We start from the raw sequence: 102,507 nt of genomic DNA on the forward strand, positions 1-102,507 counted from the left end.
AAAGATATCTCCCATCAGATAATAGTTGCTGGTATTCAATAATAAAAGTTTCTTCAAAACCTACAATCACTTTTAAACTTTCATTTTCAGACAAGCCTGCATCAAGTCCTATGGGAATTATCCAATCTGGATCTCTAAACGACTGACTTCCGTCAACAGCTTTACTAAAATCAGCGAGACCAGGTAAAATACCACTATTTATCTCTGCATAGTTCATTTCTAAAAAGACATTACTTAAAGATTCATACACTCCCTTATAATAATTCTTTTGATAGACACGATCTAGACTAAACAAAGTTAGAAAACCTACTACAGTTATGAGTACGATTTTTAAAATTTTTTTCATCTACCTTTTTCCTTACTTAAATCTTGGAGAAACTGATAAACAACATTATTCTTCTCTTTTTACATCTCCATTGCTTGGGTATCATCCTATTCAGAAAAACTTAGAGACACAATCTCTACATCCCCAAGATTATCAACTGAGTAGCGTTGACTACCATTTTTGAACCAGCGTTCTAGAACGACATCATAGAGCATGAAGTGGGATTTTTCTTTAATCCAAGCTTCATCAATCCCATAAGGCTTTAAATACTCTAGTGCTTCGTTGGGATTAGTTAAGTAAAAATTTGGTTTTTCCACAGTGCCCGCTCTCTTAAAATACGACTCCAAATTTATCTCCCCGCTATCCTTATTTCTTATATTATACCCAGCTAAGTAGTATGCCAGTGAACTTTTAGAATCCGAAATTTCGATAGTTGGGTTAAGATTTTTATTCTTATAATTGTATCTAATAAATAGATATCTCCCATCAGATAATAGTTGCTGGTATTCAATAATAAAAGTTTCTTCAAAACCTACAATCACTTTTAAACTTTCATTTTCAGACAAGCCTGCATCAAGTCCTATGGAAATTATCCAGTCTGGATCTCTAAACGATTGACTCCCGTCAACGGCTTTACTAAAATCAGCAAGTCCAGGTAAAACACCACTATTTATCTCTGCATAGTTCATTTCTAAAAAGACATTACTTAAAGATTCATACACTCCCTTATAATAATTCTTTTGATAGACACGATATAGACCGAACAAAGTTAGAAAACCTACTACAATTATGAGTACAATTTTTAAAATTTTTTTCATGACTTTTTCCTTACCTAGAACTTATATACTTTACAAAGTAAAAATACATTTTAAATACCTTATTTTAGAGACAAGATAAAATTTAGACGCAAAACACTTTTTTATAAGTTTTTTATCTTTAGCAACATTTTCCTTATAATCATTATACTATAAAATCTTAGACGGTGGAATCCAGACCATTTTTAGATAATCTCCTTTTAATACAAAAAACTTAGAAGCAAAAGCCTACTTCTAAGTTTTTAAGGATACTTGATTTAAAAATTATCTACTCAAAAAGTTGATAGTAATCAGAAATCTTCATCTTGGCTTTTTCATCCTTATTCAAATCTTGGATGATTTGTCCATCTTTCATAACAATCAAGCGATTTCCATACTTGAGAGCATCTTCCATATGGTGGGTAATCATCAGAGCAGTCAGATGGTCCTTGCTGACGAAGTCATCTGTCAATTCCATCAAGGCCACACTTGTTTTAGGGTCAAGGGCTGCTGTATGTTCATCCAACAAAAGGAGTTCTGGACGTTTTAATGTTGCCATTAAGAGACTCAAGGCCTGTCTTTGTCCACCTGACAAGAATTCAATCGGTGTATCCAAGTGTTTCTCTAGTCCATTTCCAACCTTCTCAATAGTTGCTTGAAATTCTTCCTTGTAAGCGGAGAGTTTTCTTGGAAAGAGACCACGTTTTTCTCCACGAAACTTAGCAATCAAGAGATTTTCTGCAACGGTCATACGAGGGGCTGTTCCCATTTTTGGATCTTGGAAGACACGAGAAAGGTATTTGGCACGCTTTTCTGGGCTGAAATGAGTCACATCCTCACCCATGATGCGGATACTACCGCTGGTTAAAGGTAAAGTTCCCGCAATACTATTAAATAGGGTTGACTTGCCTGCACCATTTCCACCCAAGATTGTAATGAAGTCATGTTCATAAATATCAAGTGAAACATCGTTTAGAATAATCTTTTCTTCGTCAAAGCCATTTGTCACAATTTTTGTGGCATTTTTTAATTCTACAATTGCTGTCATTTGCTTAACTTGACTCCTTTCAAGTATTTATCCTTAAGAGTTGGAATGACTAGACAAGTTGCTAGGATAAGGGCACTGTATAGACGGAGGTAGCTAGTATTAAAGCCGAGAGCAATGACTCCCCATACCAAGAATTGATAACTGATGGAACCAACTACAATAGTAACCAAGCGTTCTGCTAGAGTAAGACTCTTAAAGAGAACCTCACCGATAATCAAGCTGGCAAGACCAACAACGATAACACCGATACCACGAGAGACATCCGCATAACCTTCTTGTTGAGCGATAAGTGCGCCAGCAAGTGCGATTACACCATTTGACAAGACCAAGCCCATAAGCTCCATACGTCCTGTATTGATACCAAAACTACGAGCCATGTCTGGATTATCCCCTGTAGCGATATAGGCCTGTCCAAGTTTGGTATCTAGGAAGAAAAGCATGAGAAGGATAACCAAAGTCACAAAGATTAAACCTGTCAGTAATTGATTAACCTCTGATGAGAATGGAAGAACATCCTGGATTTGTTTTGTTCCTAAGAGCCCAAGGTTAGCCCGTCCCATAATCATAAGCATGATAGAATGACAAGAAGTCATGACTAAAATTCCTGATAGAAGAGTTGGAATTTTCCCTTTGGTATATAATAACCCCGCTGCTAAACCAGCAAGACACCCTGCTCCTACAGCCGCTAAAGTCGCAAGAAAAGGATTAACTCCTTGGGTAATTAGAGTAACTGCTACAGCTCCTCCCAAGGGGAAAGAGCCCTCCGTTGTCATATCTGGAAAGTTCAGGATACGAAAGGTCATAAAGATTCCTAAACCTAGGATAGCCCAGACCAATCCCTGTGAAATAATAGATATTAGCATGTTTGATTCGTTTCCTTTATTCTAAAAATTGGAGGAGATGTCTCCAACTCCTCCTTTATTCTTATTCGATTACTTGACCAGCTTCTTTGAGAACTGATTCAGGAATAGTGATTCCAAGTTCTTGAGCAACTTTTTTGTTGATCACTGATTTACCAGTTGAGAAGACATTGACTGGTGTATCTGCAGGTTTTTCACCCTTCAAGACTTTGGCAATCATTTTACCAGTAGCAACACCAAGATCGTGTTGGTCAACAACGACTGATGCCAAACCTCCAGCTTCTACCATGGCAGTCGCACTTGGGTAGATTGGTTTTTTAGCTGTTTGGTTACTTGATACTACAGTTGAGAATGCAGATGCGATTGTGTTATCGATTGGAACCCAGATTGCATCTACTTTACCAGTCATAACGTTCACTGTTGAAGCAATTTCGTTAGTTGATGGAACTGCAAATGTTTCTACTTTCAAACCAGCTTTTTCAGCGTAGGCTTTGAATTCTTCAACTTGTGATTTTGAGTTATCTTCGCTACTTGAATAAAGCGCTCCAACCGTCTTGACATCAGGAGTCAATGTTTTGATCAATTCAACTTGTTGTTCAGCAGGGTTGTGGTCAGACACCCCAGTGATGTTCCCACCTGGTTTTTCCAAGTTTTGTACAAGGTTAGCACCAATTGGGTCTGTGATAGCTGCCATGATAACAGGAAGGTCTTTTGTTGCACTTGCAAGACCTTGAGCTGCTGGTGTTGCAATACCGACAACGACATCATTTCCATTTGCCACCAATTGTTTACTCATTGTCGCAACCTTACTTTGGTCACCTTCTGAGTTCATAAAGTCGATTTTGACTTGGTCACCTTTATAACCTTCTTCAGCAAGTCCATCTTGGATACCTTGGTAGATCAAGTCAAGCGATGGGTGGCTTACAAACTGAAGAACACCAACCTTAGCTGTTTTATTAGCTGTCTCAGTTTTAGTTTCTTGTTTCGTTAAGCTAGAATATACCAAGCTTCCTCCAACTACAAGTGCTAATGCTACGATAATACCGAGTAGACGTTTGTTTTTCATAATTTTCTCCTTATTTCTTCTTAACTTATTATTTTTTATTCAATCACTTATTCAAGCGACGCCATCGTTTGATTTCCATAATTTTTTCCTCCCCATAGAAAAAGTCCTCACACAAAAAACTTGTGTGAGGACGTCGATGCGCGGTGCCACCTCAATTATAGGAACTAGTCCTATCGCTCTTACTCGCTAAAACGAGTTGCACTGTAAGGTGTGCTCACCGAATTCTTATGATTTCAAATTCTTAATAACATTCAGCCCAATTTTCATCACTTTCACCTATCTGTTTCCACCAACCACAGACTCTCTAAAAAATTTCAATGATTACTTTCTGAATGCTTAAATTATATCATTTTACTAAAACTTGTCAAGGGTTTTCATAAAATATTTTAAAAAATTACGAAAATTCCTACGGTTTTTGGAAAATGGAGCTTATATCAACCTGAATTACGTAATCCTGTAGCAATTCCGTTGATAGTTGTATGGATCAATCGTTCTTCATCTGAAGATAGCTCACCACGACGTTGACGCTTAATCAATTCCAACTGAATATAGTTAAGGATATTGAAATAAGGCATGCGGTAGTTGAGACTGTCTTTCAAATAAGTATTTTCTGCCAACAGCTCCTCATGGCCTTCAATAGCCAAGATAACGTCCTTAGTCAACTGCCATTCATCCAAGATAGTATAGTAGATTGCTTGTACTTCTTCACTTTCACACAGTTTAGCGTACTCAAAGGCGATGTTCATATTTGATTTGGACAAGACCATATCAACATTAGATAGGAGTGACTGGAAGAATGGCCAATTTTGATACATATCACGAAGGAATTCAATATTTTTTGGATCTTGGTCAATAAATTCCTTGAAGCTTGAACCAACTCCATACCAACCTGGGAACATAACACGACTTTGTGACCATGAGAATACCCAAGGAATAGCACGTAGACCACCGATTTCGGTAATTGTTTTACGAGCTGCTGGACGAGAACCAATATTGAAACTTGAAATAGCCTTGATTGGACTAGATTCAAAGAAATAATCATAGAAATGTTCATTTCCAAATACAAGTTCACGATAAATATCGTAGCTACGTTCTACTACTTGATCCATGATTGCTTCATAACGATTTGACGTATTGGTATCACTCTTCTTCTTGGTGATCATACGGTTGATAGCTGCTGAAACCAACATTTCAAGGTTATAGTAAGCTGCATCCTTGTTTCCGTATTTGTTTCCGATAACTTCTCCTTGCTCTGTCAAACGGATACGATCCTTGATAGACTTGAGTGGTTGAGAAGCAATGGCATCATAAGTAGGGCCACCACCACGGCCAACGGTACCACCACGACCATGGAAGAAGGTTACTTTGACTCCAAATTCATCACCAATAGCAGTCAATTGTTGTTGGGCCTTATAGAGTGTCCAACAAGATGATAGATAACCGCCATCCTTATTACTATCAGAGTAGCCAAGCATGATTTCTTGGTAATTGTTTTTAGAAGCAATCCATTTCTTAGCAAGTGGTAGAGAGAAATACTTTCTCATTGTTTCTTCAGAATGGTCCAAGTCCTCAATCGTCTCAAAGAGTGGTACAATCTGAACACGCGCTTTTTCAGCATCTACCAGACCAACTTCTTTAAGCATGATAGCCAACTCAAGCATATCTGACACGCTGGTTGCATGAGAGATAATCGTTTGACGAATGACATCTTCTCCTAAACGGTCTTTTAATTCACGTGCCGTTTTGAAAATAGCTAATTCTTTTTCGAGAAGTTCAGACTTCTCAGCATGAGTTGCAGACAAGATTCGAGGATCTTCTAATAATTCATGCAAAAGCAATTCACATTTTTCATCTTCTGATAAATCACTATAGTGGTCATTGATTCCAGCAGATGCCAACAATTCTGCTACACAGGCTTCGTGGACGCTTGAATCTTGACGCATGTCGATGGAAGCCAAGAAGAAACCAAAGACTTCTACAGCTTCTAAAAGTTCTGCAAATTCACCTGTGAGTAAGGCCTCTGCCTTGTTTTCAAGTAATGAGTCCTTAATAATGTATAGATCTTGCTTAAACTCTTCGACTGTTTCGTAAAATGGTGGACGATCTTCAGCCAGCTCTTGAATAGCTCCTGAAAGTCGATTACTAATATAGTCTGTAATCACTCCTTGTTGATGTCCTTGAGTACCTAGAAGACGTTCAACAGGATGACGTTCATCAGCTGACGAGCCAACAACAGACCATTCTTTTAAATTCAAGAGTGTTTGAATCAATTTGGATTGAATCAAATGAAAGGCGCGGCGATAGGGTTCTTTCTCACGAAAGACTGATGTATCTCCAGACTGAGCAGCCATTTCTTCAACAGCTTTACTAGTTTTTGATAAATTAGTCGAGAGAGAGAAGGTACGATAGAGACTAGAAATCTTGCTAATATAGTAGTTCAAGATCACTTCACTTTGAATGGTAGCAGAACGCAGAAGTGTCTCAGCAGTTACAAAAGGATTTCCATCACGGTCTCCACCAATCCACATTCCCATAGTAATAGGTTTTGCTTGTTTAAGATCAATTCCTTGCTCTTTCGCTAGACGTTTGTACTCTAGCATCAAGTTAGGAACAGCCTGTAGGAAGGAACTATTGTAGTACTCCATCACATTAGTGATTTCGTTGGTTACTTTTAGTTTCTTCTCACGAATCATATCTGTCTGCATGATGATTTCAATATAGCGACGAAGATCATTATGCCATTTTTCCTTGTTAATGAGCCCCATTCTCACATCACGATATTTACGCAAAAGAGTATGGATGTGAGTGGTCAAGTCCAACATACTCTTACGTTGTACCTGAGTAGGATGGGCTGTCAAAACTGGCACCACGTTCAAGTGTTCAAGGATTTCAGCAGCGTTTTCTTTTTCAGCCACCATTTTAATAGTTGTTGACAATTTACCTAGATAGTCTTGATCGACATTATTTAGATGGTTAATCTCATAAGCCAAGTCAACATCTTCTGAGATGTTAATTAAAAGAGGCAAAATAGAGAAGTATCTAGAAATGTAGACCATCTCATCATTTGAAAGACCTGTTACTACTTTATCTAGCCCTTGATAGTCAAGTTTTGAAGAAAGTTCCTTCAAGTGCATAATCTTATCAAAGGTTTCAGCAGGAAGCATATTTTTTGTGATATCTTCCAGCATATCTGTCAAGATTTGAACTTCTTCTTGTACGACCGTTTTGTTACTATAATTTTCTAACTTTTGAAGAGACATTTTTTTCTCCTTGTTATATTATGTCTTAGAGTTGCGCTTCTAATTCGCGATAGAGTTTGGCACGTTTTTCACTGGCATCAATATTCAACACAAAAGCGATGGCTACTGATAGGACCAAGAGACTGTTTCCTCCTTGCGATAGGAAGGGGAAGGTTACCCCTGTTGAAGGGATCAAGCCTGATATACCGCCAATGTTAACAAATACCTGTATCAGAATCATTCCACCAATACCAATTGCCACCATTGAGTTGAAAGGATCTCTCGCTCGAATACCAACCAAAATAATACGAAGAATCAAGAAGAATAGAAGAGCCAAAATAAGACTAGCTCCTACAAATCCAAACTCCTCTATCACAATCGAAAAGACAAAGTCTGTATGGGCTTCTGGTAGATAACCTCGTTTTTCAATGGAATTTCCTAAACCAAGACCAAACCAGCCACCGTTAACCATTGCATAATAAGAATTGGCTAACTGATGTCCAGATCCTGCTAGGTCATTAAAGGGGTTGAAAAAAGCACTGAAACGCTTGGCAACATAACCAAAGACAGGAATCTTTGAGAATTTTTCAACACCGATAAAGCGAATGGCTGTTAAGGAAATCATAGAAACACCAGCTAGTAAGCCCAGAATAGTTGTGAACCACCGATAAGCTATTCCACTGATGGTATACATGAGCAAGGATACTAAAATCAAGATGGTTGCATTTCCAAGGTCAGGGAAGATTGCCAAACTACCAATCATGACCAAGAGGACAAAACGCCAATCATTAAAGGCTCTTGGCAACCACTGATTGAGGGTTAAAACTTGGAAGTCATAAACTGCTATCTCATCTTGTTGTTTTGAAAAACGCTGAGCCAAGTACCAAATGATAATAATCTTTAGATACTCTGCTGGTTGAATCGTGATGGGACCAACCTTGATCCAGCCATAGGCACCGTTGATGGGACTACCTATTAACCGTGCCAGAGCTAGAAGTATCAGCTCGACAAACATGACGATAAAGAGCAAGCGCTCATTACGGAGAAATCCTAATTTTAATTTATAGATTAAGGCTATTAAGAATAAACTGGCTATCCAGAAAATCCCCTGATTTCGCACTAGATATAATGCACTCTTTCCTTCCTGAATAAGGGTCGCACTAGTTGTCGAATAAACTACTATCAATCCTAAAACGGATAACAGTAAATAAGGAATCAAAATGGAATAATTCAGCAGGTGCCTTTTACTTATTTTCATATGTCACCTATCTTTCGGAAAAATATTTTTATTTTCCCTTATTATTTCTAGTTTTACATACTATTATACCATTTTTTAGCCTAGAAAAAAACTCTTACAGTATAAACATTCGAATTTTACTCAAATATAGCATAAAAAGGGCAGTAACGCCCTTTCTATTTTATCTATATTTTCGTTTTCCTGCTAAAGCAAGTAGTCCAACACTTGCTCCAAGCAATGCGAGGAGATTCGATTCTTTCGTTCCAGTATTTGGAAGTTGTTTCTTAGGCTCTGCTTTTGCATTTGTAGCTTTTGCAGGAGCTTGATATGTTTTATCGTCTTTAGTTCCTACCGTTACTTTCTCTGCTTTGTAATCAACCACATTCCCTTTACCATCAACAACTGGTACTGGTTGGTAGCCTGCTTTTTCTAGCTCTTTACGTTTTTCTTCTGCGAGTGCAGCCAAGCGTTTGGCTTCTGCTTCTTCAAACTTCGCTTTGGCAGTTTCATAAGTAGTCTTAGCTTGACCTGCTGCAAGGCTCTTAACTTCGTAGTCTACTTTAGCTTCGTTTTGTGCTTTGTAAGCATCTTTAAGCTCTGCTTCGGCTTTTTCAAGCTCTGCTTGCGCTTCTTTCAAACGAGTGTGCGCACCGTTAAGGTCTGCAAGCTCTTTTTCGGCTAGTTTAACTTCTTCTTGTGCATCTTGAAGTGCTTTCTTAGCAGTAGATACCGCTTGTGCTTTCGCACTTACATCAGCTTGTAACTTAGTAAGTTCAGCCTCTTCTTGTTGTAACTTATCTTTCCCAAGTTTTAATGCATTCTCTTTATCAACTAGCTCTTGTTTTGCTTTATCTAAATTCTCTTGTTTAAACTTAATATCAGTCATAACTTCATCTTGTGCTTTTTGAGCCAATGCAAGTCGTTTTTGAGCTTCAATCTGAAGTTTTTGAGCTTTAGCAAGTTCAGCCTTTACTAAAGATGCTTTAAATGGAGTTGACTTTAGAAGTTCTAGCCTGTTCTGAATATCTTTTTGAATCAATAAATGTTCCTTATATTCTGATTCTGCTTTTTCCAAGTCTACCTTCGCTTTAGTATAGTTAGCTTCTGCGGTCTTTACCGCAGTCAATGCAGATTCATTGCTTACTGTATTAGATTGAGTTGAGTTTGAAGGTTTAATTACAGTTTTATCAAAATTTGGTATACCTTCTACTAAATCAGCTCTCAATGTGCTCCAAGCGAAACCGATCTCACCCGAATATAAATAGGGCCATAAAGCAAAATATAATTTTTTATTTTTTTCTCCAAGAACATAATTAGATGCAACCCCTTGGGATTGAGTTGACGAATCATAGTAAGGAGTATAATAATTATAATCAAATAAAAAACGTTTAAATCCTTCATATATAAGTCTTTTAGCTTCATCCATATTTGATATGGTTTTAGTTTTATTGCTAACTGTATAAAATGCGAAACTCTGAGAATTTATTACAAAATCACTATACTTACCAAAATCAGAAAAACCTTCTGATAAATCAATCATACCTTTCGTCACTACTGCTTCAGATGCACCAATTTGTTTACGAACTTGATTATATAAATCATTAGCAAAAAGTGACAACTCTTCCCTCTGTTCTCTTGTCGTTTTTTCAAAGTCTATTGCTCTATCTTTATCCTGCTCGTTTGATTTATATTGATTCAACGCTTCACTTTCTGAAGCAATTTTTTTCAATTTTTCAGATTGCTCTGCTTTATATTTTTCAAATAGTTCTTTTTGAGTTTCGTAATTGTATGGGTAATGTTTATCAGCAAGTTCCTTCCAAACTTCAACAAAACTATCAGTTAACTTAATTGTATTTTTAGGATTTTGGTTTGCTAAATTTTCTTGCGCTTTGATTAGCTCAGACTGAGTTTGCTTTACTTTTTCGCTCGCGCTAGAAATTGATTGATTAGATGTTGAAACTTTTGTTATAGCTTCAGCTAAGTCATTTTCAGCATTTTTTATCTTTTGACTATGTTTTTCATCTTCAATCTCTGCTTTTGCTAATTCATCACTTAGTCTTTTAACATTAGCTGTTTCTTGTTCTAAAGCTTCCTCAGCTGATTTTTTCTCTTCAGATATTTTAGTCCCATCTAAAATATTTTGTTTCAGCTGTACATTATTTTTAGCTTCTAAAACAGCTGATTGAAGTTTTTCAATTTCTTCTTTCTTACCTTCAACTATTTTTTCTTGATTAGATACAGCTTCATCAGATTCTGCTTTTAAAGACTGGGCAGAATTTAAAGCCTCTTCTTTTACTTGAACTTTTGCTTTAGCAGTTTCCACTTTCTTCTCTGCATTTTGAATCGCTTCAGGAGTTGCTTTGTCAGCCTCTTTTTGAGCATCGTCTTTAGCTTGTTTCAAGTCAGCGACTTTCTTTTCTGCTTTGTCAGAAGTTTCATTAGCTCGATCCAAAACCTCTTTAGCCTTATCGGCATCTTCTTGGGTTTGTTTAGCAGTAGCACCAAGTTCAGCAACTTCTTCCTTAGTAGGAGTTTTCACTTCTACTGGTTTTGGTGTTTCTTTTTCAACCAAAGCTGGTTCGTTTTTAGCATCAGTAATGTTAAACGCTGGCTCAGTTTGAGCAGTACGAACACCACCTGCATTATCTACATTGGGTTCAGCTACCTCATTTGCACTTACAGTTGTTGCAAGGCCCGTTGCTGCTATGGCAGTCAAAGCAATCAATTCTTTTTTCATAGGTTTCCCCTTTTTATTTTTTTATACCTTCATTATACCACAATGTACAACTTTTTAAAGTCATTTTATTAAAATGTAACTATTTAAAGTCTAAAAAATGCAGTCGTTTGACTGTATCATGTAAGTAGCGAGGTACTACATGGTCAAAAATAAAAGTAATTTGCAAGACTACATTTCTAAACGCATCCGTTTACTCAGAATAGAAAGAGGATATACCCAAGAACAATTAGAGGAAATGGCTGACTTAGGAACAAATTATGTTTACAAATTAGAAAATCTATCAACAAACTTAAAGATTCAAACTCTAGAAAAAGTCATGGAAGCATTAGAAGTAGATTTAGACACTTTCTTTGATATCCAACTGAAAGAAGAAGACCCCAAAATATCCCGTCTGATTGACGAATTGAAACTTCTTCCTACAGAACAAAGATCTCGTGTACTAGATGCACTACTGCTAATTCTGAAAGAAGTCCAATAGAAAAAAACTATCTACTTTCTAAAAAAGAAAGATAGATAGTTTTTTTATTATGTGACTATTAGTCCGTCTCGCTCCGTGAGGTGCGAGACAAATAAACCACCCGCTATTCGGGTGCGCGTCGAAGGTTATACCAAAAAAACTCCAAACGCGATACAATAAAGATGTTCAAGCCAATTGTAAAGCGAAAGGAGAAAACCATGGTACAAAAGTCTCATAGTTTATCACACACAAAGTGGCACTGTAAGTATCACATTGTGTTCACCCCTAAGTATAGACGAAAAGTGATCTATAATCAATATCGGAGTAGTTTAGGTGAAATATTTCATCGCTTGTGTAGTTATAAAGGAGTTGAAATTATCGAGGGTCACTTAATGCCAGACCATGTACATATGTTAGTAAGTATTCCACCAAGGATAAGTGTTTCGAGTTTTATGGGTTATTTAAAAGGTAAAAGTGCACTCATGATGTTTGACAAACACGCCAACCTCAAGTACAAGTTTGGGAATCGGCATTTCTGGGCAGAAGGTTATTATGTGAGTACAGTAGGGCTTAATGAAGCCACGATAAGGAAATACATACCAGATCAGGAAAAGCATGATATAGCACTAGATAAATTAAGTGTAAAAGAATATGAGAATCCCTTTAGGGATAGTGGCAAGTAATACTCACGCCTCTTTAAGAGGCAAGTGACGAGTCAAGAGCAATGAGGCTTGAACAACGTGAAAGCCAGCGTCTTTAGGCGCTGGCTGGTAATTTGGGCTTATAGCCCTGGTACAAACCACCCGTTTGACGGGTGGTTATGATTAGTTTGAGGCGCTACTGCTGCTGTCAGAAGTTGTTTCGCCTTTGATGTATTGTGTAAAGATATTTTGGAAGGCCTGATCTTTAACTTTAATGTTGGCATCTTGTAATTCTTTACTAATAACACCTTGAACAAAGGTTGCATCATTTTGTTTTTGAGTCAAAATGATTGTTTTAAGTTTTTCTTTATAATCATCCAAGTTTGAAGATTTTTCTGACTTCTTCGTCAACTTAACAATGTAGAAACTACTTGTATAAGCTTGAGTTCCTGGAGCAGTGATGACATCTGAAATTCCGTTGACATCAAGCGCAAAAGCTGCTTTCTTAACTACGTCTGGTAATTCTGTTGATGCAGAGTCAAAGGTGATTTCTCCACCATTTTCTTTTGTCTTTTCGTCTGTAGAATTGTCTTTTGCAAGTTGTGCAAAGTCAGCTCCAGACTCTTTTGCTTTGGCAAGAACTTCCTTAGCCTTATCTTCACTGTCAAGTTTAATAATTTGAGCCGTTACTTCTGGAGTATACTCTTCAAAAGCTTTTTTATAGTTTTCATCTGTTAATTCAGCTTCAGCAGCTTTCTTAACAGCATACTCAACTAATTTACTTGTACGAATTTGAGCTTTACGGCTTTCTGCAGTCATACCTGAACGGGCGAGAATCGTTTGATAGCTATCACCGTATTTCTTTTGTTCTTCTGCAACTGCATCATCTACTTCTTTATCACTTACTTCTGAACCATATTGTTTTTCAAAAACTTTTTGAATGGTCATATTCAGCAAGACTTGTTGAGCAGTCGCATTATTTTTGACTTCTTCAAAGAATTGATGCTCAGTAATAACATCGCCTTTCATGCTAATCAAGTCAGTTCCTTCAGAACTGTTTGAACAAGCAGCCAAAGTAGCTACTGACAACAATGTGATGGCTCCTGCCATTAGTTTTTTCTTCATGTTTACTCCTTTTGTATACTAAATAAAGGTTTACCTTATCTATTTTACCAAATTGTCTTAAAAATATCTGAAATCAATCAATATCAGGAAGTTCTACTTCTGCTTGATTCTTTCTTAGCATAAGAATCCCATCTCCAAGTGGAACCAAGCTAGCGGTTAAGCCAGGATTATCTAAGGTTGCATCAAAGAGTCGTTGCAAGCCACGATAGATGGTTCGTTGACCCCGACGTACTTCCATGATATCCTTGGCCACATCACCACCCTGGAAAATATCATCCAAGACTACCACTCCCCCAACTTCCAAACGTTTGAGGATTTCTGGTAGAAAGATGATGTATTTGGACTTGGCAGAATCCATAAATACAAAATCATAGGTCTCAGTTAACGTTGACAGGACATCTACCGCATCACCTTCTAAGAGAGTGATTTGTTTGCGTTGATCAAATTTGGCAAAATTCTCCTTGGCAAAACCAATCATCTCAGGATTTCGGTCAATAGTGGTAATTTTTGAATTAGGTGAATGCTCTGCCATAAGGAGAGCAGAAAAGCCAATTGCTGTGCCAATCTCCAAGATTTTTTTCGGTTGCAAGGTTTCCATGAGAAAGCGGAAATAAGCAACCGTTTCATGAGGAATGATGGGAATATTTTCCTTGCGGGCGAACTTCTCTAATTCCTTGAGTGAGCCAGTCACCTGCTTTTGTCTGTGGCGCATAAACTCAACAATCTCATGCTTGACAACAGGACGACGCATATTGTGATTGGCATTTTTGCTATAAGACTTTACCATCTGCCTTATGCCAATCCTAATTTTTCAACAAGAGCTTCAAACTCATCTAAACGGCGTTCAAAGACAGCAAAGGCATCGTTGAGGTAGTCTTCCTTCTCCATATCAACGCCTGCTTTTCTCATGACATTAAGTGGATAGTCTGACTTCCCTGCTTTGAGGTAATCGATATAGCGATCACGATCTTCTTGGCTACCATGTACAATCTTTTCAGCCAAGGCTGAAGCTGCTGCAAAACCTGTTGAATATTGATACACATAGTAGTTGTAGTAGAAATGTGGAATACGGGCCCATTCATATTGAATTTCAGGATTGTCTTCTTTACTCAAACCATAGTAAGTTTCGTTCAAGTCAGCATAAAGCTCATTTAAGAACTCACTAGTCAAAACTTCTCCATTTTGGTCAGCTTGGTGGATGGCATGCTCAAATTCAGCAAACTGAGTTTGACGGAAGACTGTACCACGGAAGCCATCTAGGAAGTTGTTTAAGATTGCAAAGCGAGTTGCATCATCTTGAACTTCTTCTAACAGTTTTTCTGTTAGGATATTCTCATTAGTTGTTGAAGCAATTTCTGCTAAGAAAATTGAATAGTCTCCATAAACGTATGGCTGGGTTTCACGAGTATAGCTAGAGTGCATACTGTGACCAGTCTCATGTACAAGAGTAAAGAGATTGTCTAAGTTATCCTGCCAGTTAAGAAGCATGAAGGCATTTGTATCGTAGGAACCACCAGAGTATGCACCTGAACGCTTGCCTTGGTTTTCATACACATCTATCCAACGTTCGCTAAAGGCACGTTTAACTCGACTCAAGTAATCATCACCAAGAACTGCCAAAGCTTCTTCTGCCTTCTTCAAGGCTTCATCGTAAGTAAAGCTGTAGTCTACTGAAGACAGTGGTGTATAGACATCATACATCTTGAGGTCTGGAATACCCAAGATTTTTGAACGTAGTGCAAGATAACGATGTAAGAGTGGCAAGTGTTTGCGAACTGCTGACACTAAATTGTCATAGACACTTTCTGGTACAAAGTTAGCCGCAAGAGCAGCCTGACGAGCACTCTCATAATTGCGAACTTTAGCACGGTAGTTTTGGACTTTGACATTGGTCTGTAGAGTCTTAGCATAGGTGTGCTGGAACTGCTCGTAAGTAGCATAAAGTGCTTCATAGGCACAACGACGTACTTCACGATTTTTTGATTCCATCAAACGTACGTAGGTTCCGTGAGAGAGCTGCACTTCATTATCTTCGTCATCCAAAACGTAAGGGAAAGTAAGGTCAGCATTGTCTAGAATAGCAAAGGTTTCACTTGCCGACCCAAAGATTTCACTGGCTCCTGCAAGCAATTCTTCTTCACGCTGTGAAAGAACATGATTTTTCTTTTGTAAGAGCTGATCAAAAAAGTGTTTATAAAGCTCAAGTTTAGGTTCAGCAGCCAAAAAAGCAGTCATTTGTTCCTCAGTAATCTCCATAAACTCTGGCTCGTAGAAAGAAAGTACCTGATCAAGCTGGCTATAAAGCGTCATAGCCTTAGCATAGTATTCTTGATACTTAGCTTCGCGCGTGTCTTGGTCATTTTTCATATGCGCATAGACATAAAGCTTCTCCAACTGGCGTTCTAACTCTAGAGAACGTTCAGTGATTTCAAGCAAGCTCTGAGCACTGTCTAAAAGATGACCTACATATTGGTCAACTGTTTCCACTTCCTCTGACAGTTGGTTGAGGGCATCTTCCCAAGCCTGATCAGTAGCAAAGATCGTTGATAGATCCCATTTGTCTTTTTCATTTATTTCATTTCGTTGTAATACCATAAGATTCCTCCATCCTTTCTATTTTACCACATTTTTTAAGAAATATTGCTGATAAAAGGCAGGTGGATAGAGCTTTTGTAACTCTGTTTGAGGATTTTTCTGATAATAAATTCTAAAGTTGCGATAATAATCACTAATATCCTGTTTAATTTGACAAAAAGAATCGTTTTCTATCGGCCTTAATTGGGGATACCAGTCCTGAGTCTTCAGATTCAAAAGGTTCTCCCCTCTCAAGTATGCCTGAGCTTGTTGCTTCATCCAATAAGGAGTTTGATAGTAGAGTTGTTTTTGAATGTAACGACAAATGTTCTTATCTTGTTCAACCGAAAAAGTGATAATATTTTGTTGCTGATAAGGAGTCCGTAATATTTCTAGAAGATTTCCTTTGTCATAAGAAAATTCCTTGACTTGATAATGGAGTTTCCCTTTCAAATCTTGGTGGAGTAGGTACTTGAGTCTCAAAACCTGTTGTTTATGGTCTAACTCCCAAACATAAAAGCCCATATTATTACTAAAGTAAAGAAAATCTCTCTGAAGTTTAGTTAGACGCTCTCTTAGCCAGAGCTTTTCTCCCAGTAGCCAAAGAACTTGAAGTCCCAACCTTCGATAACCATTGCTCCTATCCCTCAAAAGGTCACAAGAAATGGGACTGCACTGGATTTCTAGAGCTAGTTGCTTATTGATAAAGATATCTGCGATTTGCTTCAGTTCAGGTATGGGATATTCCATTTCAACTTCATCATTCTCCTTAGCCCAATAAAATAAACGTTTCTTGTTTTCCAGATGTTCTGGTCCTTCATTTTCATGAAAAAAATCACATTTTTTGAGACTTTCATGAGCAAAATGTGCACGCACATTTTTTCCTTTTCTCATGCGAACACTTGTTCCACAAGCTGGACAATAATAAACTTGTTTGACTAGTTCATCCTCCAAGGCATTGACTAGGCTCCCTTTTTCATCTCTAGCTAAAAACATAAAACCTCCTTTTCTACTTTATTCGAAAAGGATAAGAAAAAGGCTGAGAAAAACAGCCTTTTCATAGATTATTTAACGACTTAAGAGAGAGTTTTTATCTGCTTTTTCTTTTAAGTTTCTTTTCCAACATCGGAATGATGTTAGAAATCTGATCATTTTTTATGACCAAGACTCCGTATTCATGGCAACGATTGATGTATACTGGATTTATTTTCCCAGAACAAACAATTAGTTTTAGACAACTTTCCCCGGCAAAATGGGTGGCATAAAGTTCTAATTCATTTATAGCCTCTACTGATAAGTCTGTCATTTTACAGGAAATAAAAACAATGGACCTACCTTTACGAAGGACAACATCAATCTCATTTTGTACATTATCAGCCTCAGGGAAAATACCATTCCAATCAATTTCAGCCCCAATCATACATTCATCAAAATACTCTGACTCTAGTGCTAGAAGGTAAAGATAGAGTTCTAAAATATGGCCTTTGCTCCGACAAAGCAGTTGGGCCTCGGGGCTAGAAAAAGTATAACTAACGCGATTAGAAGTTTCCTCTTCAATATGGAGCAAGTCAGCATCTGTTAATAAGGAAATGATTGATTTAGGGTAATAATAACGTTTCCCATTATTCTCTAGCACTTTTCCTGTTTCAGAATGAAGATTACTTGTCTTTGCTAGAGCAAAAAATTGAGTTACTTTTAACCATTCTTCTGGTTTTGAAAGGGCGCTATTTGCCAATTTTTTGATAGCAGCAATCTGTTTAGGCGCATGGAAAGGTTGCTTGGACTTTAGTAGTTTACCCCCACGCAGGGCAATCAACTGCTGGATGGATAGAGTTGGGACCACCAGGTTCTTTTTCTCCAATTTTCCAAGCTTCCAATCATACTGTAGACCATGGTCAACATCCATTGCAAGAAGTTGTATCTTTCTGTCCAAAGCATACTGATAAAGAGATAGAGCTAGTAAAGAGTCTCCTCCAAAAACATCAATGGTCACTGTCTCGAAATCATTGATAAATACGTCTAATTCCTGGCAGGTTTTTTCTAGGTTAAATTGTCGAAAATGTACTTGTTTTAAGTGTGATACTTGTTCCATTAGAAAATGCTTCAAGGATAGCTTTTCTTCCTTAGCAATTTTACTTGTAGAAAGATATAAAATCTCATCACAATCACTGACAAAAGCCTGGTAGACATTTTTCTCAATGGTATGACGGTCGTACAGTTCAATTAAAAGACTAGTCATCTTAAGACCTCCTAGACAAAAAAGTCTGAAAGAATAGTGGTCGATCAGAATCGTTTTAAAAGCATCACAATTCTGTTTAATTTTATCGACCTCTTCTACTTCTAGTATAGCATAAATTGAGAACTCCCTTTCTTATTAGGGCAACAAATAAGGAATAGAAAACGACTGCTCTCTATTCCTTTTATTCATTTATTTTATCTTTTTAGCTAGCATAGTCGCAAAGCGTAGTTGGATACGATTGCCATTTTCATCACGACGGTGTAAATGACCAGGGTTTTCATTGTACTTCACTAACTCCCAATCCTTGTAGTAATTGGCCAATTCTCCCTCTTTAAAGGTGAATGGGAAGTTCACTGAGCAAGGATAATCCTCCGTGTCCATGGCACAAACGATAAGATTATAGCCACCGATAGAGGTTTGTTCCTGCATGTTTTGGATAATAGCTGGAATACGATCTGCTTGTAAAAACATGAGCACAACTGTCGATACGATAAAATCGTAGGTTTGGCCAATGCTAGCTGAATTGATATCGTAGAGACCGACAGGCATTTCTAAATCTTCTTGCTCAACGATGCTTTGCAAAATTTCAAGGGATAGCTCATTTTGGTCCACTGCTGTGACATCAAATCCATGTTGAGCAAGAAAGAGCGCGTTTCTTCCTTGACCACATCCTAGGTCTAGTGCCTTACATGGCTTGACCGTCTGCATAGCTTCTAAAACCTCCGAATGGACTGGATTGGTATTGTATTTCTTTGGGAAATAATCCTCTGGTTTACAATAAAATTCCAGATACCATTCTACATCATCTGTGGCAGCTTCCACTCTGTGCCAAGCTTGAGGTTGCGCCATAGGATTATCAGCACCTGCTTCAAAGAGGTGCTCAGCTATAACTTCCCCCTCCTCAGTCAATTCAATAAACTTAAGAGCCCCTTTTAATACGGTAATCTTGCCCCAAGTTCCGACCTTGGTATTGTGTTTTCTTTGAACAGCTTCTGGCATGGTGTCTTTATTCCAGACAGGCATGCGTTTATAGGCAACTAGTTTTTCCATTTACTTCACTCTTTCTATCGATGGTTAACTGCTTTCATAACACGCGCGATATCGCGATCTTGCTCACGACGTTTGATCGACTCACGTTTATCGTAGTCATGTTTTCCTTTAACAAGTCCTAAAAGAAGCTTGGCATAGCCGTCTTTGATGTAGACTTTAAGTGGAACCAGAGTCATCCCTGTCCCTTTGGTTTCTTGCTCCAATTTCTGGATTTGTTTTTTATGAAGGAGAAGTTTACGACGACGTTCTGGCTCCTGATTCCAGATATTGCCCTCCTCATAAGGAGCGATATGAACATTGCTCAGCCAAACTTCCCCATTTTTAACTTGGGCAAACCCATCCTTCAGATTGATACGAGCTGCTCGAACGCTCTTGATTTCTGTTCCTGTCAGCACCATTCCTGCTTCTAGCGTATCAACAATTGTATAGTCGTGGTGCGCCTTTTTATTTTGCGCGACGACCTTTCCCTCGCCCTTTGCCATGCTTAGCTCCTTTCTTTGCTACTTCTTTGTAAAAAGGTTTCTTGCTTTTTTTCTTTTTGTCCTTCGAAGAATGCTTACGCTTATCATTTGAGCGGCTAGTTTTTCTCTTGTCTTCTTTCTTATCCGAACGACGACCTCTATCCTTGCGGCCAGACGGTTTCAACCCCTTCTCAATGACATCAAATTCGCTTGGAATAAAGCTGAAATCAATCTCGCCCGTCATCTTGTCCGCTCTTTCAACCCGAATGCGAATCTGCTGACCTACACGGAAGGTTGTACCCGATTTTTCTCCACGAAGGGTCAAATCACGCTCATTGAAATGATAAAATTCAGGTAAATTAGTAATGTGAATCAAGCCCTCAACTGTATTTGGCAATTCAACAAAAAGACCGAATTTAACAATACTGGAAACAACAGCATCATACTCTTCACCCACAAATTCTTCCATGTATTCAGCTTTTTTCATGGCTTCAACTTCACGTTCAGCTTCGATAGCCCGGCGCTCACGGTTGGAAGACTGAGTCGCAATCTCTGGAATGACCTGTTCAAAATGTTCTGCTCTTTCCTTGGAACGTCCATAGTCACGAATCATTCGATGAACCAAGAGGTCCGGATAACGGCGAATCGGACTGGTAAAGTGGGTATAATATTCCGCTGCTAGGCCATAGTGCCCATGGTTATGCTCAGAATAACGAGCCTGCTGCATGGAACGCAGAAGCATCATGGATAACACATCCGCATAAGGCTCGCCCTCAACGGCACGCATAATATCTTGAAGTGCTTCTTGACTAATCTCACTGGCAGTTCCATAAATTCTCAAGCCAAAACTTGAAGCATAATCAATAAACTTCTGAACTTTTTCAGCCTTAGGTTCCTCATGGATACGATAGATAAAAGGTAAATCAAGCTTGCTAAAATGCTCAGCAACTGTTTCGTTAGCAATCAACATAAAGGACTCAATCATACGTTCTGCAGTACCGCGATGACGAAGAACAATATCTACTGGTTTCCCTTGCTTGTCAACCAAGATTTTAGCCTCATTGGTATCAAAATTGAGAGCTCCACGCTTAATCCGCATACCTTCAAGAATTTCATGAAGCTTGGCCATAAGTTCGATACTAGGAACAATTTTCTTATACTCTTGTCTCTTCTCTTCATCACCTGCTAGGATGTCATTGACATCACTATAGGTCATACGGAAACTTGTCTTGATAACTGTCTGCGTAATGGTGTAATTACGAACCCGACCATATTTATCAATTTCCATGATAGCTGATTGGGTCAAACGATCTACTTGAGGATTAAGAGAACAGATGCCATTTGAAAGGCGTTCTGGTAGCATTGGAACTACACGATCTGTCACATAGACAGAGGTCGCACGATTGAGGGCTTCTTTGTCAAGAGCAGACCCCTCTGTCACATAGTAAGAGACGTCAGCGATATGAACTCCAAGTTCAAAATTTCCATTCTTCAATGGCTTGATGTGAACTGCGTCGTCCAAGTCCTTAGCATCTGCTCCATCTATGGTAAAGGTAATTTCATCTCTTAGGTCCAATCGTCCTTCTATATCCTTCTCTGATGGAGCATCTGGTACACTTTCTGCTTCTTTAATAACAGCCTCTGGAAATTCTGAGACAATATCCATAGACTCTAGGACTTCAAGGACATCAATCCCTGCATCCGTTGAATGTCCAACCACATCTAGGACACTCGCCACAAAGAAGTCGTGTTTCTTACTTGGGTACTTGTCAATAAAGACCTTGAGTACTTCTGTCCCTTCTAGTTTGAGAGATGGCTTTTTCACATAAATCGGTTGACTTATTTTTTGGTTTTTAGAACGGATATAACCTGCATACTTAGGCTTTTCCTCATCGAGAATAATTTGCCCGACAACTGTCGTGAGACTGTGCTCTAGGATGTCGATAATCTTTGCTTCTGCAGCAGTTCCTTTGTTACGGTCAGCAACTTTCTTAATGACAACTTCAACAGTATCACCATCAATGGCATAATTAACATCACTTTTTCCAACAAAAAGATCGTCTTCTTCGCCTTCAAGACTTACAAAACCGAACCCATTTTTATGGGCATGGAAAATTCCTTTTAGGGTAATCTCTTGTTTTTTCTTCTGGTCTAGGGTTAAACTACCATCTTCTTCAAAGCGAATCTGGTGCTTACGTTCCATCAAGGAAAGAGTTTTGATTAACTCACGGAAGTCCTTTGAACCATCCTTCCCGAGAGCACTGGCCAAGTCATTAACTGTGACATTCCCCTTCTCTTGTAAATATTCTTTTATTTTATCTTTCATGTTTACTTTCTAGATTTATATTAATTTCTTTTTGGTGTAAAACCTTATTTCTTTTAAAAATAAAAATAGGCAAAGACCTAGTCCCGCCCATTATTTTCTTATCTACTTGATAATACCGTCAATGCTAAGGCAATGGCTAGCCAGAAAAAGACTAAAATTCCTGTCAAACGTTGCATCACAGCTTCAAAACCGCGCGCTTTGCTACGTTCAAACAAATCACCTGCACTGGCATCAAATACATTGCTAGATTGGTTTTTAGTTGGTTGCATGAAAATTGCAATCACAATCACAACAGATAATACTAATAGAATGGTTAATAATAGGTTATACATATCAAACTCCTTAAAATCCCTATTATTCTACCATAATTTCTACTTAGATTCAAGATGTAGAGTCACTTTTCTTTCTTTAGGGCAATACTTTAAGACCTCAATCTTGTCTGGATGGGTTTTGGAGTTCTTACTGGTTAGATAATTGATGCTGCCACAAGAGGAGCATTTGAGATTGATTTTTACTCGCACTAGATTTCCTTCACTTTTAATAATGTTCTAAATTGGATAAGGTTAAATAAACAACTGAGAGCTACACAAAGAGCTGTTGCATAAAATACTGAGTGATAGCCAAATTGTCCCGCTACTGCTGATCCTGCTAAGGGACCTATCACTCCTCCTAGATAAAAGAAGACTTGATTAAAGGCAAATACCCTTGAAATGCCAACTTTGGGAGTCATTTTACTTAGGAGAGCATTGACACCAGGGATCAGAGCTCCTGTCCCCAGACCAAATAGAAAACGATAGAAGCCTAATTGGAATGGGCTAGTCGCATTTGCACATAATAGATATATGAAAACTGAATATACCTGAGCTACGACAAGGAGTCGATGATTGCCCACTTTATCACCTAATTTACCCATGATACCTGCGCTCATCATACTTGAAAATCCCATACTGGATACAATCAAGCCAGAGACAAAGAGAAGATTCTCTTTCTGTCCAAGGTCTCGTACATACAGGGCAAGGATGGGACCGATAGATTGGGCAGCAAATTGAATCACAAAGCTAGTTAGAAATAGATTTATCAGGAGAAAAGGATATTTGACAGATGTAAAGAGCTCTCTTGTAGGGAGTGCTTTTTCTTTTGGCACTGGTTGAAAGTCCTCTTTGATAAAAAGAATGGTTAAGATAGCTGCCAAAAACAAGAAACCGCCAACCAATAAAAAGACATTCCGAATGCCAAAAATTTCGGCAATGAAACCACCTACAAATGGACCTGTTAAAGTTCCAGCGACAACTCCAGTTGATAAAGTCCCTAGGGCGTACCCCGACTTGTCTTTAGGGACTTGACTGGCAATCAAAGCTGTCGCATTGGGTACGAAACCTGTAAAAACACCATTAAGAAAGCGTAAGAACAAGAGCCAGAAAACATTTGGAACAAATGCCAGACCTCCCATAGTAATAGTCATGGCTAGCCCTGCACGAATCATCATGGGTTTTCGACCATACTTGTCTGCTAAGATACCCCAAATTGGTGATACAAAGGCTGCAGAAATGGCTGAGACTGATATAGCTAAACCTGAATAAAAGGCAACTTGATCTCCTTCAATTCCTAACTGTTCGACAAAAATAGGCATGAAAGGAACAACGAGAGAAATGCTGGCTCCTGTTAAAAAACAACCAAACCAAGCAATACGAAGATTATCCTTCCAACTAATCTCTTGCATGGGCATCGCCTCCTTCAAGTAAGGTCACTACTTGACTCAAAAGCTGCTCTCGACTGCCATTATTGTCTAATATATAAGTAGCAAATTTCTTCTTTTCTTCTAAAGGCCACTGTGAAGCTAAACGAGTTTTAGCTGACTCTTTGGATAACTGATCACGGTTCATCAAACGTTCTATTTGAACATCTGGTGACACATAGACTAACCAAGTTTCATCGAACCATGAAGCATAGTCCTGTTCAAAAAGCAATGGAATATCCATGAAAAATAGGTCCTCAGTTTGAGCTAACTTGTCTCTCAAAACCATCAATTCTTCACGGATGATTTGTCCTTGAGTCTGTTTAGACCATTCTCTCTCATCAGAGTTAGAAAAGATCAGACTGGCAAGTAATGGACGATCCAGCTCCCCATCTTCTAGAAGGACTTTTTCACCGAAATGCTCTACTAAAATCTGAAAAAGTCGTCCACCAGGTTTTTGAAGTTGGTGGACAAGCGCATCCGCATCCACAACTTGAAACCCTTTTTGTCTTAAAAATTCTGTGACAGTGGACTTACCAGATGCAATACCACCAGTGATTCCAATAATTTTTCCCATCACTTTCTCCTTTGACATTTTGGGCAAAAATGGGTTCCACGACCACCGAGTTGAATTTTTTCGATAATGGATCCACAACGTGAACAAGCTTGTTCAGCTTTATCATAGACTTGATGAAAGTCCTGCATGGTCCCATTCTCGCCAAAAGCATTGGTATAGGTTCGGATAGTGGACCCGCCTTTCTCAACAGCCTGCCCCAAAACTTCAATGGTTTGATCATGGACTTTTCTAGCCTCTTGGGCGCTTAAACTTTTAGAAGTTCTAGAGGGATGAACCTTTGCCCTCCAGAGAACTTCATCCACGTAGATATTTCCCAATCCAGCAACCAAAGTCTGATCGAGAAGATGCGATTTGATAGGTTTTTTAGATTTCTTCAAGGCACCTATAAAAATCTCTAAGTCAAAATCCTGTTCAGTAGGTTCTGGTCCAAGCTTTTTAGATACAAAGTAAGCATCTAAGAGTTCAGGCGCCAACAGTTCCATAGTCCCAAATTTGCGTACATCCTCATAAACTAAAGTTCCACCGTCTTCAAACTGGAAGAAAACATGGGCATGCTTACGCTCAGGAACATTGGTTGGGTAATAAAAATACTTGCCTTCCATCCTTAGATGAGAAATCAAGACCTTGTCTGTCAGGAAGAAAAGTAAATACTTGCCACGGCGCCCCATCGATTGAATTTCTTGACCAGGCACTTCCTTTTGAAATTGATCCAAATCTGTCTTAATCATCTTAGGATAACGAATATCAAGACTAGCAATCTTCTTCCCTAGAATCAGTTTTTCAAGACCTCGTCGAACCGTTTCGACTTCAGGTAATTCAGGCATAACTCCTCCTTCTCTAAAAACAAGAAGCAGGCTACTGCCCACCTCTTCTTAATATTCTTTTTCATTATAGCCAAAGTCAGCCAAATCTAGCTTTTTATCGCGCCAATTCTTCTTGACCTTGACCCAGGTTTCTAGGAAGACCTTGTCCCCTAGCATAAGCTCGATATCACGACGGGCCATAGTCCCAATTTTCTTGAGCATGGCACCACCTTTACCGATGACAATCCCTTTTTGGCTATCACGTTCAACCATAATGGTTGCTCGAATGTGAACCTTGTCCGTCTCCTCATCACGCTTCATCGAATCTACCACTACTGCAACTGAGTGTGGAATTTCTTCACGAGTTAAGTGTAAGACCTTTTCACGAATCATCTCAGAAACCAAGAAACGCTCTGGATGGTCTGTGATTTGATCCGCAGGGAAATATTGGAAACCTTCCTCAAGATTTTCACTTAGAATATCGACTAAACGTGAAACATTATTCCCCTGAAGGGCTGAAATCGGAACAATTTCCTTGAAATCCATCTGATTACGGAAGTCATCAATCTGTGATAAGAGTTGATCAGGGTGAACCTTGTCAATCTTATTGACCACCAAAATTACAGGAACCTTAGCAGCCTTGAGTCGTTCGATAATCATATCATCGCCCTTACCACGCGCCTCATCTGCAGGCACCATGAAAAGTACGGTATCCACTTCACGAAGGGTGCTATAGGCAGACTCTACCATAAAATCTCCGAGTGCTGTCTTAGGCTTGTGAATACCTGGTGTATCGATAAAGACAATTTGTTCCTTATCAGTGGTGTAAATCCCCATGATTTTATTGCGCGTTGTCTGTGCCTTATCACTCATGATGGCGATTTTTTGCCCCATAACGTGATTCAAAAAAGTTGACTTCCCTACATTTGGACGTCCTAAAATGGCTACAAAGCCTGATTTAAATGTCATAATTTCCTCTTACTATTTAAAATAATAAATCCCAAATTCGTGGGAGAAAGATAAGTGCACCTGTCAAAGCGGCAAAAAGTGAGACCACAAGCACGGCACCAGCCGCCATGTCTTTAGCTTTTTTTGCCAACATAGAAAAGTGATAGTGACTAGCCAAATCTACTACATTTTCAATAGCTGAATTAATAATCTCAAAAGCTACTACCATGAAAATGCTCAAGAGTAGAAATAACCATTCGATTCGTGACACCTGAAAAACAAAACCTGCAAGAACAACTATTAGAGCTGTCACTGCATGCTTTCTCATATTACGTTCTTCCTTAATCGCAGTAAAAATTCCTGTAATGGCAAATTCTAAACTGGAGATTAGGTCACGATTTTTCCATTTTCGTTTATTGTCTTGTGAGTCCATAGGCTGTCAAAATTTCTTCTTGTAAACCGAACATCTCCGCTTCTTCCTCGGGAGTGTAGTGATCATAGCCGTTAATGTGTAAAAAGCCGTGCACTGCCAAGAAGCCCATTTCACGCTCAAAACTATGACCGTACTCCTCAGCTTGCTCATGTGCCTTATCAATGGAAATGAAAAGTTCACCGATATAGGCATCAAATTCTGACATCATATCTGCCAAGTCAGGATCATTTTCCAGATCTTCCTCATCAAAGGCAATCTCTAACTCCGGCTTATATTCAAGACTGATGACATCTGTCGGACGATCGGTATCACGAAACTCTAGATTGAGTTCATGGCTTCGTTCGTTGGTCACAAATGTGACCGCCATTTCCTTGTCTTCTTTTCCAATTTTTTTTGCAGCAAATTCTAAAATTTTCTGTGTTTGTTCTAAAATTTCTTTTGAAACTTGTCCAGTTTCATCTACCATTTCAATATACATGTGCTTCTCGATTCTCTTTACTTGGCTTTATTATATCACATTTCTATGATTTTATTCTACCTTTTTGATATAATACTATGGAATACATTCACGAGGAGAGAACCATGTCATTTGATGGATTTTTTTTACACCACATGGTTGAGGAATTGCGAACTGAACTACTAAATGGTCGCATCCAAAAGATAAATCAACCCTTTGACCAAGAATTGGTCCTGCAAATCCGTAGCAATCGTAAAAGTCATCGTTTGCTCCTGTCTGCCCATCCAGTTTTTGGACGCATCCAGCTGACCCAAACGACTTTTGAAAATCCAGCTCAACCTTCCACCTTTATCATGGTTTTGAGAAAGTATCTTCAAGGAGCAGTTATCGAGTCAATCGAGCAAATTGAAAACGATCGTATCGTGGAAATCACGGTTTCCAATAAAAACGAGATTGGAGACCATATCCAGGCCACACTCATCATCGAAATTATGGGGAAACACAGCAATATTCTCCTTGTAGATAAGTCTAGTCACAAAATCCTTGAAGTTATCAAGCATATCGGTTTCTCTCAAAATAGCTACCGTACCTTATTACCAGGTGCTACTTATATCGCTCCTCCAAGTACAGAAGCTCTCAATCCTTTTATGGTCAAGGACGAAAAACTCTTTGAGATTCTACAAACCCAAGAGTTAACTGCTAAAAACCTTCAAATCCTCTTTCAAGGTTTGGGAAGAGATACAGCAACCGAGTTAGAAAGACAACTGCTTAATGATAAACTAGCCACTTTCCGGCACTTCTTTGGACAAGAAACCAAACCTTGCCTAACAGATAAATCCTTTTCTTGTGTGCCTTTTTCTAGTAAAACAGCGGAGAATTTTGACAGTCTTTCACAATTACTTGATGTCTATTACAAGGATAAAGCCGAACGTGACCGTGTGAAACAGCAGGCTAGCGAACTCATACGTCGCGTCGAAAACGAACTACAAAAGAATCGTCAAAAACTAAAGAAACAGGAACAAGAACTTCTGGCTACCGAAAATGCAGAAGAATTTCGTCAAAAAGGTGAGTTACTAACCACTTTCCTTCATCAAGTTCCCAATGACCAAGATCAGGTCATTTTGGAAAACTACTACACCAACCAGCCTATCACGATTGCACTTGATAAGGCTTTAACTCCAAACCAAAATGCTCAACGCTACTTCAAACGCTATCAGAAATTAAAAGAAGCTGTTAAATACTTGACTGATCTGATTGAAGAAACCAAGGCAACCATTCTCTATCTAGAAAGTGTCGAAACTGTCCTCAATCAAGCCGGACTCGATGAAATTGCTGAAATTCGTGAAGAATTGATCCAAACAGGATTTATCCGACGAAGACAAAGGGAAAAAATCCAGAAACGACAGAAACCTGAGCAGTATCTAGCTAGTGATGGAAAAACGATCATCTTTGTGGGGCGCAATAACCTACAAAACGAGGAATTGACCTTTAAAATGTCCCGTAAAGAAGAACTCTGGTTCCACGCTAAGGACATCCCTGGAAGTCATGTTGTTATCTCAGGCAATCTCAATCCTACTGATGAGGTTAAAACAGACGCTGCAGAACTTGCAGCCTACTTCTCTAAGGGACGTCTCTCAAATCTCGTTCAGGTAGATATGATTGAAGTTAAAAAACTCAACAAACCAACTGGTGGAAAACCTGGTTTTGTCACCTATACTGGGCAAAAGACCCTCCGTGTTACACCCGACCCTGAAAAAATTCAGTCCATGAAAATCAAATAAGTCTTGTATACTGGGGGCTGTTACTGCTAAAGACTCAAATAAAAATGGGAGGTGCGTTCAATGCTACGGCATATCAAATCTATTTTAACCATAATATTCGGAGCAGCCATTTATGCCTTCGGACTCACGTATTTTGTTGTGCCCCACCACTTATTCGAGGGTGGAGCAACGGGAATCACCTTGATTACCTATTATCTCTTTAACATCCCTATCTCCGTGATGAACCTCATCATCAATATCCCATTATTCATTCTAGCCTGGAAAATTTTTGGTGCAAAGACCCTATACAGCAGCCTGCTTGGTACTATTTCCTTATCCATTTGGCTAGCAATCTTTGAGAAGATTCCTCTCAACTTTAATCTTGAAGGAGATCTTGTCATCGTTGCTTTAGTTGCGGGTGTTCTTTTGGGACTTGGTCTAGGTATTATCTTCAATGCTGGTGGTACCACTGGAGGAACAGATATCGTCGCTCGAATCCTGAACAAGTACACCAATATCTCCGTAGGGAAATTACTCTTTGCACTAGACTTCCTCATCTTAATGCTCATTTTAATTATCTTCCAAGACCTTCGTCTCGTTACTTATACACTTCTATTTGACTTCATCGTCTCAAGAGTTATTGACTTGATTGGTGAAGGCGGATATGCTGGAAAAGGTTTTATGATTATCACTCAAAAGCCTATGGAAGTGGCAGATAAAATCAATGAAGAGCTAGGTCGAGGTGTCACCTTCATATCTGGACAAGGTTACTACAGTCAAAAAGATTTAAAAATTATCTACTGTATCGTAGCAAGAAATGAAATGATTAAGATGAAAGAATTGATTCATACGATTGATCCTAAGGCCTTTATTACCATCACTGAAGCTCACGAAATTCTTGGAGAAGGCTTCACCTTTGTAAAAGAAGAAACTTCATAACACATAGACAACAAAAATAGTACATAATGTGGTATAATCTTTTTATGGCATATTCAATAGATTTTCGTAAAAAAGTTCTCGCTTATTGTGAGAGAACAGGTAGTATAACAGAAGCATCACACATTTTCCAAATCTCACGTAATACCATTTATTGCTGGTTAAAGCTAAAAGAGAAAACAGGAGAGCTAAACCATCAAGTAAAAGGAACAAAACCAAGAAAAGTTGATAGAGATAGACTTAAAAACTATCTTACTGACAATCCGGACGCTTATTTGACTGAAATAGCTTCTGAATTTGGCTATCATCCAACTACTATCCACTATGCTCTCAAAGCTATGGGGTACACTCGAAAAAAAGAATCACACCTACTATGAACAAGATCCAGAAAAAGTAGCTTTATTTCTTAAAAAATTTAATAGTTTAAAGCATCTAGCACCTGTTTATATTGATGAAACAGGATTCGATACTTATTTTTATCGAGAATATGGTCGCTCTTTAAAAGGTCAGTTAATAAGAGGTAAAATATCTGGAAGAAGATATCAGAGGATCTCACTGGTTGCAGGGCTAACAAATGGTGAGTTAATCGCTCCAATGACTTACGAAGAGACGATGACGAGCGACTTTTTTGAAGCTTGGTTTCAGAAGTTTCTCTTACCAACATTAAACACACCATCAGTTATTATGGATAATGCAAGATTCCATAGAATGGGGAAGCTAGAGTTCTTATGTGAAAAATTTGGGCATAAACTTTTACCACTTCCTCCCTACTCACCTGAGTACAATCCTATTGAGAAGAAATGGGCTCATATTAAAAAGCATCTCAAAAAAGTATTGCCAAGTTGCAATACTTTTTTCGAGGCTCTTTTGTCCTGTTCTTGTTTCAGTTTATTATAACTTCGAATTTGAAGTTACTATTTTTTTGATGATAAAAACGGAAGAAACAAATCTTCCGTTTTACAAATCATTATTTTTCAGCTGTAAGTGCAGCCATTGTGATGTAGTTGTATGGTTTGTTGAAGTGTGGCAAGAAGAATAGGTCTGTCAATGCCAATTTTTCAATTGTAACATGTTCTTGGATAGCAAGTGAGAACATGTGAATTCCCATAGCAATTCCAGGATCACGTGATACCATTTGAGCACCAAGGATTTCACGGCTATCTTTGTCGAAGACAATCTTGATAGCTACTTCATGGTTGTCATGTTTCATAAATTCTGGTTTTTGAAGATCGTTGAAGCCAGTTTCAGTTGCATTGTAGCCTGCAGCTTTTGCTTTTTCAAGAGTCAAACCAGTTGAAACCATGTGAAGACCGTAGATAGAGATACCGTTTGATCCTTGAACACCGATTCCTTCAAGCTCATGTCCACAAGCATTGTAAGCACCAACGATACCAGTACGTACAGCGTTTGATGCAAGAGCGATGTAGCTAGTGTCTTTACGAGCGTTGTCATAAACAGTTGCACAGTCACCCACAGCGAACACACCTGGAAGTGAAGTTTCTTGTTTCTTGTTAACAAGGAAAGCACCGTTGCGGAAGAGTTCAATCTTACCATCAGCAAGAGCTGTGTTAGGACGGAAACCAACTGCAAGGATAACCATATCAACGTCAAAGCTTTCTTTGTCAGTGATCAAGCGTTCAACTTTACCGTCACCTTTGATAGCTTTAACAGTTTGTCCAAGTGCCAAGCGGATGTTGTGGTCTTCCAAGTTCTTAGCCATCAATTGCGTGAAGTCTTTATCGTAGTAACCGTTTAAGACTGTGTCTACGATATCAACAAGGACAACTTCTTTTCCAAGACGTTCGAATGCTTCAGCAAGCTCAACACCGATGTATCCACCACCGACAACAGCGATACGTTCAAGATGTTTGCTCTTGTCAGCAAGTTTGTTGATCACTTCTTCAGCATTTTGGTACAATTTAACGAATTGAACATTTTCAAGAGTTGCTTTGAATTCGCGGTTACCTTTAACAATTTCAACACCTTCGATTGGTGGCAAGATTGGAGTTGAACCTGTAGCAAAGATCAATTTTTCGTATGATTCTTTGTGTTCTTTTCCGTCAACTTCTGCAGTAACAACTTTGTTGTCATAGTCGATTGAAAGAACTGGTGAGTTCATGTAAACTTTAGCACCCTTTGCTTCCAATTTTTCTTTATCTGAGTAGAAGAGACCTTCTGGACCATCGATTTGTTCACCAATCCATAGAGCCATTCCACATCCTAGGAATGAAATGTTTGAGTTTTGGTCAAAAACAACGATTTCATTTTCACTTCCAAAATTGTCCAACATAGTGTTGATACAAGCTGTTCCAGCGTGGTTAGCACCCACGACTACGATTTTACTCATAAGATAATTCCTACCTTTAATTTTTTATTTACCTTTCTAGTATATCATTTTCTGTGAGCGTTTACAAGCTTTTTACTTATTTTCCCTTATTTTCGAAAACACTAGAAACATATATTAATTTATTTTCAGTGTTTTCAAATTAAATTTTAAGGAAATATAGTTTTTTTGAGCATATTTCTTGACTTTTTGTAAAAAATAATTTGTGAAAACGCTGACTTTATGATATTCTATTTATATGGAAATGAAATTTAAATCTTCAGATTGCTTTCATATCTAGATTTACAACTATTTCCAAGTGACTTGAAAGGAGTTGGTTTTTTGTCTCTTAGTTCATCTTCTGAACGACTAATGGGAACTACGATTACCATTTCCTTAGTACATGATCAGGCTGATAGTCTGCTCAGGCAAGCTTTTGATTTGCTTAAGGAGCTTGAATTTCGCTTCAATGCCAATAGTTCTGAATCGGAATTGATGGAAATCAATCATCAAGCTGGAATTGCTCCAGTCAAGGTACACCCTGATTTATTTGAACTGATTTCCTTAGGTTTAGACCATAGTCTAGCGCCTGGAAGTCATCTCAATATCAGTATCGGTCCTTTGGTACAAACCTGGCGTATTGGTTTTTCCGATGCAAAAGTTGCTAGTCCTGAAGAAATTTCTTCGGTTTTACCATTGATAGATCCCCGTTTTATCAAACTTGATTCAATTTCCTCTACTGTTTTCTTAGAAAAGAAAGGAATGAAAATTGATTTAGGTTGTCTAGCAAAGGGCTATAGCGCAGATAAGGTTGCTACTTTCTTAAAAGAAAATGGTGTCACTTCTGCTCTTATCAATCTTGGAGGAAATATCCTTACCATTGGTAATAACCAAGCCAGAAATGGACAACCTTGGCAAATTGGTATTCAAGACCCTAATCATCCACGTGGTAATCACCTGATGACCTTATCTATTACTGGAAAATCTGTTGTTACTTCTGGAATTTATGAACGGCATCTTGAAATCGATGGAAAGGATTATCATCACATTTTCGATAGTGAAACTGGCTATCCTATTGAAACGGATTTGGCTAGTTTAACGATTATATCTGACCGCTCAGTTGATGGTGAGATATGGACCACACGATTGTTTGGCCAACGTAGCGCTTCTATCATGTGGCAAATCGAAAATATCGATGGAATCGAAGCCATCCTTATTGATAAAGATGGACATATCGCTTGTTCATCCGGTATCTAAAGATAAATAATAAATAATGCAAAAAGAGAAAGGAAAGCTCATGCTAAAACTTATTGCTATTGTAGGAACTAACTCTAAACGTTCCACAAACCGCCAACTGCTTCAATATATGCAAAAACACTTTGCTGATAAAGCAGAAATCGAATTGGTAGAAATTAAAGACCTACCAGTCTTCAACAAACCTGCAGATAAACTTATTCCTGCAGAAGCCTTGGAAATCGCTGCAAAAATCGAAGCAGCTGATGGTGTGATTATCGGTACTCCTGAATATGATCACTCAATTCCTGCCGTTCTTATGAGCGCTCTTGCTTGGATTTCTTATGGAGTATTTCCACTCCTTAACAAACCAGTGATGATCACAGGCGCTTCATACGGTACACTCGGTTCTTCACGTGCTCAATTGCAACTCCGTCAAATCTTGAATGCGCCAGAAATTAAAGCAAATGTTCTTCCAGATGAGTTCTTGCTCTCTCATTCTCTTCAAGCATTCGATAAGAATGGTGACTTGGTAGATCTTGATGTCATCAAGAAATTGGATGCCATCTTTGATGACTTCCGTATCTTTGTCAAGATTACTGAAAAATTGCGTAATGCACAAGAACTTCTTCGTAAAGATGCAGAAGAATTTGACTGGGAAAATTTGTAAGATAGGAGATCGAAAGAATGAAATTTGTTGGACTTGTTGGATCAAACTATGACCAATCATATAACCGCAAACTCTTGGAATTCATCCGTCGTAACTTCAAACTAAAATTTGAATTAGAAGTTCTTGAAATCGATGAAGTCCCAATGTTTAACCAAGACGAAAAATGGGACGAAAGCTTCCAGTTGCGCCTTCTTTACAATAAAATTACTCGTGCTGATGGTGTGATTATTGCTACTCCTGAGCACAACCATACAATTTCTGCTTCACTCAAGTCAGTTCTTGAATGGCTTTCATATGAAGTACATCCATTTGAAAACAAACCAGTGATGATCGTGGGTGCTTCTTACTACGACCAAGGAACTTCTCGTGCGCAAGTTCACCTTCGTAAAATCCTTGACGCACCAGGGGTGAATGCCTACACATTACCAGGTAATGAATTCCTTCTTGGAAAAGCTAAAGAAGCTTTTGATGCTAACGGAAATATTATCAACGAAGGAACTGTTAAATTCCTTGAAACTTGCTTAGATAACTTTGTCAAATACGTAGGAGTCGTTTCTAAATTGAAAAAACCAAAACCAATTGAACCAGAAGACTTGGATTGTGGAAAACCAATCGCTACAACTATTACAGAAGTTGACCCTGATGATCCAGAATGGGTAGAAAAAGTTGCAGAAATTACAGGTGCTGTATCTGGGGATACATACGTTAAACTTGACCATGGTATCCTTACAGTTAACCAAATTGATATGTTCTTGAAAGCTATGCCATTTGAATTGACATATGCTGACGATAACAACCAATTCCTATACTACAACAACGCTCACCAAGATCCAGATACCATGTTTGCTAAACGTGTACCATCTCAATCTGGTAGCCGTATGTCAACAGTTCACGGTTCACTTCCACCAGCACGTATGAAAAATGTTGAGTGGGTTATTGGAACTCTTAGGAACGGTAACCAAGAATACGTACGTACAATTGTCCCAGGTTCACCTGCTGGTGTTATCAATACTCACAACTACCAAGCAATGTACTATCCTGATGGTTCATATGCTGGTATCAATGAAATTGTCTTTAACTTCCAACCATGGCTTGACTGGTACTTGAAAGAAACTGGTCAACGTTTGGTAGGAGGAAGCGGTCCGTTTGCTCCTGCTGGAGGCCACGGTGACGCAGATGCTACTTCTGGTGCTTCTGACTCAGCTGACGGAGGCCATGGAGATGCGGACGCTACTTCTGGTGCAAGTAACTAATACTCAATGAAAATCAAAGAGCAAACTAGGAAGCTAGCCGCAGGTTGCTCAAAGCACTGCTTTGAGGTTGTAGATAGAACTGACGAAGTCAGTAACATATATACGGCAAGGTGAAGCTGACGTGGTTTGAATTTGATTTTCGATGAGTATAAAATTTAATACTAAAGGAACCTCTTTAGGTTCCTTTTTTTAAAACAAAAACTCGGTTAGTAAAATCTAACCGAGTTTTCTATATCTCAAAATTATGAATTTGGATCGTCAAGACTACGACCATGCAAGCCTTTTTCACGTTGTACCTGACGAAGTTTTTCAGGAGTCACATCATTTCCATCTTCATCTACGATTTTGATCCCTTCAATGTGATGACGAACTGAACGACGATATCCTTCGATATATTCCTCACGAAGTTTAGCTTGTTCTACTTTTTCTTCTGCAGTCAAGCCTTCAGTTTTTTTCTTTTTCGCAAGCTCATTAATACGAGCGATTTTTTCTGGTGTCATATTTGAACCTCCAATCTACTTTTTAATTTCTATTTTGTATTAAGAAGATTAAAAGCAGCGACAGTTTTTGCTTTATTCACAAGTTCAGTTAGAATAGCTAGGCGATTATTCTTAACATCAACATCCTCTGCCATAACCATTGTATTGTCAAAGAATGCATCAATAACAGGACTAAGAGCAAATAACTGCGTTAATTTATCACTAGCTGAACCTTTCAATTCTAGATTTTCTACTGCTTGAGCTAGTTCTTTTTCCTGTTCATTTTCAAAGAGACTAGTATCAACTTTGACTGAACCTTCTGCTTTTTCCGCTAGGTTAAAGGCACGAGATAAGGATTCAACAGCTGGTTTGTAGTTACTATTTAGAGATGCTTCTTTCAGTGCTTCTGCTGCTTCAATCATATCAGAAACAACAAAGTTTGAACTTGCTAGAACAGCTTCCTTAATATCTTTTGCAGTAGACCCCATCATCTTATCAACACGAGCTTTGATGAAGTTAAGCACTTCTTCTTGATTATCGTAAGTTAGGCTATCAAATGATAAAGCATAAAGGCTAGCAATCAATTCGTCCATTGGAATATTCCAGCCAAAGTCTTCCAAGATACGGACAATCCCTTGTGTTGCACGACGAAGAGCATAAGGGTCATTTGAACCAGATGGAATCAAGCCAACAGAGAAGAAGGACAAGAGAGTATCCAATTTATCAGCTAGTGCAAGGATAGCTCCGACTTTAGACTCAGGAAGAGCACCATCTGCAGAATCTGGAAGGTAATGTTCACGAATAGCTTGTGCTACTGCTGCATTCTCACCAGCGAGAAGAGCATATTTCTCACCCATGATCCCTTGAAGCTCATCAAATTCACCAACCATACCAGTCAAGAGGTCAAACTTATAAATGGTTGCAGCACGAGCAAGGTCAACAGTTTCATCTACCGATAAACCTGCTTTTTCTGCCAAAAGGATAGCAATTTGCCCTGTACGAATCATGTGCTCACGAAGTGAACCAATCTTTTCATGGAAGGTTACGTGTGATAATTTAGCTACAAGATCTTCAATCTTGAGTTTTTGGTCTTCACGCCAGAAGAATTCACCATCTTCAAGACGTGCCACCAAGACTTTCTCATTTCCTCGGATGACATTATCCAAATACTCTGCATTTCCGTTACGAACAGAAATAAAGTTTGGTTTTAGATTTCCATCAAGGTCACGTACTACAAAGTAGCGTTGGTGAGTTTCCATTGAAGTGACCAAAACTTCTTCTGGAACCTCTAGGTACTTAGGATCAAAATTCCCCATGAAGGCAGTTGGGTATTCAACCAAATTCAGAACTTCATTCAAGAGTCCTTCATCAATTTGTACCTGAACACCTTCTGCAGCTTCGATAGCCTTAATTTGCTCACGAATCATATTTTCGCGTTCAGTGCTATCTGCAATAACATAAACTTTACGCAGGTCTTCTTCATAGCTGTCAGCATGCTGAATTTCTACTTCGTGACCAAGGAAACGATGTCCACGGCTAACTCTTCCTGAATGAATATCTAGGAAATCCATATCAAGTGCCACATCATCCAAAAGAACTGTCAACGTATGGACTGGACGGATATATTCAAAGGTATTGTTTGCCCAGTGCATACTTACTGGGAAGCTTAAACTAGCCAACACTTCTGGAATTCCAGTCAAAACTTCCTCAGCTGGTTTTCCAGCTTCATGCTTAGTTACGTAGACATATTCTTCACCTTTGATTTCACGGAATTCGATATCATCTACCGTCAAGCCTTTACCACGGACAAAGCCTTGCGCTGCTTTAGAAAAGTTTCCTTCTGCATCCAAAGCAATTTTTTTAGAAGGTCCTTTAAAATCTTCAGTCAAATCCGTTTGTTGGTCTGCCAAGCCAAGTACGCGAACAGCCAAACGACGTGGAGTTGAAAAAGTTTGAATTCCTTCGTATGAAAGGCGGTTATTATCCAAGAAGGCTGCCATTTTTTCACCTAGTTGTTTTTCACTTGGTGTGACAACGTAGGCTGGTAACTCTTCGAGTCCTAGTTCTACTAATAAATTTTTTGCCATGTTTTTTCCTTTACAAAATTTCTTCTTTTTGATAGGCACCTTAGGTACTGGAGACGTTGCTAACTAACTTTGTGAGTCTGTGGGGAAATCTTCTATCTTCTTGACAAAGATTTCCAACAATCTCATCAAAGTGGATTTAGCCAACTGATTTTTGAACCTAAAGTTTCAAAAATCCCCAGATATCAGTACGGCGGTGTCTATCCCTTTAGCAAGTCTTCGACTTGCCTCTGGGTGCCATACGGGCTCACTTTGTTCGCCCTTTTTCTATTCTTGTAACTATTTTTATTATTCCTCTTCTGCTAGGAGTTGAGCGCGTGTGGCTTCGTCAAGAAGTGGGTAGCCGAGTTTCTTGCGTTCAGCTACAAATGTCTTAGCTACGACACGGGCTAAGTTACGAATACGAGCGATATAACCAGCACGTTCTGTAACGGATACAGCACCACGAGCATCAAGCAAGTTGAAAGTATGTGAACATTTCAAAACGTAGTCATAGGCTGGATGCACAAGACCTAGTTCTAATGCACGTCCAGCTTCTTTTTCAAATTTTTCGAAGTTTTCAAGAAGCATGTCTTGATCTGAAACTTCGAAGCTGTATTTTGAATGCTCATATTCTGGTTGAAGGAAGATTTCTCCGTATTTAACACCTGGAGCCCACTCAATATCATAAACTGAGTCTACTTCTTGGATGTAAGAAGCCAAACGTTCCAATCCGTAAGTAACCTCAGCTGTAACAGGACCAGTTGCCAAGCCACCGACTTGTTGGAAGTAAGTGAATTGAGTGATTTCCATACCGTCAAGCCAAACTTCCCAACCAAGACCTGCTGATCCAGTTGATGGGTTTTCCCAGTTATCTTCAACGAAGCGAATATCATGTTCCAAAGGATTGATTCCCAATTTTTCCAATGACTCAAGATAGAGCTCTTGAATGTTCGATGGTGATGGTTTCATAACCACTTGGAATTGATGGTGTTGGTAAAGACGGTTTGGATTTTCCCCGTAACGACCATCTGCTGGACGACGTGATGGCTCTACATAAGCTGCATTCCATGGCTCAGGACCAATAGCACGAAGGAAAGTATAAGGGCTCATAGTTCCCGCACCCTTTTCATTATCATAAGCCTGCATGAGCATACAACCCTGATCATTCCAGTATTGTTGCAAAGTCAAAATAATTTCTTGAAATGTTAATTTCTTAGACATTGTTTACTCCTTTATTATAAATTCTTATGACCTAGAATACAAAAAGAACCGTGTCTTTGCTCCTAAGTCAAGTGACCTAGGGGCGTCAGAAACGCGGTTCCACCCTAATTTATTACTTCATTATTTTTTAAAATTTACCAAAAGCGCCACACTCATCTCTCAATCACCTGACTCTCACTATCACAGGCTCGCTTGGGATTTACTGATAAGATATTCTTTCTTGTCGTCTATTATAACAAAAAGGAATGAAAAAGTAAAATTATTTTATCATCACTCTTGTATTTTTCTCAGTATTAATTCTTACTAATCTTTCCAATTCTTTAGAATATTATCAATAGCATTCACTGATCCTATTCCTAAAACTAAAACTACAGACCGCAATGACACATTGCTTTAAGAAGGGCTGATAAAAAATACAAGATAATTGCTTTTAGACGATATGATCTTCTACTTTCTAGAAGCATTTCTAAATACTTCTTCGTTATTGAAGAACGATTATTAAATGGGTAAAAGAAGCAGCTAAGGAATCAATATCTAAAAAGTCAAATCCACTAATAAGCTAGATTGCTTAAAAGAGCAGTAAAATATCAATTTTTTCAGTATTTCAAGTGCAGAGGGAAAAATTTCTCTTCCTTGATACTGAGAAATTACTTACAGCATAGACGGCAATCAGATATCCATTTTGGTGACTGGCGAGATATCTCCTTTAGTACCTGAGCCAATAGTTTTCATTTCATAATTATTGCGATTGTATTGAAAGATTCCCTGCCAATATGTTGGTTTCCACAAATGGTCACACCTTTCTTCTTCATCATAAATCGAGTCCTGATATGGTCCTTTTGCGACAACTCTTTTCTTTTTTGAAATGGATTCGAGCTTTCTCAATAAAAAATTTCTTCATCCCTTGTATGCATATGATAAGCTCCATTTTCTTGAACGATTTTAATTCTATTCATCCAGTTTTCTTCATATACCGATTTTGACTGAAGGGTCAGTCTTAATGATTTCTGCAAAAAGTTTTTAACTTAGAGTTTTTCTAGTTTAAACATTTATCATTATCAAATCTAAACCTTCCAAAAGAAGTTCTGTTCACTCACTAAAACCTTAGAGACTTGAATATCTTGGCATACAATCTCAATTAACATACTTGATAAAGTAATTGTAGCTTGTATCATATTATTTTTCTCTTCGATAAGTCTAATGTCATGCACAGTGTGAGACATGAGATTGTCAAATGGAATATCTTTCATATTGAAATTTCTTGTGTCAGTCTCACTTTCCCAACATGTCCAACCCGCGTCCGTCTCATAGTTTACCTTAAAGCACCGATAGAAAACTATCTCCCAGCAATACTGATCCGATTTACCATTTTCAACCTCGATATAAAGTCTACATTCATCTCCAAAAAATGAAGCTCTAAAGTCTAATGCATAGGCGTCCCAGTAGTTCGTACCCTCAATCTCTTCCTCTAGTTTTAAAATGTCCACGAGTCACTCCCCTTCAATTTTTGAATTAAAATCTAATAAAAAAATGTATACATCTATAGAATAAACGAGAAACGCTTGCTAATTCATTACATTTCTAGTTAATTTCATGATGCAATTTAATCTCTCTCCTATAGTCTTTTGAAAAAATTCTAGGCAAATTATTTCTAAAATACTTTAGATTTTCCAATTGAGTTTTGACATAAAATTGACATCGATGGAGCCCCTCGTCATTATCTGCTACTTCCATATCCACTTCAATATTTAACTCTTCTTTTTCATTAATAGGTGCAAAAGTAAAAACAAAATAACCACTTCCACCAACCCTATCATCTCCAAAAATGATCTTTCTTGCTAGATTAGGATTTTCTATATAGTCATCCATGGTCAGTAATACCTTCGTCATCTCATCCTCAAAGAGATAGCATACTTGATAAATTGTTAGAAACTTTGTTTCACAAGTAAGCCTAACTTCGCAAAATTTTTCCGATTCATCGAACCACTCACTTCGTAGTACTATATTATCCAATTTCTTCCCTCCTCTACACAATTACATATAACACATCACTCTATATTATAAAATTTAACAATAAAAATATGACCATAGATAGGTGATTCAGCGTTTAGCATTTAAACAAATAGTTTCCATGATAGTGTTTAATAAGTCAGATTTTATTTACAACCGTATTCAAAATGATGACATTTCAAAAATCTCCAAAATCAGTTTATTCTTTTACAACTTAGAGTCATTTGAAATAATAAAAATCGGAGTTTCAATAATTTTAATGGTTCATTGGATTTAAAAAATTTTTAGAAAATCCATCTTCAGATACTTTTTACAACTACATTTTGACCTTCCTCGAGTGCGAATCTAAAACAAGTTAACATGACTTCAAATAAATCACTGCCTGAACTAGTTATGAAATATTGTGATAAATTTGTGATATGGGAAGCAATTTGATTACCCCAAGGAGGAGTGACTGACAAATCTTCAAAATCCCATATGATGTCGTGAGGTGGAAATTTTTTCAACTCTTCTTGGATAGATAACAACTCTGCTATTCCACTCTCAATGTCTTCCAAAGGAATATCGCCAAAATAAAGTTTATTCATGATAACGGGGTACTTACTTCCCCAGTCTTTATTCTCCAACTGAACATAAATAGTCGAAAAGAATGAATTAAAAAAGCTCCCTTCTCCTACTGTCCACCAATTATAACCTACCATTAAGCCTACAGACATAAAATCCACCTCCAAATTATTCTTAAATATTACTTCTACATCAACAGATGTCCTATTATTGTTAATAAAATCATCTGTCTACTGAAGATTAGCAAATGCTATCCCCTTATTCTATCTATTATGCGCTATCTCTAGCAAATTGTCTTTCCAATCTTTATGGTCGAGATCAAACTTTTATACATCTATGCTTTAATTGTCAATATCCTATTCAATCTTTAATTTCCTTTGATTTCCTAGGAGACCACTTTGCCAGATAAGTAAGATTATTGATTACTTTGGTCGTGTCTGACTAATTTATTTCTTAAACTTCCTCTAATATTCTTAACTGTAACCAATGGCATCGTACTAGTAATTTTAAAGATTAGATGGAATTTTTACTTAGATTTTAAAACTATCCGATATTCCTTTAAATCCCAGAAAGAGATATTGGCGAACATTACTATAAATAATAAAAACGGAATTATTCCTAATATAATAAAAGAATCAACTTCATCTGTTACCACAATAGTATAAACAGACCACAAGAGTAGAAATAAGAGGATGAAATAACCCATTATTTTACCAACTGCCATTTTCCAGTTAGCAGGGAACATTTTGACAAACACATAGGGTCGACCTTCGTAGTCGAGTGAAAGTCTTTTTTTATGAGAATATTGAAATCTAAACCCCAACACGAAAAATAAGATTATAAATAATAAACCGAATTTCGATACTGCTGCTACATTTGGAAGTTCAGGTAATAAAACCTTAACTAAATACCTCCTTAATAGTGTTGTACCGGAAATAATACATAAAGTTGCTCCTACAAACTGATACGGTTTTATATCAGAATAGGTTGAAGAAAGCAACGTCTTATATTCTTCAGGCTCTATACAATAACATTTATGAGCTCTAAAAAAAGCAAACAATGGAAAGAAAAGCAATAAAATACTAGCATCACAATCCAATAAGTAGTACTTGCTATTCCATTCAAAAACACGATATCTTACATTTTTATACAAGCTGTTTATAAGTACCAACTGCACTTTTACCTCCGTCCTAAGCACTTTTTAGGATCAAATAATGAGCCAGTCCCATTATCTATTTTACTTCCCAGCCAATCAAGTCCGTCATCAAGGCAAGCAATATTGTGATTATATTTTACAATAGTTACCACATCATCTACATAGCCAAAACAAAATCTTATCGACTGATGTTCTTTAGAATTCCTATCTATCATTATTGAGCATAATACCTACTTTTTTAGCTCAATAGATTCACTAGCCGTCTATTCTTTTTATGAGAAATTCAATAAAATCGCTAGCATAGTATTCTCCATCTCTAAAAACTGCTAACTCATTGGTCAAACTTTCCTGTTTTTGAAAATAAAACATGCCATCTTCCCCTTCACAGATGACTAATTGTTCAGAGTTACTAAATCCTTGCTTTCTATTCAGTTCGTTTATGTAAACAATATCACCTCCCACAACCGTATCAAAATCTAATCCATAAATACTGAATATTTCTTCTCCATAAATTTCTCCACCCATATAATTTTTCAGCCACCACTTATATGTTTCAGGAAAAGTAAAATGTAATCTTTCCTCAGCTTTTGTAATCCATTCATCAGAAACCCCCTCTCCAAACGGCCCAAAGTCCACACCACCAGTAGAAGCAATCTTCTTTTTTAATTCATCAATCATAATCCACCTATATTTATTTAAATTTTTTGAACTATTAGCATTTGTACAACTTGTCTAGCGATTATCTTCCTCACAGAAATGCTTGTATTTCTATCATATCAAACAATTAGTATTAATCTAGCAGATATACATTGAATGTTTTTCTTTTTCCATCAACTATATATCTTTCAACATCTTCTTTCCACCATGAAACTGTGTCAGATAATATTTCTAAAAAAATATTTTTAGAGTTTTCATCCTTGATAAAAAGATCTTTTGAATTGTTTATAAAAATATTAATCCTCTCTGGATGTATATAATTAGAACGCTGGAGTCTATCAGATAATGCATCCCAATTACCATCTTGAAGATCATCAATATTAAAACTTTTGGCTAATATCTCTATCGCATCTCTTTCACTTTGTACTTTTTTTCCATCAATATTTAGATTGAAATCATTAGAGCACTTAACCATTAAATTGTTTTTCTCTACCTTTGTTATTCTTCTATAAATATTCACTTAAAGTTCCCCTTCATAAACTGTTTAAAAATTTTTTCAAATTCATACTAGTATCACTTTTTTTATCCAGCACTCCGCAACTCTAGTAGTTCTTGTTTGCCTTTCTCCATTCCCATTCAAGCATTACTTTATACATTTTTGGGAATAATCTAATGGTTAACTTTTGATAAACGAAAGAGGCCTCTAGGAATCGATTAGTCATTCTACAACTCTTACTACAACCTTGATATGCTTATTAATATGTATATCGATAAAGTTCTTGGCTGTTAGGATTTGTTGGGGTATTGGGTGAATTTTCTAAAGTATTCAAGTCTATTACTAGAATCTCTGTTTTTTAACAATTTGGTTAGTCTTGAGCATCGCTCTCATAAACTAATAAATAGGCATTGTAATTTAAAGTATTTATAACCTTATAACTCGACAAAATAGATTGGGCAAGCCCCATAAATCCACCATTTAAAACTTGATAAACAAAATGATTTTCGGGATGAATAGTAGCTATATCTAACTCATATTCCGATTCAATTGAACGTAAATCCAGTCCTTCATCAATCAATCTAAAAGCAACATAATCGTCACATTTTATAAGTTTATCACTGATTTTCAAATAGAGTTCACCATCATTGGTTAAACTAGCTTCTACATAATATAAACCTTCCTCGATGTTCCCTACTTCACTTATTTTCAAAGGGACGCCCGATATTTTTTGCAGTTCAGTAGCTGTTTTTTCAAATTTAAATGTCAAGGAAACATTTATGAGTATTTCCATCATGCCTTTCTTAGAAAGAAAAACATAATGATTAAAATCATCAGCTGACCATATACCACAAGAACGATAACTAACTTCTTTCGATAATTTACTATCAAAAACTTGGTAGATTCCATAGCCATCAAGTTCATATTCTTTATTATATAGTTCGCTATACTTTTTACTAACAAACGATAGATACTTAATATAATTAACTGATAAATTGAATGTCTGGGTTCCATCAAATATCTGAACTATATCTGCATCTTGGGTTTCATGAGCAATCTGAAAGGCAAAATCCATGTACTCTGAAGAAATCGTATCCGTAAATAATTTTATTACTCTACACACTTTCATACCTCAATATCTCATTTTTATATCTCAAACGTCAATTTTGCTATTTTATCTGATGCTTTAAAACCTAAATCGGTTCTCTGACTATCATAATAGCTTGTGCATCAATTGTCAAGTTCAGATTTCTCTCAAACTTATTCTTTAGTAGGAATATTTCTCAGATAGTTTAGACCAAATCTATATAGTATCTATTTTAGCTTCATAGCACTCATCATTCTATGCAATAGTAAGTAGATGAAGTTGGCTTCAATACCCTAGTAAGATAATTTTTGACCACTATTTGTATCTATGAAATACTTCTTCTCACCTTCGTAAATAAGTATGAGTTCTGTTCCAATAGGCATGTTAAAAATTGATAATACCGCAGGTTCTATTTCAACAATTGTACTCCAGTCACATGTCGACATATTTTCAGCATGTGATAGATATTCTTCTGTATCTATTTCGGATAAAAAACGCCATCCGTTATCTAACTCATTAACACTGCTCTCGCGTAATATCCATTTTATATTCGCCTTATTTTCTAAAATATTATTCGATACTATTGAAGCACCTAATCCCATTCCTATTTTACTCACATTTGTCACCTCTATTTGTTTTAGTTAGTTCTCCACTTGAATTAGATAAGGTAAACAACTCAGATCCAAACCCCTATATATTCTATATATGATAAAAAAACCGAAGCGCAAGCTCCGGTTTTCATTTTTTATGGAAACTCTATTATTTAAGAGTAACTGAAGCTCCAGCTTCTTCCAATTTAGCTTTAAGTTCTTCAGCTTCTGCAGCTGCAACGCCTTCTTTGATGACACCTGGTGCACCATCAACAAGTTCTTTAGCTTCTTTAAGACCAAGACCTGTGATTTCACGTACAACTTTGATAACGCCGACTTTCTTGTCGCCTGCAGCTGTCAATTCAACGTCAAATGAATCTTTAGCAGCTTCTTCAGCACCACCAGCAGCAGCTACAGCTACAGGAGCAGCTGCAGTTACACCAAATTCTTCTTCGATAGCTTTTACAAGGTCGTTCAATTCAAGGATTGAAGCTTCTTTAATTTCAGCAATAATGTTTTCAATGTTCAATGCCATTGTTATTTCCTCCAAATAAGTTTATATTTTATGTTTATATTTTTGTAGCTAGGCTACGCTGCGTAGCTTAATATTAAGCTGCGTCTTCTTTGTTGTCTGCAACCGCTTTGACTGCAAGAGCAACGTTGCGCACTGGCGCTTGAAGTACAGAAAGGAGCATAGAAAGAAGTCCTTCGCGGTTTGGAAGAGTTGCAAGAGCAACGATTTCTTCTTTTGATGCGACAGCGCCTTCGATTGCACCACCTTTGATTTCAAGTGCGTCAGCGTTTTTAGCAAAGTCGTTCAAGATTTTCGCTGGAGCGATAACATCTTCGTTAGAAAATGCTACAGCAGATGGTCCAACAAATACAGATGCAAGTTCTGCAAGGCCAGCTTTTTCAGCTGCACGACGTAAGATTGAGTTTTTAATAACTTTATACTCAACTTCGCTTCCACGAAGCTCACGACGAAGAACTGTATCTTGTTCAACTGTCAAACCACGAGCGTCTACAACGACGATTGATGCAGCAGCTTTCATTTTTTCAGCTACTACGTCAACTAGTTCCGCTTTTTTAGCAATAATTGCTTCACTCATTAGTGTGTTCACCTCCGTAATTATTTTGCTTGGGGAATTTTTCCAAAAGAAAAACGCGCCCAAACCTAGACACGAAAGTACAATACGCTTCTTTTTACATGATACGTTTTGTCCTCGGTAGGATATTTATGAGTCGAGCTCCCCTACTGTCTTAGGCAGTTTTTTCAAACCGCTTATAAGTATACCACACTACTTTGATTAGTGCAAGAGTTTTTGCTTATTTTTTTAAAATTTTTATTTATTCTTTAACCTCTTTTATAGATAATCTCCTCAAAAATCAATTTTGCTTCTTGACTTGTTTGATTTTTTATTGTACTATACAACTGTATATACAGAAAAAGGAGTTATTATGAATACACAAAAGAAAACACAATTCATGACCTTAACCGCATTGCTAACAGCTATCGCTATTTTGATTCCTTTGGTGATGCCCTTTAAAATTGTCATTCCTCCCGCTTCCTACACTTTAGGAAGTCACGTTGCTATTTTTATCGCTATGTTTCTCTCGCCATGGATGGCTATCTTTGTTATCATAGCTTCTAGTTTAGGATTTCTCATGGCTGGGTATCCGATTGTCATTGTACTTCGCGCCTTTTCCCACATATTCTTTGGAAGTCTGGGTGCTTTCTATCTTCAAAAACATCCTCAAACCTTGGACAATAAGAAATCTTCATTGATTTTTAACTTTGTACTTGGTTTGGTTCATGCTATTGCTGAAGTTTTGGCTTGTGTGATTTTTTATGCTAGTACTGGAACTGACTTAAAAAATATGTTCTATGTCTTGTTTGTATTAGTTGGATTTGGTACTATTATCCATAGTATGGTAGACTATTACTTAGCCTTGGCTGTTTATAAAGCATTGAGAAAACGCCGTTAAGCGTTAAGAGAGAAGAACATGACAAAAAATCGAAAAGAAGCACTTTTACAACTGTTAAAGGAGTCCCAAAAACCTCTAAATGGCCAAACTTTAGCAGACCGTTTTCATGTAACCCGCCAGATTATCGTTCAGGACATTGCTGTTTTACGTGCTGATGGTGCTCCGATCTTATCAACCAATCGTGGCTATATTTATAAAGAAAATAAAACCAATCCTTATGTTCACAAACTGTTTAAAGTTAAGCACGAGATGGAAGAAATTGGTCAAGAACTTCTAGCTATCGTCGATAATGGGGGACGTGTTCAGAATACCTTGATTGATCATCCTGTCTACGGAGAAATTGAAACCTTGCTCAAACTCTCTTGTCGCCGTGACGTTCAGCATTTTTTAGAGCAAGTCGAAAGATCTGACTTTAGACCACTTTCTGAATTAACAGATGGCGTCCATTATCACCTAGTCGAAGCTGAAAACGAACAAGACCTTCTCTATATCGAGAAGGCCTTGGACCAGCTAGGTTATTTAGTAAAGGATTAGAATATTTTCTTTTCCCATCCATCTTCTGTACGGTGACGATAGAAAAATTCTGACTTATCAGGAGCTTCCATCATCTCCATCAAGGGTAACATATCATAGGCCAGATCCAAGTTTGGAATCTGGTCTTTTTGCACCCAGGAGACTTCTCCTTCATCCGAAGAACGAAGCCTTCCAGAAAACTCAGTCGCCTTATAACAAAAGACAATATAGCGTTCACCCGAATCTAAAGGCCAATTTTTAATGCCGACAAGTTGAGGATTTTGAATCGTCAGACCTGTTTCCTCGTAAATTTCACGAATAACAGATTCAGCGAATGCTTCTCCATTTTCAACATGACCTCCTGGAAAGGCATAGCCAGACCAGCGGTTGGTTTCAGGCGATCGATACTGCATAACCACGCGCTGATTTTCAAGGTCTTCTATTAGACAAATATTAGTTAGAATGGTTAATTGTGCTCGAGACATACATAGACTCACTTTCTAATGTTTAATTTTTTTCTACATACTTAACTTTAGACTTCATAATCAAAGGATTAACTAAGTCATGATATTCATGAATTTCATGGAGTAAGAATCCTCTGATGATTCTTATTTCATTTTTTTCCCTAATCACATAGTAGTCTAAATTGATAGGCATAGATGAATCTGGAACCGTGGAGAAAAATAAAAATATCATAAACCAGATTATGAGAGCAACGAATCCACTGAGAGCTTGAAAAATCAGATGATGCCATTGAAAGATTCTAGATTTATAAAAGATAGTCCACGGATGGATAAATAGGGTTAAACAAAGACCAAAGAACCAGAAATTCCACAAGACCGGTGTAAAGGCTAAACCAAAAAGCCCTAAGATAAAATGAAGCAGTACAAATACCAGGCACAAAAGATAAATAAATCTAAATACAGTTAGATGTTTCATCATGATTGACTCCTTTTCTTTTCAATATATTTCATTACTAGAGTTATAATAGATGCCAAACTGAAAAAGATCAGATAAGTTGCAATAGGAAACCAGATGTAGCGGTGATCTAGGGATAAGAGGGGAGGTAAAATTCCTTTACTATTTTTCCCGCCAATACCAATAAAGAGATGAACTATTAAACCAATACTATTAAGATAGATAAATAAATCTGCATATCTTTTTATTGTCATCCTTGTCTTAGACAAGTCTAGGAACCAATAGTCAAATAATCGATACACCAGACAAAAAAGATTTATATATATTGGAAAACTATAGTTGATATCTCGGTATGGAGACGGAATAGGAAGAAGTTTAAAAACAAGGGTAACACCTAGTCCTATTCCTAAGATGAGAGCAAGGATCAGGAAAAAACCTATAATTTTATGAGAATCTAGCCAAAGCTGAAAACTTTCTTTTCTTGGGTGATTCTTTTTTGTATTTGACTTTCTTTTGTTACTTTGATTTGATTGTATTTTTCCCATTTTCTTCTTTTCTCTTTTTCTTTTCAATATACTTGGAAATTATAATTGTCACAATAGGCACTAGAAAGAAAATGAAATAAGTAAGAGTGGAAACCAGATGTAGCGATAGTCTAATGCCCATATCGGAAGTAATCTTGTTCCTCTTTTAGAGGTCATCCCAATCGTTAACTGGAATACACAAGCAATTCCGTTAGGATATAAAAACACTTCTGCAAAATTTCGCAAGGAAATCCAGTCTTTCCTAAAGGTACGAAGGAAAGTATGATAAGATGCATTCACCAAAAGAACGATATTTAAATAAAGTGGAAAACTATAATGCAGTTCCCGATAGGGACTTGGAATAAGGGTTGTTCCGTACAATAGATATAATATTCCTAGAGCAGAAAAGAACAGAACGCTTGCATCAAGGATCCAGGCAATTGTTGAATGTTGCACAAACCACAGATTCATGCGGTCTAGTAGACCAATCTTTCGCTTTGATTTCTGGTGTTTTTTTAATGTTTTCTGTCTCTTACTTTTTTGTTTCATGATAATTTTTTAACTTCTTCTGCTACTTTTTGGAGATGATCTTCACGCATACTTGCTGTATTCACATCCCGTCCAACTTCACCTAGTACGCACACGCGCTTAGTTTTAATTCCACAGTGATTCAAGACCGCATTTTTCAAAACAGAGATGCCATAGCTATCTGGAATGTTGATAGGACCCGAAAAGATCTTGTACCACCAGGTAGGTGCCATAGAGGTTGCGTAAATACTGGCTGTTTTCCCTTTTAATAACTTTTTAAACTGCTTGCCTCTTAGGTAATTCCAGATAAAACTTCCCTGGTTATTGGCAGAGTAGGCAATTCCAGGTGTGAAGACCCGATCAATCCAGCCTTTCATGAGGCTAGGCATACTACTCCACCAGATAGGATAAATAAAGATGAAATGATCTGCCCATTGGATTAATTCCTGAGAACGAAGGATAAAAGAATCTTCTTCCATACGTTTTCGATAGCCGTATCGAAGAACAGGATTAAAGTTCTCTTCATTAAGGTTGATGACTTCAACTTCATGGTGACTTAAATCAATATTATCTACAATGGTTTGAAAAATAGCCTGACAATAACTTTCCTTATCAGGGTGTCCATTGATGACTAGAATTTTCATTCATCTTCTCCTTCATTTCTTTGTTTCATTTCTTTGTTTCATTCTATCTATTTCACTTTTTATACTTAATTAGTTGATAATGGTTCAAAGATTGATAGATAGGTCCTTTAGGAATTTTTATTTGAAGAACACATCATCCGCAATTCCTTAACAGGTTTTCCAAGTTTAAGTATTTTTTCTTGGCCATCAAAAGTAAAACCCATTTTTTGATAGAAAGCAATGGCTCTCTTATTATCTTTCAATACCCATAAAAATATTTCAGAGAAATGATCGAGAGCAACAAATGCAGCATGCATTAACTGTTCACTCACACCTTTTCCATAGTAATCTTTTAAAACATATAAGGCAATGATTTCACCAGCTTGAATGGTCTCATCACGAAAATTTCCATAGCTGATAAATCCAACGACCTGCTTTCCATCCATCGCAATCAAGGTATTTTCTGGATATTTTTGACTAAAGAATCGACATCTTTCTAATGTCATCGTCTCCTGAAATTCCACGGGTAAAAGATCGTCATAAGCCTCTCTCCACGTTTGCCAATGAACGAGGGATTTGCCTTCTATCTCTTCAGGAGTTTCCATTGTTTTAATGATAATCTTCATAGGCTCCTCCTACTAATCCAACGCCTTGACTTCCAACATCATATCACGTATTTGCGCTGCCAACTCAAAGTCAAGCACTTCGACGGCTTCTTGCATTTGTTTTTCCAGTTTCTTGACTAGTTCTTTGCGTTCTTGTTTATTGAGGCTATTGATATCTACCTCTTTTTCTTCTTCCTTAGCAACTGCCTTGGTTACGGCAATCAGGTCACGGATTTCTTTCTTAATGGTTTGTGGGACGATGCCATGCTCTTCATTATAAGCCATCTGGATTTTCCGACGACGCGCCGTTTCATCGATGGCACGTTGCATAGACTGGGTAACCGTATCCGCATACATGATGACATGACCTTCACTGTTACGGGCGGCACGTCCAATGGTCTGGATGAGTCCACGTTCATTTCGGAGGAAGCCTTCCTTATCGGCATCGAGAATAGCAACCAAGCTTACTTCAGGTACGTCAATTCCTTCACGAAGAAGGTTAATTCCGACTAAGACATCAAAGACTCCTAATCGTAAATCTCGGATAATCTCTGTCCGCTCTAAAGTCTTGATATCCGAGTGCATATACTTGACCTTAATCCCCATTTCTTTGAAATAGTCAGTCAAATCTTCTGCCATTTTCTTGGTCAAGGTAGTAATAAAGGTGCGTTCATTCTTTTCAACACGGGCATTGATTTCCCCCAAGAGGTCATCAATCTGTCCCATAGTTGGGCGCACTTCCACCTCAGGATCCAAAAGACCTGTTGGACGAATGATTTGCTCAATCACGGTGTCTGTTTGTTCCATCTCGTAATCACCGGGCGTCGCTGAAACATAGACAATCTGGTGGACATGACTTTCAAATTCTTCACGACGGAGGGGACGGTTGTCCAAGGCAGACGGCAAACGGAAACCGTAATTAACCAACATTTCCTTACGTGAACGGTCTCCATTATACATTCCTTTGATCTGCCCCATAGTCATATGACTCTCGTCAATCATAATCAGGAAATCATCTGGGAAGAAATCAAGAAGTGTGTACGGAGGCTCTCCTTCGCTTCGTCCATCCATGTGACGGGAGTAGTTTTCGACACCATTTGTATAGCCCATCTCACGTAGCATCTCGATATCGTACTCTGTCCGTTGTTTCAAGCGTTGCGCTTCAAGGAGTTTGCCTTCTTTTTCAAAGATAGCTAACTGCTCCTCCAACTCAGCCTGAATCTTAGCAATCGCTACTTCCATGTGGTCGTCATTGGTCACAAAGTGAGTCGCTGGGAAAATCGCCAAATGATCCACTTCTCCCAGAACTTGCCCCGTAAGAGCTTCGACTTCACGAATACGATCAATCTCATCTCCGAAGAATTCAACACGAAAGGCATGCTCGTCACGAGATGCTGGGAAAATTTCCACCACATCTCCACGTACACGAAATCTTCCCCGCTGGAAATCAATATCATTGCGTTCAAATTGAATATCGACTAATTCATTAAGCAGTTTATCACGAGAAATTTCAAGTCCTGGGCGCAGACTTACTACACTATCAGCATATTCTTTAGGGGAACCCAAACCATAAATACAAGATACGGATGCTACAACGATGACATCGTTACGCTCCAAGAGCGCTGATGTAGCGGAGTGACGGAGTTTATCAATCTCATCGTTAACTGAACTATCTTTTTCGATATAAGTATCACTAGAGGGAACATAGGCTTCTGGCTGGTAGTAATCGTAATAGGACACGAAGTACTCGACGGCATTCTCAGGGAAAAATTCCTTAAACTCCCCGTAGAGCTGGCCTGCTAGGGTCTTATTGTGGGCGATGACTAGGGTTGGTTTATTAACTTTGGAAATCACCTGGCTCATGGTATAGGTCTTACCTGTACCAGTCGCCCCCATCAGAATTTGAGCCTTTTCTCCACCCTCGATATTATCTACCAACTGTTCGATAGCTTGCGGTTGATCCCCAGATGGTTGGTATTTGGATACAAGTTTAAATTTGTTGTCTGTAATTCTATTGATCATAATTGCCTCATACACATTTTCTATCCTTCTATTTTACCATAAAAAGGATCGACTTACTGATTCTCAACTTCTTGCCGCTTAGCATCCTATGTCACATCTTCTTACATAAAAACACTAAATATTTGCCAACTTTTTTATTTTCTGCTATAATGGGTAAATATTCTAAAAAGGAGACTAAACATGAAGAAAAAAATCCTTGCATTTTTATTATTTTTATTTCCCTTATTCTCTTTAGGCTATGTTAATGCGGACACTATCAAGATTGTTAGTGATACCGCTTATGCACCCTTTGAGTTTAAAGATACAGACCAGACTTATAAAGGAATTGATGTCGACATCATCAATAAAGTCGCTGAGATAAAAGGATGGAATATTCAAATGTCTTATCCAGGCTTTGATGCTGCTGTCAATGCGGTCCAAGCAGGGCAAGCAGATGCGATCATGGCTGGTATGACAAAAACCAAAGAACGTGAAAACGTCTTTACCATGTCTGATACATACTATGATACAAAAGTTGTCATCGCAACGACTAAGTCTAACAAAATCACTAAGTATGAAGAACTCAATGGTAAAACTGTTGGTGTAAAAAACGGTACTGCCGCACAACGTTTCCTAGAAAGCATCAAAGATAAATATGGATTCACTATCAAAACCTTTGATACTGGTGATTTGATGAATAACAGTCTCAGTACAGGGTCTGTAAATGCCATCATGGATGACAAACCTGTTATCGAGTACGCTATTAACCAAGGGCAAGATCTCAGTATCAACATGGACGGAGAAGCCGTTGGAAGCTTTGCTTTTGGAGTTAAAAAAGGTAGCAAGTACGAATACCTAGTTACAGAATTTAACGAAGCTTTGGCTCAGATGAAAAAAGACGGTAGCTTGGACAAAATTATCAATAAATGGACAAGTTCCTCTAAAACTAATTCACAAGTGACTTCTCTCACTTCTACTACAAGCGCAGGGCAAAAAGCTACTCCAGTCAAATCAAAATACGTTATCGCAAGTGATTCTTCATTTGCACCATTTGTTTTCCAAAACTCAAGCAACCAGTACATTGGTATTGATATGGACTTGATCAAGGCTATTGCCGAAGACCAAGGTTTCGAGATTGAAATCACCAACCCAGGTTTTGACGCTGCTATTAACGCGGTTCAATCTGGTCAAGCTGATGGTATGATTGCTGGTATGTCTGTTACAGACGCTCGTAAAGAAACCTTTGATTTCTCTGATTCTTACTATACAGCTAATACTATTCTTGGAGTTAAGGAATCAAGTACCATTTCTTCTTATGAAGATTTGAAGGGTAAAACCGTTGGTGTTAAAAACGGTACTGCTTCTCAAACCTTCCTAACTGAAAATCAAAGCAAATATGGTTATAAAATTAAAACCTTTGCAGACGGTTCATCTATGTATGATAGCTTGAACACTGGTTCAATTGACGCCGTAATGGATGACGAACCAGTTCTTAAATACTCTATCAGTCAAGGTCAAAAATTAAAAACACCAATCGAAGGTACTCCAATCGGTGAAACTGCTTTTGCAGTTAAAAAGGGAAGCAATCCTGAATTGATTGAAATGTTCAACAATGGTCTTGCAAATCTTAAAGCAAGTGGTGAATTCCAAAAGATTCTTGATAAATACCTTGCAACTGATTCAACAAGTGAATCATCAACTGTTGACGAAACTACTATCTTGGGCTTGTTGAAAAACAACTACAAACAACTCCTAAGTGGACTAGGAATTACCCTTTCTCTAGCTTTGATTTCCTTTGCAATTGCGATTGTTATCGGAATTATCTTTGGTATGTTTAGCGTTAGTCCTTATAAATCACTTCGTATTATTTCAGAAATCTTTGTCGATGTGATTCGTGGTATTCCACTGATGATTCTTGCTGCCTTTATCTTCTGGGGAATTCCAAACTTTATCGAGTCTATCACAGGCCAACAGAGTCCAATCAATGACTTTGTCGCTGGTACAATCGCCCTCTCGCTAAACTCAGCTGCCTACATCGCTGAAATTGTTCGCGGTGGTATTAAGGCTGTTCCTATCGGACAAATGGAAGCTAGTCGAAGCCTTGGTATCTCTTACAGTAAAACCATGCGTAAGATTGTCTTGCCACAAGCAACAAAACTTATGCTTCCAAACTTCGTCAACCAATTTGTCATCGCTCTTAAAGATACAACTATCGTATCTGCAATCGGGCTAGTCGAACTCTTCCAGACTGGTAAGATTATCATTGCTCGTAACTACCAAAGTTTCAAAATGTATGCAATTCTCGCAGTCTTCTATCTTGTGATTATCACTCTTCTTACTAGACTTGCAAAACGCTTAGAAAAGAGGATTCAATAATGGCTAAATTAAAAATCGATGTCGATAATTTACATAAGCAATATGGTAAAAACAAAGTCCTTAAAGGAATCTCAGCAAAATTCTATGAAGGAGATGTTGTTTGTATCATTGGACCTTCTGGTTCAGGTAAATCAACTTTCTTGCGTAGCTTGAATCTCCTTGAGGAAGGTACAAAAGGTCATATCACGGTTAATGGTTATGATTTGACGGATAAAGCAACCAACGTGGACCACGTTCGTGAAAATATCGGAATGGTGTTCCAGCACTTCAATCTTTTCCCACACATGACGGTATTGGAAAATATCACTTTCGCACCAGTAGAGCATAAGTTGATGACTAAGGCCGAAGCTGAAAAATTGGGAATGGAACTTCTTGAAAAAGTTGGACTCGCTGATAAGGCTAATGCAAATCCTGAAAGCCTATCAGGTGGTCAAAAACAGCGTGTGGCTATCGCTCGTGGTCTAGCCATGAACCCTGATATCATGCTCTTTGACGAACCAACTTCTGCCCTTGACCCTGAGATGGTCGGCGACGTTCTTAACGTTATGAAGGAATTGGCTGAACAAGGTATGACTATGATCATCGTAACCCACGAAATGGGATTCGCCCGCAAGGTTGCCAATCGAGTTATCTTTACTGCAGACGGTGAATTCCTTGAGGACGGTACACCTGACCAAATCTTTGATAACCCACAACACCCGCGTCTTAAAGAATTTTTAGACAAGGTTCTAAACGCCTAGAAAAGGTAGGGCAAAAAGTCTTTATAATCAAAAAAACGCATTGTATCAGGTATTATAAAACTTGATATTATGCGTTTTATTCTGGGAAGATTTACTTCGATTGTTCCTGATACTCAATGAAAATCAAAGAGCAAACTAGGAAGCTAGCCACAGGTTGCTCAAAGCACTGCTTTGAGGTTGTAGATAGAACTGACGAAGTCAGCTCAAAACACTGTTTTGAGGTTGTAAATAGAACTGACGAAGTCAGTAACATATATACGGTAAGGCGACGCTGACGTGGTTTGAATTTGAGATTTTTCCCAGCCTCTTAGTATAGACGTATTGGATTTTTGGATTTTTTAGAAAATTATGATAAAATAAAGGATATGAAAATGGGGATTCCTCATGCCTAGTTTAACTAGGAAACAAAATAGAAATTAGGTAGCTAGATGTCATCAAAAGTTATTGTTACAATTTTCGGTGCAAGTGGGGATTTGGCCAAACGTAAGCTCTACCCTTCACTTTTTAGACTTTATAAATCAGGTAATCTTTCTGATCATTTTGCTGTTATTGGAACTGCTCGTAGACCTTGGAGTAAGGAATATTTTGAATCTGTCGTTGTCGAATCTATTTTAGACTTGGCAGATAGCGTAGAAGAGGCTCAAGCATTTGCTAGTCATTTTTACTATCAAAGTCACGATGTTAATGACACTGAGCACTACATCGAATTACGCAAGCTTCAGGCTGAATTAAACGAAAAATATCAGACTGAGCACAACAAACTCTTCTTCCTCTCAATGGCACCTCAGTTCTTTGGTACCATTGCTAAACACCTCAAATCAGAGCAGATTGTTGACGGTAAAGGCTTTGAACGTTTGATTGTTGAGAAACCTTTTGGAACAGACTATGAGACTGCAAGCAAACTAAACGAAGAGCTCCTAGCTACTTTTAACGAAGAGCAAATCTATCGTATCGACCACTATCTCGGTAAAGAAATGATTCAAAGTATTTTTGCTATTCGCTTTGCCAATATGATTTTTGAAAATGTTTGGAATCGTGAACACATCGATAACGTTCAGATTACCTTTGCAGAGCGCCTAGGTGTTGAAGAGCGTGGTGGCTACTATGATGAATCTGGTGCCCTTCGAGACATGGTTCAAAACCACACACTTCAGCTTCTGTCACTCCTCGCCATGGACAAGCCAGCAAGCTTTACAAAGGATGACATTCGCGCAGAGAAAATCAAAGTCTTTAAAAATCTTTACCACCCTACAGATGAGGAACTCAAAGAGCAATTCATCCGTGGTCAATATCGTTCTGGTAAAGTTGATGGCATGAAATACATCTCTTACCGTAGTGAACCAAATGTTAATCCTGAATCTATGACAGAAACCTTTGCATCAGGTGCCTTCTTTGTAAATACTGATCGCTTCCGTGATGTACCTTTCTTCTTCCGTACAGGGAAACGCCTCACTGAAAAAGGAACACACGTGAATATTGTCTTCAATCAAATGGATTCCATTTTCGGAGACCCTCTAGCACCAAACGTGCTTACCATCTATATCCAACCAACTGAAGGTTTCTCTCTCAGTCTTAATGGTAAAAAGGTAGGGGAAGAGTTTAGCCTTGCGCCAAATTCTCTTGACTATCGAACAGATGCAACTGCAACAGGTGCTTCACCAGACCCTTATGAAAAGCTCATCTACGATGTTTTGAATAACAACTCAACCAACTTTAGCCACTGGGAAGAAGTGAGCGCTTCTTGGGAGTTGATTGACCGCATCGAAAAACTTTGGGCTGAAAATGGTGCGCCACTACATGACTACAAGGCTGGTACAATGGGGCCTCAAGCCAGCTTTGATTTACTTGAAAAATACGGAGCCAAATGGACTTGGCAACCAGATATCGCTTATCGTAAAGATGGTCGTTTAGAATAATCAAAAACAATCCTGCAAGAATTCTTGCAGGATTTTCTTTTATATCAAACCTTCTAGAAGGCCTTTCATAAAGTTCTCAGAATTGAATTCACCGATATCATCGATTTTTTCACCAAATCCAATCAACTTAACAGGAATATTCAGTTCTTCACGGATAGCAAGAACGACACCACCTCGGGCAGTTCCATCAATTTTGGTTAAGACAATTCCTGTAACAGGAGTAATTTTTGAGAACTCTTTGGCTTGTACAAGAGCATTTTGACCTGTTGAGGCATCCAGAGCTAGGAAGGTTTCATGCGGAGCTTCTGGCACGACACGTTTAATGATACGACCAATTTTTTCCAACTCTGCCATCAAGTTTTCCTTGTTTTGTAAACGGCCAGCTGTATCAATCATTAGAATATCAACACCTTCAGCCACCGCACGTTCCATCCCATCAAAGACAACACTAGCTGGATCTGCTTTTTCAGGTCCAGTAACCACAGGAACATCTACACGACGACCCCATTCTGCTAGCTGGGCTACTGCACCAGCACGGAATGTATCCGCAGCAACAAGCATGACTTTCTTGCCTGCTTGCTTGTAGCGGTGAGCTAATTTACCGATTGAAGTTGTTTTCCCGACACCATTAACACCTACAAAGAGCATGACTGTCAAACCATCTTGGAAGTTAATGCTTTCATTGTACTGTCCATCTTTTTCGTAAAGCTCTACCAATTTTTCGATGATCACACGACGAAGAACATCAGGTTTCTTGGCATTTTCAAGCTTGGCTTCATAACGCAATTCTTCAGTAAGATTTGAAGCAAACTGAACACCAACGTCACTCATGATAAGCAGTTCTTCTAGTTCTTCGAAGAATTCTTCATCAACAGAGCGGAAGTTAGCAAAGAAGGCATTCAAACGAGCTCCAAATCCCGTACGAGTTTTCTTGAGACTACGGTCATATTTTTCCTGTACAGTCTCTTGAACTGGAGGAATTTCTTCGATTACTAGATCTTCTTCCACTTCTTCAGAAGTATCTGACTCCATCTCGTCTGGTTGAACTTGATCAGCTTTATCCTCGCCACTATCACTTGAAGATACTTCTTCGACTGGTGACTCAAATTCTTCTGCAACAAATTCCACTACTTCTTGAGAGCTGGCTTCAGTTTCTTCAACTTTTGTTGACTCTTCCTGACAACAATGGCATTCAGTTTCTTCTTCAAGCTGAATTTCTTCCTGAGGAGTTGCTATTGGATCAACTGTTTCTAGAGTAGTTTCTGCTACTGGTTCTTCCGACTCACTAGCTTCTTTAGAATAAGTTTCCTCAAATTCTGAACTTTGGTCGATTTCTTTAGTATTTTTCACTTCAACTTCATCAGTTCCAAGTGCTTTAACTTCCTCGCCAGGTTCTGTCAGATCCAAGTTTTCCAAAGCTTCTTTAACGACTTCTTCAATTTTTGGTTCTTCTTTTCTACCAAATAAACGGTCAAATAATCCCATGCTTTAGTTCTCCTTCAGTACATATTTTTCAATGGCCCAGGCAACAGCTTCCTCGTCATTGGTCATAGGAGTCACGACATTCGCAACTTCCTTGACCTCAGGCACAGCATTTTGCATGGCAACGCCGAGTCCTGCCCACTCAATCATAGAAAGGTCATTGGCCTCATCTCCACAAGCCATCACCTGACTTTGGTCAATTCCTAGATGGTCGATCAATTTAGCTAGTCCAGTAGCCTTATGAACGTTCTTTGGTGACCATTCCAAAAGCATATCGCGAGATTTAAAAATTTCATAATTGTTAAACAAGTCTGATGAAATGTTAGCAATTGCTGCATCCAGTGGTTCTTGGGCAAAGGCTGTCACACATTTATTGTAGGTCATCTGACTAGACAAATCTTCAAAGTCAATTGGAACAAAAGTCAGAGCAGGATTAAATTTAGCATACAGACTTTCTTGATCTGATTGGATTTGGTAAACTGTACCTTCTGAAATAGCGTCTAAAGGAATGCCTAGTTTTTCAGTTTCCTCGTAAATACGTGTCACATCATCAATCGAGAACACTGTCTTATCGAGGATTTCACCCGTATTTTTCTGAACCAATCCACCATTAAAGGTGATAGTATACTCATCATCATGGCCCTCTGTTCCAAGCTCTTTGAGGAAGAAATCCATAGCCTTGAGGGGACGTCCAGTTGTCAATACCACTTTGACTCCCTGATCACGCGCAGCCTTTAAAGTTTCCTTGGTACGATCAGTTAATTTCTTGTCTGTCGTCAGTAAGGTTCCATCTAAGTCCAAAGCAATTAATTTAATATCTGCCATTATAATTCCTCCATATAAGCGATAACTGATTGGTCCTTGTGGTGTCCAATAATGGTTTCAGCAAGTTCTAAAATCTCTGGACGTGCATTTTCAGGTGCCACTGGGTGCCCAACCACTTGCATCATGTGAAGATCATTTAGATTATCACCAAAGGCCATCACTTGATCCATATCCAGATTTAATTTCTTAGCCAATTCGACAATAGCGACTCCCTTATCAACATGGTCTAAAACAATATCAATGGATTCAAAGCCTGTCGTCATAGCCTTGACTCCAGGAACATGTTCATTGACCCAAGCTTCTCCAGCGTCAACCGTTTCTTCAGTGAAGTTAGTTGTGAATTTAAAAATCTCATCGGTAATATCTTCAAGACTGGCTACTTTTTTGATATTTTCATTGTAATGATGACTAAACATGAGATAGGTTTCATCTACTGTGTCTAATACATAGCAAGCCTCTTTACCAGTCAAGAGCATCTTTTTCTCATCAAAATAAGGTGAAGTTTTTAGTTTTTCAAATGTTAATAGGTAAAAATCACGAGGCATGGTTGCTTCATAAAGGTCCTCTCCATGGAAACGAACGAGACTCCCATTTTCAGCAATGAAAATAATCTCATCTTTAACATCCGCAAAATGCTTTTCAAGTGACAAAAGCCCACGACCTGAGGCAACAGCAAAGTAAATTCCTTTTTCTTGATAAGAATGGAGCAACTTTTTCAGACGCTCCATATCAAATTGACCGGCACCATCCAAAAAAGTACCGTCCATATCCGTTGCTACTAATTTAATCATAAAATTCTTCATACTCCAATTAATAAATCTACCTTCTATTATACCATAGAAAAAGTAAAAAAAGACGTGCTGAATTGACACGTCTTTGTCTTCTATAAATAATCCCGTAGGGCCAATTTAAAGGCCAGGCTGATTTGCTTACCTTCTTTTATATCCAACCTCTCAACACTTTTCTTCCAAAGTTCTTGATTGAAGTCTATTCTGAGAGTTCATCAGCTATTGCGTAAAAATTATCAATCTTTGGCTGAGATACATTTGTCACAATCATAAATAGCATATAGTTCTTGACATATAATCTTGCATATGAAAAAATACTTGTTGGAGGTTAATAATATGACTGAAAAAATCAAAAACTGGGTTAATATTTGCGTTTTGAAAAATCAAGAAATTTTATTACTTAATAGACAGCACGATAATTTTCCTGGTTGGATTCCACCGGGGGGAAAAGTTGAATTCCCTGAAAGTTTTTTTGAAGCCGCATTACGGGAACTTAAGGAAGAGACTGGACTCACTGCATTAAATCTTGAATTAAAAGGAATTTCAGGCTTTACTAATTCAATTGGTAATGAGAGATTTGTCTTCTATGACTTTTTATGTACTCAGTTTACTGGTGAACTAAGTACATCTGCTGAAGGTGAGCCAAAATGGTGGAATCTAAAAGATATTGATAAAATACCAATGCAAGATGAAATAAGAAAAAGGCTACCACTTTATTTAAGAAAAGGAAGCTTTGAAACTATTAACTATTGGGATGATAATAAGAAATGCATTAGTGAAAACAAAACAATTTTATTTGACTAATATTCTCTACGGTATAATCAAGGGTATCTAATAAAAATCATCTACTCTAACAACTTTTTCCTTATAGCTATAGATAGCTAAAAAGCCTTGGAAACAGCTTATTCCAAGGCTTTCTCTATATTTAGAGCCAGTCGTTATTAAAAATATAAGCCCTTTTCCACACTTTCCTGAATCAAGTCTTCCGTCAGTTTCCATAATTCTTCTGATTCACTTTTTATGAACTTTTTCTTTTCTAATACCATGTCTGCACTGATATTATCAGGATTATAATTGAATTCTGACACTTCTAAGTGATTTATCAGTGGTACCAATGCATCGATCACTCTTGCATATCTTGCTTCAGAACTCTGCCCTTTTTCAAATTCCAACCACAAATTTTTCATTTGTAAATATTTTTCTTCTGGAAGTATACTCATTGTTTTTTCTATAGATGCTAGTTCTCTATCATGAGAATGAAGCTTTTTTTCATCATCAAAAACCCAAGTATCTCCGGCATAAATCTCACCTAAATCATGAATCAATAACATAGAAATGACCTTCTCCATATTCAATTTTTCAGGATAATAATCTTGAAGAACCATCGCAGCTATGGCACCCTGCCAGGAATGCTCGGCACTATTTTCAAATCTGCCATCAAGAGTTCTATTAAATCTTATCACTGACTTTAATTTCTCTATTTCTTTAATAAAATCAACTGAATGTTTCAAATTACTCATTGCTATTCCTACCTTATTCTAAATTACAAATATATTAGCAAAAATTAATCTTGACATCATTAATTTCCCGTATTTGCAAAAAAATAACGCCTAATCCACATGAGATTAGACGCTGATAAAATGACTATTTTAAACTTATTTATGGGTTTGGAATCAAACTTTCAGCCATTCATCAATTCAAGGTTCTCTTATCCATATTTGGCAAAGAGAGTCGGAATTTAATGATGCAGAGTCGAATCACAAAACCAACAATAGAAACAATGATAAAGACAGTGATTCTTGGAAAGTGAAGGACAAAGGCCAACCAATAATAAATAACTCCAATTACGAAAGATAGAAGGGCATAAATATCTTCTTTTAGAACACTTGGTACTTCATTGATCAGGAGGTCTCGGATAATTCCACCACCTGCACCCGTTAAACAGGCCAAAATCCCTGCAGACATCAAATTTAGCTTACTATCCACTAAGGCTGTGGCTCCGATTAGAGAGAAGATAATTAACCCAATCGAATCAAAGATGAGGTAAGCTTCTCTCAACCACTTATAGAACTTTTTTTCATGACTAGCATTGGCCTGTTTTGAAGTTACAAAGACATACATGATAACCGCTACAAGGATAGAGACATAAATCGGGCTGGGATCAGCAAGAGAGGAAGGAAAACGACTGATAATAGAATCTCTCAAAATCCCTCCGCCTACTGCCGTTACAATTGCCAATAAACTAATTCCAAAAATATCTAATCGTTTACCAAATCCTTTGATGGCTCCTGAAGCCGCGAAGGCTATAGTCCCAATATAATTACAGATCATTAGGAATAGATCGAAATCCATATAAGCTCCTCAATTTATTTTTGTAACCCTCCGACTTCTTGAAGGTCATTCTAAATACTTTAGCTTGAAATGTTGTATCGAAAACAAACTAAGCATCCATATTTTCTAAATCTTTTAGTTTAACAGATACAATCTTAGAAACACCAGATTCTTGCATGGTCACCCCATAGATAGAGTCTGCTGCTGCCATGGTTCCCTTACGGTGGGTAACAACGATAAACTGGCTATCCTTGTCAAATCGGTTGAGATAATCCCCAAAGCGTTTAACGTTTGCTTCATCGAGTGCAGCTTCTACTTCATCCAAGATAACAAATGGAATGGTCTTGACCCGAATGATTGAGAAGAGCAAAGCCAGAGCTGACAAGGCCTTCTCTCCACCACTCATGAGATTGAGAGATTGGATTTTCTTGCCTGGTGGTTGCACAGAGATTTCAACACCTGCTGTCAATAAATCACCCTCGGTCAGGATTAGGTCTGCTTGGCCACCACCGAACATCTGCTTAAAGGTCACCTTAAAGGACTCACGAATAGCTTCGAATGTTGATTTAAATCGTTCCTTCACTTCATCGTTCATCTCTGTAATGGTTTCAAGAAGAAGATTTTTGGCAGAAAGAATGTCATCACGCTGACTATTTAAGAATTCCAAGCGTTCGTGAACTTCGTCAAACTGTTCAATGGCATCAAGATTGACTGGACCAAGTGAACGGATAGATTTTTCTAAATCCTTGACCTCTTGTTCAGCCATAGCTAAATCTTCCAATTGGTTGGCTTGTTCTAACGCTTCAGTATAACTAATCTGGTATTCTTCAGTCAGTTGACCTTGAAGATAGCGAAGGCGGTCCGTAATCTTCTCTTTAGTTGCTTCTGCACGTGTTTGCTTACGAATCCATTCTTCATTTTGCTGACGAGCTTGTTCTAAATGACTGGCTATATCATCCAACTGTCCTTCAATATCATCCAGTTCAAACTGCTTACGAATGAGCCCTTGTTGAATTTCTTCCTTCTGACTCTTGGCTTCTGCTTCCTGCTTGGCCAAAAGTTCTGTATCAACCTTTTCAAGATTGTCTACCTTTTCTTGGAGAAGGCGTTCAATCTCTTCTTGCTCCAAATCAAGGTTCTCAAGTTCTTTGTTAATCCGTTCAATATCTGCAACTTCATAACGTTTTCGCCCCATCATTTCTGTTTTGAGCAGACGTTCTTGAGAAAGTTTATCCTGCAAGCTTTGATAACGTTCTTGAATCGCATTTTTATTGGACTTGATTTCTTCAATTTCTGATTCAAGCTTTTGCTTTTCAGTTGAAATAACTGCAAGACGTTCTTGGCATTTTTCTTTTTCAGTTTGCCAATCTCCACCTCTGAGATTGTTTAATTCTTTTTCCTGAAGTTCTAAAAGTGTTGCTAGTTCCTCGACTTGCTGGCTAGTTTGTTGATAAGCAAGATATAAGCCCTGCTCCTCTATACGAGCTTGCTCTCCTTTAGACTTAATAGTTTCCAAAGTCTGAGTGAGGGTAGCTAAGTTTTCTTGAACTGTTTTCAGTTTTTCTTCTTCCTGACGAATCAACTTTTCTTCTTGAGCAATTTCTTTTTGCAATTGCTCCAATTCAGGCTTGATAAAAATACTGTTATTTTGACGATTGGCACCACCAGCATAAGAACCACCTGTTCGCAATTCTGTACCATCTAGCGTTACCATTCGAACCTGATAACGTACCTTGCGAGCTGCATCACGCGCATGCTCTACCGTATCAAAGATTGCTGTTGTAGCTAGCAAGTTTTTAAATATAGCTTCATGCTTGGCATCAAAAGTAACCAATTCATCTGCCATGCCAAGAAAACCTGGACTTGAGGCAATCACATCTTGATTCTGCCCAGAAATGCTACGAGCCTTAATCGTTGTCAAAGGTAGGAAGGTAGCGCGACCAGCTCGGTTTCTCTTAAGAAAATCGATGGCCTTTGTTGCTGCCTGTTCATCTTCAACGATAATGTGTTGGCTACTTGCACCAAGAGCAATTTCAAGTGCTGTCTGATAACGAACATCAAAGGTTAAATGTTCACTAACAGCTCCAACAATACCTCCTAGGCGATTTTTCTCTTGTAAAACACTCTTAACACCTGCATAGAAATTACTATGGTTTTTAAGGATGTTTTCCAAACTTTGTGCCTTGGCCTGCTTGTTTTTCAGACTATCCAAGCGATCAAATAGTTGATTTTGCTGGCTTTGATAAGCCTGCTTTTGTGCTTCTTCTTCTTTGGCACTGGTTTGATAGTCAGCGAGTAAGTTCTGTACTTCTTCTTTAGCAGACTTTAGGGCAAGCTCTTGATCAGCAGCCTTAGACTTGGCAGTAGCCAATTGTTCCTTCAAGGATGCGAATTGTTCTTCTTGCTTTTGAGTCTGTTGGCGACTATTTTCAAGGTCATTCTCAATCCGTGTCAATTGGTTAGACACATCCGCTTCTTCCTGCAAGAAAGCAACAAAGCGCTCCCGCAGTTGCTCAATCATCTGATCTGGATCATCAGAAAAAGCTAACAAATCAGCTTCTAAACGATTGACTTCCTTAGTATTGACTGCTAGATTTTCTTCTAACTGACTGAGATTTGTTTCTTTTTCTTCCTTCTCTTGAATGAGAACATTTCTCTTTTCGTCCAAACTAGCCAAACGAGTCTGTGCCTCTTGTTGATTGAGAGCAACCTGCTCTGTCTCCAGTTTAGACAAGGCCAATTTCCGTTCTAAATCACTGATTAGGGCAGTCAAATCCATCAAACTAGTTTGATCTTTAGCCATCTCTGCTTGTAAATCATGACGTTTCTTTTTGAGAGTTTGGTTCTCTTCTTCTAAGTCTTGACGTTTTTGATAATAACTAGTCAACAGTTCTTGGACTTGGTTTAATTCTTCTTCTGTCACATCCAATTCAGCCTTATTGGCTTGAATTTGTGCAACTAAAACATCCAAGTAGATGGCTTTACGCTGACCGTCCAAGTCCATAAATTTACGAGCTGTTGCTGCTTGCTTTTCTAATGGTTTGATTTGATTGTCTAACTCATAGATGATGTCTTCCAAGCGGTCTAAATTGTCCTGAGTTTGTTGCAGCTTGCTTTCAGTTTCTTTTCGACGGGTTTTATACTTCAAGACTCCGGCAGCTTCTTCAAAGATAGCGCGGCGTTCCTCAGGCTTAGAGTTAAAGATTTCTTCGACCTTCCCTTGGGAAATAATAGAGAAGGAATCACGTCCAAGTCCAGTATCCAAGAAAAGGTCATGAATATCACGAAGACGAACTTTTTTACCGTCAATCTTGTATTCACTGTCTCCAGTACGATAGATGTGACGCTCCACCTTGATTTCCTGGCCTGCATCCTTGATAAAACCATCTTGGTTATCCAAAGTAACAATAACAGAAGCGTAGTTTAGAGGCTTCCGACTTTCTGTTCCTGCAAAGATGACATCAGGCATCTTCCCACCACGAAGACTCTTGACACTAGATTCACCAAGTGCCCAACGGAGGCTTTCAGTGATATTTGATTTCCCAGAGCCATTTGGTCCTACAACCGCCGTCACCCCTTGGTCAAAAACAACCTTGGTCTTGTCAGCAAAGGACTTAAACCCTTGGATCTCAATTTCCTTTAAATACATGAATCCAGCCCTTTCTCAACTGCATTTTTAGCGGCTTCCTGCTCTGCTAATTTTTTGGAGCGTCCTTGACCGGAACCTAAACTTTGCCCCTCAACAAGGACTTCAACCTCAAACATCTTATCATGGGCTGGTCCAATCTCTGAAATCACCTGATAACGAATATCAACATCTCCATTAACTTGGAGCAATTCTTGAAGGTGGGTCTTGTAGTCTTTAATCATCTCAAAATCACCAGCCTCAACTTTTGGAATCATGACCTGGTAGATAAACTCTTTTACCGTAAGTAAATCCTTATCTAAAATCAAGGCACCCAAAAAGGCTTCGAAAGCATCTCCCAAGATGGTATCTCGATTACGGCCTCCAGATTTTTCCTCTCCCTTTCCTAGCTTGATAAATTGGTCAAACTGGCAGTCACGGGCAAAACCAGCCAAACTTTCTTCTCGTACAATCATAGCACGGAGTTTAGACAAGTCCCCTTCTGGTTTTTTAGGGTATTTTTTAAACAGATATTCTGAAATCAATAATTGCAGAACAGCGTCTCCTAAAAATTCCAAGCGTTCGTTGTGTGAAATTTTTAAGAGGCGGTGCTCATTGGCATAACTGGTATGGGTAAAAGCTGTTTCAAGTAAGCTTTTATCTGTAAAAACAAGTTTAAAATGGTCTTGTAACACTGATTCTAATTCTTTCATAACTACCTCTTTCTAAATCATTATAATCCTATCCATTATATCAAAAAAAGGCTTCATAGTCAGAAAAGAACAGTGAAAAGCTTATTTTCTAACTTCTAGCTAAAATCAGCCCCCAGCTAGCGGATTGGGCTTTTTTTTGGTATAATAAATCTTATGGAAATTGAAAAAACCAATCGAATGAATGCTCTGTTTGAATTTTATGCAGCCCTTTTGACCGATAAGCAGATGAACTATATCGAGCTCTACTATGCAGACGACTATAGTTTAGCTGAAATTGCGGAAGAATTTGGCGTCAGTCGCCAGGCTGTTTATGATAATATCAAACGAACTGAAAAGATTCTGGAAGACTATGAGATGAAACTCCATATGTACTCTGATTACATTGTTCGCGGTCAGATTTTTGACCAGATTTTGGAGCGTTATCCAGAGGATGCTTTTCTGCAAGAGCAAATTGAGATTTTGACCAGTATTGATAATAGGGAGTAATCATGGAAAATCTTGTTGTCTATAAAGGAATACCTTGCAAACTGTTAACTGCAGAGGAACCATTTCCTACAAGACTACAGATTATCTCGCCCAATGATATCTCCAAAGCTATGCAAATAGGTTTTAGCTGTTGGGGTTATCCAAATGAAATCATGAAAGAAGTCACACCCGAAGAACTAGAGTGTTTGCAACATTTCGGACGATTTCCACTGAATTGAAAAAATAGGAGAAAATAATGGCATTTGAAAATTTAACAGAACGTTTGCAGAACGTCTTTAAAAACCTACGTAAAAAAGGAAAAATTACAGAGAGCGACATCCAAGAAGCAACCAAGGAAATTCGTTTGGCACTTTTAGAAGCCGACGTTGCTTTGCCTGTGGTTAAGGATTTTATCAAAAAGGTTCGTGAACGTGCCATTGGGCATGAAGTCATTGATACCCTCAATCCAGCTCAACAAATCATCAAGATTGTCAATGAAGAATTGACAGATGTCCTTGGTTCGGACACAGCTGAGATTATCAAGTCACCAAAAATCCCAACCATTATCATGATGGTCGGTTTGCAAGGGGCTGGTAAAACAACTTTTGCAGGTAAACTTGCTAATAAACTCAAAAAGGAAGAGGATGCTCGTCCTTTAATGATCGCAGCTGACATCTATCGTCCTGCTGCTATTGACCAGCTCAAGACACTGGGACAACAGATTGACGTACCTGTATTTGCTCTTGGTACTGAAGTCCCTGCAGTTGAGATTGTTCGCCAAGGTTTGGAGCAAGCGAAAGCTAACCATAACGACTATGTTTTGATCGATACGGCAGGTCGTTTGCAAATTGATGAACTTCTCATGAATGAGCTCCGTGACGTTAAAGCACTTGCTCAACCAAATGAGATTCTCTTGGTCATCGATGCCATGATCGGTCAGGAAGCTGCAAACGTTGCGCGTGAATTTAACGCTCAACTAGAGGTCACTGGCGTCATCCTTACAAAGATTGATGGTGATACTCGTGGTGGTGCGGCCCTCTCTGTTCGTCACATCACAGGAAAACCAATCAAATTCACTGGTACTGGTGAAAAGATTACCGACATTGAAACCTTCCACCCTGATCGTATGGCTAGCCGTATTCTCGGTATGGGGGATATGCTGACTCTGATTGAGAAAGCTTCCCAAGAATACGACGAGCAAAAAGCCATTGAAATGGCTGAGAAGATGAGAGAAAATACCTTTGATTTCAACGATTTCATCGATCAGTTGGATCAGGTGCAAAATATGGGACCAATGGAAGATTTGCTCAAGATGATTCCAGGTATGGCCAACAATCCTGCCCTTCAAAATATGAAGGTGGATGAAAAACAAATTGCTCGCAAACGTGCCATCGTTTCATCTATGACTCCTGAAGAACGTGAAAATCCAGATTTGCTCACTCCAAGTCGCCGTCGTCGTATTGCAGCTGGTTCTGGTAATACCTTCATCGAAGTCAACAAGTTCATCAAGGACTTTAACCAAGCCAAACAACTCATGCAAGGTGTTATGTCTGGTGACATGAACAAGATGATGAAACAAATGGGCATCAACCCTAACAATCTTCCTAAAAATATGCCTGGAGGTATGGATATGTCAGTCCTTGAAGGTATGATGGGACAAGGTGGTATGCCTGACTTATCAGCTCTTGGCGTAGCAGGAATGCCAGATATGAGCCAAATGTTTGGTGGAGGTCTCAAGGGAAAAATCGGGGAATTTGCTATGAAGCAATCCATGAAACGCATGGCTAATAAAATGAAAAAAGCTAAGAAAAAACGCAAATAAAAAGGGACTCGCTTGAGTCCTTTTTCTGTCTAGTTATTTCGAAGTTTTTCCAAAGTCTCTTTAAAGATATCTGGAATATCAGCAGTAAATTCCATAGTTTCCCCTGTTTTAGGATGAGTAAATCCAAGCGTTTTGGCATGAAGAAATTGCCCATGTCCTTTCAAGGTTTTACGAGGGCCATAAACCTCATCACCAGCGACTGGATGACCGATGTAGGCCATATGCACACGGATTTGATGAGTTCGTCCTGTTTCCAGTTGCAACTCCAGCAATGTATAATCACCAAAACGTTCTAAGACTTGAAAACGTGTCACTGCTGGTTTGCCTTTAGCAGTCACAGCTTGTTTCTTACGGTCTTTTTCACTACGTCCAATCGGCGCCTCAATGACTCCACGGTCGTTAGGAAGATTCCCATGAACGATGGCCCAATATTTTCGAAGAGACTTCTTGTCCTTCAATTCTTGAGCTAGTGCTAAATGGGCATCATCGTTTTTAGCAATCATCAAGAGTCCAGATGTATCTTTATCAATACGATGGACAATCCCTGGACGCAAGACACCATTGATGCCCGATAGGTCCTTGATATGATACATAAGGGCATTAACCAAGGTACCACTGGTATGACCAGCACTTGGATGAACAACCATTCCTTGAGGTTTATTGACTACTGCTACATCCTCATCTTGGTAAATAATATCTAAAGGAATATCCTCAGCTACATACTCCAAAACCTCTGGTTCTGGCACCTGATAAGTAACGACATCGCCCTCTTGGACCGTATACTTGGCTTTCTTGACCTGGCCGTTGACCAAGACTTGGCCTGATTTGATTTGTTCATTGGCGAGACTTCGCGACAGTTCTGTCAAATCTGACAAAGCCTTATCTAAGCGTAGTCCACCTGTTTCAATTTTAATTTCCATTCATTTCCTCTTTTAGCATTGCAAGCAATAACACAACTACTCCTACTGTCAGATAACTATCAGCTACATTGAATATCGCGAAATTGATAAAGTCTAAGTGGAACATATCCACGACAAATCCTTGGCTAATGCGGTCAATAAAGTTCCCTAGACCACCTGCAATAATCAAAACCAATCCAGAGACAGTCCATAAGGAATCCTCCATGTGTTTATGGAGATACCAAATGGCACCTACCACGACGACCAGGGTAATGACAGCGAATAACAACTGCTGATCTTGTAAGATAGAAAAGGCTGCCCCCCTATTTTGCAGATAGGTCAAACTGACCAGATTTGGGATCCATGATTTAATTTCACCAAGAGAAATATTCTGAACGACGTAAGATTTTACCAATTGATCTAACACTATTAAGATTGCTATGACTCCTGCTACTATTCCTCTTTTTTTCATGCTTTCCTCTTCTGATCAAAATACTCTTGCATAACCTCTACAAATAAAGTCCCTGCTTGGCTCAAGTCTACTTCCTCACGTTTGACATAAACCATGCGATTATTAAGATTATCATTTAGTGGAATAACCGTGATTCCGTTAACACTATCGCTATCCAAAAATCCTGAACCAGTCGCATAAGCATTTGTTCTTTCAAGAATTCCGTTTAAGGTTGCACGGTCTGTTACGTTGAACATTTGAGAGCTAGCACTTGTATCCACAAAGTTTTCTGAGTAATAGAGATATTCATCCTTCTCTTGTGTGAAACGAACTGTTGGTAAATCGACTAAATCATCCATGACCAGTTCTTTTTTCTTAGCCAAGGGGTGACCTTCACGTAGATAGATATGCGTTTGGAAAGGAATCAACTCAATCACCTCGAGGTCTAACTTTTCAACCCGCTGCATGATTCCCTTTTGGTTTTGATTGTTGAGATAGATAATCCCAATCTCGCTGTGCCCTTGGGCTACTTCATCCAAAATCTGAACCGTTGTAGATTCAAAGATACGGAAATTCTTATAGTCTGGGTACTGTTGAGAAAAAGCTGTAATGGTTGGAGGTAAGAAATCATAGTGCTGGCTAGCTATTGAAAACTCATCTTTTTCCTCTTCAGGATTGGCATACTGGTTTTGGAAAACATCAAATCCCTTAACCAATTCTTGTGCCTTTTCATAAAATTCCATACCACGGCGAGTAAGAAAGGTTCCTGAACTGGTTCTACGAAAAATCTTAAAGCCTAGCTCTTTTTCCAAGTCTCTTACAGAAATAGATAGACTCGGCTGGCTAACGTACATCTTCTCAGCTGCTTCACGAAAAGTACCACTATTAGCAATAGCTACAACGTAGCGTAATTGTTGAATATTCATGATTTCTCCTTCGATTTCTATCTTATCATTATACCATAAATCAAGCCTATCCAACAAAGGAAAATCATGAGACAGATACTTCTTATCAGAGCAAACAAAAAACACCTTTCAAGTTAGATGCAAATTCTAACCAAAAGGTGTCGTTATTAAGATTATTTAGCTGCTGCGTAAAGCTCGTCTACTTTATTCCAGTTAATAACTGAGAAGAAAGCTTTGATGTAGTCAGGACGAACGTTACGGTATTTCACATAGTATGCATGTTCCCAAACGTCCAAGCCCAAGATTGGTTTTTTACCTTCTGAGATTGGTGTGTCTTGGTTTGCAGTTGAAGTTACTTCAAGCTTACCTTCTTTGTTCACAACCAACCAAGCCCATCCAGAACCAAAACGAGTTGTTGCTGCTGCAGTGAAGGCTGCTTGGAATTCTTCGAATGAACCGAAAGTTTCATCGATTGCTGCTGCAAGTTCTGCTGAAGGAGCTGTTTTTTCAGGAGTCATCAATTCCCAGAAAAGAGCGTGGTTCAAGTGTCCACCACCATTGTTGATAAGCGCTTGACGGATATCAGCTGGGATAGATTCTACGTCAGCGAGCAAAGCTTCAAGGTCTTCACCGATTTCAGGGTGTTTTTCAAGAGCTGCATTAGCATTGTTGACATAAGCTTGGTGATGCTTGTCATGGTGCAAGTGCATTGTTTCAGCATCGATGTATGGTTCTAATGCATCGTAAGCGTATGGAAGATCTGGTAAGATAATAGCCATCTGTAATACCTCTTTTTCTTTCTATATAAAGATGATAACGCAATCATCCTATTTTTTCAAGTTATTTGCTCAATTTGACTGGCTAGCAATCTGCAACAAAGCCTTCTCAAACAGGTAGCCTTTCTCATAAACTCCTGTCTTAATTTGGTAATCAGCTTGGATGAGATGACGAATAGAATTCTGGAGAAAATCAAGGGATAGTCTTCGAGAATCACGAAGGGCAAATTTGATTTGGTAGGGATTCGGATTGCGACCAAGATAGTGACCTAAACTGCTGACCATCTGGGACTCTGTCTGACCTGACTCTTGCAAAATTTTCACTTGTGTATAGAGTCTGAACTGCCCCAACATAATGGCAATCAGTTTAATCTCATCTTCTCCCTGCAAAGTCAAATCTTTTACTAAATCACGTGCCTGATCAATCTTCTTAGTCAATATTAACTGAGTTAAATCAAAGATATTATCCTGCAAAGTCTTTGGTATGGCCTCAACAATGTCTTCTTCAGTAATTCGGTCATCATCCTTATAAGACTGTAAGAAGAGTAGATTTTTCTGAATTTCACTGAATTGAAAACCTGATTTGATAAGTAACTGTTCGAAGGATTTTCCATCAAAGGAAAGTCCTTGTTCCTGAGACCACTTTTGAAAATAAGCTCGCATCTCTTGCTCTTTTGGTTCAAGGGCTTCAAAAATCTTGGCATCCCTCTTGAGCAATTTGACCAAACGTCTCTTACTATCCAGCTTCCCTTCAGCAAAAATAACTAATTTACTCGTCGGAGATGGATTTTCCAAATATTCTTCAAAAGCCTTAAGCTCGTCATCAGATAGATAGCGTTTTTTAGCTGTTGTTATATCAAGAAAATGATCTAAAATAACAATTTTTTCATCCGCAAAGAAAGGAAGGCTGACCAACTCCAGTTCCACATCCTTGTAAACTACTTCTTTCATATCAAAGTAGGCAAAGTTAAGGTCGGCAGAATCATAACCAATCTGTTTCAACACTTGACTCTTCATAACTTCAAACTGACCCTGATCTGTCCCTGTAAAAAGGCTCAGGCTCGGTAAATTTGATAAAGTCAACTTCTGACTTTCCCCAATAGCTAGCATCTTCTCTCCTTTCTTCTGATTTTTCGATTTTATTTAATCAATATAGCGCAATTTCCCACGGAAATCTTCAAGGCTTTCATAACCTTTTTCCGTCATGATTTCTTTGAGTTCCTTGGTAATACGCTCAAAAGCACCTACACCTTCTTTATGAAGGGTAGTTCCTACTTGCACCATACTGGCACCACATAGGATATGTTCAAAGGCATCACGTCCTGTTAATACTCCACCAGTTCCGATGATTTGAATTTCTGGATTCAAGCGTTGATAGAAAGCATGGACATTTGCAAGAGCTGTTGGTTTGATGTATTCTCCACCAATACCACCAAAGCCATTCTTTGGACGAATCACGACAGACTCATCTTCTATATAAAGACCATTTCCAATAGAGTTGACACAATTGACAAACTTGAGCGGATATTTGTTAAAGATTGCTGCAGCCTGGTCAAAATGAACAATATCAAAATAAGGTGGAAGCTTAATTCCTAATGGTTTTGTAAAATACTCAAAGACTTCTGACAAGATACGGTCTGTAGTTTCAAAGTCATAGGCAATCTGAGGTTTACCAGGAACATTTGGACACGAGAGATTGAGTTCAGTTAGACCTCGAAAATCACTTTCTTGAACCTTTTTCAAAATGGTATGAGTTTCCTCTGGAGACATTCCAACTAGAGATAGGAAGAAAGTTCGGTTTGGCTCTTTTTCCTGCAAGTCCAAAAGATAGTCCAGATAGTAGTCTAAACCATTATTTGGTAGCCCCATAGAGTTGATAGAACCGAGTGGAACATCTTGATAACGTGGTTCCGGATTTCCCTGACGAAATTCCAAGGTTGCTGTTTTAGTGACAAAGGTTCCTGCTGCTGAGTTTTTGACACCTTCCAACTCCTCAACTGTCATACAAGCAACTCCTGCTGCATTCATCAAGCAATTGTCAAACTCAAAACCAGCAATCTGTGTTTTAGTTGATACCATGATTCTGTTCCTCCAGATTCCTTTTTATGTCTATTATTATACCATACTTTGACTTTTGCTTTTCAATAAAACCATTTCCATAGAAAAGGTTCGTTTTTTAGCATGTTTTGAATCAGTCATTTTAAATTGAAAGAATTTTTAGAAAATTTATGTTTTTTTCTTTACACTGAAAAAATTTTCTGCTATAATGTCTCATGTAATAAAATATGACAACAAAAAGGAGAACGATATGACATCTGCTAAAGAATATATCCAAAGCGTGTTTGAAACTGTAAAAGCTCGTAACGGGCATGAGGCTGAATTTCTCCAGGCGGTTGAAGAATTCTTCAGTACCTTGGAACCTGTATTTGAAAAACATCCTGAATATATCGAAGAAAATATCCTAGCTCGTATCACTGAGCCTGAGCGTGTGATTTCTTTCCGTGTTCCTTGGGTTGACCGTCATGGAAAAGTTCAAGTTAACCGTGGTTACCGTGTTCAATTTAACTCAGCTGTTGGACCATATAAAGGGGGACTTCGTTTCCACCCAACTGTAAACCAAGGGATCTTGAAATTCCTCGGATTCGAACAAATCTTTAAAAACGTTTTGACTGGACTTCCAATCGGTGGTGGTAAAGGTGGATCAGACTTCGATCCTAAAGGCAAAACTGATGCTGAAGTGATGCGCTTCTGCCAAAGCTTCATGACTGAATTGCAAAAATACATCGGACCATCTCTTGACGTACCTGCTGGTGATATCGGTGTTGGTGGACGTGAAATTGGTTACCTTTACGGACAATACAAACGCCTCAACCAATTTGATGCTGGTGTCTTGACTGGTAAACCTCTTGGATTTGGTGGTAGCTTGATCCGTCCAGAAGCAACTGGTTACGGTTTGGTTTACTACACTGAAGAAATGCTTAAAGCTAATGATAACAGCTTTGCTGGTAAGAAAGTTGTGATTTCAGGTTCTGGTAACGTAGCCCAATACGCTCTTCAAAAAGCAACTGAACTTGGTGCAACTGTTATCTCTGTATCTGACTCAAATGGTTATGTCATCGATGAAAATGGTATCGACTTTGACCTTCTTACAGATGTTAAGGAAAAACGTCGTGCTCGTTTGACTGAGTACGCTGCAGAAAAAGCAACTGCTACTTACTACGAAGGTTCTGTATGGACTTATACTGGAAACTACGATATTGCTCTTCCATGTGCGACTCAAAACGAGATCAACGGTGAAGCTGCGAAACGCTTGGTTGCTCAAGGCGTTATCTGTGTATCTGAAGGTGCCAACATGCCTAGTGACCTTGATGCTATCAAAGTCTACAAAGAAAATGGCCTTCTGTATGGACCTGCTAAAGCTGCCAATGCTGGTGGTGTAGCTGTATCTGCCCTTGAAATGAGCCAAAACAGCCTTCGCCTTTCATGGACACGTGAAGAAGTTGACGGTCGCTTGAAAGATATCATGACGAACATCTTCAACACTGCTAAGACAACTGCAGAAAGTTACGGACTAGATAAAGACTACCTAGCAGGTGCAAATATCGCAGCCTTTGAAAATGTAGCAAACGCTATGATTGCCCAAGGGATTGTTTAATCCTAAAAATGAACTCCTCACAATTCGTGGGGAGTTTTTCTGATCCAAAAAATACCTACCCAAATGGATAGGTATTGTGAAATGAAATAGAATCTGAACAAATTTACCAGAGCAGTTAAGTCAATTTCTAGCATTTTTTAGAATTCACAGTGTACCGTTTTGTATTTAATCTGCTATAAATTCAAAATTGAAAAAATGTTTATATAGTGGATTAAAATAAGATATGAACAGAGAGATTAGGAAAGTCAAATTAATTTCTAGAAATATTTCTAGCAGCTGTAGTGTACTGTTATAGATTCAATCTACTATATTTTTAGATTACAATTTACCTGCTACTGCATCCAACAATTCTTGGATTCTCGCTTGGTTGCTTCCTCCTGCCATGGCCATGTCTGGTTTACCACCGCCACGTCCATCTACGATTGGAGCTAATTCTTTGATAACATTACCTGCATGTACCTCTTTTGTCTTGCTTGCAACAAGGACATTGACCTTGTCACCGATAGCTGCGACAAGAACAAGGACATCAGAGTAATCTTTTTGTTTCCAGTTATCCGCAAAGGTACGAAGGGCACCTGCATCTGATACTGAAACTTGGCTGGCAATGTAACGGTGGCCGTTTGCTTCTTGAACATTCTTGAAGACATTGCCTGCTGCCGCTGCCGCTGCTTTTTCCTTCAATTCTGCATTTTCTTTTTGCAATTGACGAAGTTGTTCTTGAAGTCCTTCAACTTTGTGAGGTACTTCTTTGAGTTGAGGAGCTTTCAAGGTTGCTGCGACTGCTTTCAGTGCATCTTCTTGGTCACGATAAGCTTCAAAGGCCTCTTTACCAGTCACTGCCAAGATACGACGAGTTCCTGATCCGATCCCTTCTTCTTTGACAATCTTGAAGAGACCAATTTCAGAAGTATTGCCAACGTGAGTACCACCACAAAGCTCTACTGAATAGTCCCCGATAGTGACTACGCGAACTTCCTTACCGTATTTCTCACCGAAGAGGGCCATAGCTCCCATTTCTTTGGCTGTATCGATGTCTGTCTCAACAGTCTTAACTGCGATGGCTTCCCAGATCTTCTCATTGACTTGTTGTTCAATAGCACGCAATTCTTCTGGAGTCACAGCTTGGAAATGGGTGAAGTCAAAGCGAAGGAATTCTACTTCGTTGAGTGAGCCTGCTTGAGTAGCATGATGTCCAAGGATATTGTGAAGAGCCGCATGGAGCAAGTGAGTGGCTGTGTGGTTCTTCATGACACGATGACGACGATTGCTATCGATAGCCAAAGTGTATTCTTGGTTCAATGCAAGAGGAGCAAGAACTTCAACGGTGTGCAATGCTTGTCCGTTTGGTGCTTTTTGAACATCTGTTACTGTAGCTACAACATTTCCTGCAGCATCCAAGATTTGTCCATGGTCAGCTACCTGTCCACCCATTTCAGCGTAGAATGGAGTTTCCGCAAAGATAAGTGAGGCAGTTCCTTCTGATACAGCTTCTACTTCAGCATTGTCAGCTACGATAGCAACCAACTTAGAAGACAATTGACTAGAATTGTAGTTGAAGACACTCTCAACAGTGATGTTTTGAAGGGTTTCATTTTGCATACCCATAGATCCACCTTTGACAGCAGAGGCACGCGCACGTTCTTGTTGTTCCTTCATGGCTGCTTCAAAACCTTCACGGTCTACAGTCATACCAGCTTCTTCAGCAATTTCTTCTGTCAATTCTACTGGGAATCCGTATGTATCATAGAGTTTAAAGACATCTTGACCAGTAATGACAGATTGTCCTTTTTCTTTCAAGTCTGCTACGATACCTTGAGCAAAGTGTTGACCTGAGTGAAGAGTACGAGCAAATGACTCTTCTTCGCTCTTAACGATTTTTTCGATAAAGTCACGTTTTTCAAGAACTTCTGGGTAGTAGCTTTCCATGATTTTTCCAACTGTTGGAACGAGTTTATAAAGGAAAGGCTCGTTGATGCCTAATTTTTGACCATGCATAGAGGCACGACGAAGAAGACGACGGAGGACATAACCACGACCTTCATTTCCAGGAAGGGCACCATCACCAATAGCAAATGAAAGAGAACGGATGTGGTCGGCAATGACCTTGAAGCTCATGTTGTCGCCATCTTGGTCGTAAACCTTACCAGATAATTTCTCAACTTCACGAATGATTGGCATGAAGAGGTCTGTTTCAAAGTTTGTCTTAGCCCCTTGGATAACCGCCACCAAACGCTCCAAACCAGCGCCCGTATCAATGTTTTTGTGTGGCAATTCTTTGTACTCGCTACGAGGAACAGCAGGGTCAGCGTTAAATTGTGACAATACAATGTTCCAGATTTCGATATAACGGTCGTTTTCGATATCTTCTGCAAGAAGACGAAGACCGATATTTTCTGGGTCAAAGGCTTCTCCACGGTCAAAGAAGATTTCTGTATCTGGTCCAGAAGGTCCAGCACCAATTTCCCAGAAATTGTCTTCAATTGGGATCAAGTGACTTGGATCTACTCCCACTTCAATCCAGCGGTTGTAAGAATCTGTATCAGCTGGGTAGTAGGTCATGTAGAGTTTTTCAGCTGGAAAGTCAAACCATTCAGGACTTGTCAAAAGTTCATAAGCCCAAGTGATAGCTTCGTCACGGAAGTAATCTCCAATAGAGAAGTTTCCCAACATTTCAAACATAGTATGGTGACGTGCAGTCTTCCCTACATTTTCGATGTCGTTGGTACGGATTGCTTTTTGCGCATTGGTAATCCGTGGGTTCTCAGGGATAATAGTCCCGTCAAAGTATTTCTTAAGTGTCGCTACACCTGAGTTGATCCATAAAAGGGTTGGATCGTTTACTGGAACCAAGCTAACTGATGGTTCGACAGAGTGGCCTTTACTTGCCCAGAAGTCAAGCCACATTTGGCGAACTTGTGCACTAGATAATTGTTTCATAAATATCTCCTTATTACTAATTTGATTGGCTTTCTAGCATTTCTACATAGTCGATAGCAACACATAGGGAAATGACTAGATCTGCATAAGATTCGTCGTAGACGGTCACGGTATAGGTAGAAGTGAAATGGAAAAGTTCCTTAGCAATATCCGCAATCACTTGATCACGGTTATCTAGCAATTTAAAATTCAAATCCCAGACGTTTCCTTCAATGCGAAGACCAAGATTGTCAAATTCATACTTATCCTTCCAGAAAGTCAACTTCTTACGGATATAAAAGCTATCTCCGTTACTCAGTTGAATTTCAAAACGTGGTAGGAAAGTTAAGACTTCTTTACGAATCTCACTAACCTGCTCACCCGCTTCATCATAGATGGTAAAGGTCTTTGGAATCTGAAAAAATGAACCTTCAACCTGATAGGCGACATTGCCTAACTCATCCTTGATATCAAAGCGTTCCCCACCTAGGCGAAATTTTTGTTTTACAAGAAATCTTCTCATAAGCAACTCCAAAAATAAAAGACAAATCCATATCACGAAGGGCGAAAAACCGCGGTACCACCTTCATTCAATGAACTTGTCATTCTTGATTCTTATGCAATTGTTACAATCGAGTAGCATGATTTTCTATCTTAGATGGCTCGCAGCACCGCCATTTCTCTGGACTAAGATGGAGAGAAAATCAATTCTCAACATTCCTATTATACTGTTTTTTTGAATTTGAGTCAACTGGAAATAATTACATTTAAACAACCAAATCCCTATATCTCTGATTACTTTTTCAGGATATATTTTTTCTTACTGCTATCACTCTTTTTATCCCAACTTTTATCCCACATTTTCGAATTGCTAAAGATAGCTACGAAAATATTTGCAAATATAAAGAACCCTATCACCAAATGTATAGAATCAGTTGTTAGGTATTGCCGATCCAAGCCATCCTTTAAATGGAATAGTATAATTGTTTCGTTAACAATCAAAAAGGTTGGCCAATAACTTTTTTTAAAAAAAGTAGATATTTTCATGATTTGTTATCGCTTTCCATATAGATAAACTTAGTATACTACTAGGCTATAAAATAAGCAAATAGGATAGTAAAAATATAAAGCTATACAACCATTCAAAAAACGAATCAGATTGACTGATTCGTTTCGTGACTGCTAACTCCTACTTCCGATACATTTTAAATTGTAGGAAGAGGTCGCTGTAGATACCTGTCCATTTATGGTCAAATTTCTCATAGACCTCTAGGTGTTTCATAGTGTCTGCGTCTGGATAGAAGGACTTGTCCTCTTTGGTCTCCTCAGGGAGCATTTCCTTAGCAGGATTGTTTGGTGTTGAATAGCCGACATACTCTGCATTTTTGAGAGCATTTTCGGGCTTCAACATAAAGTTGATAAAGGCATAGGCAGCGTCCTGGTTCTTAACTGTCTTAGGTATCACCATATTGTCAAACCAGAGATTGCTGGCCTCAGTCGGTACGACATAGCGGAGATTTTCATTTTTCTCCAGCATCTGGCTGGCTTCTCCTGAGAAGGTCACACCAATGGCAGCATTATTCTGAATCATGTACCCCTTCATCTCATCCGCAACAATAGCCTTGATATTAGGTGTTAGCTTATAGAGCTTGTCTACCGTTTCCTCCAACTGCTGTGGATCTTTAGAGTTGAGGCTATAGCCTAGCGAGTTAAGACCTAAACCAAGTACTTCACGCGCCCCATCAAAAAGCATAATGGAGTTCTTATACTCTGGCTTCCAAAGGTCATCCCAATGTTCAGGCGCTTCTTCCACCATAGTCTCATTGTAGACGATTCCCAAGGTCCCCCAGAAGTATGGGATAGAGTACTGGTTGTTGGGATCAAAGGACTGGTTGAGAAATTCAGAACCGATATTCTCAATGCCCTCAATCTTACTATAATCCAGTGGAACTAGAAGGTCTTCATCCTTCATCTTGTTAATCATGTACTCACTTGGAATGGCAATATCATAGGTTGTCCCACCCTGCTTAATCTTGGTATACATGGCTTCGTTGGAGTCAAAGGTCTCATACTGGACTTGGATTCCTGTTTCTTCTGTAAATTTCTCCAGAAGTTCAGGGGCGATATAGTCTCCCCAGTTGTAGATAACCAATTTTTGACTATCACGACTATTGATTTTACTATCAAGATGATAGGAAATCCCCCACAAGACAAGGATAATGGCTAGAATTCCTGCTAAAAATGAATAGAGTCGTTTCATGCTTGCTCCTCCTTCTCACGTGAAATGAAGTAATATCCGACAACTAGGATAATACTAAAAAGAAAGACCAAGGCTGAAAGAGCATTGATTTCTAGAGAAATTCCCTTACGAGCCCGAGAGTAGATCTCGACTGATAGGGTTGAAAAACCATTCCCCGTTACAAAGAAGGTCACAGCAAAGTCATCTAGTGAATAGGTGAATGCCATGAAGTAACCTGCAATAATAGACGGCGTTAGGTAAGGAAGCATAATTTCCTTGAACATCTGGAACTGGCTGGCACCAAGGTCATAGGCCGCATGGATCATATCCCCATTCATCTCTTTCAATCGAGGCAAGACCATGAGCACTACGATTGGAATGGAGAAGGCCACATGACTAGAAAGAACTGTCAAAAATCCAAGTGAAAACTTGAGTTGTGTAAAGAGAATCAAGAAACTGGCACCAATCATGACATCTGGTGCAACCATCAAAATGTTATTAAGTGATAGGAAGGCTTCTTGGTATTTTTTTCGAGATTGGTAGATGTAAATGGCACCAAAAGTCCCAATGACAGTCGCAATCAGGGCTGATAGGAAGGCTAGTAAAAAGGTCTGAACCAAGATTAGCATGAGTCTTCCATCGCCAAACATGGTTTCAAAGTGAGACAAACTAAAGCCTGTAAAGCTATTCATATCATCCCCAGCATTGAAGGCATAACCAATCAAGTAAAAGATTGGCAGATAGAGGACGATAAAGACAAAGGCTAGGTAAAGATTTGATAATTTTTTCATCGTTCTCTCCTTTCCTTAGTCACCCACATGGTGATAAACATGGTTAGGATAAGAACAACACCAATAGTTGAACCCATACCGTAGTTGTCATTGGTAAGGAAGTTCTGCTCAATAGCAGTCCCCAAGGTGATCACTCGGTTCCCACCAATCAAACGCGTCAGCATGAAGAGACTTAAACTCGGGATAAAGACAGATTGGACACCACTTCGCACTCCGTTCATTGACAGAGGGAAGATGACATGACGGAAAGTTTCCCACTTGGTTGCACCAAGGTCATAGCTGGCATTAATGAGATTGTTATCCATATCATCCAAGACATTGAAGATTGGCAAAATCATAAATGGAAGCTCGATGTAGCTTGCAACAAAGATAAATGAGAAATCCGTAAAGAGCAACTGCTGCGAACCGATTCCGATAAATTCCAGGAATTGGTTGATAGAGCCATTTTGCCCAAAAATCCCGATAAAGGCATAGGCCTTGAGGAGAAGGTTGATCCATGTTGGCAAGATGATCAGCATGAGCCAGAGTTGACGGTGTTTAAGACGAGTCAAAAAGAGGGCTGTTGGATAACTGATAAGAAGTGTCACTAGAGTTACAATCCCAGCATAGAGAACTGAGTTAAAACTCATTTTGAGATAGGTCAAATTTTGTGACGCAAAGTAGGATTTATAGTTTTCTAAACTGAACTGGCCTTCAATGTTGAAAAAGGATTGCCCAAAAATCAAGACCAAGGGTGCCAAAACAAAGAGTGCAATCCAAAGCATGTAGGGCACTACAAAGAGTTTAGAGGTTGTTTTCTTCATCTCTTTCCTCCTCAATAGCGTTAATCAAACCTGCTTCTTGCTCTTCGATTTCTACATATTCCTCAATACGAGCATCGAATTCTTCTTCTGTTTCATTAAGACGCATGATGTGGATGTCTTCTGGTTCAAAGTCCAGACCGATTTCCTCGCCCACAATAGCTTTGCGAGTCGAGTGAATCATCCATTCATTGCCAAGTTCATCATAGGCGATAATCTCATAGTGAACTCCACGGAAGAGCTGAGTATCAACCTTAACTTGAAGTTTTCCTTCTTCTGGAAGGGTAATGCGCAAGTCCTCTGGACGAATCACGACTTCGACTGGTTCATTTGGCTTCATCCCACCGTCGACCGCTTCAAATCGTTTACCGTTGAATTCCACCAAGTAGTCCTCAATCATGGTTCCTGGCAAGATGTTTGATTCACCGATAAAGGTTGCAACAAAGTGGTTGATTGGCTCGTCGTAGATATCAACTGGTGTACCAGACTGAACGATTTCTCCATCATTCATAACGAAAATCCAGTCACTCATGGCCAAGGCTTCTTCTTGATCGTGGGTAACAAAGACAAAGGTAATGCCCAATCGCTGTTGCAGTTCACGCAGTTCGTACTGCATGTCTGTTCGCAATTTCAAGTCCAAGGCTGACAAAGGTTCATCCAACAAGACCACACGAGGCTGGTTGATAATCGCACGCGCAATAGCTACACGCTGGCGTTGTCCTCCAGAAAGCTTACGAATAGAACGTTTTTCGAAACCTTCCAACTGTACCATCTTTAGAACTTCTAATACACGTTGTTCGATTTCTTTTTTATCGACCTTACGCAAACGCAATGGAAAGGCAACATTTTCAAAGACATTCATATGCGGAAACAAGGCATATGATTGGAAGACTGTATGAACATCACGTTTATTGGTTGGGATATCATTGATACGGACACCGTCTAGCATGATATCACCAGTTGTTGCATCCAACAAACCTGCAATGATATTGAGGATGGTTGATTTACCAGATCCTGAGGCACCGAGAAGTGTGTAGAACTTCCCTTCTTCCAACTCAAAGTTAATATCCTTGAGAACCTTGGTGTTGCTATCTTCAAAAACTTTAGAAACGTTTCTGAATTCGATAATTGGTTTTTTCAATTGGCATAAATTCCTTCTTTTTCATAGATTAACAGATCAGGGCTCTGTCAGGCCGCTACTACCTCTTGCAGGGAGTTAGACCACCTGCATATATCTTCGCTACCGATAGGCTTTCACCCCCTTTACATGTCTAGTTAGTAGCAGCTAGGCTATTTCTACTATTTACTCATGTTCACCCAAGATACGAACTTCTCGCTCGAGAGTAACACCTGAGTGTTCTTTAACCTTTTCAATGACAGACTCGATTAATTCCTCATAGTCCTTAGCAGTTCCATCCGCAATATTAACCATAAAGCCTGCATGCTTTTCTGAGACTTCGACGCCACCGATACGATAACCTTTCAATCCTGCTTCTGCAATCAATTGACCTGCAAAATGACCCACTGGACGTTTAAAGACTGATCCACATGAAGGATACTCTAAAGGTTGCTTGAGTTCACGAAGGTGGGTCAATCGATCCATTTCTTGTTTGATAGTCTCATAATTTCCTGGCGATAGTGCAAACTTAGCAGATAGGACAACTGCTCCAGATGCTTGAATGGCTGAATGACGATAACCAAAGGCCAAATCTTTAGCAGATATGGTTTCGATTTCACCTTCCTTAGTCAAGATTTGACAAGACTGTAGAACATGAGCAATCTCACCACCATAAGCCCCAGCATTCATAAAGACAGCACCACCAACGCTTCCTGGAATTCCACAAGCAAACTCAAAACCAGTCAAACTATGACGGAGGGCAATACGAGTGGTTTCAATCAAGTTCGCTCCAGCTTCAGCCTCAATAGTGTAACCATCAACAGAAACGTTATTAAGCTTGTCACACATGATTACAAAGCCACGGACTCCACCCTCACGAACGATAATGTTACTTGCATTTCCAAGAACCATCCAAGGAATGTTTTCCTGATTGGCAAATTTTACCACACGAGCCATCTCATAGCGATTACGAGGAAATACTAAATAATCTGCCTTCCCTCCAACTTTGGTATAGGTATAAGTTTTTAGCGGTTCATCGAATCGAATATCGATTCCTTCTAAGGTTTCTTTTAGTTTATCTAATACGGTCATTTTTCTAATCCTTTTATAAAATTCATTCCATTATACCATTTTTAGCGTTTTTTTTCGATGATTTGGTTAGCTTTTTCAAAAGCTCAAACTAAAAAGAGGATGAACCTCTTTTTTGTATTATTGCTTTTTATAAAAGATCGTTTTTGTAAAGTAAATAAAAATAATAACTTCCACTGCTAACAATCCTTCTACGAGAAGTGGATTTGACAACCAACCAACTTGAGATAGGCTCGGAGCCAAATCAAATAGGGCGTGCAAACCATAAGCCGCTACTAGGTAAATCCATTTCTTTTGGCGAACTGCTTGATAAACCCAGAAGGTCAAACCGACTTGAAGAAGTAAGGCTAGGATTCTCTCTAGTCCCAAAAGGTAAATCTGCCATGCTGCTAGATTGTTAATCGTAGCAAGCGTACTCTCAGGTAAGAGTTGCATGATGGCTGGATTTTGCGATTCTACTGCTGAAAAGAGGATGAAGAGATTGAGTAAACTTGCAATTCCGATATAAATCATTTCTAGCCCACCATGACCAAGACCATAGGCGAGGGCATCTGAATCTTCCATCTCTCTTTTTTTGTTCAACCATTTGAAAAAGATTAGTCGAGCTGTTTCTTCAAACAAAGCAGCCATACAGATCCCGTAAATCACATATAGAAGGGGATTTTCCGTCATGAGTGGAACTGTCCCATCCTTTTGTGGATGAAGAACCAAGAGATGAACGATTTTCTCCAAGACCTGAGATGAAGCAAAAAATGCAACTGCCCCAAGTCCCAAAACTGCAAAATTAATCTTGTATTTCTTTCTTGCGTACCAAACTGCTGCAATGAGGACGGCAAACAAGGCCACCATCGTTATTATTACATGAATTTTCATATTTGACTCCTTTTATTCTGACTTATCGATATCTTTTTTCATCTCGTCAACATTAAACTTAGCAAATAGATATTGACGATCCTGAACAGGAAAACGTTGATCCAACTGGTCAACTGCACCCACTTCTACAATACCTTCCTTGATGACAAAGTCCATAACGTGGCCACCAAAGGTTAGGTCATCTGAGATAAAGTGTAGATGGTAACCAGCAACACTAACTCCATGGAAAATTTCAGGTGTCCAAAAACCGACGATGGTTCCTGAAACATTTTCGCGACTATACTCTGGCTGATGCGTTGCTACTTCTGCAAACTTAGTTTCAGAGGTTGACTTAGGAATCATGCGCACATGCATGTGTTTAAAATCACCATGAATCTTGATGGAACGGAAAAGATTCTCTCCATCATAATAGGACTCAATACGTTTTTCAAGTTCCTGATCAGTCATTTCAAAACGCTGACGGAAAATAACTTCTGCCTGGTGGGGTACAACTGCTGCATAGGGGATCAAAGCATCTGGTGAAACTTCCACAATTTCAGGTTTCTCACCTGATCCCTTAGCCTGATAAGCTTTCCCATCTAAGACAATCAATTCTCCATCGATAGAATCCAGGGTTCCTAATCCTAAATCACCATGTTCAAGCAATTCACCAACGGTCATGGTTCCACCGTAAAGTCCCGCCATCAAGGCTCCCAAAGTATTGTATTGGAATAATTTAACTGGTTCTTGCACCTTCATCATCTCACTCTTCTTTGAAAATTTTACTTACTAAGTATATCACATTTCTGATTAGAATTGAATGCTAGACTGCCTTTTAATACTCAATGAAAATCAAAGAGCAAACTAGGAAACTAGCCGCAGGTTGCTCAAAACACTGTTTTGAGGTTGTGGATAGAACTGACGAAGTCAGCTCAAAGCACTGCTTTGAGGTTGTAGATGGAACTGACGTAGTCAGCTCAAAACACTGTTTTGAGGTTGTGGATAGAACTGACGTAGTCAGTAACATATATACAGCAAGGCGACGTTGACGCGGTTTGAAGAGATTTTCGAAGAGTATAACATTGCCAAACTTCTAAAAAAAAGGTACAATGTAACAAAATCATGAGAGGTCTGGGATGAAGCAAGAAAGCAAATATGAACAAGTCGTTCACTATCTAAAAAATGAGATAGAATCAGGTAGATTTCCAACTGGAAGTCGCCTACCATCTATCCGAAAACTTAGTCAAGATTTTCACTGTAGCAAAGACACCGTACAGCGCGCACTCTTAGAACTTCGATACCAGAAATATATCTACTCCAAACCTCAAAGTGGTTATTATGTATTGGAGCAACAAACCAGTCATGAAGACTTAATTATCTCAGTCAATGATGAACACGCAGCTGCCTATGATGATTTTCGTCTTTGTGTCAACGAAAGCTTGATTGGACGAGAAAATTATCTCTACAACTACTATGAACACCAAGAGGGTTTAGAAGAATTACGAGAGTCTGTTCAGACATTGCTCTTTGATCAAGCGATTTATAGTAAGGCAGACCAGTTGGTCATGACGTCTGGAACCCAGCAGGCACTGTTTATTCTTTCTCAGATCGATTTTCCAGGTCAAGCTCAGGAAATACTGGTCGAACAACCGACCTATCATCGAATGAACCAGCTGCTACTAGCTCAAAATCTTCCCTTTCAAACCATTGAACGTCGGGTGGATGGCATCGACCTGAAAGAACTTGAGGAGCATTTTAAAAGTGGAAAGATTAAGTTCTTCTATACCATTCCACGTTTCCACTATCCTCTGGGCCATTCTTATTCTGAAGAGGAAAAACTTGCTATCCTTGACTTAGCTGCAAAATATCAGATTTATATCGTTGAGGATGACTACCTGGGTGACTTGGATCCTAAAATTGGACAAACCTTTCATTATCTGGACCAACATGATTTGGTCATCTATATCAAGTCCTTTTCTACAAGTCTATTTCCTGCCCTCCGGATCACTGCCCTTCTTCTTCCTAATGCGATCAAGGAAGCTTTTGTGACCTATAAAAACATTCTCGACTACGATAACAACCTTATCATGCAAAAGGCTCTATCACTCTATATTGATAGTCAACTCTTTGAAAAAAACAGACTAGCACGATTGGTACTGCAAGAAAAAAGTCAGGAGCACATCCAACAGCTCTTACAAACCTATCCCATTTCCCTACCGAGCTATCCACTTCATGATGGGCTTTTGCTTGATCTCAGGAACTATCCTAGCATCGCTAGTCTTAAACACAGTCCTCTAGGACTCGACTTTTTCGAATCATCCTACATAGAGTCTTGTCCCTATCACTTTGCAAAAGTTCCTTTAGAAAATATTGAAGAAACATTAAGCTATTTAAAAACAGAGCTGGACTGAAATCCAACTCTGTTATTTTTTATTGTTCTACTTCTGTTAGCTTAGCAGCTTTTTCAAGATAAGTTTGGTAAGTTCCGTCATCTTTCAGTTTTTGGATGACCTTATCAACCACTTCCTTCAAATCTGAGTTACCTTTTTTGATAGCTACAGCATTTGCTTCGCCTTCTTTCATAGTCAAGCTTACAGTAGCTACTGCCAAATCTGAGTTCTTAGCAGCATAGCTTAGTGCTACTGGCTCATCCATATGAACGGCATCAACCTTACCTGATTGAAGCTCATTGACTGCCTCACCCATGTTTGTCAAAGAAGTCAACTGTGCCTTAGGAAGTTGCTCTTTGACCATAGATTCAGGAACAGTCCCTTTTTGAGCTGCAATATTAGCACTTGCTAGAGAGTCCAAATCCTTGTATTTTTCAAGATCTGACTTTCTGATAAGGAAGCTAATTTTATTTTCATAGTAAGGAATTGAGAAATCAAAGACTTCTTGTCTTTCTTCAGTTGCACTGATTCCCGCAATGGCCAAATCAGCCTTACCTGTCTGAAGACTAGTCAAGACATTATCAAAACTCATGCTTGAAACTTCCAATTTCACTCCAAGTTCATCAGCGATTGCTTGCGCCATGTCAATATCAGCACCTACGACTTGGTTCTTACCATCTACAAGGGCTTGAAACTCAAAGGGAGCATAGTCTGGACTAGTTGCGACCACCAATTTCCCTTTTTGCTTGATGGCCTCCACTGCAGATTGTGAGCTTGAGCTAGACGATTGGCAAGCTACTAAAAAGAAGCTTGCAAGAAAACTACATAAGACAAATATCCATTTTTTAAAATTCATAAATAAACAACCTCTCTGTTGATTTTGTATAATTATAACTTATTCAGAAATACTTGTCAAGTTTTTCTTGTATTTTCATAAAATATAATTAAAAAATATAGAAATTCAGTAGTTAGTTTATCTATCTATTGGGAACTTGTTTTCAAAAAAATCATTTATCATATCTCGATGTTGCTGGTTTACAATTGTGATATTTTGTATGTCCCTATGTTCAAAAAATCCTAATTCTAAAGTTTCGTCACTCGTAAAAACATTTGTAGAGATAGAAGTTTCAGATGCAACTAAATACAAAATTGTAAGAACTTGAGCCTCATCACCATTTGGATAACTATCTGAATATTTTGTATAAACATTTAAAAGTTTTTTCACTGTCACTTTCAGTCCAGTTTCTTCGTAAAACTCTCGAACTAACGCTTCTACAGCCGATTCGCCTAATTCAATAGCTCCGCCTGGTAATCCCCAAGTTCCTTTATCTGCTCGTTTTTGTAATAATATTTTTCCTGATTGACTTAATATTCCACATGTGAAATTTAAAATAATTTTATCTTTTCCAACTTTTTTTCTTATATTCTGTATGTAGTTCATTATTCACCTCTGACAAAGTAAATTATCTATACAATGAAAGCTTACTCTAGTAAAAAGTAAGCTTTCACAATAATTTTAGCATTTGAATACTTTATAATTCTACAATCTTACCTGTTTCAAAGTAAACAACCCATTCACAGATATTCTTGGCATAGTCTCCGATACGTTCCAAGAAAGCAATCACTTGGAAGTAATCTCGACCTGTAACAATGGCATCTGGATTTTTCTTGATTTCTTCTGTAGCCAAGTCACGAATGCTATCAAAGTAATGGTTGATTTTTTCATCCATGGCTGCTACTTCATAGGCCTGGTCTACTGAACCATTCAGATAAAGTTCAAGGGCTGCTTCTACGAAGTTCTTGACATCGCGACCCATTTTTTTAATTTCTTCTTCAACTGCAGGGATACGTTGCTCCCCCTTCATACGAATCGTTGCTTTTGCGATAGAAACTGCATGGTCTCCCATACGTTCTAGGTCTGAAACAGCTTTTAAAACTGTTAAAACTGTTCGTAAGTCTTGTGAAACTGGTTGTTGTAGGGCGATCATTTCAAATGATTTCTTTTCAAGTTTCACTTCGTATTCGTTTACTTCTGCATCTTCCTCAATGACTTCTTTAGCCATGTCACGGTCATGCGTTACAAAAGCACGTACGGTACGATTGATTTGGGAAAGAACTTCTTGTCCCATAGCATAAAACTGATTATGCAATTTCTCTAAATCTTCTTCAAATTGAGATCGTAACATCTTCTCACTCCTTATCCAAATTTACCTGAAATGTAGTCCTCTGTCTCCTTATGTTGAGGATAGAGGAACATATCCTTGGTATCGTTAAATTCAATCAAATCTCCATTGAGGAAAAAGCCTGTCTTATCGGAGATTCGAGATGCTTGCTGCATAGAACGCGTAACCAAGAGCATGGTGTATTTGTCTTTTAGACCATACAAGGTTTCCTCAATCTTACCAGCAGAAATAGGGTCCAAGGCTGAAGTGGGTTCATCCAAGAGGATGATTTTAGGGCTAGTCGCTAATACACGTGCCACACAAACACGTTGCTGTTGCCCACCTGAAAGACCAATGGCAGAGTCATGCAAACGGTCCTTAACCTCATCCCAGATTGAAGCACGCTGTAAAGCTTTCTCCACAGCTTCATCCAAGACCTGCTTGTCTTTTTCTCCATTTATGCGGAGGCCATAAACGACATTTTCATAGATAGACATAGGGAAAGGATTGGGTTGTTGGAAAACCATTCCAATTTCCTTACGCAATTCAACTGTATCGGTACGAGGACTATAGATATTGTGCCCATTATAAACCACTGATCCAGTTGTCGTCACTTCAGGATTAAGGTCACCCATTCGGTTAATAGCCTTTAGAAGTGTTGATTTCCCTGATCCAGACGGACCGATAAGGGCCGTAATTTCCTTGGGTTGGAATGATAAGGAAACACTATTCAAGGCCTTCTTTTTATTGTAATAGACTGACAGGTCTGAGACCTGTAAAATCGGTTCTGTCATACTGTTCCCTTTCTAACCAAAGTGTCCAGTTACATAGTCATTAGTTGACTGTAGCTTAGCATTTTGGAAAATATTAGCAGTCTTATCATACTCAATCAAATCACCCAAGTAGAAAAATCCTGTATAATCACTGGCACGCGCAGCCTGTTGCATACTGTGGGTTACAATGATAATGGTAAAATCCTTCTTCAACTCCAACATGGTTTCCTCAAGTTGAGCTGTCGCAATCGGATCTAAAGCTGATGCCGGTTCATCCATCAAGAGAATATCCGGTTTCACAGAGATTGCACGAGCGATACAAAGACGTTGCTGCTGACCACCTGATAGGGTCAAGGCCGACTTGTGAAGGTCGTCTTTTACCTGATCCCAGAGAGCAGCTTGACGAAGTGATGTTTCTACAATTTCATCTAGAACTTTCTTGTCCTTGACACCTGCACGTTCATGTGCAAAAGTGATATTACGATAGATTGATTTAGCAAATGGATTTGGACGTTGAAATACCATTCCGATATGTTTACGCATTTCATAAACATTAATTTCTGGACGGTTAACGTCAATACCTCGATAGAGAATCTGTCCTGTAACCTTTGCAATATCAATGGTATCATTCATACGATTAAGACTGCGTAGATAGGTTGATTTCCCAGATCCAGACGGACCAATCAGGGCCGTGATTTTATTTTTTTCGAATTGCATATCCACGCCCTTGATGGATTCATTCTTACCGTAGTAAACATGTAAATCCTTCGTAGAGAGGGCCACTTTTTCTTCAGGGAAGGTGATGATATGCTTTTCATCCCAGTTATATTTTGACATGGCTTCTCCTTTAGGCAGCGGTTAATTTCTTGTGTAGGTAGCTTCCGAGTTTGCGAGCTCCAAAGTTAAAGATTAAGATAAAGATTAGGAGCACCGCAGCAGAACCTGCTGAAACAAGGGTTCCATCAGGAATAGTTCCTTCACTGTTGACTTTCCAAATATGGACGGCCAAGGTTTCTGCTTGACGGAAGATTGAGATCGGACTGGTTACACTGAGAACATTCCAGTTTGACCAGTCAAGAGCTGGAGCTGATTGTCCTGCCGTATAGATAAGAGCCGCAGCTTCACCAAAGATACGACCTGATGCAAGGACAACACCCGTAACAATACCAGGTAAGGCTTCGGGGATAACGACATGAAGAACTGTTTCCCAACGAGAAAGTCCAAGTGCTAAACCAGCTTCACGTTGTGTATGGTGAACGTGTTTTAAGCTGTCTTCAACATTACGCGTCATCTGGGGAAGGTTAAAGACAGTCAAAGCCAAGGCACCTGAAATAATTGAAAATCCATATTCAAACTGAACTACAAAGATGAGGTAACCAAAGAGACCGACTACGACAGATGGTAGAGAAGACAAAATCTCAATACAGGTACGAACTAAGTTGGTAACACGACCTTTTTTGGCATATTCAGCCAAGTAAATCCCAGCTCCCATTGATAGGGGAACAGAGATGAACAAGGTAATGACCAAAAGGAAAAAGGAATTATAAAGCTGAATCCCGATACCACCACCTGCTTGATAAGAAGATGATTTTCCTGTCAAGAATGACCATGAAACATGTGGCAATCCTCGAACCAAGATATAGAGAATCAAGGAAGCTAGGATGGTCACAATGATTCCTGCGATGGTATAGAGGACAGCTGTTGCAAGTTTATCTAATTTCTTAGCGTGCATAGTTTTTCTTTCCTCTTTCTTTCGTAATCAATTTAATCACACTGTTAAAGGCCAAACTCATCAAGAGCAATACTAGGGCCAGTGACCAAAGAACATTATTATCAACAGTTCCCATAACGGTATTACCGATTCCCATGGTCAAAACAGATGTCAGAGTCGCTGCTGGTGTCGTCAATGAAGTTGGAACAACTGCTGAGTTACCGACAACCATCTGAATCGCAAGGGCTTCACCGAAAGCACGCGCCATACCAAAGACTACAGCAGTAAAAATACCTGAACGAGCAGCCTTCAAAGTAACACGCCAGATTGTTTGCCAACGAGTTGCTCCCATAGCTAAACTAGCTTCACGGTAGTGACGAGGAACTGCACGTAAGCTATCAGTTGTCATAAAGGTTACAGTCGGCAAGATCATAACAAAGAGAACGAAAATCCCCGATAAAATACCAAAACCTGTTCCACCAAAGACACTACGTACAAATGGTACAACGACCTGCAAACCGATAAATCCGTATACTACCGAAGGAATCCCAACTAGAAGTTCGATAGCTGGTTGCAAAATCTTAGCTCCTTTTGGCGATACTTCTGTCATAAAGACTGCAGCACCAATTGCAAATGGTGTTGCGATGAGAGCAGATAGGATGGTAACGATAAAGGAACCTAAAATCATTGGAAGAGCACCAAACTGCTTACCTGAAGGGTTCCAAGTTGCACCAAAGAGAAAATCAAAGATATTCACACCATTCACAAAGAAGGTAGATAACCCTTTTTGGGCTACAAAGATTAAAATCATAGCCACAATGATAACAATCAAAGAGAGGCAGGCAAAAGTCAGACTTTTCCCTAATTTCTCAAGACGAGAGTTCTTTGACGGAGAGAGCAATTTTTTAGATAATTCTTCTTGGTTCATTATTGACTCCCTTCTAGCGCTGTTACAGTCCCTGTAGCATCTTTTTCAACCTTCATTTCCTTGACAGAAATATAGCCCATTCCTTTAACGATTCCGTTCTGAGCTTCGTCTGAAAGGACAAAGTTTAGGAATTCGGCAACCAATTCATTTGGCTCACCAAGTGTATACATATGTTCATAAGACCACAAAGGCCAATTATTCGTGGTTACATTCTCTGAAATTGGTTCATAACCATTGAGTTTGATAGTCCCAACTGAGGCATCAACATAGGCAAAGGCTAAGTAGGAAATAGCTCCAGGAGTTTGGGAAACAATTGATTTGACCATCCCGTTTGAATCTTGCTCCTGACTTTGCATTGCTGATTGCCCATCCATGATCACACTGTCAAAAGTCGCACGAGAACCTGAACTCGCCGCACGGTTGATAATAGAGATGGCTAAATCTTTACCACCGATTTCTTTCCAGTTGGTAATTTCTCCTGTGAAGATTTGTCGGAGCTGATCCGTCGTTAGATTATCAACATCTACTTCCTTATTGATAATAACAGCCAAACCTGCAACAGCTACCTTATGGTCGACCAATGCTGAGGCATCAATACCGTCTTTTTCCTCCGCAAATACATCGGAGTTGCCGACATCTACTGCTCCTGACTGAACCTGCGACAGTCCTGTACCAGAACCACCACCTTGAACATTGACTGTTCTTCCGATGTGAGCTGATGCAAATTCATCTGCAGCCGCCTCGACTAAAGGTTGGAGGGCAGTTGAACCAACAGCCGTCATAGACTCCCCACGATCAATCCAACTTGCACATCCTACTAACGAACCAGCAAGTAAAAGAGTCGCAAGAGAGAGTGTGAGTTTTTTAAATTTTTTCACTATTTGTCTCCTTGAAAATAATGATGAATAGCTTGGAATTTCGCCCTATTTTTCTAATGTTTTATGCAAAAAATCCATACTTCCACTATAACATAGAATACTGATTTTGACTAGTTTTTCACCTTAAACCTCAAGCCCTTAGGGAAATAATTCTTCAAGGTATTTCCGGTCACTTTTGCAAAACCTAGACCATTTCCACCAACCAAAACTTGATACCAGCCATTTGACAAAGTTTCAGACAGCTGAACTGTTTCACCGGCCACGTATTTGACAAAGTCCGCTTCATGAATTTCAATTCTTTGATTGACTTGGCTTGGTTTTAAGGCTAAACCAAGAGCAAAACTTGGTTCAAAACGTTTTTTCTTAAAGGTTCCAAGATGAAGTCCGTTTCGTGCAATCCTAAGTTTACCCAAATCTGGTAGAACTTCAGGTAAGAGATATAGTTGGTCTCCAAAAGTCTGTAAAATTCCTGGCAAATTTATCTTCAGGTGTTTTTTTTCAAAATCTTGCCATAAACTCAACTGTTCGCGACTGAGATTAGTCTTAAAAGACTTGAACTTCCCTGACTTGTTTTGTCCCTTAAACTGAAGATGGGCAACAAATTGACCTTCTCCCTTAAAACGATGTGGGTACATCCGAGCTGTCTCAGGAAAATCAATCCCAGGAGCCATTCCATTGATATGTGTAACTGGAATCAATTCAAAATCATAACTATCCAGCAACCATTTAATAATTTCTTCGTTTTCTTCTGGAGCCCATGTACAAGTCGAATAGACCAAACGACCACCATCAGCTAACATGGTGACCGCATCCTCTAGAATTTCACGCTGCAAGTCAGCACATTGGCTTGGATATTCTACACTCCAATAATCCATGGCATCTGGCTGTTTTCGGAACATTCCTTCTCCTGAACATGGAGCATCTAGAACAATTAGGTCAAAATATCCCTTAAACACTTTAGCCAAACGATCTGCAGATTCATTGGTTACAACAACATTTGATGCACCAAAACGCTCCATATTTTCAACCAAAATCTTAGCTCGCTTGCTAGAAATTTCATTGGAAACAAGTAGTCCTTCGCCTGCAAGATAAGCTGCCAGTTGAGTTGATTTCCCACCGGGAGCCGCTGCCAAATCCAAGACCTTCATGCCTGGTTTTGGTTGAGCTACTTGTGCAACCATTTGTGCAGCAGGCTCTTGTGAATAGACCAAGCCTGTTACATGCTCAGGTGATTTCCCTGAAACCTTGCCATAATAGCCCCAAGGTGTATGTGGAATAGCATCTGAAAAAGAAACTTGGCTTTCTTTTAAGGGATTGATGCGAAAGGCGGAAACTGCCTCATCATCAAAAGAGGCAAGAAAAGCTCTTGCCTCATCTCCCAATATTTCTTCATATTTTTTTACAAATCCTTCTGGAAATTGCATGTAAGTTTATTTCCTTTCATAGATATAGGATTGAATTTCTGCCAACTTGTCTGTTGGAACCATCATGATTGGTTGTCGTGTCTGAAAATCCACCGGCTCTCCAGTTAAGGTTACAATCTGATAACCTAAACTTTTTCCAATGATATCAGCTGCAGCATAGTCCCAAGGTTGGAGATAGGTGATATAGGTCAATAGCTGACCAGATAATATTTTTGAAAAACTAATAGCCGCACTTCCATATATTCGTACACCAAGTGAAGCATTAGCCAATTCTGCCACACCCCAGGCGTTTGTTTCCAACATGCCAGCGTTACTCGCAATTAGAAAATCTCGCAAGGGCTTATCCTTAAAATTAGGCAAGGGTTCTTCATTGAGACAGGCCTGAAAAGTACCTCCTCCATGATAACAATGACCTTTCATGACATCATAAATGATCCCAAACTGACCCACACCGTTTTCAAAATATGCTACCATAATGGCAAAATCATCACCTTGGGCGACAAAGTTGTTGGTACCATCAATGGGATCAATGACCCAAACAGATCCATGTCCAACTGAAGCACGTAAACATCCCTCTTCTGCACAAAATTGGTCATCAGGATAACGCGAACGAATTTTATCAACTAAAAAATTCTGAACTTCCTTGTCCAAACGAGTCACCAAGTCTGTAGGGGATGATTTTCTCTCAATATGCAATTCTTCTTGCATATGAGCTAGAATATAGTTTCCTGCTTCCTTGACAATCTCTTTGGCAAACATAAATTTATTTTCCAAGCGAAATCTTCCCTTCCCCTTGTTCTTTGGCCAATTGGAGAGCTCGATAGAAGGAGTAACCACTCGCAGTTTCAAATTCACGGCCCAAGCGTTTTTCTTCACTCTTGCTTGGAACAATCGCTTTGAATCCCTTATAGGAATCTAGTAGTTTTTTTGCCTCTACCTTGGTCTCATAGGCTGCTTCAACATCATTAAAAAAAGAAAGCACTGAAGCAAGTTCTTCAGTGCTCCACGACAAATCTAGTGGGTAACTATACTGTTTATTCATCTAATTAATACCAGCTCTCAATGTAGCTTCTTTCAGTTCTTGTTTACGGTAACTACGAGGGAGAAAAGCACGAATCTCATCTTCATTAAAACCGATTTGCATCCGCTTTGCATCAATAATAATCGGACGACGCAAAAGACTCGGATACTGCTCAATTAAATGAAGCAACTCCGATACTGAGATACTCTCTACATCAATATTCAATTTTTGAAAAATCTTTGAACGAGTCGAGATGATGTCATCAGTACCATTTTCGGTCAAGGAAAGAATGTGTTGCAGTTCTTTTCTCGTTAAAGGGCTGGTCATAATATTATGCTCTTGGAAGGGCACTTTATGATTCTCGAGCCAGGCCTTTGCTTTACGACATGATGTACAACTCGGTGATAAAAATAGTGTAATCATGCTTTCCTCTTCTTTACATACTTTTCTATTCCTATTATACAAAAAAATAAAGCGCTTGACTAGTTATTTCCGTAAAAAAACCTACTTTTTCAAGAAAAATAGGTTTTTTAGAATCAAATGTGAATGTTCTGCTTAAATATAGACATATTCATGTTACAAACGATAGTTTTTTCCTAGATTTTATTTGGAATCAGTAATACTTTTCTTCACTTATCTATTTGTTTTTCTACTCTGTAGGTACATAAATCCAAAAATCAATTCATACAAGCAGAAAAATAGAAGAAAGGCATGGAGGAAAAAGTCCTCTGGTAGGATAAGAATGACTGGATCTTTTGCTGGATCAAAAAGCCAAGTATCATCTCCCACAAAAAGAATTTGATGAAACAAAGTAAAGAACTGCTCAAATCCAATGAAAACACCAACTAAACCAAGAACCAAAGGTAGCGAGAGCATGATTAAGAGACCTCTACGGTAAAGAGATAGAAATCCTTTCTGAATGACTTGCTTCCAAAAAAGATAGAATATCGGTAGAGTTACTAGTGCTACTCCTTGAGCCAGATGGAACAAACCCTTCACAACCGCAAAATGATGGATTCCAGATGCAGATGAAGGAAAATCTGGCATTTCCAATGCTTGATTTAATGGATTGGTCAAATAATCCATCAAAACATTAAAGTTATGCTGGATTATCTGAGGTTGCAGATGAACACGATTTGTCAAGTTTAACCAAGAAATTTCCTGAGGATAGATTAGCCATGCTAGGTATATTGTCAATAAAATAGCAAGCGAGAGGAGAAAGAGAATACTTCCTACAAAAGTAAACTTAGTTTTCATCGAAATTCCACTCCGCTAGACTTGAAAGGACATGAGTTGGTGCAATTGGCAAGTCTGCTACTTCTTCAGGTTTTGTAAACCCTGTCGTCACCAAAAGACTAGGAATGCCATTGTCAATACCAGCTCGAATATCAGTCAGGTAATTATCGCCCACCATGACAATTTCTTGGCGCTCAAGTCCTAGGTGTTCAATAGCCTTGTCCATAATAATCGCATTAGGTTTTCCAATATAAACTGGTTTTACACGAGTTGCTGCTTCAAGAAGAGTAATCAGTGAACCAGCACCAGGCAAAAGTCCACGTTCCGTTGGGATGTTCAAATCAGGGTTGGTACCGATAAAATGAGCTCCTTTATGAATAGCTAGGGTTGCCGTAGCAAATTTTTCATAGTCTACTTGCCAGTCCAAGCCAACAACCACATAGGCTGGATTTTCTTTATCTTCAACGTATCCTGCTGCTTGAATTGCTTCCTTGAGCCCTGCTTCTCCGATGACATAAACTGTCTTATCAAGTCCTAGGTCATTCATGTAATCAATAGTCGCTAAGGTTGCAGTATAGATGGTCGATACAGGCGTATCGATGTTAAAGTGATTGGCTAGCATCTCTTGAACACTTTCAGGTGTACGAGTGGTGTTGTTTGTCACAAAAAGATAAGGAATCTCTCTTTTTTGTAACTCATGAACAAAAGCTTCACCTGCTGGGATTCTATCTTTCCCCTTATAGATTGTTCCGTCTAAATCAATTAAATATCCTTTATAAGTCATACATTTCCTTCTAATCTTTGTTAATTTCTTGCCAAGTTATCTTTGCTTGAGCATTGATGTCGCCATCACTTGAGACTTGGTGATTGCTTTCTAGTCCATTCAATTCATAACTAGAAGTAATCATTCCGCCTGGTCGAACTTCCTTGACATATTTGAGGTTGATTTTTTTAGGGATATGATTAGTCAGGAAATCAGCTCCCATGACCTCAAAAATCCAATCTAAATACTTACTGTTATTAACGTGACCATTCATATCTAAGTCATAGAAACGAACATGGTAGTCCTTGCTTATCGCTTCTTCCAGCTCTGTATATTTTGGCCCACGGACCAGTTTCTTAGAAAATTCAGATTGATAAGGAGCGACAATTTCTGATACTACAGGATGAACCTTTCGACTCTCAAAATCCATAAGGACAAAGGTAGCTACCATATGAATGATTTCTTGACCATCTTCATCATAAATAGTAAATCGGCGGTAGCAAAAAAGACGATTATAAGTCAAAGCTTCTGTTTCAATGGTGATTTCCTCAGCAAAACGAGGCAAACGAACCACGTCAATATCATAATCTGTGATAATCCAGACCAGATTATACTGTTCCAAAACATCCTTATCACTCACTCCCAGTTCAATTGACTGCATACCTGATACCTGGAGGGACAACAAGATCACATCTGGTAGCTTGATATGACCATTCATGTCAGCCATATCAAAAGGAATTTTCATCTTCATTTGATAAGTTAAGCCCATAATTTTACTCCAATATAAATCGTTCTGCTACTGTATCTCCTAAAAAGAGACCTCTCTTGGTCATACGAACACGATCCCCCTCAACCTGCATAAGACCTTGTTGAATCAAGTCTTTGACGGTATCACCATAAAGTTCTTGGAAAGACCGTCCGAATTTTTCTTCAAAGCGTGCCATGGAAACTCCTGACTTCTTGCGAAGCCCAAGGAACATCTCTTCTTCCATTTGCTCCCTTTGACTCAAGTGTTCTTCATTGATACGAGCACTTCCCTCTTCTACTGCCTTTAAATAATGGCGGATCGGCCCATGGTTTTTATAGCGAACACCATCTACATAGCCAGATGCACCTGCACCAATACCATAATACTCAGCATTGTCCCAGTACATAAGATTGTGACGACTTTCAAATCCTGATTTTGAAAAGTTAGAAATCTCATAATGCTCAAATCCAGCTCTTTCTAGCTCTGCAATGATATACTCAAACATCTCCGCTTCTAATTCTTCCTTAGGAAGAGGTAATTTCCCTCGTCTCATACGATTCATAAAGACCGTATGATTTTCTAAAATTAAGCTATAGAGACTCATATGAGGAATATCAAGGGCAATTGCCTTAGCGACATTGTCCTTTACCTGATCCATGGTCTGCCCAGGAAGTGCGTAAATTAAGTCAATGGAAATATTGTCAAAACCAGCCAGTTTGAGACGATCAATATTTTCATAAATATCCTTTTCCGTATGACTACGCCCTATCTTTTTCAGCATTTTATCATCAAAGGTCTGAACACCTAGTGAAACACGATTAACTGCAGAATTTTGCAGAATAGCAATCTTATCAGCATCCAGGTCACCAGGATTAGCCTCAATAGTCAATTCTTCTAAGACTGACAAATCTAAGTTTTTAGTCAATCCTTCTAACAAAACTTCCAATTGAGAAGCGGACAAGGCTGTCGGTGTCCCACCACCAATATAGAGTGTACGCAATTTGTGAATATCATAAGAATGAAATTCTTGCAGTAGATGCTCTAGATAACTGTCTACTGGCTGATTTTTAATAAAGACCTTGGAAAAGTCACAATAATAACAAATCTGTGTGCAAAATGGTATGTGCACGTAGGCTGATGTCGGTTTCTTCTGCATAGTATTTATTATACCACAAAAGCGAACAATACTTAGAATTCCGTTTAACAAAATCCTAGCATTGTTCGCTTTCTTTATCTAAACATTCTTTTTATTTTACGACTAACATGATTCCCAGAACCAATCTAGTTTGTCTTTATAACACAAAAGAATGAATGTTTATTTGACTAAATTTTTAGTCTTCTTTTTTCTTTCCAAGAGCAAGTCCGAGACCACCTAGAATACCAAGAAGACCTAGAGATGCAAGAGTCGCATTTGATTCTGTTCCTGTATTTGGCAATACTTTTTGAGAATCATTTGACTTAGCTCCATTAGTATCAGGTGTTACTGGCGCAGCTGGTGTTTCTGGTGTTACCTTAGCTGGTGTTTCTACTGGAACTTCAACTGTTGGTTGACCTGGTTCTGTAATCTTA

General features: G+C 38.7%; 104 protein-coding genes and 2 other annotated features. Of the genes, 19 read left to right on the forward strand and 85 right to left on the reverse strand.

The window, feature by feature from the left end; genetic code table 11:
• The 8 genes from QEZ38_RS02850 to QEZ38_RS02885 all read right to left on the reverse strand — a co-directional run.
• Positions 1 to 346 (reverse strand): TipC family immunity protein (locus QEZ38_RS02850; RefSeq protein WP_281334966.1); only part of this gene is annotated, 346 nt, incomplete at its 3' end.
• Positions 347 to 432: 86 nt separating this feature from the next.
• On the reverse strand, positions 433 to 1,143 hold the full coding sequence (locus QEZ38_RS02855) for a TipC family immunity protein (RefSeq protein ID WP_153224718.1): 711 nt from the start codon (positions 1,141 to 1,143) through the stop codon (positions 433 to 435).
• Positions 1,144 to 1,408: 265 nt separating this feature from the next.
• Positions 1,409 to 2,167, reverse strand: coding sequence for an ABC transporter ATP-binding protein (locus QEZ38_RS02860; RefSeq protein WP_153224719.1), 759 nt, complete (start codon positions 2,165 to 2,167; stop codon positions 1,409 to 1,411).
• Positions 2,164 to 3,030, reverse strand: coding sequence for an ABC transporter permease (locus tag QEZ38_RS02865; RefSeq protein WP_281334967.1), 867 nt, complete (start codon positions 3,028 to 3,030; stop codon positions 2,164 to 2,166). The genes QEZ38_RS02860 and QEZ38_RS02865 overlap by 4 nt, the downstream gene beginning before the upstream one ends.
• 61 nt (positions 3,031 to 3,091) lie before the next feature.
• Positions 3,092 to 4,093 carry a tryptophan ABC transporter substrate-binding protein gene (trpX, locus tag QEZ38_RS02870; protein WP_000792189.1) on the reverse strand — a complete coding sequence of 334 codons (1,002 nt, stop codon included), beginning with the start codon at positions 4,091 to 4,093 and terminating at the stop codon, positions 3,092 to 3,094.
• A gap of 123 nt (positions 4,094 to 4,216) precedes the next feature.
• Positions 4,217 to 4,433 (reverse strand) — a binding site (T-box leader).
• Between the two features lie 94 nt (positions 4,434 to 4,527).
• The gene (gene ppc, locus QEZ38_RS02875) at positions 4,528 to 7,353 is read right to left on the reverse strand and encodes a phosphoenolpyruvate carboxylase (RefSeq protein ID WP_281334968.1); all 2,826 of its coding nucleotides are present in this window, start codon (positions 7,351 to 7,353) and stop codon (positions 4,528 to 4,530) included.
• A gap of 25 nt (positions 7,354 to 7,378) precedes the next feature.
• Positions 7,379 to 8,590 (reverse strand): cell division peptidoglycan polymerase FtsW, encoded by a 1,212-nt coding sequence (ftsW, locus tag QEZ38_RS02880; RefSeq protein WP_281334969.1) that lies wholly within the window; start codon positions 8,588 to 8,590, stop codon positions 7,379 to 7,381.
• 160 nt (positions 8,591 to 8,750) lie between these two features.
• On the reverse strand, positions 8,751 to 11,306 hold the full coding sequence (locus QEZ38_RS02885) for an SEC10/PgrA surface exclusion domain-containing protein (RefSeq protein ID WP_281334970.1): 2,556 nt from the start codon (positions 11,304 to 11,306) through the stop codon (positions 8,751 to 8,753).
• A 139-nt stretch (positions 11,307 to 11,445) separates the two neighbouring features.
• On the opposite strand from QEZ38_RS02885, the gene QEZ38_RS02890 reads away from it, so the two are divergent.
• Entirely contained in the window at positions 11,446 to 11,784 is a 339-nt protein-coding gene (locus QEZ38_RS02890) for a helix-turn-helix domain-containing protein (protein ID WP_153224722.1), read from the forward strand.
• 197 nt (positions 11,785 to 11,981) lie between these two features.
• Positions 11,982 to 12,446: an IS200/IS605 family transposase gene (gene tnpA / locus QEZ38_RS02895; RefSeq protein WP_281334971.1), complete on the forward strand. Its 465-nt coding sequence runs from the start codon at positions 11,982 to 11,984 to the stop codon at positions 12,444 to 12,446.
• Positions 12,447 to 12,587: 141 nt separating this feature from the next.
• On the opposite strand, the gene prsA is transcribed toward tnpA, so the two are convergent.
• The 16 genes from prsA to ybeY form a co-directional block, all read right to left on the reverse strand.
• Positions 12,588 to 13,529, reverse strand: a complete 942-nt coding sequence (gene prsA / locus QEZ38_RS02900) for a peptidylprolyl isomerase PrsA (protein ID WP_000728085.1) — start codon at positions 13,527 to 13,529, stop codon at positions 12,588 to 12,590.
• Between the two features lie 73 nt (positions 13,530 to 13,602).
• On the reverse strand, positions 13,603 to 14,316 hold the full coding sequence (locus tag QEZ38_RS02905) for an O-methyltransferase (RefSeq protein WP_281334972.1): 714 nt from the start codon (positions 14,314 to 14,316) through the stop codon (positions 13,603 to 13,605).
• A gap of 5 nt (positions 14,317 to 14,321) precedes the next feature.
• A complete protein-coding gene (gene pepF, locus QEZ38_RS02910; RefSeq protein WP_281334973.1) occupies positions 14,322 to 16,124 on the reverse strand; it encodes an oligoendopeptidase F in 1,803 nt (600 codons plus the stop codon).
• A gap of 18 nt (positions 16,125 to 16,142) precedes the next feature.
• Positions 16,143 to 17,099 carry a competence protein CoiA gene (locus tag QEZ38_RS02915; RefSeq protein ID WP_281334974.1) on the reverse strand — a complete coding sequence of 319 codons (957 nt, stop codon included), beginning with the start codon at positions 17,097 to 17,099 and terminating at the stop codon, positions 16,143 to 16,145.
• Between the two features lie 94 nt (positions 17,100 to 17,193).
• Positions 17,194 to 18,342: a hypothetical protein gene (locus QEZ38_RS02920; protein ID WP_281334975.1), complete on the reverse strand. Its 1,149-nt coding sequence runs from the start codon at positions 18,340 to 18,342 to the stop codon at positions 17,194 to 17,196.
• A gap of 189 nt (positions 18,343 to 18,531) precedes the next feature.
• On the reverse strand, positions 18,532 to 19,392 hold the full coding sequence (gene tehB, locus QEZ38_RS02925) for an SAM-dependent methyltransferase TehB (protein ID WP_281334976.1): 861 nt from the start codon (positions 19,390 to 19,392) through the stop codon (positions 18,532 to 18,534).
• A 14-nt stretch (positions 19,393 to 19,406) separates the two neighbouring features.
• Positions 19,407 to 19,874 carry an SsrA-binding protein SmpB gene (gene smpB / locus QEZ38_RS02930; RefSeq protein WP_281334977.1) on the reverse strand — a complete coding sequence of 156 codons (468 nt, stop codon included), beginning with the start codon at positions 19,872 to 19,874 and terminating at the stop codon, positions 19,407 to 19,409.
• Positions 19,837 to 22,179 carry a ribonuclease R gene (gene rnr / locus QEZ38_RS02935; protein WP_281334978.1) on the reverse strand — a complete coding sequence of 781 codons (2,343 nt, stop codon included), beginning with the start codon at positions 22,177 to 22,179 and terminating at the stop codon, positions 19,837 to 19,839. The genes smpB and rnr overlap by 38 nt, the downstream gene beginning before the upstream one ends.
• A 98-nt stretch (positions 22,180 to 22,277) precedes the next feature.
• A complete protein-coding gene (gene secG / locus QEZ38_RS02940) occupies positions 22,278 to 22,511 on the reverse strand; it encodes a preprotein translocase subunit SecG (RefSeq protein ID WP_000282514.1) in 234 nt (77 codons plus the stop codon).
• A 39-nt stretch (positions 22,512 to 22,550) separates the two neighbouring features.
• The gene (gene rpmG, locus QEZ38_RS02945; RefSeq protein ID WP_001809104.1) at positions 22,551 to 22,700 is read right to left on the reverse strand and encodes a 50S ribosomal protein L33; all 150 of its coding nucleotides are present in this window, start codon (positions 22,698 to 22,700) and stop codon (positions 22,551 to 22,553) included.
• A complete protein-coding gene (pmrA, locus tag QEZ38_RS02950; RefSeq protein WP_281334979.1) occupies positions 22,700 to 23,899 on the reverse strand; it encodes a multidrug efflux MFS transporter PmrA in 1,200 nt (399 codons plus the stop codon). Before pmrA ends, rpmG begins: the two co-directional genes overlap by 1 nt.
• A complete protein-coding gene (gene coaE, locus QEZ38_RS02955) occupies positions 23,886 to 24,491 on the reverse strand; it encodes a dephospho-CoA kinase (RefSeq protein WP_281334980.1) in 606 nt (201 codons plus the stop codon). The genes pmrA and coaE overlap by 14 nt, the downstream gene beginning before the upstream one ends.
• Positions 24,491 to 25,315, reverse strand: a complete 825-nt coding sequence (mutM, locus tag QEZ38_RS02960; RefSeq protein WP_281334981.1) for a DNA-formamidopyrimidine glycosylase — start codon at positions 25,313 to 25,315, stop codon at positions 24,491 to 24,493. The genes coaE and mutM overlap by 1 nt, the downstream gene beginning before the upstream one ends.
• Before the next feature lie 48 nt (positions 25,316 to 25,363).
• Positions 25,364 to 26,263, reverse strand: a complete 900-nt coding sequence (gene era, locus QEZ38_RS02965; RefSeq protein ID WP_281334982.1) for a GTPase Era — start codon at positions 26,261 to 26,263, stop codon at positions 25,364 to 25,366.
• Between the two features lie 16 nt (positions 26,264 to 26,279).
• Positions 26,280 to 26,675 carry a diacylglycerol kinase family protein gene (locus tag QEZ38_RS02970; RefSeq protein WP_000378151.1) on the reverse strand — a complete coding sequence of 132 codons (396 nt, stop codon included), beginning with the start codon at positions 26,673 to 26,675 and terminating at the stop codon, positions 26,280 to 26,282.
• Positions 26,656 to 27,153 carry an rRNA maturation RNase YbeY gene (ybeY, locus tag QEZ38_RS02975; protein ID WP_281334983.1) on the reverse strand — a complete coding sequence of 166 codons (498 nt, stop codon included), beginning with the start codon at positions 27,151 to 27,153 and terminating at the stop codon, positions 26,656 to 26,658. The genes QEZ38_RS02970 and ybeY overlap by 20 nt, the downstream gene beginning before the upstream one ends.
• A gap of 104 nt (positions 27,154 to 27,257) precedes the next feature.
• On the opposite strand from ybeY, the gene QEZ38_RS02980 reads away from it, so the two are divergent.
• The 3 genes from QEZ38_RS02980 (at position 27,258) to QEZ38_RS02990 (ending at position 30,725) form a co-directional block, all read left to right on the forward strand.
• Complete coding sequence (locus tag QEZ38_RS02980; RefSeq protein WP_281334984.1) at positions 27,258 to 28,913, forward strand: Rqc2 family fibronectin-binding protein; 1,656 nt, start codon at positions 27,258 to 27,260, stop codon at positions 28,911 to 28,913.
• 60 nt (positions 28,914 to 28,973) lie between these two features.
• Complete coding sequence (locus tag QEZ38_RS02985) at positions 28,974 to 29,831, forward strand: YitT family protein (RefSeq protein ID WP_281334985.1); 858 nt, start codon at positions 28,974 to 28,976, stop codon at positions 29,829 to 29,831.
• A gap of 44 nt (positions 29,832 to 29,875) precedes the next feature.
• Positions 29,876 to 30,725 (forward strand): IS630 family transposase gene (locus QEZ38_RS02990; protein WP_281334986.1). Its coding sequence is split into 2 segments (ribosomal slippage): positions 29,876 to 30,195 and positions 30,194 to 30,725, totalling 852 coding nucleotides; the frame shifts between segments, so codons are not numbered across the junction.
• 70 nt (positions 30,726 to 30,795) lie between these two features.
• On the opposite strand, the gene nox is transcribed toward QEZ38_RS02990, so the two are convergent.
• Positions 30,796 to 32,175, reverse strand: coding sequence for a H2O-forming NADH oxidase (gene nox, locus QEZ38_RS02995; RefSeq protein WP_281334987.1), 1,380 nt, complete (start codon positions 32,173 to 32,175; stop codon positions 30,796 to 30,798).
• 318 nt (positions 32,176 to 32,493) lie between these two features.
• On the opposite strand from nox, the gene QEZ38_RS03000 reads away from it, so the two are divergent.
• Genes QEZ38_RS03000 through QEZ38_RS03010 form a run of 3 tightly spaced genes read left to right on the forward strand, consistent with a single transcriptional unit; the run spans position 32,494 to position 35,307 of the window.
• Positions 32,494 to 33,408, forward strand: a complete 915-nt coding sequence (locus QEZ38_RS03000) for an FAD:protein FMN transferase (protein WP_281334988.1) — start codon at positions 32,494 to 32,496, stop codon at positions 33,406 to 33,408.
• Positions 33,409 to 33,448: 40 nt separating this feature from the next.
• The gene (locus QEZ38_RS03005) at positions 33,449 to 34,054 is read left to right on the forward strand and encodes an NADPH-dependent FMN reductase (RefSeq protein ID WP_281334989.1); all 606 of its coding nucleotides are present in this window, start codon (positions 33,449 to 33,451) and stop codon (positions 34,052 to 34,054) included.
• Between the two features lie 17 nt (positions 34,055 to 34,071).
• On the forward strand, positions 34,072 to 35,307 hold the full coding sequence (locus QEZ38_RS03010; RefSeq protein ID WP_049525810.1) for an NAD(P)H-dependent oxidoreductase: 1,236 nt from the start codon (positions 34,072 to 34,074) through the stop codon (positions 35,305 to 35,307).
• A gap of 242 nt (positions 35,308 to 35,549) precedes the next feature.
• Here the strand turns inward: QEZ38_RS03010 and QEZ38_RS03015 are convergent, their stop codons facing one another.
• The 13 genes from QEZ38_RS03015 to rplJ all read right to left on the reverse strand — a co-directional run bounded on the left by QEZ38_RS03015 (position 35,550) and on the right by rplJ (position 46,742).
• On the reverse strand, positions 35,550 to 35,807 hold the full coding sequence (locus QEZ38_RS03015) for a DUF896 family protein (protein WP_000187071.1): 258 nt from the start codon (positions 35,805 to 35,807) through the stop codon (positions 35,550 to 35,552).
• Between the two features lie 29 nt (positions 35,808 to 35,836).
• A complete protein-coding gene (gene glyS, locus QEZ38_RS03020; RefSeq protein ID WP_281334990.1) occupies positions 35,837 to 37,873 on the reverse strand; it encodes a glycine--tRNA ligase subunit beta in 2,037 nt (678 codons plus the stop codon).
• A 285-nt stretch (positions 37,874 to 38,158) separates the two neighbouring features.
• Positions 38,159 to 39,073, reverse strand: a complete 915-nt coding sequence (gene glyQ, locus QEZ38_RS03025) for a glycine--tRNA ligase subunit alpha (protein WP_000038761.1) — start codon at positions 39,071 to 39,073, stop codon at positions 38,159 to 38,161.
• A 1,064-nt stretch (positions 39,074 to 40,137) separates the two neighbouring features.
• Positions 40,138 to 40,560, reverse strand: coding sequence for a hypothetical protein (locus QEZ38_RS03030; protein WP_248034163.1), 423 nt, complete (start codon positions 40,558 to 40,560; stop codon positions 40,138 to 40,140).
• A 94-nt stretch (positions 40,561 to 40,654) separates the two neighbouring features.
• Positions 40,655 to 41,086, reverse strand: a complete 432-nt coding sequence (locus QEZ38_RS03035; RefSeq protein WP_248034161.1) for a hypothetical protein — start codon at positions 41,084 to 41,086, stop codon at positions 40,655 to 40,657.
• Between the two features lie 296 nt (positions 41,087 to 41,382).
• Positions 41,383 to 41,799, reverse strand: coding sequence for an immunity 70 family protein (locus tag QEZ38_RS03040; protein ID WP_248034159.1), 417 nt, complete (start codon positions 41,797 to 41,799; stop codon positions 41,383 to 41,385).
• Positions 41,800 to 42,173: 374 nt separating this feature from the next.
• Positions 42,174 to 42,824, reverse strand: a complete 651-nt coding sequence (locus tag QEZ38_RS03045) for a DUF443 family protein (RefSeq protein WP_248034157.1) — start codon at positions 42,822 to 42,824, stop codon at positions 42,174 to 42,176.
• Between the two features lie 234 nt (positions 42,825 to 43,058).
• A complete protein-coding gene (locus QEZ38_RS03050) occupies positions 43,059 to 43,481 on the reverse strand; it encodes an SMI1/KNR4 family protein (RefSeq protein WP_248034155.1) in 423 nt (140 codons plus the stop codon).
• 112 nt (positions 43,482 to 43,593) lie between these two features.
• Complete coding sequence (locus QEZ38_RS03055; RefSeq protein ID WP_248034153.1) at positions 43,594 to 43,980, reverse strand: barstar family protein; 387 nt, start codon at positions 43,978 to 43,980, stop codon at positions 43,594 to 43,596.
• A gap of 346 nt (positions 43,981 to 44,326) precedes the next feature.
• Complete coding sequence (locus tag QEZ38_RS03060) at positions 44,327 to 45,085, reverse strand: hypothetical protein (protein ID WP_248034151.1); 759 nt, start codon at positions 45,083 to 45,085, stop codon at positions 44,327 to 44,329.
• Positions 45,086 to 45,336: 251 nt separating this feature from the next.
• Entirely contained in the window at positions 45,337 to 45,660 is a 324-nt protein-coding gene (locus tag QEZ38_RS03065) for an immunity protein Imm33 domain-containing protein (protein WP_248034149.1), read from the reverse strand.
• 142 nt (positions 45,661 to 45,802) lie between these two features.
• Positions 45,803 to 46,168, reverse strand: coding sequence for a 50S ribosomal protein L7/L12 (gene rplL / locus QEZ38_RS03070; protein WP_281334991.1), 366 nt, complete (start codon positions 46,166 to 46,168; stop codon positions 45,803 to 45,805).
• Positions 46,169 to 46,241: 73 nt separating this feature from the next.
• Positions 46,242 to 46,742 (reverse strand): 50S ribosomal protein L10, encoded by a 501-nt coding sequence (gene rplJ / locus QEZ38_RS03075; protein ID WP_001287269.1) that lies wholly within the window; start codon positions 46,740 to 46,742, stop codon positions 46,242 to 46,244.
• A 38-nt stretch (positions 46,743 to 46,780) separates the two neighbouring features.
• Positions 46,781 to 46,916, reverse strand: a sequence feature (ribosomal protein L10 leader region).
• Positions 46,917 to 47,091: 175 nt separating this feature from the next.
• Between rplJ and QEZ38_RS03080 the strand changes: the two genes are divergently transcribed.
• Together QEZ38_RS03080 and QEZ38_RS03085 are read left to right on the forward strand one after the other, a co-directional pair.
• Positions 47,092 to 47,619 carry an ECF transporter S component gene (locus QEZ38_RS03080; RefSeq protein WP_153224740.1) on the forward strand — a complete coding sequence of 176 codons (528 nt, stop codon included), beginning with the start codon at positions 47,092 to 47,094 and terminating at the stop codon, positions 47,617 to 47,619.
• Positions 47,620 to 47,637: 18 nt separating this feature from the next.
• Complete coding sequence (locus QEZ38_RS03085; protein WP_281334992.1) at positions 47,638 to 48,153, forward strand: transcription repressor NadR; 516 nt, start codon at positions 47,638 to 47,640, stop codon at positions 48,151 to 48,153.
• On the opposite strand, the gene QEZ38_RS03090 is transcribed toward QEZ38_RS03085, so the two are convergent.
• The 7 genes from QEZ38_RS03090 to uvrB all read right to left on the reverse strand — a co-directional run bounded on the left by QEZ38_RS03090 (position 48,150) and on the right by uvrB (position 53,352).
• Positions 48,150 to 48,617: an 8-oxo-dGTP diphosphatase gene (locus QEZ38_RS03090; protein ID WP_281334993.1), complete on the reverse strand. Its 468-nt coding sequence runs from the start codon at positions 48,615 to 48,617 to the stop codon at positions 48,150 to 48,152. The genes QEZ38_RS03085 and QEZ38_RS03090 overlap by 4 nt on opposite strands.
• Positions 48,618 to 48,639: 22 nt before the next feature.
• Positions 48,640 to 49,074: a hypothetical protein gene (locus tag QEZ38_RS03095; protein WP_045763321.1), complete on the reverse strand. Its 435-nt coding sequence runs from the start codon at positions 49,072 to 49,074 to the stop codon at positions 48,640 to 48,642.
• Entirely contained in the window at positions 49,071 to 49,595 is a 525-nt protein-coding gene (locus QEZ38_RS03100; RefSeq protein ID WP_241768492.1) for a hypothetical protein, read from the reverse strand. The genes QEZ38_RS03095 and QEZ38_RS03100 overlap by 4 nt, the downstream gene beginning before the upstream one ends.
• A 60-nt stretch (positions 49,596 to 49,655) precedes the next feature.
• On the reverse strand, positions 49,656 to 50,123 hold the full coding sequence (locus QEZ38_RS03105) for a hypothetical protein (protein WP_281334994.1): 468 nt from the start codon (positions 50,121 to 50,123) through the stop codon (positions 49,656 to 49,658).
• Entirely contained in the window at positions 50,120 to 50,746 is a 627-nt protein-coding gene (locus tag QEZ38_RS03110) for an NAD(P)H-dependent oxidoreductase (RefSeq protein ID WP_281334995.1), read from the reverse strand. The genes QEZ38_RS03105 and QEZ38_RS03110 overlap by 4 nt, the downstream gene beginning before the upstream one ends.
• A 107-nt stretch (positions 50,747 to 50,853) precedes the next feature.
• Positions 50,854 to 51,351 (reverse strand): GNAT family N-acetyltransferase, encoded by a 498-nt coding sequence (locus QEZ38_RS03115; protein WP_281334996.1) that lies wholly within the window; start codon positions 51,349 to 51,351, stop codon positions 50,854 to 50,856.
• A gap of 12 nt (positions 51,352 to 51,363) precedes the next feature.
• Positions 51,364 to 53,352: an excinuclease ABC subunit UvrB gene (uvrB, locus tag QEZ38_RS03120; RefSeq protein WP_281334997.1), complete on the reverse strand. Its 1,989-nt coding sequence runs from the start codon at positions 53,350 to 53,352 to the stop codon at positions 51,364 to 51,366.
• A gap of 180 nt (positions 53,353 to 53,532) precedes the next feature.
• Between uvrB and QEZ38_RS03125 the strand changes: the two genes are divergently transcribed.
• The 3 genes from QEZ38_RS03125 (at position 53,533) to zwf (ending at position 58,363) form a co-directional block, all read left to right on the forward strand.
• Positions 53,533 to 55,707 carry an ABC transporter substrate-binding protein/permease gene (locus tag QEZ38_RS03125; RefSeq protein ID WP_281334998.1) on the forward strand — a complete coding sequence of 725 codons (2,175 nt, stop codon included), beginning with the start codon at positions 53,533 to 53,535 and terminating at the stop codon, positions 55,705 to 55,707.
• Positions 55,707 to 56,447 (forward strand): amino acid ABC transporter ATP-binding protein, encoded by a 741-nt coding sequence (locus tag QEZ38_RS03130; RefSeq protein WP_001096308.1) that lies wholly within the window; start codon positions 55,707 to 55,709, stop codon positions 56,445 to 56,447. Before QEZ38_RS03125 ends, QEZ38_RS03130 begins: the two co-directional genes overlap by 1 nt.
• Before the next feature lie 428 nt (positions 56,448 to 56,875).
• Complete coding sequence (zwf, locus tag QEZ38_RS03135; protein ID WP_281334999.1) at positions 56,876 to 58,363, forward strand: glucose-6-phosphate dehydrogenase; 1,488 nt, start codon at positions 56,876 to 56,878, stop codon at positions 58,361 to 58,363.
• Positions 58,364 to 58,402: 39 nt separating this feature from the next.
• On the opposite strand, the gene ftsY is transcribed toward zwf, so the two are convergent.
• Genes ftsY through QEZ38_RS03150 form a run of 3 tightly spaced genes read right to left on the reverse strand, consistent with a single transcriptional unit; the run spans position 58,403 to position 61,461 of the window.
• On the reverse strand, positions 58,403 to 59,848 hold the full coding sequence (ftsY, locus tag QEZ38_RS03140; RefSeq protein ID WP_281335000.1) for a signal recognition particle-docking protein FtsY: 1,446 nt from the start codon (positions 59,846 to 59,848) through the stop codon (positions 58,403 to 58,405).
• Positions 59,849 to 59,851: 3 nt separating this feature from the next.
• Positions 59,852 to 60,670: a Cof-type HAD-IIB family hydrolase gene (locus QEZ38_RS03145; protein ID WP_281335001.1), complete on the reverse strand. Its 819-nt coding sequence runs from the start codon at positions 60,668 to 60,670 to the stop codon at positions 59,852 to 59,854.
• The gene (locus QEZ38_RS03150; protein ID WP_281335002.1) at positions 60,670 to 61,461 is read right to left on the reverse strand and encodes a Cof-type HAD-IIB family hydrolase; all 792 of its coding nucleotides are present in this window, start codon (positions 61,459 to 61,461) and stop codon (positions 60,670 to 60,672) included. Before QEZ38_RS03150 ends, QEZ38_RS03145 begins: the two co-directional genes overlap by 1 nt.
• 333 nt (positions 61,462 to 61,794) lie before the next feature.
• On the opposite strand from QEZ38_RS03150, the gene QEZ38_RS03155 reads away from it, so the two are divergent.
• The gene (locus QEZ38_RS03155) at positions 61,795 to 62,262 is read left to right on the forward strand and encodes an 8-oxo-dGTP diphosphatase (RefSeq protein ID WP_049548291.1); all 468 of its coding nucleotides are present in this window, start codon (positions 61,795 to 61,797) and stop codon (positions 62,260 to 62,262) included.
• A 137-nt stretch (positions 62,263 to 62,399) separates the two neighbouring features.
• Here the strand turns inward: QEZ38_RS03155 and QEZ38_RS03160 are convergent, their stop codons facing one another.
• From QEZ38_RS03160 to rnc, 4 genes are all read right to left on the reverse strand, one after another.
• Complete coding sequence (locus QEZ38_RS03160) at positions 62,400 to 62,978, reverse strand: HD domain-containing protein (RefSeq protein WP_281335003.1); 579 nt, start codon at positions 62,976 to 62,978, stop codon at positions 62,400 to 62,402.
• Positions 62,979 to 63,150: 172 nt separating this feature from the next.
• Positions 63,151 to 63,810 carry a trimeric intracellular cation channel family protein gene (locus QEZ38_RS03165; RefSeq protein WP_281335004.1) on the reverse strand — a complete coding sequence of 220 codons (660 nt, stop codon included), beginning with the start codon at positions 63,808 to 63,810 and terminating at the stop codon, positions 63,151 to 63,153.
• Between the two features lie 88 nt (positions 63,811 to 63,898).
• A complete protein-coding gene (gene smc / locus QEZ38_RS03170) occupies positions 63,899 to 67,438 on the reverse strand; it encodes a chromosome segregation protein SMC (protein WP_281335005.1) in 3,540 nt (1,179 codons plus the stop codon).
• Positions 67,429 to 68,127, reverse strand: coding sequence for a ribonuclease III (rnc, locus tag QEZ38_RS03175; RefSeq protein ID WP_281335006.1), 699 nt, complete (start codon positions 68,125 to 68,127; stop codon positions 67,429 to 67,431). The genes smc and rnc overlap by 10 nt, the downstream gene beginning before the upstream one ends.
• Before the next feature lie 153 nt (positions 68,128 to 68,280).
• Between rnc and QEZ38_RS03180 the strand changes: the two genes are divergently transcribed.
• The 3 genes from QEZ38_RS03180 to ffh are packed head-to-tail and all read left to right on the forward strand — an operon-like array spanning position 68,281 to position 70,414.
• Positions 68,281 to 68,613, forward strand: coding sequence for a putative DNA-binding protein (locus QEZ38_RS03180; protein WP_281335007.1), 333 nt, complete (start codon positions 68,281 to 68,283; stop codon positions 68,611 to 68,613).
• 2 nt (positions 68,614 to 68,615) lie between these two features.
• The gene (locus tag QEZ38_RS03185; protein WP_281335008.1) at positions 68,616 to 68,831 is read left to right on the forward strand and encodes a 2-oxoglutarate:acceptor oxidoreductase; all 216 of its coding nucleotides are present in this window, start codon (positions 68,616 to 68,618) and stop codon (positions 68,829 to 68,831) included.
• A gap of 17 nt (positions 68,832 to 68,848) precedes the next feature.
• Complete coding sequence (gene ffh, locus QEZ38_RS03190) at positions 68,849 to 70,414, forward strand: signal recognition particle protein (protein WP_248034110.1); 1,566 nt, start codon at positions 68,849 to 68,851, stop codon at positions 70,412 to 70,414.
• A 29-nt stretch (positions 70,415 to 70,443) separates the two neighbouring features.
• Here the strand turns inward: ffh and QEZ38_RS03195 are convergent, their stop codons facing one another.
• From QEZ38_RS03195 to QEZ38_RS03220, 6 genes are all read right to left on the reverse strand, one after another.
• Positions 70,444 to 71,334, reverse strand: a complete 891-nt coding sequence (locus QEZ38_RS03195) for an RluA family pseudouridine synthase (protein WP_248034108.1) — start codon at positions 71,332 to 71,334, stop codon at positions 70,444 to 70,446.
• Positions 71,324 to 71,785 (reverse strand): signal peptidase II, encoded by a 462-nt coding sequence (gene lspA / locus QEZ38_RS03200; RefSeq protein WP_281335009.1) that lies wholly within the window; start codon positions 71,783 to 71,785, stop codon positions 71,324 to 71,326. The genes QEZ38_RS03195 and lspA overlap by 11 nt, the downstream gene beginning before the upstream one ends.
• Positions 71,782 to 72,690: a LysR family transcriptional regulator gene (locus tag QEZ38_RS03205; protein WP_281335010.1), complete on the reverse strand. Its 909-nt coding sequence runs from the start codon at positions 72,688 to 72,690 to the stop codon at positions 71,782 to 71,784. The genes lspA and QEZ38_RS03205 overlap by 4 nt, the downstream gene beginning before the upstream one ends.
• Positions 72,691 to 72,842: 152 nt before the next feature.
• On the reverse strand, positions 72,843 to 73,448 hold the full coding sequence (gene sodA, locus QEZ38_RS03210) for a superoxide dismutase SodA (protein WP_281335011.1): 606 nt from the start codon (positions 73,446 to 73,448) through the stop codon (positions 72,843 to 72,845).
• A 69-nt stretch (positions 73,449 to 73,517) separates the two neighbouring features.
• Positions 73,518 to 74,555: a DNA polymerase III subunit delta gene (gene holA, locus QEZ38_RS03215; protein ID WP_281335012.1), complete on the reverse strand. Its 1,038-nt coding sequence runs from the start codon at positions 74,553 to 74,555 to the stop codon at positions 73,518 to 73,520.
• Between the two features lie 33 nt (positions 74,556 to 74,588).
• Positions 74,589 to 75,524, reverse strand: coding sequence for a dihydroorotate oxidase (locus QEZ38_RS03220; RefSeq protein WP_281335013.1), 936 nt, complete (start codon positions 75,522 to 75,524; stop codon positions 74,589 to 74,591).
• A gap of 229 nt (positions 75,525 to 75,753) precedes the next feature.
• On the opposite strand from QEZ38_RS03220, the gene gdhA reads away from it, so the two are divergent.
• On the forward strand, positions 75,754 to 77,100 hold the full coding sequence (gene gdhA / locus QEZ38_RS03225) for an NADP-specific glutamate dehydrogenase (protein ID WP_281335014.1): 1,347 nt from the start codon (positions 75,754 to 75,756) through the stop codon (positions 77,098 to 77,100).
• 318 nt (positions 77,101 to 77,418) lie between these two features.
• Here the strand turns inward: gdhA and alaS are convergent, their stop codons facing one another.
• The 10 genes from alaS to budA all read right to left on the reverse strand — a co-directional run bounded on the left by alaS (position 77,419) and on the right by budA (position 87,666).
• A complete protein-coding gene (gene alaS, locus QEZ38_RS03230; RefSeq protein ID WP_281335015.1) occupies positions 77,419 to 80,037 on the reverse strand; it encodes an alanine--tRNA ligase in 2,619 nt (872 codons plus the stop codon).
• 16 nt (positions 80,038 to 80,053) lie between these two features.
• Positions 80,054 to 80,539 carry an LURP-one-related/scramblase family protein gene (locus QEZ38_RS03235; RefSeq protein ID WP_281335016.1) on the reverse strand — a complete coding sequence of 162 codons (486 nt, stop codon included), beginning with the start codon at positions 80,537 to 80,539 and terminating at the stop codon, positions 80,054 to 80,056.
• A gap of 272 nt (positions 80,540 to 80,811) precedes the next feature.
• Entirely contained in the window at positions 80,812 to 81,063 is a 252-nt protein-coding gene (locus QEZ38_RS03240) for a hypothetical protein (RefSeq protein ID WP_281335017.1), read from the reverse strand.
• A gap of 142 nt (positions 81,064 to 81,205) precedes the next feature.
• The gene (locus QEZ38_RS03245; RefSeq protein WP_281335018.1) at positions 81,206 to 82,276 is read right to left on the reverse strand and encodes an ABC transporter substrate-binding protein; all 1,071 of its coding nucleotides are present in this window, start codon (positions 82,274 to 82,276) and stop codon (positions 81,206 to 81,208) included.
• Positions 82,273 to 83,046: an ABC transporter permease gene (locus QEZ38_RS03250; protein ID WP_045763347.1), complete on the reverse strand. Its 774-nt coding sequence runs from the start codon at positions 83,044 to 83,046 to the stop codon at positions 82,273 to 82,275. Before QEZ38_RS03250 ends, QEZ38_RS03245 begins: the two co-directional genes overlap by 4 nt.
• Positions 83,043 to 83,849: an ABC transporter permease gene (locus QEZ38_RS03255; protein ID WP_000754116.1), complete on the reverse strand. Its 807-nt coding sequence runs from the start codon at positions 83,847 to 83,849 to the stop codon at positions 83,043 to 83,045. Before QEZ38_RS03255 ends, QEZ38_RS03250 begins: the two co-directional genes overlap by 4 nt.
• A complete protein-coding gene (locus QEZ38_RS03260; RefSeq protein ID WP_248034087.1) occupies positions 83,830 to 84,987 on the reverse strand; it encodes an ABC transporter ATP-binding protein in 1,158 nt (385 codons plus the stop codon). Before QEZ38_RS03260 ends, QEZ38_RS03255 begins: the two co-directional genes overlap by 20 nt.
• A 162-nt stretch (positions 84,988 to 85,149) precedes the next feature.
• Entirely contained in the window at positions 85,150 to 86,055 is a 906-nt protein-coding gene (gene murB / locus QEZ38_RS03265) for a UDP-N-acetylmuramate dehydrogenase (protein ID WP_281335019.1), read from the reverse strand.
• Between the two features lie 117 nt (positions 86,056 to 86,172).
• Positions 86,173 to 86,925, reverse strand: coding sequence for a YhfC family intramembrane metalloprotease (locus QEZ38_RS03270; RefSeq protein WP_075231709.1), 753 nt, complete (start codon positions 86,923 to 86,925; stop codon positions 86,173 to 86,175).
• A gap of 12 nt (positions 86,926 to 86,937) precedes the next feature.
• Positions 86,938 to 87,666, reverse strand: a complete 729-nt coding sequence (gene budA, locus QEZ38_RS03275) for an acetolactate decarboxylase (protein ID WP_248034083.1) — start codon at positions 87,664 to 87,666, stop codon at positions 86,938 to 86,940.
• 374 nt (positions 87,667 to 88,040) lie between these two features.
• Here budA and QEZ38_RS03280 point away from each other — a divergent pair, with 374 nt between their 5' ends.
• Entirely contained in the window at positions 88,041 to 89,315 is a 1,275-nt protein-coding gene (locus tag QEZ38_RS03280; protein WP_281335020.1) for an aminotransferase-like domain-containing protein, read from the forward strand.
• Positions 89,316 to 89,334: 19 nt separating this feature from the next.
• Here the strand turns inward: QEZ38_RS03280 and QEZ38_RS03285 are convergent, their stop codons facing one another.
• The 17 genes from QEZ38_RS03285 to QEZ38_RS03365 all read right to left on the reverse strand — a co-directional run.
• Positions 89,335 to 90,150 (reverse strand): ABC transporter substrate-binding protein, encoded by an 816-nt coding sequence (locus tag QEZ38_RS03285; protein ID WP_075228282.1) that lies wholly within the window; start codon positions 90,148 to 90,150, stop codon positions 89,335 to 89,337.
• 117 nt (positions 90,151 to 90,267) lie between these two features.
• Positions 90,268 to 90,735, reverse strand: coding sequence for an NUDIX hydrolase (locus tag QEZ38_RS03290; RefSeq protein WP_049548248.1), 468 nt, complete (start codon positions 90,733 to 90,735; stop codon positions 90,268 to 90,270).
• A 91-nt stretch (positions 90,736 to 90,826) separates the two neighbouring features.
• A complete protein-coding gene (gene phoU / locus QEZ38_RS03295) occupies positions 90,827 to 91,480 on the reverse strand; it encodes a phosphate signaling complex protein PhoU (RefSeq protein WP_281335021.1) in 654 nt (217 codons plus the stop codon).
• Between the two features lie 11 nt (positions 91,481 to 91,491).
• Entirely contained in the window at positions 91,492 to 92,250 is a 759-nt protein-coding gene (gene pstB / locus QEZ38_RS03300; RefSeq protein ID WP_045763360.1) for a phosphate ABC transporter ATP-binding protein PstB, read from the reverse strand.
• A 12-nt stretch (positions 92,251 to 92,262) separates the two neighbouring features.
• Positions 92,263 to 93,066, reverse strand: a complete 804-nt coding sequence (pstB, locus tag QEZ38_RS03305; protein WP_045763361.1) for a phosphate ABC transporter ATP-binding protein PstB — start codon at positions 93,064 to 93,066, stop codon at positions 92,263 to 92,265.
• A gap of 10 nt (positions 93,067 to 93,076) precedes the next feature.
• Positions 93,077 to 93,961: a phosphate ABC transporter permease PstA gene (gene pstA / locus QEZ38_RS03310; protein ID WP_281335022.1), complete on the reverse strand. Its 885-nt coding sequence runs from the start codon at positions 93,959 to 93,961 to the stop codon at positions 93,077 to 93,079.
• Complete coding sequence (gene pstC, locus QEZ38_RS03315; protein ID WP_045763363.1) at positions 93,951 to 94,868, reverse strand: phosphate ABC transporter permease subunit PstC; 918 nt, start codon at positions 94,866 to 94,868, stop codon at positions 93,951 to 93,953. The genes pstA and pstC overlap by 11 nt, the downstream gene beginning before the upstream one ends.
• The gene (locus QEZ38_RS03320) at positions 94,868 to 95,746 is read right to left on the reverse strand and encodes a phosphate ABC transporter substrate-binding protein PstS family protein (protein ID WP_281335023.1); all 879 of its coding nucleotides are present in this window, start codon (positions 95,744 to 95,746) and stop codon (positions 94,868 to 94,870) included. Before QEZ38_RS03320 ends, pstC begins: the two co-directional genes overlap by 1 nt.
• A gap of 110 nt (positions 95,747 to 95,856) precedes the next feature.
• Positions 95,857 to 97,170 carry an RsmB/NOP family class I SAM-dependent RNA methyltransferase gene (locus QEZ38_RS03325; protein ID WP_281335024.1) on the reverse strand — a complete coding sequence of 438 codons (1,314 nt, stop codon included), beginning with the start codon at positions 97,168 to 97,170 and terminating at the stop codon, positions 95,857 to 95,859.
• A 6-nt stretch (positions 97,171 to 97,176) separates the two neighbouring features.
• Positions 97,177 to 97,944, reverse strand: coding sequence for an inositol monophosphatase family protein (locus QEZ38_RS03330; RefSeq protein WP_281335025.1), 768 nt, complete (start codon positions 97,942 to 97,944; stop codon positions 97,177 to 97,179).
• Positions 97,934 to 98,212, reverse strand: coding sequence for a UPF0223 family protein (locus QEZ38_RS03335; RefSeq protein ID WP_153224766.1), 279 nt, complete (start codon positions 98,210 to 98,212; stop codon positions 97,934 to 97,936). The genes QEZ38_RS03330 and QEZ38_RS03335 overlap by 11 nt, the downstream gene beginning before the upstream one ends.
• Positions 98,213 to 98,614 (reverse strand): Spx/MgsR family RNA polymerase-binding regulatory protein, encoded by a 402-nt coding sequence (locus QEZ38_RS03340; protein ID WP_045763368.1) that lies wholly within the window; start codon positions 98,612 to 98,614, stop codon positions 98,213 to 98,215.
• 210 nt (positions 98,615 to 98,824) lie between these two features.
• The gene (locus tag QEZ38_RS03345) at positions 98,825 to 99,448 is read right to left on the reverse strand and encodes a TIGR01906 family membrane protein (RefSeq protein ID WP_153224767.1); all 624 of its coding nucleotides are present in this window, start codon (positions 99,446 to 99,448) and stop codon (positions 98,825 to 98,827) included.
• Positions 99,438 to 100,211 carry a TIGR01457 family HAD-type hydrolase gene (locus tag QEZ38_RS03350; protein WP_153224768.1) on the reverse strand — a complete coding sequence of 258 codons (774 nt, stop codon included), beginning with the start codon at positions 100,209 to 100,211 and terminating at the stop codon, positions 99,438 to 99,440. Before QEZ38_RS03350 ends, QEZ38_RS03345 begins: the two co-directional genes overlap by 11 nt.
• A gap of 10 nt (positions 100,212 to 100,221) precedes the next feature.
• Positions 100,222 to 100,959, reverse strand: coding sequence for an acyl-ACP thioesterase domain-containing protein (locus tag QEZ38_RS03355; RefSeq protein ID WP_281335026.1), 738 nt, complete (start codon positions 100,957 to 100,959; stop codon positions 100,222 to 100,224).
• A 4-nt stretch (positions 100,960 to 100,963) separates the two neighbouring features.
• Positions 100,964 to 102,094 (reverse strand): radical SAM family heme chaperone HemW, encoded by a 1,131-nt coding sequence (gene hemW, locus QEZ38_RS03360; RefSeq protein ID WP_281335027.1) that lies wholly within the window; start codon positions 102,092 to 102,094, stop codon positions 100,964 to 100,966.
• A gap of 175 nt (positions 102,095 to 102,269) precedes the next feature.
• Positions 102,270 to 102,507 (reverse strand): LPXTG cell wall anchor domain-containing protein (locus tag QEZ38_RS03365; protein WP_281335028.1); only part of this gene is annotated, 238 nt, incomplete at its 5' end.

It is taken from the genome of Streptococcus taonis (assembly GCF_029948085.1).
GTDB classification, from domain to species: domain Bacteria; phylum Bacillota; class Bacilli; order Lactobacillales; family Streptococcaceae; genus Streptococcus; species Streptococcus taonis.

Coding starts and splice junctions, on each gene's coding strand:
- QEZ38_RS02855 (WP_153224718.1), bottom strand. CDS start 1,143: ATGAAAAAAATTTTAAAAATTGTACTCATAATTGTAGTAGGTTTTCTA.
- QEZ38_RS02860 (WP_153224719.1), bottom strand. CDS start 2,167: ATGACAGCAATTGTAGAATTAAAAAATGCCACAAAAATTGTGACAAAT.
- QEZ38_RS02865 (WP_281334967.1), bottom strand. CDS start 3,030: ATGCTAATATCTATTATTTCACAGGGATTGGTCTGGGCTATCCTAGGT.
- trpX (WP_000792189.1), bottom strand. CDS start 4,093: ATGAAAAACAAACGTCTACTCGGTATTATCGTAGCATTAGCACTTGTA.
- ppc (WP_281334968.1), bottom strand. CDS start 7,353: ATGTCTCTTCAAAAGTTAGAAAATTATAGTAACAAAACGGTCGTACAA.
- ftsW (WP_281334969.1), bottom strand. CDS start 8,590: ATGAAAATAAGTAAAAGGCACCTGCTGAATTATTCCATTTTGATTCCT.
- QEZ38_RS02885 (WP_281334970.1), bottom strand. CDS start 11,306: ATGAAAAAAGAATTGATTGCTTTGACTGCCATAGCAGCAACGGGCCTT.
- QEZ38_RS02890 (WP_153224722.1), top strand. CDS start 11,446: ATGGTCAAAAATAAAAGTAATTTGCAAGACTACATTTCTAAACGCATC.
- tnpA (WP_281334971.1), top strand. CDS start 11,982: ATGGTACAAAAGTCTCATAGTTTATCACACACAAAGTGGCACTGTAAG.
- prsA (WP_000728085.1), bottom strand. CDS start 13,529: ATGAAGAAAAAACTAATGGCAGGAGCCATCACATTGTTGTCAGTAGCT.
- QEZ38_RS02905 (WP_281334972.1), bottom strand. CDS start 14,316: ATGGTAAAGTCTTATAGCAAAAATGCCAATCACAATATGCGTCGTCCT.
- pepF (WP_281334973.1), bottom strand. CDS start 16,124: ATGGTATTACAACGAAATGAAATAAATGAAAAAGACAAATGGGATCTA.
- QEZ38_RS02915 (WP_281334974.1), bottom strand. CDS start 17,099: ATGTTTTTAGCTAGAGATGAAAAAGGGAGCCTAGTCAATGCCTTGGAG.
- QEZ38_RS02920 (WP_281334975.1), bottom strand. CDS start 18,342: ATGACTAGTCTTTTAATTGAACTGTACGACCGTCATACCATTGAGAAA.
- tehB (WP_281334976.1), bottom strand. CDS start 19,392: ATGGAAAAACTAGTTGCCTATAAACGCATGCCTGTCTGGAATAAAGAC.
- smpB (WP_281334977.1), bottom strand. CDS start 19,874: ATGGCAAAGGGCGAGGGAAAGGTCGTCGCGCAAAATAAAAAGGCGCAC.
- rnr (WP_281334978.1), bottom strand. CDS start 22,179: ATGAAAGATAAAATAAAAGAATATTTACAAGAGAAGGGGAATGTCACA.
- secG (WP_000282514.1), bottom strand. CDS start 22,511: ATGTATAACCTATTATTAACCATTCTATTAGTATTATCTGTTGTGATT.
- pmrA (WP_281334979.1), bottom strand. CDS start 23,899: ATGCAAGAGATTAGTTGGAAGGATAATCTTCGTATTGCTTGGTTTGGT.
- coaE (WP_281334980.1), bottom strand. CDS start 24,491: ATGGGAAAAATTATTGGAATCACTGGTGGTATTGCATCTGGTAAGTCC.
- mutM (WP_281334981.1), bottom strand. CDS start 25,315: ATGCCTGAATTACCTGAAGTCGAAACGGTTCGACGAGGTCTTGAAAAA.
- era (WP_281334982.1), bottom strand. CDS start 26,263: ATGACATTTAAATCAGGCTTTGTAGCCATTTTAGGACGTCCAAATGTA.
- QEZ38_RS02970 (WP_000378151.1), bottom strand. CDS start 26,675: ATGGACTCACAAGACAATAAACGAAAATGGAAAAATCGTGACCTAATC.
- ybeY (WP_281334983.1), bottom strand. CDS start 27,153: ATGTATATTGAAATGGTAGATGAAACTGGACAAGTTTCAAAAGAAATT.
- QEZ38_RS02980 (WP_281334984.1), top strand. CDS start 27,258: ATGTCATTTGATGGATTTTTTTTACACCACATGGTTGAGGAATTGCGA.
- QEZ38_RS02985 (WP_281334985.1), top strand. CDS start 28,974: ATGCTACGGCATATCAAATCTATTTTAACCATAATATTCGGAGCAGCC.
- nox (WP_281334987.1), bottom strand. CDS start 32,175: ATGAGTAAAATCGTAGTCGTGGGTGCTAACCACGCTGGAACAGCTTGT.
- QEZ38_RS03005 (WP_281334989.1), top strand. CDS start 33,449: ATGCTAAAACTTATTGCTATTGTAGGAACTAACTCTAAACGTTCCACA.
- QEZ38_RS03010 (WP_049525810.1), top strand. CDS start 34,072: ATGAAATTTGTTGGACTTGTTGGATCAAACTATGACCAATCATATAAC.
- QEZ38_RS03015 (WP_000187071.1), bottom strand. CDS start 35,807: ATGACACCAGAAAAAATCGCTCGTATTAATGAGCTTGCGAAAAAGAAA.
- glyS (WP_281334990.1), bottom strand. CDS start 37,873: ATGGCAAAAAATTTATTAGTAGAACTAGGACTCGAAGAGTTACCAGCC.
- glyQ (WP_000038761.1), bottom strand. CDS start 39,073: ATGTCTAAGAAATTAACATTTCAAGAAATTATTTTGACTTTGCAACAA.
- QEZ38_RS03040 (WP_248034159.1), bottom strand. CDS start 41,799: ATGTCTGTAGGCTTAATGGTAGGTTATAATTGGTGGACAGTAGGAGAA.
- QEZ38_RS03050 (WP_248034155.1), bottom strand. CDS start 43,481: ATGATTGATGAATTAAAAAAGAAGATTGCTTCTACTGGTGGTGTGGAC.
- QEZ38_RS03060 (WP_248034151.1), bottom strand. CDS start 45,085: ATGAAAGTGTGTAGAGTAATAAAATTATTTACGGATACGATTTCTTCA.
- rplL (WP_281334991.1), bottom strand. CDS start 46,168: ATGGCATTGAACATTGAAAACATTATTGCTGAAATTAAAGAAGCTTCA.
- rplJ (WP_001287269.1), bottom strand. CDS start 46,742: ATGAGTGAAGCAATTATTGCTAAAAAAGCGGAACTAGTTGACGTAGTA.
- QEZ38_RS03080 (WP_153224740.1), top strand. CDS start 47,092: ATGAATACACAAAAGAAAACACAATTCATGACCTTAACCGCATTGCTA.
- QEZ38_RS03085 (WP_281334992.1), top strand. CDS start 47,638: ATGACAAAAAATCGAAAAGAAGCACTTTTACAACTGTTAAAGGAGTCC.
- QEZ38_RS03090 (WP_281334993.1), bottom strand. CDS start 48,617: ATGTCTCGAGCACAATTAACCATTCTAACTAATATTTGTCTAATAGAA.
- QEZ38_RS03095 (WP_045763321.1), bottom strand. CDS start 49,074: ATGATGAAACATCTAACTGTATTTAGATTTATTTATCTTTTGTGCCTG.
- QEZ38_RS03100 (WP_241768492.1), bottom strand. CDS start 49,595: ATGGGAAAAATACAATCAAATCAAAGTAACAAAAGAAAGTCAAATACA.
- QEZ38_RS03105 (WP_281334994.1), bottom strand. CDS start 50,123: ATGAAACAAAAAAGTAAGAGACAGAAAACATTAAAAAAACACCAGAAA.
- QEZ38_RS03110 (WP_281334995.1), bottom strand. CDS start 50,746: ATGAAAATTCTAGTCATCAATGGACACCCTGATAAGGAAAGTTATTGT.
- QEZ38_RS03115 (WP_281334996.1), bottom strand. CDS start 51,351: ATGAAGATTATCATTAAAACAATGGAAACTCCTGAAGAGATAGAAGGC.
- uvrB (WP_281334997.1), bottom strand. CDS start 53,352: ATGATCAATAGAATTACAGACAACAAATTTAAACTTGTATCCAAATAC.
- QEZ38_RS03125 (WP_281334998.1), top strand. CDS start 53,533: ATGAAGAAAAAAATCCTTGCATTTTTATTATTTTTATTTCCCTTATTC.
- QEZ38_RS03130 (WP_001096308.1), top strand. CDS start 55,707: ATGGCTAAATTAAAAATCGATGTCGATAATTTACATAAGCAATATGGT.
- zwf (WP_281334999.1), top strand. CDS start 56,876: ATGTCATCAAAAGTTATTGTTACAATTTTCGGTGCAAGTGGGGATTTG.
- ftsY (WP_281335000.1), bottom strand. CDS start 59,848: ATGGGATTATTTGACCGTTTATTTGGTAGAAAAGAAGAACCAAAAATT.
- QEZ38_RS03145 (WP_281335001.1), bottom strand. CDS start 60,670: ATGGCAGATATTAAATTAATTGCTTTGGACTTAGATGGAACCTTACTG.
- QEZ38_RS03150 (WP_281335002.1), bottom strand. CDS start 61,461: ATGATTAAATTAGTAGCAACGGATATGGACGGTACTTTTTTGGATGGT.
- QEZ38_RS03155 (WP_049548291.1), top strand. CDS start 61,795: ATGACTGAAAAAATCAAAAACTGGGTTAATATTTGCGTTTTGAAAAAT.
- QEZ38_RS03160 (WP_281335003.1), bottom strand. CDS start 62,978: ATGAGTAATTTGAAACATTCAGTTGATTTTATTAAAGAAATAGAGAAA.
- QEZ38_RS03165 (WP_281335004.1), bottom strand. CDS start 63,810: ATGGATTTCGATCTATTCCTAATGATCTGTAATTATATTGGGACTATA.
- smc (WP_281335005.1), bottom strand. CDS start 67,438: ATGTATTTAAAGGAAATTGAGATCCAAGGGTTTAAGTCCTTTGCTGAC.
- rnc (WP_281335006.1), bottom strand. CDS start 68,127: ATGAAAGAATTAGAATCAGTGTTACAAGACCATTTTAAACTTGTTTTT.
- QEZ38_RS03180 (WP_281335007.1), top strand. CDS start 68,281: ATGGAAATTGAAAAAACCAATCGAATGAATGCTCTGTTTGAATTTTAT.
- QEZ38_RS03185 (WP_281335008.1), top strand. CDS start 68,616: ATGGAAAATCTTGTTGTCTATAAAGGAATACCTTGCAAACTGTTAACT.
- ffh (WP_248034110.1), top strand. CDS start 68,849: ATGGCATTTGAAAATTTAACAGAACGTTTGCAGAACGTCTTTAAAAAC.
- QEZ38_RS03195 (WP_248034108.1), bottom strand. CDS start 71,334: ATGGAAATTAAAATTGAAACAGGTGGACTACGCTTAGATAAGGCTTTG.
- lspA (WP_281335009.1), bottom strand. CDS start 71,785: ATGAAAAAAAGAGGAATAGTAGCAGGAGTCATAGCAATCTTAATAGTG.
- QEZ38_RS03205 (WP_281335010.1), bottom strand. CDS start 72,690: ATGAATATTCAACAATTACGCTACGTTGTAGCTATTGCTAATAGTGGT.
- sodA (WP_281335011.1), bottom strand. CDS start 73,448: ATGGCTATTATCTTACCAGATCTTCCATACGCTTACGATGCATTAGAA.
- holA (WP_281335012.1), bottom strand. CDS start 74,555: ATGCTAGCTATTGGGGAAAGTCAGAAGTTGACTTTATCAAATTTACCG.
- QEZ38_RS03220 (WP_281335013.1), bottom strand. CDS start 75,524: ATGGTATCAACTAAAACACAGATTGCTGGTTTTGAGTTTGACAATTGC.
- gdhA (WP_281335014.1), top strand. CDS start 75,754: ATGACATCTGCTAAAGAATATATCCAAAGCGTGTTTGAAACTGTAAAA.
- alaS (WP_281335015.1), bottom strand. CDS start 80,037: ATGAAACAATTATCTAGTGCACAAGTTCGCCAAATGTGGCTTGACTTC.
- QEZ38_RS03235 (WP_281335016.1), bottom strand. CDS start 80,539: ATGAGAAGATTTCTTGTAAAACAAAAATTTCGCCTAGGTGGGGAACGC.
- QEZ38_RS03240 (WP_281335017.1), bottom strand. CDS start 81,063: ATGAAAATATCTACTTTTTTTAAAAAAAGTTATTGGCCAACCTTTTTG.
- QEZ38_RS03245 (WP_281335018.1), bottom strand. CDS start 82,276: ATGAAACGACTCTATTCATTTTTAGCAGGAATTCTAGCCATTATCCTT.
- QEZ38_RS03250 (WP_045763347.1), bottom strand. CDS start 83,046: ATGAAAAAATTATCAAATCTTTACCTAGCCTTTGTCTTTATCGTCCTC.
- QEZ38_RS03255 (WP_000754116.1), bottom strand. CDS start 83,849: ATGAAGAAAACAACCTCTAAACTCTTTGTAGTGCCCTACATGCTTTGG.
- murB (WP_281335019.1), bottom strand. CDS start 86,055: ATGACCGTATTAGATAAACTAAAAGAAACCTTAGAAGGAATCGATATT.
- QEZ38_RS03270 (WP_075231709.1), bottom strand. CDS start 86,925: ATGAAAATTCATGTAATAATAACGATGGTGGCCTTGTTTGCCGTCCTC.
- budA (WP_248034083.1), bottom strand. CDS start 87,666: ATGATGAAGGTGCAAGAACCAGTTAAATTATTCCAATACAATACTTTG.
- QEZ38_RS03280 (WP_281335020.1), top strand. CDS start 88,041: ATGAAGCAAGAAAGCAAATATGAACAAGTCGTTCACTATCTAAAAAAT.
- QEZ38_RS03285 (WP_075228282.1), bottom strand. CDS start 90,150: ATGAATTTTAAAAAATGGATATTTGTCTTATGTAGTTTTCTTGCAAGC.
- QEZ38_RS03290 (WP_049548248.1), bottom strand. CDS start 90,735: ATGAACTACATACAGAATATAAGAAAAAAAGTTGGAAAAGATAAAATT.
- phoU (WP_281335021.1), bottom strand. CDS start 91,480: ATGTTACGATCTCAATTTGAAGAAGATTTAGAGAAATTGCATAATCAG.
- pstB (WP_045763360.1), bottom strand. CDS start 92,250: ATGACAGAACCGATTTTACAGGTCTCAGACCTGTCAGTCTATTACAAT.
- pstB (WP_045763361.1), bottom strand. CDS start 93,066: ATGTCAAAATATAACTGGGATGAAAAGCATATCATCACCTTCCCTGAA.
- pstA (WP_281335022.1), bottom strand. CDS start 93,961: ATGCACGCTAAGAAATTAGATAAACTTGCAACAGCTGTCCTCTATACC.
- pstC (WP_045763363.1), bottom strand. CDS start 94,868: ATGAACCAAGAAGAATTATCTAAAAAATTGCTCTCTCCGTCAAAGAAC.
- QEZ38_RS03325 (WP_281335024.1), bottom strand. CDS start 97,170: ATGCAATTTCCAGAAGGATTTGTAAAAAAATATGAAGAAATATTGGGA.
- QEZ38_RS03335 (WP_153224766.1), bottom strand. CDS start 98,212: ATGAATAAACAGTATAGTTACCCACTAGATTTGTCGTGGAGCACTGAA.
- QEZ38_RS03340 (WP_045763368.1), bottom strand. CDS start 98,614: ATGATTACACTATTTTTATCACCGAGTTGTACATCATGTCGTAAAGCA.
- QEZ38_RS03345 (WP_153224767.1), bottom strand. CDS start 99,448: ATGAAAACTAAGTTTACTTTTGTAGGAAGTATTCTCTTTCTCCTCTCG.
- QEZ38_RS03350 (WP_153224768.1), bottom strand. CDS start 100,211: ATGACTTATAAAGGATATTTAATTGATTTAGACGGAACAATCTATAAG.
- QEZ38_RS03355 (WP_281335026.1), bottom strand. CDS start 100,959: ATGGGCTTAACTTATCAAATGAAGATGAAAATTCCTTTTGATATGGCT.
- hemW (WP_281335027.1), bottom strand. CDS start 102,094: ATGCAGAAGAAACCGACATCAGCCTACGTGCACATACCATTTTGCACA.